86 protein-coding genes, 1 pseudogene, 3 riboswitches and 1 other annotated feature (2 of these 91 cut by a window edge) are annotated in these 115,343 nt (G+C 52.1%); of the genes and pseudogenes, 72 read left to right on the top strand and 15 right to left on the bottom strand.

All coding sequences use genetic code 11. From position 1 onward, the window contains the following. The 6 genes from glcT to pulA all read left to right on the top strand — a co-directional run. Nucleotides 1–692, top strand: the 3' portion of a protein-coding gene (glcT, locus tag C173_RS03680) for a glucose PTS transporter transcription antiterminator GlcT (protein WP_036722556.1). The gene continues 172 nt to the left of window position 1, outside the view; the window shows 692 of its 864 coding nt (coding positions 173–864); its start codon lies beyond the left edge, outside the window; its stop codon occupies nt 690–692. A 252-nt stretch (nt 693–944) separates the two neighbouring features. Then, nucleotides 945–3,002 (top strand): glucose-specific PTS transporter subunit IIBC, encoded by a 2,058-nt coding sequence (ptsG, locus tag C173_RS03675; protein WP_036722554.1) that lies wholly within the window; start codon nt 945–947, stop codon nt 3,000–3,002. A 100-nt stretch (nt 3,003–3,102) separates the two neighbouring features. Continuing rightward, nucleotides 3,103–3,378: an HPr family phosphocarrier protein gene (locus C173_RS03670; protein ID WP_036696683.1), complete on the top strand. Its 276-nt coding sequence runs from the start codon at nt 3,103–3,105 to the stop codon at nt 3,376–3,378. After that, complete coding sequence (gene ptsP, locus C173_RS03665; protein ID WP_036722553.1) at nt 3,371–5,083, top strand: phosphoenolpyruvate--protein phosphotransferase; 1,713 nt, start codon at nt 3,371–3,373, stop codon at nt 5,081–5,083. The genes C173_RS03670 and ptsP overlap by 8 nt, the downstream gene beginning before the upstream one ends. Nucleotides 5,084–5,241: 158 nt before the next feature. Further along, nucleotides 5,242–6,486 (top strand): MFS transporter, encoded by a 1,245-nt coding sequence (locus tag C173_RS03660; protein ID WP_036722551.1) that lies wholly within the window; start codon nt 5,242–5,244, stop codon nt 6,484–6,486. A 267-nt stretch (nt 6,487–6,753) separates the two neighbouring features. Continuing rightward, complete coding sequence (gene pulA, locus C173_RS03655) at nt 6,754–9,153, top strand: type I pullulanase (RefSeq protein WP_051477794.1); 2,400 nt, start codon at nt 6,754–6,756, stop codon at nt 9,151–9,153. Nucleotides 9,154–9,261: 108 nt separating this feature from the next. Here pulA and C173_RS03650 read toward each other — a convergent pair whose 3' ends face one another. The 5 genes from C173_RS03650 to C173_RS03630 all read right to left on the bottom strand — a co-directional run bounded on the left by C173_RS03650 (nt 9,262) and on the right by C173_RS03630 (nt 17,235). After that, entirely contained in the window at nt 9,262–10,866 is a 1,605-nt protein-coding gene (locus tag C173_RS03650) for a sensor domain-containing diguanylate cyclase (protein WP_036722550.1), read from the bottom strand. 528 nt (nt 10,867–11,394) lie between these two features. Next, nucleotides 11,395–12,567, bottom strand: a complete 1,173-nt coding sequence (locus C173_RS03645; protein WP_036722549.1) for an ABC transporter permease — start codon at nt 12,565–12,567, stop codon at nt 11,395–11,397. After that, nucleotides 12,564–13,265 (bottom strand): ABC transporter ATP-binding protein, encoded by a 702-nt coding sequence (locus tag C173_RS03640; RefSeq protein WP_036722547.1) that lies wholly within the window; start codon nt 13,263–13,265, stop codon nt 12,564–12,566. The genes C173_RS03645 and C173_RS03640 overlap by 4 nt, the downstream gene beginning before the upstream one ends. After that, a complete protein-coding gene (locus tag C173_RS03635; protein ID WP_051477793.1) occupies nt 13,262–14,692 on the bottom strand; it encodes an efflux RND transporter periplasmic adaptor subunit in 1,431 nt (476 codons plus the stop codon). Before C173_RS03635 ends, C173_RS03640 begins: the two co-directional genes overlap by 4 nt. After that, the gene (locus C173_RS03630; RefSeq protein WP_051477792.1) at nt 14,689–17,235 is read right to left on the bottom strand and encodes a hypothetical protein; all 2,547 of its coding nucleotides are present in this window, start codon (nt 17,233–17,235) and stop codon (nt 14,689–14,691) included. The genes C173_RS03635 and C173_RS03630 overlap by 4 nt, the downstream gene beginning before the upstream one ends. 220 nt (nt 17,236–17,455) lie before the next feature. Beyond that, nucleotides 17,456–17,732 (top strand) — a binding site (T-box leader). 59 nt (nt 17,733–17,791) lie between these two features. Between C173_RS03630 and pheS the strand changes: the two genes are divergently transcribed. From pheS to C173_RS03570, 10 genes are all read left to right on the top strand, one after another. Next, nucleotides 17,792–18,826 carry a phenylalanine--tRNA ligase subunit alpha gene (pheS, locus tag C173_RS03625; protein ID WP_036722546.1) on the top strand — a complete coding sequence of 345 codons (1,035 nt, stop codon included), beginning with the start codon at nt 17,792–17,794 and terminating at the stop codon, nt 18,824–18,826. Nucleotides 18,827–19,169: 343 nt separating this feature from the next. Continuing rightward, nucleotides 19,170–21,614 carry a phenylalanine--tRNA ligase subunit beta gene (pheT, locus tag C173_RS03620; RefSeq protein ID WP_036722543.1) on the top strand — a complete coding sequence of 815 codons (2,445 nt, stop codon included), beginning with the start codon at nt 19,170–19,172 and terminating at the stop codon, nt 21,612–21,614. A 204-nt stretch (nt 21,615–21,818) separates the two neighbouring features. Next, complete coding sequence (locus C173_RS03615; protein WP_036722542.1) at nt 21,819–24,284, top strand: hypothetical protein; 2,466 nt, start codon at nt 21,819–21,821, stop codon at nt 24,282–24,284. Nucleotides 24,285–25,077: 793 nt separating this feature from the next. Next, a complete protein-coding gene (locus C173_RS03605) occupies nt 25,078–26,067 on the top strand; it encodes a sugar-binding protein (protein ID WP_036722668.1) in 990 nt (329 codons plus the stop codon). Further along, complete coding sequence (locus C173_RS03600; protein WP_036722538.1) at nt 26,064–27,497, top strand: sensor histidine kinase; 1,434 nt, start codon at nt 26,064–26,066, stop codon at nt 27,495–27,497. The genes C173_RS03605 and C173_RS03600 overlap by 4 nt, the downstream gene beginning before the upstream one ends. A 36-nt stretch (nt 27,498–27,533) precedes the next feature. Further along, entirely contained in the window at nt 27,534–29,114 is a 1,581-nt protein-coding gene (locus C173_RS03595) for a helix-turn-helix domain-containing protein (RefSeq protein ID WP_051477791.1), read from the top strand. A 247-nt stretch (nt 29,115–29,361) separates the two neighbouring features. Further along, complete coding sequence (gene xylF, locus C173_RS03585) at nt 29,362–30,408, top strand: D-xylose ABC transporter substrate-binding protein (protein WP_051477806.1); 1,047 nt, start codon at nt 29,362–29,364, stop codon at nt 30,406–30,408. An 87-nt stretch (nt 30,409–30,495) separates the two neighbouring features. Further along, nucleotides 30,496–32,007 carry a xylose ABC transporter ATP-binding protein gene (locus C173_RS03580; protein ID WP_036722533.1) on the top strand — a complete coding sequence of 504 codons (1,512 nt, stop codon included), beginning with the start codon at nt 30,496–30,498 and terminating at the stop codon, nt 32,005–32,007. Between the two features lie 2 nt (nt 32,008–32,009). Continuing rightward, nucleotides 32,010–33,203 (top strand): sugar ABC transporter permease, encoded by a 1,194-nt coding sequence (locus C173_RS03575; protein WP_036722532.1) that lies wholly within the window; start codon nt 32,010–32,012, stop codon nt 33,201–33,203. Between the two features lie 141 nt (nt 33,204–33,344). Continuing rightward, the gene (locus C173_RS03570) at nt 33,345–33,875 is read left to right on the top strand and encodes a hypothetical protein (protein ID WP_036722530.1); all 531 of its coding nucleotides are present in this window, start codon (nt 33,345–33,347) and stop codon (nt 33,873–33,875) included. Nucleotides 33,876–33,880: 5 nt separating this feature from the next. Here the strand turns inward: C173_RS03570 and C173_RS03565 are convergent, their stop codons facing one another. Next, nucleotides 33,881–34,267 (bottom strand): cupredoxin domain-containing protein, encoded by a 387-nt coding sequence (locus tag C173_RS03565; protein WP_036722528.1) that lies wholly within the window; start codon nt 34,265–34,267, stop codon nt 33,881–33,883. Nucleotides 34,268–34,507: 240 nt separating this feature from the next. Here C173_RS03565 and C173_RS03560 point away from each other — a divergent pair, with 240 nt between their 5' ends. Further along, complete coding sequence (locus tag C173_RS03560) at nt 34,508–35,641, top strand: GGDEF domain-containing protein (protein WP_235191749.1); 1,134 nt, start codon at nt 34,508–34,510, stop codon at nt 35,639–35,641. A gap of 44 nt (nt 35,642–35,685) precedes the next feature. Here the strand turns inward: C173_RS03560 and C173_RS03555 are convergent, their stop codons facing one another. Continuing rightward, nucleotides 35,686–36,033, bottom strand: a complete 348-nt coding sequence (locus C173_RS03555; protein WP_036696706.1) for a phage holin family protein — start codon at nt 36,031–36,033, stop codon at nt 35,686–35,688. Nucleotides 36,034–36,185: 152 nt separating this feature from the next. Here C173_RS03555 and C173_RS03550 point away from each other — a divergent pair, with 152 nt between their 5' ends. From C173_RS03550 to C173_RS03495, 12 genes are all read left to right on the top strand, one after another. Continuing rightward, a complete protein-coding gene (locus C173_RS03550) occupies nt 36,186–38,552 on the top strand; it encodes an endonuclease MutS2 (protein ID WP_036722526.1) in 2,367 nt (788 codons plus the stop codon). A gap of 32 nt (nt 38,553–38,584) precedes the next feature. After that, entirely contained in the window at nt 38,585–39,004 is a 420-nt protein-coding gene (locus C173_RS03545) for a DUF350 domain-containing protein (RefSeq protein ID WP_036696710.1), read from the top strand. A 130-nt stretch (nt 39,005–39,134) separates the two neighbouring features. Further along, nucleotides 39,135–39,680, top strand: coding sequence for a hypothetical protein (locus C173_RS03540; RefSeq protein ID WP_051477790.1), 546 nt, complete (start codon nt 39,135–39,137; stop codon nt 39,678–39,680). Nucleotides 39,681–39,761: 81 nt separating this feature from the next. Then, on the top strand, nt 39,762–40,979 hold the full coding sequence (locus tag C173_RS03535; protein ID WP_036722523.1) for an MFS transporter: 1,218 nt from the start codon (nt 39,762–39,764) through the stop codon (nt 40,977–40,979). Between the two features lie 84 nt (nt 40,980–41,063). Next, a riboswitch (cyclic di-GMP riboswitch) is annotated at nt 41,064–41,165 on the top strand. A 57-nt stretch (nt 41,166–41,222) separates the two neighbouring features. Further along, a complete protein-coding gene (locus C173_RS03530; protein ID WP_036722520.1) occupies nt 41,223–45,341 on the top strand; it encodes a fibronectin type III domain-containing protein in 4,119 nt (1,372 codons plus the stop codon). A gap of 25 nt (nt 45,342–45,366) precedes the next feature. After that, nucleotides 45,367–48,681, top strand: a complete 3,315-nt coding sequence (locus C173_RS03525; RefSeq protein ID WP_036722518.1) for a fibronectin type III domain-containing protein — start codon at nt 45,367–45,369, stop codon at nt 48,679–48,681. 27 nt (nt 48,682–48,708) lie between these two features. After that, nucleotides 48,709–49,647, top strand: coding sequence for a hypothetical protein (locus tag C173_RS03520; RefSeq protein ID WP_036722516.1), 939 nt, complete (start codon nt 48,709–48,711; stop codon nt 49,645–49,647). A 14-nt stretch (nt 49,648–49,661) separates the two neighbouring features. Next, nucleotides 49,662–50,456 carry a hypothetical protein gene (locus C173_RS03515; RefSeq protein ID WP_036722515.1) on the top strand — a complete coding sequence of 265 codons (795 nt, stop codon included), beginning with the start codon at nt 49,662–49,664 and terminating at the stop codon, nt 50,454–50,456. 53 nt (nt 50,457–50,509) lie between these two features. Further along, complete coding sequence (locus C173_RS03510; RefSeq protein ID WP_036722513.1) at nt 50,510–60,280, top strand: RHS repeat-associated core domain-containing protein; 9,771 nt, start codon at nt 50,510–50,512, stop codon at nt 60,278–60,280. Beyond that, a complete protein-coding gene (locus tag C173_RS03505; protein ID WP_036722511.1) occupies nt 60,277–60,807 on the top strand; it encodes a hypothetical protein in 531 nt (176 codons plus the stop codon). Before C173_RS03510 ends, C173_RS03505 begins: the two co-directional genes overlap by 4 nt. 385 nt (nt 60,808–61,192) lie before the next feature. Beyond that, nucleotides 61,193–61,522, top strand: a complete 330-nt coding sequence (locus C173_RS03500) for a hypothetical protein (protein ID WP_036722510.1) — start codon at nt 61,193–61,195, stop codon at nt 61,520–61,522. Between the two features lie 483 nt (nt 61,523–62,005). Continuing rightward, on the top strand, nt 62,006–62,281 hold the full coding sequence (locus C173_RS03495) for a hypothetical protein (RefSeq protein ID WP_036722508.1): 276 nt from the start codon (nt 62,006–62,008) through the stop codon (nt 62,279–62,281). Between the two features lie 366 nt (nt 62,282–62,647). Here C173_RS03495 and C173_RS03490 read toward each other — a convergent pair whose 3' ends face one another. Then, nucleotides 62,648–63,349: a Crp/Fnr family transcriptional regulator gene (locus tag C173_RS03490; RefSeq protein WP_036722507.1), complete on the bottom strand. Its 702-nt coding sequence runs from the start codon at nt 63,347–63,349 to the stop codon at nt 62,648–62,650. Nucleotides 63,350–63,443: 94 nt separating this feature from the next. Here C173_RS03490 and C173_RS03485 point away from each other — a divergent pair, with 94 nt between their 5' ends. Both C173_RS03485 and C173_RS03480 read left to right on the top strand, forming a co-directional pair. After that, nucleotides 63,444–64,121 carry a lactate utilization protein gene (locus tag C173_RS03485; protein WP_036722505.1) on the top strand — a complete coding sequence of 226 codons (678 nt, stop codon included), beginning with the start codon at nt 63,444–63,446 and terminating at the stop codon, nt 64,119–64,121. A 156-nt stretch (nt 64,122–64,277) separates the two neighbouring features. Next, entirely contained in the window at nt 64,278–64,997 is a 720-nt protein-coding gene (locus tag C173_RS03480; protein WP_036722503.1) for a response regulator, read from the top strand. Nucleotides 64,998–65,122: 125 nt separating this feature from the next. Here C173_RS03480 and C173_RS03475 read toward each other — a convergent pair whose 3' ends face one another. Next, complete coding sequence (locus tag C173_RS03475; RefSeq protein ID WP_036722502.1) at nt 65,123–65,581, bottom strand: hypothetical protein; 459 nt, start codon at nt 65,579–65,581, stop codon at nt 65,123–65,125. A gap of 184 nt (nt 65,582–65,765) precedes the next feature. Here C173_RS03475 and C173_RS03470 point away from each other — a divergent pair, with 184 nt between their 5' ends. The 4 genes from C173_RS03470 (at nt 65,766) to C173_RS03455 (ending at nt 71,086) form a co-directional block, all read left to right on the top strand. Continuing rightward, nucleotides 65,766–67,196: a flavocytochrome c gene (locus tag C173_RS03470; protein WP_036722500.1), complete on the top strand. Its 1,431-nt coding sequence runs from the start codon at nt 65,766–65,768 to the stop codon at nt 67,194–67,196. 25 nt (nt 67,197–67,221) lie between these two features. Continuing rightward, nucleotides 67,222–67,581 (top strand): FMN-binding protein, encoded by a 360-nt coding sequence (locus tag C173_RS03465; RefSeq protein WP_036722498.1) that lies wholly within the window; start codon nt 67,222–67,224, stop codon nt 67,579–67,581. Between the two features lie 204 nt (nt 67,582–67,785). Continuing rightward, entirely contained in the window at nt 67,786–69,399 is a 1,614-nt protein-coding gene (gene dcuS / locus C173_RS03460; RefSeq protein WP_036722497.1) for a DcuS/MalK family sensor histidine kinase, read from the top strand. Between the two features lie 127 nt (nt 69,400–69,526). Further along, nucleotides 69,527–71,086: a flavocytochrome c gene (locus C173_RS03455; RefSeq protein ID WP_036722495.1), complete on the top strand. Its 1,560-nt coding sequence runs from the start codon at nt 69,527–69,529 to the stop codon at nt 71,084–71,086. 83 nt (nt 71,087–71,169) lie between these two features. Here C173_RS03455 and C173_RS03450 read toward each other — a convergent pair whose 3' ends face one another. Beyond that, nucleotides 71,170–72,408, bottom strand: coding sequence for an NAD(P)/FAD-dependent oxidoreductase (locus C173_RS03450; RefSeq protein ID WP_036722494.1), 1,239 nt, complete (start codon nt 72,406–72,408; stop codon nt 71,170–71,172). A gap of 188 nt (nt 72,409–72,596) precedes the next feature. Here C173_RS03450 and C173_RS03445 point away from each other — a divergent pair, with 188 nt between their 5' ends. From C173_RS03445 to C173_RS03420, 6 genes are all read left to right on the top strand, one after another. Then, nucleotides 72,597–72,830: a hypothetical protein gene (locus tag C173_RS03445; RefSeq protein WP_036696741.1), complete on the top strand. Its 234-nt coding sequence runs from the start codon at nt 72,597–72,599 to the stop codon at nt 72,828–72,830. 32 nt (nt 72,831–72,862) lie between these two features. After that, on the top strand, nt 72,863–73,261 hold the full coding sequence (locus tag C173_RS03440) for a spore coat protein (RefSeq protein ID WP_051477789.1): 399 nt from the start codon (nt 72,863–72,865) through the stop codon (nt 73,259–73,261). Nucleotides 73,262–73,429: 168 nt separating this feature from the next. After that, complete coding sequence (locus C173_RS03435) at nt 73,430–73,921, top strand: Lrp/AsnC family transcriptional regulator (protein WP_036696743.1); 492 nt, start codon at nt 73,430–73,432, stop codon at nt 73,919–73,921. 13 nt (nt 73,922–73,934) lie between these two features. Beyond that, the gene (locus tag C173_RS03430; protein ID WP_036696744.1) at nt 73,935–75,152 is read left to right on the top strand and encodes an aminotransferase class I/II-fold pyridoxal phosphate-dependent enzyme; all 1,218 of its coding nucleotides are present in this window, start codon (nt 73,935–73,937) and stop codon (nt 75,150–75,152) included. Between the two features lie 302 nt (nt 75,153–75,454). Beyond that, the gene (locus C173_RS35450; RefSeq protein WP_076158970.1) at nt 75,455–75,607 is read left to right on the top strand and encodes an aspartyl-phosphate phosphatase Spo0E family protein; all 153 of its coding nucleotides are present in this window, start codon (nt 75,455–75,457) and stop codon (nt 75,605–75,607) included. Nucleotides 75,608–75,694: 87 nt separating this feature from the next. Further along, complete coding sequence (locus tag C173_RS03420) at nt 75,695–76,597, top strand: alpha/beta fold hydrolase (protein ID WP_036722491.1); 903 nt, start codon at nt 75,695–75,697, stop codon at nt 76,595–76,597. A 52-nt stretch (nt 76,598–76,649) separates the two neighbouring features. Here C173_RS03420 and C173_RS03415 read toward each other — a convergent pair whose 3' ends face one another. After that, the gene (locus tag C173_RS03415; protein ID WP_235191748.1) at nt 76,650–78,671 is read right to left on the bottom strand and encodes a methyl-accepting chemotaxis protein; all 2,022 of its coding nucleotides are present in this window, start codon (nt 78,669–78,671) and stop codon (nt 76,650–76,652) included. 314 nt (nt 78,672–78,985) lie between these two features. Between C173_RS03415 and C173_RS03410 the strand changes: the two genes are divergently transcribed. From C173_RS03410 to C173_RS03390, 5 genes are all read left to right on the top strand, one after another. Then, nucleotides 78,986–79,765, top strand: coding sequence for a class I SAM-dependent methyltransferase (locus C173_RS03410; protein WP_235191747.1), 780 nt, complete (start codon nt 78,986–78,988; stop codon nt 79,763–79,765). A 140-nt stretch (nt 79,766–79,905) separates the two neighbouring features. Beyond that, the gene (locus C173_RS03405) at nt 79,906–80,472 is read left to right on the top strand and encodes a cob(I)yrinic acid a,c-diamide adenosyltransferase (RefSeq protein WP_036722487.1); all 567 of its coding nucleotides are present in this window, start codon (nt 79,906–79,908) and stop codon (nt 80,470–80,472) included. Beyond that, on the top strand, nt 80,469–81,590 hold the full coding sequence (locus C173_RS03400; protein ID WP_036722485.1) for an RluA family pseudouridine synthase: 1,122 nt from the start codon (nt 80,469–80,471) through the stop codon (nt 81,588–81,590). Before C173_RS03405 ends, C173_RS03400 begins: the two co-directional genes overlap by 4 nt. Before the next feature lie 88 nt (nt 81,591–81,678). After that, entirely contained in the window at nt 81,679–82,044 is a 366-nt protein-coding gene (locus C173_RS03395; RefSeq protein WP_036722484.1) for an arsenate reductase family protein, read from the top strand. A gap of 27 nt (nt 82,045–82,071) precedes the next feature. Continuing rightward, nucleotides 82,072–83,013, top strand: coding sequence for a 5'-3' exonuclease (locus C173_RS03390; RefSeq protein ID WP_051477787.1), 942 nt, complete (start codon nt 82,072–82,074; stop codon nt 83,011–83,013). 43 nt (nt 83,014–83,056) lie between these two features. Here C173_RS03390 and C173_RS03385 read toward each other — a convergent pair whose 3' ends face one another. Next, the gene (locus tag C173_RS03385; protein WP_200869503.1) at nt 83,057–84,034 is read right to left on the bottom strand and encodes a hypothetical protein; all 978 of its coding nucleotides are present in this window, start codon (nt 84,032–84,034) and stop codon (nt 83,057–83,059) included. After that, nucleotides 84,031–84,444, bottom strand: coding sequence for a peptide deformylase (locus C173_RS03380; protein WP_036722483.1), 414 nt, complete (start codon nt 84,442–84,444; stop codon nt 84,031–84,033). Before C173_RS03380 ends, C173_RS03385 begins: the two co-directional genes overlap by 4 nt. A 187-nt stretch (nt 84,445–84,631) precedes the next feature. Between C173_RS03380 and C173_RS03375 the strand changes: the two genes are divergently transcribed. From C173_RS03375 to C173_RS34820, 3 genes are all read left to right on the top strand, one after another. Further along, nucleotides 84,632–86,125, top strand: a complete 1,494-nt coding sequence (locus C173_RS03375) for an alpha-N-arabinofuranosidase (RefSeq protein ID WP_036722481.1) — start codon at nt 84,632–84,634, stop codon at nt 86,123–86,125. A gap of 12 nt (nt 86,126–86,137) precedes the next feature. Then, nucleotides 86,138–86,413: a DUF6171 family protein gene (locus C173_RS03370; protein ID WP_036722478.1), complete on the top strand. Its 276-nt coding sequence runs from the start codon at nt 86,138–86,140 to the stop codon at nt 86,411–86,413. 182 nt (nt 86,414–86,595) lie between these two features. Then, nucleotides 86,596–86,853, top strand: a complete 258-nt coding sequence (locus C173_RS34820; protein WP_036722471.1) for a hypothetical protein — start codon at nt 86,596–86,598, stop codon at nt 86,851–86,853. A gap of 325 nt (nt 86,854–87,178) precedes the next feature. Here the strand turns inward: C173_RS34820 and C173_RS03360 are convergent, their stop codons facing one another. Then, nucleotides 87,179–88,111: an ArsR/SmtB family transcription factor gene (locus C173_RS03360; protein WP_036722469.1), complete on the bottom strand. Its 933-nt coding sequence runs from the start codon at nt 88,109–88,111 to the stop codon at nt 87,179–87,181. A gap of 139 nt (nt 88,112–88,250) precedes the next feature. Beyond that, nucleotides 88,251–88,445: riboswitch (cobalamin riboswitch) on the top strand. Between the two features lie 285 nt (nt 88,446–88,730). Between C173_RS03360 and C173_RS03355 the strand changes: the two genes are divergently transcribed. From C173_RS03355 to C173_RS03285, 16 genes and pseudogenes are all read left to right on the top strand, one after another. Next, complete coding sequence (locus C173_RS03355) at nt 88,731–89,495, top strand: energy-coupling factor ABC transporter permease (RefSeq protein ID WP_036722468.1); 765 nt, start codon at nt 88,731–88,733, stop codon at nt 89,493–89,495. Then, nucleotides 89,495–89,788 carry an energy-coupling factor ABC transporter substrate-binding protein gene (locus C173_RS03350; RefSeq protein WP_036722466.1) on the top strand — a complete coding sequence of 98 codons (294 nt, stop codon included), beginning with the start codon at nt 89,495–89,497 and terminating at the stop codon, nt 89,786–89,788. Before C173_RS03355 ends, C173_RS03350 begins: the two co-directional genes overlap by 1 nt. After that, on the top strand, nt 89,785–90,573 hold the full coding sequence (gene cbiQ, locus C173_RS03345) for a cobalt ECF transporter T component CbiQ (protein ID WP_036722464.1): 789 nt from the start codon (nt 89,785–89,787) through the stop codon (nt 90,571–90,573). Before C173_RS03350 ends, cbiQ begins: the two co-directional genes overlap by 4 nt. Nucleotides 90,574–90,585: 12 nt before the next feature. Then, the gene (locus tag C173_RS03340; protein WP_036722462.1) at nt 90,586–91,446 is read left to right on the top strand and encodes an energy-coupling factor ABC transporter ATP-binding protein; all 861 of its coding nucleotides are present in this window, start codon (nt 90,586–90,588) and stop codon (nt 91,444–91,446) included. Between the two features lie 14 nt (nt 91,447–91,460). Continuing rightward, nucleotides 91,461–92,301 (top strand): annotated as a pseudogene (cobJ, locus tag C173_RS35605) (precorrin-3B C(17)-methyltransferase); the annotation flags it as partial. Nucleotides 92,302–92,453: 152 nt separating this feature from the next. Beyond that, the gene (locus C173_RS32650; RefSeq protein ID WP_442792614.1) at nt 92,454–94,571 is read left to right on the top strand and encodes a CbiX/SirB N-terminal domain-containing protein; all 2,118 of its coding nucleotides are present in this window, start codon (nt 92,454–92,456) and stop codon (nt 94,569–94,571) included. Next, complete coding sequence (gene cobK, locus C173_RS03330; protein ID WP_036722461.1) at nt 94,568–95,362, top strand: precorrin-6A reductase; 795 nt, start codon at nt 94,568–94,570, stop codon at nt 95,360–95,362. The genes C173_RS32650 and cobK overlap by 4 nt, the downstream gene beginning before the upstream one ends. A gap of 2 nt (nt 95,363–95,364) precedes the next feature. Then, nucleotides 95,365–96,030 carry a precorrin-8X methylmutase gene (locus C173_RS03325; protein ID WP_036722654.1) on the top strand — a complete coding sequence of 222 codons (666 nt, stop codon included), beginning with the start codon at nt 95,365–95,367 and terminating at the stop codon, nt 96,028–96,030. A 1,077-nt stretch (nt 96,031–97,107) separates the two neighbouring features. Further along, nucleotides 97,108–98,223, top strand: a complete 1,116-nt coding sequence (locus C173_RS03320) for a cobalt-precorrin-5B (C(1))-methyltransferase (RefSeq protein ID WP_036722653.1) — start codon at nt 97,108–97,110, stop codon at nt 98,221–98,223. Further along, nucleotides 98,216–99,442, top strand: a complete 1,227-nt coding sequence (locus tag C173_RS03315) for a bifunctional cobalt-precorrin-7 (C(5))-methyltransferase/cobalt-precorrin-6B (C(15))-methyltransferase (RefSeq protein WP_036722459.1) — start codon at nt 98,216–98,218, stop codon at nt 99,440–99,442. The genes C173_RS03320 and C173_RS03315 overlap by 8 nt, the downstream gene beginning before the upstream one ends. A gap of 31 nt (nt 99,443–99,473) precedes the next feature. Beyond that, a complete protein-coding gene (cobI, locus tag C173_RS03310; protein ID WP_081750989.1) occupies nt 99,474–100,349 on the top strand; it encodes a precorrin-2 C(20)-methyltransferase in 876 nt (291 codons plus the stop codon). Beyond that, a complete protein-coding gene (cobM, locus tag C173_RS03305) occupies nt 100,346–101,149 on the top strand; it encodes a precorrin-4 C(11)-methyltransferase (RefSeq protein ID WP_036722457.1) in 804 nt (267 codons plus the stop codon). Before cobI ends, cobM begins: the two co-directional genes overlap by 4 nt. Continuing rightward, complete coding sequence (locus tag C173_RS03300; protein WP_036722455.1) at nt 101,142–102,281, top strand: cobalt-precorrin 5A hydrolase; 1,140 nt, start codon at nt 101,142–101,144, stop codon at nt 102,279–102,281. Before cobM ends, C173_RS03300 begins: the two co-directional genes overlap by 8 nt. Next, entirely contained in the window at nt 102,274–103,872 is a 1,599-nt protein-coding gene (locus C173_RS03295; RefSeq protein WP_081750988.1) for a cobyrinate a,c-diamide synthase, read from the top strand. Before C173_RS03300 ends, C173_RS03295 begins: the two co-directional genes overlap by 8 nt. Nucleotides 103,873–104,298: 426 nt before the next feature. Further along, a complete protein-coding gene (locus tag C173_RS03290; protein WP_051477785.1) occupies nt 104,299–105,180 on the top strand; it encodes an ROK family protein in 882 nt (293 codons plus the stop codon). Between the two features lie 168 nt (nt 105,181–105,348). Continuing rightward, nucleotides 105,349–106,365 (top strand): HRDC domain-containing protein, encoded by a 1,017-nt coding sequence (locus tag C173_RS03285; protein ID WP_036722453.1) that lies wholly within the window; start codon nt 105,349–105,351, stop codon nt 106,363–106,365. Nucleotides 106,366–106,535: 170 nt separating this feature from the next. On the opposite strand, the gene corA is transcribed toward C173_RS03285, so the two are convergent. Beyond that, nucleotides 106,536–107,471, bottom strand: coding sequence for a magnesium/cobalt transporter CorA (gene corA, locus C173_RS03280; RefSeq protein WP_036722452.1), 936 nt, complete (start codon nt 107,469–107,471; stop codon nt 106,536–106,538). Nucleotides 107,472–107,997: 526 nt separating this feature from the next. Next, a riboswitch (SAM riboswitch) is annotated at nt 107,998–108,129 on the top strand. 116 nt (nt 108,130–108,245) lie between these two features. On the opposite strand from corA, the gene metA reads away from it, so the two are divergent. The 7 genes from metA to C173_RS03245 all read left to right on the top strand — a co-directional run. Continuing rightward, a complete protein-coding gene (gene metA, locus C173_RS03275) occupies nt 108,246–109,163 on the top strand; it encodes a homoserine O-acetyltransferase MetA (RefSeq protein ID WP_036722451.1) in 918 nt (305 codons plus the stop codon). 48 nt (nt 109,164–109,211) lie between these two features. Further along, on the top strand, nt 109,212–110,378 hold the full coding sequence (locus C173_RS03270) for an aminotransferase class I/II-fold pyridoxal phosphate-dependent enzyme (RefSeq protein WP_036722449.1): 1,167 nt from the start codon (nt 109,212–109,214) through the stop codon (nt 110,376–110,378). A gap of 230 nt (nt 110,379–110,608) precedes the next feature. Further along, nucleotides 110,609–111,745 carry a cyclic dehypoxanthinyl futalosine synthase gene (mqnC, locus tag C173_RS03265; protein WP_036722448.1) on the top strand — a complete coding sequence of 379 codons (1,137 nt, stop codon included), beginning with the start codon at nt 110,609–110,611 and terminating at the stop codon, nt 111,743–111,745. Between the two features lie 153 nt (nt 111,746–111,898). Continuing rightward, a complete protein-coding gene (locus C173_RS03260) occupies nt 111,899–112,948 on the top strand; it encodes a tyrosine-type recombinase/integrase (protein WP_036722446.1) in 1,050 nt (349 codons plus the stop codon). Nucleotides 112,949–113,701: 753 nt separating this feature from the next. Further along, a complete protein-coding gene (locus C173_RS03255; protein WP_036722445.1) occupies nt 113,702–114,655 on the top strand; it encodes a phage lytic cycle repressor MrpR family protein in 954 nt (317 codons plus the stop codon). 68 nt (nt 114,656–114,723) lie between these two features. Then, nucleotides 114,724–115,095, top strand: coding sequence for a hypothetical protein (locus C173_RS03250; RefSeq protein ID WP_036722444.1), 372 nt, complete (start codon nt 114,724–114,726; stop codon nt 115,093–115,095). A gap of 53 nt (nt 115,096–115,148) precedes the next feature. Beyond that, nucleotides 115,149–115,343 carry the 5' portion of a hypothetical protein gene (locus tag C173_RS03245; RefSeq protein WP_036722442.1) on the top strand. The gene runs 264 nt beyond the window's last position, so 195 of the gene's 459 nt are visible here — the first part of the coding sequence; its start codon is at nt 115,149–115,151; the stop codon falls past the right edge of the window.

Genomic DNA, 115,343 nt, shown 5'->3' with positions numbered 1-115,343 from the left:
AGCAGGAGCAATACAAGCAGCTGGTGCCGCAGGTAGATGAGAAGCTGATTGAGGTGGTCCAGGAGATTGTGCTGCATATTATGCAGAGCAGCCGCCAGACGCTGAATGAGCATATCCATATTGCCCTTACCGACCATATTTCCTTTGCGATCCGCAGAAGCGAGCAGCATATGGCTATTCATAATCCGTTTCTATACGAGACCCGGGAGATTTATCCGGAGGAATACAGTCTGGCGGAATATGCGGTGGAGCGGATCAATGAGGCGATGAAGGTGACGCTGCCGCCGGATGAGATCGGCTTCGTGGCCCTGCATATTGTCAGTGCGCTTAGCAACCGCCATATCTCTGAGGTGAAGCAGCATTCCGAGCTCATCGGGGACATGGTGGGACTGGTGGAGGATAGCCTGGAATACCGCATTCCGCGGGATTCTCTGGACTATTCAAGGCTGGTGACCCATTTGCGGTTCGTTCTGGAGCGTCTGCGCCGGGGAGAGACTGTGCGCGAGACCTCGTCCCTGGATGGACTAATGAAGCGGGAGTATCCCGAGATGTACATGCTTGCCTGGAAGCTGACGAAGGTGATTGAGCAGCGGGTGCGCATTCCGGTATATCCGGCCGAGGTCAGCTATCTGACGATTCATCTGCAGCGTATTGCCCAGAAGAAGGAAGATGAGCCGGAGCTGGAGGAGTAGACCGGCTTTAGGCGATTTTGGGGCTTGCAACTTCAAATCAATGGTGCTACAATGATCCCTGTTATGAAACAGAAGCAGAATACCAACGTGTAACTGATACGATCAGGCATGAGTGATTTACAGTATTATGGTTGTCCTGCCCCAACTTGGGGTACTCTAACGTTAGCGTTAGTGTGGCAATCCATGTGCTGTATTGCTCATGCCTTTTTTGGCTTCTGTTGACAGAAATTAAGGATTAGGAAGTGACCTTGAATGTTTAAAAAATTATTTGGCGTTCTGCAGAGAGTCGGTAAAGCGCTAATGCTTCCTGTTGCCATTCTGCCTGCAGCGGGCCTGCTGCTTGGAATCGGGAACATGCTGGTGAATCCGGACTTCCTGCAATACGTGCCTGCACTGGAGAATAATATCGTACAGGCCATTGCCACGGTACTAATGAACTCCGGGCAAATCGTATTCGATAACCTGTCCCTGCTCTTTGCAGTCGGCGTAGCTATCGGGCTGGCCGGAGGTGAAGGCGTAGCCGGACTGGCAGCGATTATCGGCTTCCTGGTGATGAACGTAACCATGGGTACGGTAGTCGGTGTCAATGCTTACGTGCTGACCTGGAAGGATTTCTCGTATTCCAGTGTGCTGGGGATTCCCACCTTGCAAACCGGGGTCTTCGGTGGTATCCTGGTCGGGATATTGGCCGCATCCATGTACAAAAGGTTCTTCCGTATAGAATTGCCGTCGTATCTGGGCTTCTTCGCGGGTAAACGTTTCGTACCGATTATGACGGCAGTGACCTCCCTGATGCTCGGTCTTGCGCTCACGATTGTGTGGCCGCCGATCCAGCACGGTCTGAACTATGTGTCACAGAGTATGATTAATACCAACCTGACGCTGTCGGCCTTTATCTTCGGGGTCATCGAGCGCTCCCTGATTCCGTTCGGCCTGCACCATATCTTCTATTCACCGTTCTGGTATGAATTCGGAAGCTATATTGACAAGGCCGGCGATCTGGTCCGCGGGGACCAGCGGATCTTCATGCAGCAGCTTCGTGACGGTGTGGAGTTCACAGCGGGTACATTTACAACCGGTAAATATCCGTTCATGATGTTCGGTCTTCCGGCAGCGGCTCTTGCGATCTACCATGAGTCGAAGCCTGAGAACAGACGGATTGTCGGAAGCTTGATGGTTTCCGCTGCGTTAACCTCGTTCCTGACGGGGATCACCGAGCCGCTGGAATTCTCCTTCCTGTTCGTGGCTCCGCTGCTGTTCGCCGTCCATGCTGTATTCGCAGGCTTGTCCTTCATGACCATGCACCTCTTGAATGTCAAAATCGGCATGACCTTCTCCGGCGGGTTCATCGACTATGTGCTGTTCGGCGTCATTCCGAACCGTACCGCCTGGTGGCTGGTTATCCCGGTAGGTCTGGTACTGGCCGTGATCTATTACTTCGGGTTCCGCTTCGTCATCCGTAAGTTCAACCTGAAGACTCCCGGCCGTGAGGATGCCTCCGAGGAGGAGGATGAGGTAAGCTTGGAGAGTGTGTCCAAGACAGGCGACGATCTGCCGCGCAACATTCTGTCCGCCCTGGGCGGCAAAGAGAACATCACCCATCTGGATGCCTGCATTACGCGCCTGCGGGTCGAAGTGAAGGACAAAGCGGGCGTAGACAAGAACCGGCTGAAGAAGCTGGGTGCGTCTGGTGTTCTTGAAGTGGGTAACAACGTACAAGCGATCTTCGGCACGCGTTCGGACACGATCAAGTCACAGATTCAGGATGTGATGAACGGCAGAACACCGGCTGCAGCCCCTGCTGCTCCTAAGCCGGAGCTTGAACAACAGGCCGGCGAGCAGGGAGACGCTATTATCCCTGAGGATATCGTATCTCCGGTAAACGGCCAGCTGATGGATATTACAGAGGTTCCTGATGCGGTCTTCTCGCAGAAAATGACCGGTGACGGCTTCGCCTTCCTGTCCGAAGACGGCAAGATTGCTTCGCCGGTATACGGCAAGGTATTCAACGTGTTCCCTAGTAAGCACGCCATTGGCATCATGTCAGACGGCGGCAAGGAAGTCCTTGTGCATATCGGGGTTAACACCGTTAAGCTTAAGGGCCAGGGCTTCACGGTTCTGGTGGAGGAAGGCGATCTGGTAGCTGCCGGACAGCCGATTATGGAAGTGGATATGGAGTATGTGAAGGCGAATGCACCTTCTGTCATCTCTCCGGTCATCTTCTCCAACCTGCCGGAAGGCTCCTCCGTTACCTTGAATAAGCCGGGCAGAGTCGTCATCGGCGACAAGGATATCATCACCATTCAGTAAAATGTGCAATGGCGAAGCGCTTCCATTATAATGAAGGGGAGCGCCAGCCTTCACTATAATTCACCATCCCAAATTAACAGAAAGCGAGTTGGATTATATTATGCAAACAACTTTCAGAATTATTGACGAAGACGGAATTCACGCACGCCCGGCAACAGCGCTGGTAAATACAGCTACAAAATTCAAAGGCACTGAAGCTTTTGCAGAAGCTAAAGGCAAAAAAGTTACCCTTAAATCCATCCTGGGCGTTCTCTCCCTGGGCCTTGAAGCAGGAGATACCCTGACTCTTATTACTGAAGGCAGTGAAGAAGCAGAAGCATTGAACGCGTTGCAGGAGGTTATGGTTAAAGAAGGGCTGGGAGAAGTTCATGAATAAAATTTCAGGAATCGCGGCTTCCGCAGGTATTGCAGTAGCCCGTGCCTTTATCCTGGAACACCCGGACTATACCATTACCAAAACAGCGGTCACGGATGTGGACGCTGAGCTTGCGAAGCTGAATGACGCCCTGGACAAATCCAGAGGCGAACTTCAGACCATCAAAGAGCGTACCCTGGCTGAGCTTGGCGAGAAGAAGGCGGAGATTTTCGAATCACATCTGCTGATCCTTGATGATCCTGAGCTCATTACCCCTGTAATGGACAAAATCCGTGAGGAATCGGTAAATGCGGACTACGCACTGAATGAAGTAGCTAATCAATTCGTGGAAATGTTCCAGAACATGAAGAGCGCTTACCTGCAGGAACGTGCAGCAGATATGCGTGACGTAACCAAACGTGTGCTGAACCACCTGCTTGGCATTCACTATGTGAGCCCGGCTGAGATCAGTGAAGAGGTTATCGTTATTGCCCTGGATCTGACCCCATCGGATACAGCACAGCTTAACCGCAATTTCGTCAAAGGCTTCACCACCAATATCGGCGGACGGACATCCCATTCGGCCATTATGGCCCGTTCCTTGGAGATTCCGGCGGTTGTGGGCACGAAGAACGTGATGTCCCTGGTCAAAGCAGGCGATCTGATTATCGTGGATGGTCTGAGCGGCGATGTGCTGATCAACCCTTCCGAAGCTGAGGTAGCCGAGTATACAGCGAAGCAGGAAGCTTACAATCTTCAGATTGCTGAATGGAAAAAGCTCCGCGACGAGCCAACGGTATCTGCCGACGGCAAGCATGTAGAGCTGGCAGCCAACATCGGGACTCCGAATGATGTGACTGGCGTTATTGAGAACGGCGGCGAAGGTGTAGGTCTGTACCGCACCGAGTTCCTCTATATGGGCCGCGACAAGCTGCCTTCCGAAGAGATCCAGTATAATGCCTACAAGACGGTGCTTGAGAATATGCAAGGCAAGCCGGTAGTAGTGCGTACGCTGGATATCGGCGGAGACAAGGAGCTGCCTTATCTGGAGCTGCCGAAGGAAATGAACCCGTTCCTCGGCTACCGTGCGATCCGTCTCTGTCTGGACCGTCAGGATATCTTCCGCACCCAGCTGCGTGCCTTGCTCAGAGCAAGCGCCCACGGCGACCTGCGCATTATGTTCCCGATGATCGCTACCCTTGGTGAATTCCGTGCAGCCCGTGATCTGCTGCTGGAAGAGAAGGCCAAGCTGCGTGAAGAAGGCAAAGAAGTGTCCGACAGCATCCAGCTGGGCATCATGGTAGAGATTCCTTCGACGGCTGTACTGGCGGATCAGTTCGCCAAGGAAGTGGATTTCTTCAGTATCGGAACCAACGATCTTATCCAATATACAATGGCTGCGGACCGTATGAATGAACAGGTAGCCTACCTGTATCAGCCGTACAACCCGGCAATTCTGCGACTGGTCAAAATCGTCATTGATGCTGCACACGCCGAAGGCAAGTGGACCGGGATGTGCGGAGAAATGGCGGGGGATGCCACAGCTATTCCTCTGCTGCTCGGTCTTGGCCTCGATGAATTCAGCATGAGCGCTACCTCCATCCTGCCAGCACGCAGCCAGATCTCGAAGCTGTCTGCGGCCGACATGAAGGAAATGGCTGCCCAGGCCCTGCAGCTCGGCACGGCCGAGGAAGTAGCCGCACTGGTGCAGTCCCGCGTGAATTAATTCTTTACTCAAGCATTGGTTTATAACTCCAACTACTTTCCGGCCCCCTTTACAGGGGGCTTTTTTTTGCGGTTATTTGAATTTCAGCAAATCTGGAACCGCCCGCCCGGGTGTTATTTTATATAATGTGTCCATTACTTTCGGAGGGTGGAACCATTGTGCAGAGATTCAGTGCTTCACAGATTTATTTGATCCATGTGTTTATGTTGTCGCTTGCCGCCAGTACGATATTCACAACCTACAGTATTTATTATGTAGTTGACCTTAAGCTGAATCCGCTTCAGCTTGTGCTGATTGGAACGGTGCTGGAGATAACGGTGCTTGTGTTCGAGGGAATCACCGGAGTGGTCGCTGATACCTATAGCCGCAGACTGTCTGTCATTATTGCCGTGTTCGTTCTGGGGAGTGCCTTTGTCCTCGAAGGGAGTATTGTCTGGATCATGCATCCGGATTCCCTGTTGCCTGCCTTCGGCTGGCTGCTGATCTCCCAGATGCTGTACGGGATCGGCTGGACCTTCCTGAGCGGAGCGGATACCGCATGGATCATGGATGAGCTTGAGGAGGAGCAGGCTGGAAGAATCTTTATGCGCTCCAAAATCTTCTCTTTAAGCGCCTCTCTGCTAGGCATTGCGGTCAGCGTAGGATTATCCCAGGTTGCGTCTAATCTCCCTTTTCTGGCGGGTGGCGTCATCTATTTCATCCTGGGGTTCATATTGATCCGGCACATGAAGGAGACGGGGTTCATACGCCGGGAGCGTGCGCCGCATTCCTCCGCTATCCGTGAGCTGGGCAAGACCTGGGTCAGCGGCATCTCTATCCTGAGGCATCATCCGCTGCTCCTGCTGCTGACGGTTGTAACTTTATTCAGCGGTGCTGCGTCTGAAGGATATGATCGCCTATGGCCAGTCTTTCTTATGAACGAAGTCGGGTTCCCGGAGATTGGAGTCTCGATGGCGGCCGGCTTCGGGCTGATCAGTGCGGCGACGACTCTGCTGGGTGTGCTGGCTGTCTATATGGCCGGGACAATCATTGATTTGCAAAAGGAACGTCAAGTAGCGGCCGCCTTGTTCCTCCTGACCTCCGTCCGTGCCGGCTGCATTATAATGGTGGCACTTGCGCCTAATTTCTACTGGGCTATCGGGGCGGTACTGCTCCTGGGGGTGGTCGCTTCGGTCAGCGACCCGATCTATACCACCTGGCTGAACACGAAGCTGCCATCCCGGAACCGGGCTACACTCTTGTCGATGATCAGCCAGTCCGATGCCCTGGGCCAGAGTGCAGGCGGTCCGGTTGTAGGATATATCGGAAGCCGGATCTCTATCAGAGCTTCGCTGCTGTCGGCGGGCTTTCTGCTGCTACCTGTGATTGCGTTATATGGCAGGGTGCTGCGGAAGCGGTCATGATGTTTTGGAAATTCATTAGCTTAATTCCCCGGCGATCCATGCCGATATAGGATATATCCGGTGACACAATTCAACCCTTAACCCAGACCTGTGAACATAGTGTTACATATTATATAATGAACCCTATGTAGCAATTCCGGCGTCATCCGCTTGCAGAGCTGTGCAAGTACAAAGTATTAGTTAAGGAGAATGTGGACATAGCTTGATAGTAATAGAACGATAGTTCTCCGGGAGTATTACGGATGAGCGTAGGGATGGTGAATAGCAATGAGCAGCAATTATATACAAGCAGAACAAGAAATCGATACCTATCAAGGCAATGACCTCGGCTTGACCTACACAGCGGAATACTGTGTATTCAAAGTCTGGGCGCCAACAGCCTTCACAGTGTCGCTCGTATTATATGCAACAGGCGGAAACGGGCTGACCCCGCAGACCGCAGATTACAAGGACAGCGGCAAAATTCTTAGTATGGAGCGCGCTGAGGGCGGAGTATGGACGATCCAGGTTTCCGGTAACCTCAAGGGGAAATATTATATGTACCGCGCCGTATTTGCGGACGGTTCGATTAATGAAGCGGCCGATCCTTACGCTACGGCTGTATCGGCCAATGGAACACGCACAGCCATTGTGGATTTGTCCGAGACAGACCCGAACGGCTGGGAGAGCGATGCCTCTCCGGTGCTGCCGCATCCGGCAGATGCAGTAATCTATGAGCTGCATGTCCGCGATTTCTCGTCAGATCCTAGCTCCGGTCTGACGTATAAGGGGAAATTCAAGGCCTTCACCGAGACCGGCCTGCGGGATGAGGCGGGTCATCTGCTGGGTATTGATCATCTGGCTGAGCTGGGCATCACGCATGTTCATCTGCTGCCGGTGTTCGATTATCAGACGGTGGATGAGCTGGGCAAGCCAGGGGAAGAACCGGCATCCTCCATCTTCACAGACTATAACTGGGGCTACGACCCCCAGCACTATAATGTGCCGGAAGGCTCCTACAGCACAGACCCGGCTAACCCGCTAGCCCGTATCCGGGAATTCAAGGAGCTGGTCCAGGCGCTGCACAGCCGCGGCATCTCGGTGATTATGGATGTGGTCTACAATCATACCTACGGCTTCCAGAAGGGACCCTTCCAGCCGCTGGTGCCGGACTATTACTACCGTCATGATCAGAGCGGCCGGCTCTCTAACGGCTCGGGCGTCGGCAATGAGCTGGCTACAGAACGGCCGATGGTCCGCAAGTATATCAAGGATTCCCTGGCCTACTGGGCGAAGGAGTACCATATTGACGGGTTCCGCTTCGATCTGATGGGGCTGATGGACAGCGTGACCATGCGCGAGATTACCGAGGAGCTGCGGCTGGAGATTAATCCGGGGCTGCTGATCTATGGTGAACCGTGGACTGGCGGCGACTCGCCGCTTGCCTCCAAGACGCTGAAGGGCGTGCAGCGCGGCAAAGGCTACGCCGTCTTCAACGACAACTTCCGCGCAGCCATCAAGGGAGACAGCGACGGTTGGGGCAAAGGCTTCGTGACCGGGGAATACGGCAAGGAAGGTGCGATCGCGTCCGGAGTGAGCGGGGCGATTCATGAATTCACCGATGCGCCTACAGAGACTGTGAACTATGTAACCGCACATGATAATCTCAACCTGTGGGACAAAATTCTGGCTACCCGGGGACTTCGCGGGGAAGCCGGACTGCCGGAGCTAGAGGGCGGCAAGCTGCGGGGCGGCGGGGATCTCAAGGCCGCACTAGAGCAGGCGAATCCGTATGTGGGAGTAGATCCCGAGAATGTGCTGGATAATGAGACAGTACGCCGTTCGTTGCTGGCTAATGGAATCATTCTGACCTCGCAGGGAATTCCGTTCCTTCATGCCGGGGATGAGCTGCTGCGCAGCAAATACGGAGATCATAACAGCTACCGCAGCCCGGACTGTATCAATGCGATCCGCTGGGAGAACAAAAGCAAATTCATTGCAGTATTTCAATATTACAAAGGTCTGATTGAGCTGCGCCGGACACATCCGGCCTTCCGCCTGCACGGACGCCAGGAGATTGAACGCAGTCTGGAGTTCCTGCGCTGTGACAGCGGAATCGTTGCCTACAGACTGAAGGATCACGCCGGCGGAGATCCATGGAATAATATCGTGGTGATCTATAATGCCAATATGGAGCCGGTCACCCAGTGCCTCCCGGAGACCTCCGGCTGCTGGAACATCGTAGTTGATCATACCCATGCCGGACCGGAGGCCTTCCGGCAGACGGAGAACGGCAGTGTTGAGGTTGCCGGACTGTCGATGATGGTACTCTATGATAAATACGGAGAGCCTGAGCCGAGATCGAAGATTGTGGAAGTTCATTATGACCGCCCGGACGGCGATTACCGGGGCTGGAATCTCTGGGTGTGGGGTACAGGCATTCAGGATGGGCAACGGGACTTCCAGCACATGGAGGAAGGTCATGCCGTAGCACGGATTGAAGTGCTGCCGGGGACCTCCACGATAGGCTACATCCTCCGGCTGAACGATTGGGAGGAGAAAGACGGCACCGCTGACCGCTTCATCGACTGCTCGGGCAGCGGGGAGCAGGTTATCAAGGTGACGGTTCGGGAGCGTAGTCCGGAGCATAGGACAGAGCTGGCTGATCCGCTGCCGCAGACCAGCTAGAACATAAGAAGAGCTGATTAGTTCCTCCCCCAGGGATGGAACCAATCAGCTCTTTTTGGCTAAGAGTTATTAAAGAAGCCTTAGTATAGGAGTGAGCTTCCGCTGGTGCTAGTTCCGCTGATCGCTGTACTTCTTATCCACATGCTCGCTGTACAGATTAGCCTCATTGCCGCCATGGTTCTTGGAGCGGTACATCGCCAGATCGGCGGCACGGAGCAGCTCGTTGATGCTGCTGCCGTGCTGCGGGTACAGGGCCACGCCAATGCTGGCAGAGGTGTGGAAGCTGGAGCCCTGGTTGATAGACCAGGATTTGTTGAACAGCTGGAGCAGACGGTTCAGCAGCTCGTCCAGCATTTGCGGGCTGGTGAACCGGTGCAGCACCACCGCGAATTCATCTCCGCCGATCCGGAAGGCCTGGCCGGAGCCCTTCACGGTCTGCTGCAGCTCCCGGGAGAGCAGCTGCAGGAATTCATCTCCGGCCAGATGGCCGAGCGTATCGTTCAGCTGCTTGAACCGGTCGCAGTCCAGCAGCGCCACGGCGATCTCCTGCCGGCGCTCCTCGGGCTGGTTGATCAGGTTCTCCATGTACATTTTGAAATGGGCACGGTTGGGAATCGCGGTCAGATGATCATAGAAGGCCAGCTTGTGCAGGCGCTCCTCATATTGCTTGCGCTGGGTAATCTCACGCGAGACCAGCATGAACTGTGCCGGGAAATTGCGGCTGCCCGCAATCGGGGTAACCTTGGTCTCCAGCCACACCCAGTGCCCTTCGGCCGAACGCATGCGCAGCTCGGATATTCTCGGTGAAGACTGCACCACACTCTTGAGCTTGGCCCAGGAGATTTCGGCTTCACGGATATAGTTGGAGAGCGGTGCCCCTTTGCTTGGCACATAGCCCAGTGCAGTTGCATGGGAAGGCGAGGCATACAGGATCAGACCGTTCGGATCTGTCAGCACAATGAAGTCGGACATCGTCTCACCGATCAGCTGGTAGAGCGATTGCTCGTCCTGCATTTCGTTCTGCAGGGAGATCAGTCTGCGGCTGAGATAGATGATTACCATAACAAGCAGGAACAGAAATACAGAGTAGACGGCGAACAGGGAGCTTTTGAGATTATTGAACTCTGTCATCACTTGGCTTGCATAGGTGTCAATCTTGTCCTCTGCCTGATTCAAGCTTTCCCGTACCTCATTCAGCTCCGTATGTATGGTGAGGGCAGAATAAGAGGCGGGATTCCAGCTCTTCTGAACCCGCTGCGAGATCAGCTCCCGGCCGTTATCCCTCCACACGGTAAGCGTGGTTCCGAAGTGATCCAGCTCGTTCCTCAGCTCGTCCAGCAGCAGCTCGCTCTGCTTCATTCCATTGAACGGGCTCTTCACAGCATCCAGATTGTAGCGGGCGGTATTGACCCGCTGTAGCGCCTGGGCATTATTGTCCTCGAATTCCTGCGACAGCGTACTGCGCTGCGCGCTGGTCAGCGCCCCGCCGACTGTGGTCTGAAGCGCAAGGGCTGCCTGATAGAGATCGCGGTCGGCGTTCAGAATGAGCTCGGAATTCTGGTAGACGTCACTGTACAGCGAATCGGATAATTTGTTCATCGTATGATTCAGAAACAGCAGGGAGGCCACACTGATCCCAACCAGAAGAACGGTGATGGATGTGAATAATATAATCAGTCTGCGTGTACTTTTGTTTTCCGAAAAAACTGCCACTGTCATCCTCTCCCCGCACAGAACTTTTGCAAATCTCATGGGTGTAGCTTTGGTGCATGCGAAACTTATCCTTATGCGGAATATGGCTTCTTGCAGGCATGTAAGAGAGTATACGTTAGCGAGTCCTAGAAAGCAGGGGAAGAAGGAGGCAATAGAAAGAATAACTTCCGGTTAGATCGCGGTTTCTTTTCACCAGTATATAGGACATCCCTTAAGCAGAGCAATTGCTGAAAAAATAATAAGCCCCGTCAGCTTCCGCTGCGGATGACAGGCCGTGAAGCACACCCTGGAGCCGGAGGGGAAACAGTGGAGACATATCCGTTACAGCCGATACAAAGAACTATTATGTATACCCTACTACTATGTACAAGGTATTCTGACCTTTGAGTCCTATTACCCACTTTTGCTGCAAACGATACCCCTTTGGTATCAATTGTGCATTAAAAATAAAACAAGAAAATCCGCCAGCCCAGGGATCTGAGACTGGCGGATTGAAAAGCTGATGATAACGCAGCGTCTAGGATGGCGCTACTCGTTGCGCAGCGCATAGATCGGGCGCATTCTTGCAGCCTTGCTTGCAGGAATCATTCCGAATACGACACCGATGATCAAGGAGAATGAAAAGGAGATCAGGACCATATTCCAGGAGGGCACCACATTCAAGGCGGTATAATGACCGACAGCCCAGCTGGCGCCAAGTCCCAGTGCGACTCCGATCAGGCCCCCGGTGCCGCTTAAGACCACGGACTCGATCATGAACTGCATCATAATGTTCTTTTTCTTGGCCCCGATGGCCTTGCGGATGCCAATCTCTCTGGTACGCTCATTGACCGAGACAATCATAATGTTCATAATCCCTATCCCGCCTACAAATAAGGAGATACCGGCGATACCGCCAAGGGCCAAGGACAGGGTGGCGCTGGTTTCATTAACCGTTTCCAGCATCTCCCGGGAATCAAAAACAGAGTAGGCATTCTCGGCTGCACTGAATTTGGCAGTAAGGCTGGCTTCCAGCTTGGTTTTGACATCATCCACATTGTCATTGGAAGTGGTTGTGAGGGTAATGGAGCGGACTCCCTTGCTCTGCAGGAACCGTTCGGCTGTAGAGATGGGGATCAGCAGCTTCTCGTCGCTTGAGCCGACGCTGGTGGAGCCTTTACTCTCCAGCAGTCCGACGATCTTGAAGCTGCTTCCGTTGATCTGTACCTTTTGGCCTACAGGATTATCTGTACCGAACAGATCTTCCGCCGTATCTGATCCGATTAACGCAACCTTCTGCCGGTATTCTGTATCCATCTCAAGCAGGAATCTTCCGGATTGCACGTGGAAATCCTGAACCTCTTCGTAGGCAGGTGTAATGCCTTCTACGGATACGGAAACGTTCTCGGTACCGTGCTTGGCGGTAACGTTCCCGGAGATTACCGGGGATACATTGTCCACCCCTTCAATCTCATTCAGGGCCAGGGCCTCCTCGTAGGTCAGCGAAGTGGTGGCTCCGCGGCCCATAATGTTGACGGTCAGCTGGTTGGTGCCCAGGGAGCTTAGGGACTCTGTAATCTGCGAGGTGGTGCCCTGGCCCACAGCGACAAGTGCAATGACGGAGGAGACCCCGATAATAATGCCCAGCATGGTAAGAAAGGCTCTTATTTTACTGCTGAGGATACTTTTGAAGGCCATTTTCATACTCTGGTACAGCATCATGAGGGCACCACCTTCCGATCCTCTACAAGATCCCCATCCTGAATCCGGATCACCCGTTTGGCCTGCTCGGCAATCTCCAGGTCATGCGTGATCAGAATAATGGTATGCCCCTGTACGTTAAGCTCCTTAATCATCTCCAGAACTTCCTTGCCTGTCTTGGAGTCCAGCGCTCCGGTTGGCTCATCGGCAAGCAGAATCGGTGGGGTTCCGGCAAAGGCGCGGGCAATAGCCACACGCTGCTGCTGGCCCCCTGACAGCTCGGAAGGACGGTGATTCATTCTGCTCGCAAGGCCTACCCGGACCAGGGCATTACGGGCAATTTCTCTGCGCTCCCTATGGGACATTCCACGATAGATCAAGGGCAGCTCCACATTCTCTACCGCTGATAACTTCGGCAATAGATTAAAGTTTTGAAATATAAAGCCAATCTTTTCGTTGCGGATCTGGGCCAGCCTGTTGTCAGACAGCCTGCGGATCTCCTGGCCGTCCAGGAAATAATCGCCTTCATTGGCGACATCGAGGCAGCCCAGCATGTTCATCAGGGTGGACTTGCCTGACCCTGACGGGCCGATGATCGCAACGAATTCACCGTGATTAATGCTGAAGCTCAGGCTCTTCAGAACCGTCATCGATTCTCCGGCCATCGTGTAGCTGTGCTGCATCTTCTCAACCCGGATCAGCGGCTCTGGTGCGGTCATCGTCCGCCACCGCCTCCGCCGAAGCCTCCGCCGCTGCCACCGCCGCCGAAGCCGCCGCCCCCGCCGGGAAAGCCACCGCTCCCGCCGGTCATTCCTCCGCCGCTGAAGCCGCCCATACCACCCATACCGCCTTGCTGCGGGGAGGTGGCATTGCCTGAGGAGATCACGGTCGGGAGGATTACTTCATCCCCTTCACTTAAGCCGCTGACGATTTCGATGCTGCTCTCATTGTGGATACCAACCTCTACAGCTATCCGTTTCATGCCTGAGGCGAAACCGGCTGCCCCTTTGCTTCCGGCTGCTCTGCCGGGGAACTCCGCACCAGCAGGGAACTCTCCAGACGGAAGTTCACCGCCCTGGAATTCTCTGCCGCCGCGGGCGCCTGTGCCTCGGGTCCCCGCTTCACTACCGGAGGGTTCACCGTCCGCTGCAGCGCCAGCAGGGGGTTTGGAGTCAGCAGCATCTCTGTCTGTTGTGTTAGCTTGCTCATCCCCGGTTCCCGGCACATTGACGAAGGATTTCCCGTTTATCTTCGTTACAGCTTCGATGGGAACGGTCAGAATATCCTTTTTCTCTTCGATCGTAACCGCCACCTCCGCAGACATGCCGATAAGCACACCCTCCGAGTTATTTAATCCTACAGTGACGTTGAACAGGGAGACGCCATTAGAGGAGGTCCCTTCTTTGGCGATATCTATAACTTTACCGGTAAAAGATTTGTCCTCAAGGGCATCCAGTGTAATGGTAGAGGCTTGATTCAGCTTGATTTTGGGGATGTCCAGCTCGTCTACCTGCACGGTTACGCTTAGATTCACGTAGTCGGTCATGGTGAACAGCTCTGTACCATTCTGGGCCTGCTCACCGTCCGTAATATTCACGGCAGTGATCGTTCCATCGATCGGAGCGGTCAGCGGATCAGGCGGAGCCATATCTTCATGGATGGCAGCGATGGATTCCTGCCCGTCCACGATATCGCTATTGGCTTTATCAATGGCTTTTTTTGCCGATTCCAGCTCTTCCTCTGTCGCGTTATTCATAGCCAGCGTCTTGTAGCTCTCCTGTTTATTCTCCAGCTCCGTCTTGAGATTCTCCAGTGACTTGGTGGCTTCCTTCAGCTTATCGTCCAGATCGCCCGCAACAAATGTGATCAGCACAGCACCTTTTTTAACAACATCGCCTTTCTTAACCATGACCGTATCGACCTTCCCGGCTTCTTTGGTACGGATGCTCTCACTGTTGATCGCCGATACTGCACCTGAACCCGAGACACCCACCAGGATATCCCCCTTACTGGCAACTGCCGTATTCAGCGGAGCGGCATTGATCTGCCGGTTCTGATCCGGCCAGAGCTTATAGCCCGCAATCCCTGCAATAGCAACGAGGACTATCGCTGAAGCGATAATAATGATCTTCTTCTTCTTATTCATTGTGCAGCTCCTTCGGGGGAAGAGGTGGTTGCTTTGGCGGTAACCTCAAGGGAATAGGCCTGGCTGGCGAGCTCTGTCCGTACTCCCTGGAATTCATCGTAGAATTTAAGGGCATAGGTGCCGGAGCTGAGGTTTTTGAACAGGACGCTGGATAGAGTCGTTGAATAAGAGTTGTTGGTTCCCAGTGTCAAGTCGGTTCCCAGCGTCAGTGCTTTCTCGTGAGACTGTCCATAAGGATCGATAACCTGAAGGATGAGCTTATGCTGGTAAGCGCCTGTCTGGTAGGTATTATCCTGATTGAGATTGTAATTGAACGTCACAGCAATGCTGCTTGCGCCCTTGGTGAGTTCCCCTGTAGAGCTGGTAACTGCCAGTGTATAAGGGAAAAGTGGAACAGAAGCCAGATTGGTCAGAGGCGTAACCTCTGCCGGTGTCAGTGTCAGCGCTGCCGTATTGACGTATCCCGTCGCAGCCGTTCCTGCGGCAGTCAGCTTGCCATCCGCAATCGACTGGCTGATATACAGCTCAAGACCTGTGGTGTCCAGGGTGGCCGGGACTTTCGCCCAGAAGGTAACCAGTGTTTTGCCCCCAGGGCTGGTCGACAGCTCGGACTGGTTGGCAGTTGCTTCAAAATATTGCCCGTCAGCAGTCCTGAACTGTGCATATAGACGGGCCAGATCTGCCTGCCGGACTTCATCGCTGTTCATTTCCACTTCGCTGTACACCAGGTTCGAGCCGGTTCCTGTATACAGGAGGGTGGAGCGCTCCTTCACGGTGGCTTTTTTGCCGGTGGCGGTGATCTTGAAGGCTTCCCCTGCAGCCACCGGAGCTACACTCTTAACGGTGCTGTCGCTTGTGCTGAGAGTGAGGAACTGCGACACCTCTGTACCCTTGGTCTCCTGGAGGATGAGCTTGATTTGTCTGACATCCAGGGTGTATGGAATATGGCCTTGAACCGTGATCTGGGTGCTGGCACCCGGGGCAAGCACCGAAGAGCTGTTGTCCGTATAAGTCTGCGAAGAGGAACTGAGATCCTTCTGATCCGCCAGGAGTACGCCGGTAAGAGCAGGTAAGGCAATGGATTTGGACGTTGCATTGCGTATCGTTAGTACAGCCTGTACCAGATCCTCGCTGCCCCAAGGCAGACGCAGCAGCGAGTCCAGAGAGACAGCGAAGGTGCCATAGGTATTGGTTACGCTGGTCTCAGAGGCGAGATGAATCTGTCTCTCAGGCGTATAAGGGATGCGGAAATAGGCCACAGGCAGCGTTACTTTATCCGCGCTGGCTGCGGGAGCGATCATTCGCAGCTCCAGCGAATTCTGAGCCAGCTCCAGCGGAACACTGGCGCTCAGCTCAATCAGCTTTTCTTCCAGCGGCTTCAGGGTCAGGCTGCTCAAGGCAGTGGCCGTCACCGGGAAGCTATAGCCTTCCGCCGACTTGACGTTAAGCTCATAAGCAGGCAAAGTAACGGCTGTGCTGCCGGTATTCTTCACCCGGAGCTGATAGCTCCAGACACCATTCCCGTTATCCGCATGCACACTTGCCTTCAGCAGCTGCAAGTCTACCAGATTGCTGTCGATGGAGACCTTTTTGGTATAGCCCGCTGCTACAGTGAAATCTGCAGTTACCGCAGCCGGAAGTGCGTAGGAAGAGACAGGCAGGTACAGCTTGAGTCCTTCATCCAGCTTGGCAATCTGCAGCGTCATCTTGCTGAGATTCATGTAGGAGGGGATCTCGGTCATATAATAGAGCGTCTTCTTCTCCTGAGGCTGTAGCTTGAATTCGGAGCTGCTGTCATCCAGCGTAAGCGTGAAGGCAGAGCCGCCCGAGGATTTCAGGTACAAGGTATAGCCCGGATCTGTAAGCACTTTGGTACCCAGATTGGTTAGACTAAGCCCGACCTTGGCATAGACTTTGCTGTTATATTTGTAGATTTGCACGGATTCGGCTTTGGTGCCGGCAGTAATGCCGCCGAGTTCAACCTTTCGGGTCTCCCCTGTAAGCGAGGACAGAGAATAATTGGAAGGAATCGTGAACGTGCCTATACGCTGTTCATAATTAGCGGCGCTGAAATTCCAGCCGTAGATGTTGATTTTGAGTCCTTTGACTGAGGCGGCGGTTCCAATATTCGCATAGTATGTAAGACTGGTGCTTTGTTTAGCAGGGATTTTCTTGACCGCACTGTCTGCGCTGACCGGAATTCCCTTAATGATGCTGCCGCCCGCAGTTACAATTTTGGAGAAATAGTCTGCCAGATTGACGCTGCTGCCGGCAGTGTTGGTATAGGTAAGCGTGTAGGTGAGAATATTACCGCCGGTTTGGCTCTGAAGCCCTACATGGCTCAGCTTCACCTGAAGCGTGGTACCGAGCTTGAGCGCACTTAGACCGTTAAGTGTGGAGACTTCCGTGACCGCGCTTGCTGCTGTGGCAGCCGTTGAACCGGATGAAGCGGCATAGGCCGCGGTTCCCGGGCTTCCAGCGGTTTGACTTGCGGCAAATGTGCTGAGCAGCAGCAGAACAAATGCTTTTTTTCGTGTAAGCATGTAATTTCCTCCTTGTGTGATCTCTTAAGGGAAAATATCAACATTGACTGAATGTCCGCTGAAAAAAAAGCCGTCAAACCGCGCTGAAGCTTAAAGGGAGCTTAAAAAAAGATAAAAAATAAGCGGAATTTGTGCGGCTTGTCAAACTGGCTGTTTTTGCATATAATAGATGGGCATATCTTCCCAAGTGGAGGATCGAAGTGCAGAGGTTATAATCCGCATACATGCAATGATGGAGAAGAGTACGCAGTGCCTGGCTTACAGGGAGGAAGCGCCGCAGATTGAGAGCGTTTCTAAGAGAGCAGAGCTGCCGAAGTTCACTCCGGAGCAGTTCCCTGAATGTGCTTGAAGAGCACTAGTAGGGGGGACCGGCCGCAGACCGTTATTTCTGTATAAAGTGAGACAGGTCTTTGCCGCACCGAAAGAGGGAATAGTGCTCTTAAGGGAAGCGTACGGCCGTCTAACAAGGGTGGTACCACGGTCTTTTCGTCCCTTTACCGGGAGGAAAGGCCTTTTTTTGTTGAACAATACGAGATTTGAGGGGGCAGTACAAGCCATGAAAGACAAATTGGAAGCACTGAAGGCTGAGGCGCTGACGAAGCTGCAGGCGGTAAACGATCCGCAGATTCTGAATGACCTGCGCGTCAAATACCTTGGCAAAAAAGGCGAGCTGACAGAGGTTCTGCGCGGTATGGGCGGATTAAGCGCGGAGGAGCGTCCGGTGATCGGCCAGGTGGCCAATCTGGTGCGCAGCGCCATTGAAGAGGTGATCAGCGCCAAGCAGGAGCTGTTCCAGCAGCAGGAGACAGAGAGCCGCCTGAATGCGGAGAAGGTCGATGTAACCCTGCCGGGCCGCGGCCTGCCGCAGGGCGGGATTCATCCGCTGAGCCGGGTGCTCCAGGAGATCGAGGATATCTTCATCGGCATGGGCTTCCGGATCGCTGAAGGACCGGAGGTGGAGACGGACTATTACAACTTCGAGGCACTGAACCTGCCGAAGAACCATCCGGCCCGGGACATGCAGGATTCCTTCTATATCACGGATGATATTCTGATGCGTACCCAGACCTCGCCGGTACAGGTGCGTACCATGCAGGCGGCGAACGGGGAGTCTCCGGTCAAAATCATTTGTCCCGGCAAAGTGTTCCGCCGCGACGATGACGATGCGACCCACTCCTTCCAGTTCCATCAGATTGAAGGCCTGGTCATCGGCCGGAATATCCGCATGAGCGACCTGAAGGGTACCCTGCAGCAGTTCACCAAGGAGATGTTCGGCCCTAGCGCGGGTATCCGTCTGCGCCCCAGCTTCTTCCCGTTCACCGAGCCTAGCGTTGAGGTGGATGTAAGCTGCTTCAAATGCGGCGGCGATGGCTGCCGGCTCTGCAAGCAGAGCGGCTGGCTGGAGATTCTGGGCGCCGGTATGGTGCACCCGAATGTGCTGCGGATGGGCGGATACGATCCGGAAGTTTACAGCGGCTTCGCGTTCGGCATGGGTGCGGAACGGATCGCGATGCTGAAATACGGCATCGATGACATCCGCTATTTCTATACGAATGATATGGGCTTTGTGAAGCAGTTCAAGGGTATTTAGGGATTTGGCGGGGGTGCGCGGGGGCGTTGGACGGATATTGTTAAGCCGGAGGGATGACGGCAGTGCTAATTAAATGACTGCGATTGAAGGACCGGAGGGGAATTTTGGAACTGTAGGAGCGGTAGCGTCCGCCTTTGTGTTTGGATTTCTACCGCGAGAAGCGGTTCTAATCAGGAAATCCAAACACAACAGCGGCCGGAAGTCCAAATATTCTCTGTAGGAACATTGCAATGCAGAATTTTTTTGCGCGAAGTTGACGTGGGCTTGTTTATATCCGCTTCCGCACCCCAGCACAACCGGCATGGAGATCAATACATCTGAAACAAAAAGGAAGTGTGCGATTATGAAAGTATCAACCGCCTGGCTGGCCGATTATATATCGCTGGAAGGAGTGACCGCTGATCAACTGGCGGACAAAATCACCACCGCCGGCATCGAGATTGACGGAGTAGAACGCCGCAACAAAGGTATTTCCGGGATTGTGACCGGCTACGTGAAATCCAAGGAGAAGCACCCGGACGCCGATAAGCTGAATATCTGTATTGTCGATGCCGGGCAGGGCGAGGATCTGCAGATCGTCTGCGGAGCGAAGAATGTCGCAGCGGGCCAGAAGGTTCCGGTCGCGCTGGTAGGTGCCAAGCTGCCGGGCTTGGAGATCAAAAAAGCCAAGCTGCGCGGCGTGCTGTCACAGGGGATGATCTGCTCGGCCAAAGAGCTGGGCCTGAACGACAAGCTGCTGCCCAAAGAGCTGCAGGAGGGCATTCTCGTGCTGCCGGAGCAGACCGAGGTGGGCCAGGATATTCTCAAGGTGCTTGGACTGAATGACGAAATTCTTGATTTCGATCTAACGCCGAACCGTTCCGACTGCCTGAGCATGATCGGTGCCGCTTATGAGGTAAGCGCGGTACTGGGCCGTGAGCTGAAGCTGGCTGATCCGGCGGCAGAGCTCGTGGAAACGGGCGGGAAGGCTGCGGACTCCATCACGGTTACCATTGAGGATGAGGCATTTTGCAGCCATTATGCCGTGCGTTATATTGCCGGAGTGAAGACCGCGCCGTCCCCGCTGTGGATTCAGAACCGCCTGATGGCGGCCGGGGTACGTCCGATTAACAATATCGTAGACATCACCAACTACGTGATGCTGGAATACGGGCAGCCGCTGCATGCATTTGACGGCGGGCAGCTCCAGGGCGGAACCATCGGTGTACGGTTTGCCCGTGAAGGGGAAGGACTGGTTACCCTTGACGGACAAGAGCGCAAGCTTGCGCCGCAGATGCTGGTCATTGCCGACGGCTCAGGCGCAATTGGCCTGGCCGGAGTGATGGGCGGACTGTCTACAGAGGTTACCGCAGACACCGTTAATATTGTACTGGAATCAGCCAAATTCGATGGTGGAACGGTACGCAAGACCTCGCGTCAGCTCGGTCTGCGCTCGGAAGCGTCCCAGCGGTTCGAGAAGGAAGTTGACCCGAATGCGGTCATCCCTGCGCTTAACCGCGCGGCTGCACTGATTGCCCGGTATGCCGGAGGAACGGTTCATGAAGGGATTGTCCAGGCCGGCAGCGCCGCTGCTCAGGAGAAGGTGCTGCACTTATCGCTGGAGAAGCTGAACCGCTATCTCGGGACAGATCTGTCATTGCTGGAAGTGAAAACCCTGTTCGGACGCCTGCACTTCAAGTGCGGTGATGCGGCTCAGGGAATCGTCGAGGTCGAGGTGCCGACACGGCGCGGAGACATTACGCAGGATGTGGATCTGATTGAAGAGATCGCCCGCTTGTACGGCTACGACAACATCCCGACCACCCTGATCGAAGGCACAACAACACCGGGCGCGCTTACCAGACAGCAATCTCTGCGCCGCGAGCTGCGCCGCATGCTCTCGCTGGGCGGATATCAGGAGGTTATGGGCTATTCCTTCATCCAGCCGGAGCAGAGCACGCTCTTCCCTATGCTGGCGGAAGGCAAACAGTCAGTGAAGCTGGCGATGCCGATGAGCGAGGAGCGCAGCGTGCTGCGTACCAGCCTGCTGCCGCAGCTGCTGGACATTGCCCTCTACAATACGAACCGCCGCCAAGGCGATCTGGCGTTATTCGAAATCGGCAACGTCTTCTTCACGGAGGAGGAAGTCCTTACCCGCCAGCCGAGCGAGCTGCCGGTGCTGGGGCTGCTGCTGAGCGGTACGCGTGCAGCCAAGCAGTGGAACGTGGCTGCTGAGCCGGTGGATTTCTTCGACCTTAAGGGTGCGCTGGAGACTGTATTTGCACATCTGGGCCTTACGGATCGCGTAATCTATGAAGGGGACGCGCCTGAAGGCTATCATCCGGGACGCTCCGCTTCCATCTATCTGCTTCAGGCAGAGGGCCGTGTGAAGATCGGTTCGATGGGGCAGATTCATCCCGAGCTGCAACGCCGGATGGATCTGGAGGATACCTATGTATCCGAAGTCCTGCTGCAGCCGCTCTATGATGCGGCACGCGCCGGGCTGCAGTACAGCGAGCTTCACCGCTTCCCGGGCATGGAGCGGGACATTGCGGTGGTAGTCGATGACGCGGTTCCGGCAGGTGACCTGATCGCGGCGATCCGTGAGCACGGTGGCACTCTGCTGCAAAATGTGCAGGTATTCGATATCTACACAGGAGGCAAGATGGAGGCAGGCAAGAAGAGTGTTGCCCTGTCGCTCCTGTACCGCCATACCGAGCATACGCTGACTGACGAAGAGGTTGTGGAAGTGCATGACAAAGTGGTCTCTGCCCTTGAACAAACTTTTGGTGCAGAATTAAGAAAATAGCAGGAATTGTGCAAAGCCGCAGCGAATCCATTTAGAAACAGAGATTCCCTGCGGCTTTTCTGTACCCTTGTGAAGTGCGGAGGAACATGCGAATAAATGCAATGGACGCGTGCTTTTGCCAAAGGTCAGGAAATCACGCTACAATAGGAGCAAGAGCAAAGAAACCAACTTAGAATCCGCACACATACAAAGGAGGGCACAACTGTGGCTATGGACCGGACCCGTGTCGCCGTGGAGATATACGGAACTTCCTACAAGCTGGTAGGAAGCAGCACAGAATATATGAAACAGGTCGCCCGTCATGTCGATGAGCATATGCGTGCAATATCGAAATCACATTCCAGACTGGATACGCCGCGGATTGCGGTGCTTACAGCTGTACATATGGCAGAGCAGGCAATCCAGGTTCAGGATTTCAAGAATGAGCTGAATATGCTGACCGGTGAACGTACCGAGCTTCGCGTGGAGGTGTCACGCCTTCAGGAAGCGCAGCGTGAACAGCAGGAAGAATATGAGAAGCTGGAAGCGGCTGCGAAGGAAGAGGCGGCGCGGCTGATTGCCGCTGCCGAAGAAGAACGCTCAAGACATCTGGAGCAGCAGGAGCAGGAGCGGCAGCTGCAAGCCCAGCTGCTGGAGGAAGAGAAGCAGGCTGCGGCCGCCGGCCGCGAGCAGCTGGTGCAGGAGCTGAAGGCACGCGAGGAAGAGCTGAAGGCGCTGCGCGAGGGCCATGAAGCAGAGCAGGCTGCAGGCCGCGAGGCAGCGCGTCAGGAGCTGGAAGCCGCAGAAGCCATGCGGCTGCAGCAGCTGGAAGAGATGAAGGCTGCCCATCAGCAGGAATTGGAGCAGCTGCGCGAGACACTGATCCGCGAGAAGACAGAGACGTTGTCTGCCCTGGAGCAGGAGCTGCATGAGACCCGGGAGTCGATGGGCAGCGAGATCGTGGAGATCCGCTCCACGTTAAGCAAGGAGCTGGCTGATACCAAGGCTGCGCTCACAAGTGAGCTTACCGGGGAGCGGGAAGCGCTTGAGAAGGAGCTGGCCAAGAACAAGGAGCTGCGGCAGTCCCAGGGGACGCAGGAGCACCGGCACAAGCAGCAGCTTCAGGAGCTGGAGAAGCAGCTTGGCGAGCTGCGCGGCGGAACCGGGCAGCTCCAGTCCCGGCTGCGTGCGGCGGAAGCCGGGCTTAAGGGTGAACGCGATGCGCGGCTGACGCTACTGGCGCAGTACGAAGCTGTCCTGAAGCGGGAGGAGCAGCTTGGCGAAGAGCTGAAGCTTGCCGCTGAGCAAGGAGAGCAGCAGAGTGCGGCGCTGGAGGAAGTGCGCAAGCAGGCTGCGGCTTCGCAGAGCGAGGCGGAAGCGCTCCGGAGCGGGCTGCGGGAAGCAGAGGACAAGCTAAGCGCTGCGCTGGAAGAGCTGAGCACGGCGAACGAGATGGGCACCCTGCTGAACGAAGAGCTGGAAGGACTGCGCCAGCAGGTTGCAGCTGCGCAAAGCGAGGCCGAAACGCTCCGCAGCGAACTGCGGGAAGCAGAGGGCAAGCTAAGCGCTGCGTTGGAGGAACTGCACACGGCGAGCGAGCTCGGCACCCTGTTGAACGAAGAACTGGATGAGCTGCGTAATCAGGTTGCGGCTACACAGAGCGAGGCGGTGGATATCCGCAGCGAACTTCGGGATGCAGAGGGCAAGCTAAGTGAAGCGCAGGAGGAGCTGCATACTGCTAAGGAGCTTGGCAATCTGCTGAACGATGAACTGGAAGGGCTGCGCCAGCGTTATGAGCTGACGCAGGAAGAAGCGGCAGCACTGCGCACATCGCTGCGGGAGACCGCAGATCAGCTCAGCCGGACGCAGGTCGAATTCGACCGTACGGCAGAGGAAGCGGCGTCCTGGCAGGAGCGTGCGAACAAGCATATGGAGGATATCAGCGAACTGGAGATGAACCTTCTGGAAGAAGGGGAGAAGTCGGCAGCCTTGCAGCGCGAAGTGGAGACTCTTCGCGGACAGGCAGACGGAATGGTTCAGCAGCTTGATCAGGAGGCGCGTCTGCGTGCCGAAGCGGAGCAGGAGCTTGCTGTTCAGCAGGAGGCGGCAGAAGCAGCCCGCAAGGAACTGGCTGAGCTGCGCGGCCGTTACGAGGAGCTGATCGCCCAGTACGATGAGATTCTTCAGGACGGGGAGCAGCTGAAGGAACGCTACGAACTGCTGGAAGCCGAAGGCGAGGAAGCTGCGCGGCGTCTGGAAGAGCTGTATGAGGCGGGCCGTGAAGCTGCCGCTGCGGCGGCGGAGCAGCAGGAAGCACTCCGCGAGACCCGGGAGTACGAAGCTACCTGGAAGCAGAAAGTTGAGGAGCTTCAACAGCGCGAGCAGCAGTGGAATGAGCAGGAAGCACAGCTGCGTGAGGAGATTGAGATCTGGCAGCAGGAGGCCGGTGAAGCCGAGGCTCAGGCGGAAGCAGTCAGCCGCTCACGTACTGAGGCGGCGCAGCAGCTGGATGAGATCGGCGAGAGCTATGAGATGGTCCAAGGCCAGCTGCGGCTGGTTCAGGCCCAGTTCGAGCTGCAGCAGGGAGAGCTCGAGAAGCTGTCCCAGGAGCATCGCAGCTTGCAGGCGGAATATTCCAAGCTACAGAGTGAATATAATGAATGGATTCAACTGATCGAACAGGACAGTTGAATGGCGGATGCATCACAGGAAGAGCTGTTGTAAGCAGGAATGCTTAGAACGGCTTTTTCTGCTGTGCAGGGACGGGGGACGGATTCCTCCTTAGGGGGACTGCAAGGGGGGGCTGCTGCTCTAAAGTTGGCTGAAGTGAAGTATGGGACAGAAGTAATTTCTACTGGGGGGGAAGTTGGTGAAGGGAAGGGGGGAGTGAAGAAGACATCTAGGCTGCCATCTTGGACAAATCCTGCACTAAATACAACATTCGTACCTCTGAGGCAGCAAATTACGGGAAATCCTGCCTAGAATGCAACATATTTCAGCCAACGACCGCTCCACTGGTAACATTCCTGTAAAATGTGCAACATTTGGCGTTCTCAAGCTACAATCCGATATGAATCCTGCAAAATGTGCAACACTTGGCGATAACAGCTCATGATGAGGAGCACAAGTGCCCCTGAATCCACCAGAAGTTAGCCAAATGAGTAAATGAGGAGCACAAGTGCTCCTGATTTCAGCAGAAGTTAGTCAAATGAGCAAATGAAGAGCACAAGTGCTCCTGAATCGAGCAGAAGTTAGTCAAATGAGCAAATGAAGAGCACAAGTGCTCCTGATTTCAGCAGAAGTTAGCCAAATGAGCAAATGAAGAGCACAAGTGCCCCTGAATCACCAGGTGTGAGCTAAATTAGTTCGAACGAATTTACGAAGAATACATTAGCCTAACTGCCCCCTGCATGAATTATCTTTGACATAATAAGTATTGCAACCGGTTACAACCCGGGGTAGGATGTTGGTTGAGGTGAACGGGATGGATAAGAAATGGGTCAGCGGCGTTGGGGTTATTGTGCTTTTTATACTGTTGTCATATTTGTTTATAGGCTTCGCGCGCCATTCTGCCCGGATGGGCAATATTGTCAAGGAATTAAGCGGCCAGCCCAGTCAGGACAAGCCCGGATATCATATTGTGCTGATCGAGCAGGAGCGGTACCACCCTTACTGGGAGATGGTCGAGAAGGGGGCCGCAGAGGCCGCAGCGAAATACGGAATAGAGATCGAATTCACGGGACCGGTGCGCAATAACATGGAGGAGCAGATCAGCCTGCTGGAAAAAGCGATTGCCGCTAAAGCGGATGCCATCATCGTCCAGGGGCTCAACGACGAGAAGTTCACGCCGGTGATTGATAAGGCGGTGAACCGGGGGATTCCGGTGATCACGATTGACACGGATGCTCCGGCCAGCCGGAGACTGGCCTATGTGGGAACTGACAATGTGGCTGCAGGTGAGGCGCTGGGGCGCATGGTAGTGAAGACGACCGGCGGAAAAGGCAAAATAGGCGTGATTATCGGCAGCGAGCTGGCCAAAAACCAGCTTCAGCGTCTGGACGGGCTGAAAAATATCGTAAAGGACTACGGCGGCATGGAGATTGTCGATGTCCGCAGCTCCAACATCTCGCATATGGAGGCGATCCAGCAGGCAGCGGATATGCTGCGCTATCATCCGGAGATCGATGTCATGGTCGGCACCAGTTCAACGGATGCGTTGGGCGTCTTGCAGGCATCGAGGAGCCTGAAGCGCGGTCCGCTGACCATTATCGGCTTCGATAATCAGGCGGAGACGCTGGATGCCATCAGCCGGGGGGCGATCACAGCGACTGTCGCACAGCAGCCTTACCTTATGGGGAATATGGCGGTCCGGCTGCTCCATGATTATTTTAATGGTGCCCATTTACAAACCCGGTATTATACCGGAGTGAAGGTACTGGATAAGACCAATGTGCAGGAGGGAGAGAGCCTATGAGTATCCGCCTGAAGCTGCTGATCTGTATTCCGCTGCTGGTGCTGCTGATGAGCTCGGTCTCCTTCGTACTGTTCCAGAGCGGGAAGAATGTGCAGGAGAGCTACCACCTGATGATGAACCGGATCATGCTGTATAAGGAGGTATCCTATGAGGTCGGCGAGAATATGCGCTCCTTGAACCGCTTCATTATGCAGGTGGATACCGACAGCTTCCCGGAGGTGGAGAAGCATCTGGGCGCGGTACTGGAGCTGCGCAGCAGGCTGGACGGGATGAATACCATCGGGGGCAGCGGCCTTCCGCTGATGAACTATAGCCACCTTATTGATACTTTTGTCGAGCAGGCGGGCCAGATGATCACGGAGATTGACGGACAGGATGCGAATTCGCTGGCAGGTGCCTATATCGAGGCGGAGCAGACGCAGCGGTTCATCCGTGAGGAGGCCCAGGAGCTGGTCGATTTGGAGCTGGACCAATATAAGCCGATCTACGCCGAGATTATGTCTACGACAGCGAAGCTGAACCGGATGGGCAGTCTGCTGGTGATCACCGCGGCGCTGCTTAGCATCTGTATGGCCGTCTGGCTGTCCAGCAGCATTACCGGACCGATCCGCCGCCTGGTGGCAACGGCAAAGCAAATCTCGAAGGGACGGATGGATACCAAGGCGCCGGAGAGTGTTAATAACGATGAGATCAGCATACTGTGCCGCGCTTTTAACGGGATGATCGATAATATCCAGGAGCTGATGAAGGAGAACATCAAGAGTGCGGAGAAGGACCGGCTGGTCAAGGAGCTGGAGCTGAAAATGCTGCAGAGCCAGATCAATCCGCATTTCCTGTTCAACACACTGAATTCCATTGCCAAGCTTGCGTATCTGGAAGGGGCGGCGAGAACCAGCGATCTGACCGTGTCTGTCTCGCGTCTGCTCCGCTATAATCTGCAAAAGCTGGACCAGGCTGTTCCGCTGCGCGAGGAGGTCGAGCATGTGAACGAGTATATCAACATCCAGCGGGCCCGCTTCCGGGACCGGATTGCTTTTGAGATGGAGATTGATGAGCAGGCGATGGACGGGATGGTGCCGTGTCTGACGCTGCAGCCGATCTTCGAGAATGCCTTCGTTCACGGTCTGGAGCAGATGGAGGAGGGGGCTATACTTACGCTATCGATCCGTTACCGCAGCGGGCAGGTGGAGATTGTAATCAGCGATAACGGAGCGGGCATGAACCGCGAGACGGTAGCCCGGCTGATGGGATCGATTCAACAGGAGGCGCCGCATTCCAGCAGCAAGGGCCAGTCTACCGGGCTTGGGACACATAATGTTTTCAAAAGACTGCATTTATTCTTCGACGGCCAGCAGCTCATCGAGATCAACAGCAGTGAAGGGCAGGGGACGGCGGTGCTGTTCCGGCTGCCCTTCCGGACCTCGGCCTAGAGGCATTCATATGAAGTGAAGGGAGAAGCGATAACGATGTACAAGCTGCTGATCGCAGATGATGAAGCACTGGAGCGGGAGGGGCTGGAGCTGATGATCCGGCATCTTATCCCGGACAAATTCGAATTCCTGCATGCGGGGAACGGGCGGAAGGCGATTCAGCTGGCGGAGGAGCACCGGCCGGATATGATTTTCATGGATATTAAGATGCCCGGGATTCATGGGCTGGAGGCGGTGCGGCAGATTCGGGAAAAGCTTCCGGCGGCGCAGATTGTGATGATTACGGCCCATGATTACTTCGCGTATGCCAAGGAGGGGCTGCTGCTGGGTGTGCGCGACTATCTGCTGAAGCCGGCCCGGCGGGAAGAGGTGGCGGAGGTGCTGAGGAAGCTGATGGCGGTCATCGGGGAGGAGCGGCGGCGCAGGAATGAACAGCTGGAGCTGCAGGAAAAGCTGGCCCATCTGCTGCCGCTGGCCGAGAATGAGCTGACCCTGATGCTGATGCTGGAGCATGTGCAGGATCTGGAGCCGGAGCAGCTGGCCGAGCTGCTGGAGCTGCACTTCAGCAAGGGCTATGCGATGGTCCTGTCATTCCCCCGGCACGGGGAGAGCGGCTGGGAGACGTTCCGGCAGTCCAAGCGGGAGATCTATGAGGCGGTCAAGCAGTTTGCCAAAACAGGGCTGGGCTGCCTCGCCGGACCGCTGGCCGGGCATCAGCTGGCGCTGTTCATTCCCTTGCCGCCGGGGAGGACCGGATATTCCCAGCGCGTCAGCTCGCTGGACTGGGGAGAGCGGCTCCGCACCTATACCCGGGAGCGCTTCGGCCTGCCCCTTGGCGTCGGGATCGGCTCGATCCGTGAAGGCTGGGACGGGCTTAGCCGTTCCTACCGCGAAGCCGTCCGCGTATGTGCGGACCACCAGCATTCATTCGGTGTGCACCATTACGATGATATGATCCAGAGCTCGGGGCAGACGGCGGTCTCTCTGGATGAAGAGAAGAAGCTGCTTACCGCCCTGCTCCAGCGCAGTAAGCAGGAGGCCGCCCAGCGCTTCAGCCTGCTGTATGACTCCTTCGAGCAGGGAGGGGACCAGCCGCTGTCTGCCGTGCGTGGGGAGGTAACCGGCCTGCTGCTGTTCCTGGCCAGAGGCGTTCACTCCACGGCCGGTGCAGAGCTGCTGGCTTCGCTGAACGCAGCGGAAGATCCGCGTGCTCTGCGGTTAAGCGCGGAGTCCTGGCTGGAGCGGCTGATCGATGGCCTGGAGGAGGAGCAGGAGCATCACCGGTCCCATGTGCATCAGCGGGCGCTGCTCTATATCAGCCAGAAATATAAAGAGGATATCTCCATGGAGCAGACGGCTGAATATGTGAACCTGAGCCCGCATTATTTCAGCAAATTATTCCGGCAGCATGAAGGAGAGACCTTCATCGACTATGTCACACGGCTGCGGATGAATGAAGCGAAACGCCTGATCTCTGAGGATCAGCTGAACCTGAAGGAAATCTGCTATGAAGTAGGCTATAAGGACCCGAATTATTTCAGCCGGGTCTTCAAGAAGGCTGCGGGGATGACGCCAAGCGAATTCCGCCAGCAGCAGGAGAAGCCGGGTCCTTGCTGAGTGAGCAAGGACTTTTTTGTGCTGTTGCCCCGGATTATCCTATGAAAGCCGGGGCGGAGAATTACATTACAGCAGGCAAGACCAAGAATGCGGGTGGAGGGCAAATAAGTGCAGGGAATCGCTGCTCCCGGGGCGGTTTTTCCATGCTACACTTTTTTTGTAAGCGCAATCAAATATAGGACTGACGAAAAGGGGCGTAGTAATCGTGAGAAAATACGGAAGAGCAATTTCCCTCGGGCTGGCGGCGATGGTGCTGGCTGCATCGATGGCGGGCTGCGGTGTGGTCTCAAGCGGTGACAACGAGAAGAAGGAGTCTTCGGGAGCGGCCAAGGACGGGGACAAAATTGTCATCGGCATGTCCATGGATACCTTGAAGGAGGAGCGCTGGCAGAAGGACCGGGATATTTTCACAGCAAAAGTACAGGAGCTTGGCGGTGAAGTGAAGGTGCTGGCCGCGAACGGGGATGATGCTACCCAGCTAAGCCAGGCGGAGCAACTGATCTCCCAGGGTGTGGATGTGCTCGTGGTCATTGCCCATAATGCGGAGGCTACGGCTCCCATCGTGGATAAGGCGCATAAGGAAGGCATCAAGGTCATTGCCTATGACCGGCTGATCAACAATTCCGAGGTGGATTATTACATCTCCTTCGATAATGTGCGTGTCGGTGAATTCCAGGCTCAGGCGGTTATCGATAAGGCTCCTAAGGGCAATATCGTCTACATCGGCGGCGCAGATACCGATAACAATGCCCACATGTTCAAGGAAGGCGCGATGAATATTCTGAAGCCGCTGGAAGAGAAGGGCGATATCAAAATCGTCTACGACCAGTTCTCCAAGGACTGGAAGCCGGAAGAAGCGCTGAAAAATATGGAGAATGCGCTGACCGCGAACAATAACGATGTACAGGGCGTTGTAGCAGCGAATGACGGGACAGCAGGCGGCTCCATCCAGGCGCTTACGGCGCAGGGCATGGCGGGCAAAATTCCGGTATCCGGTCAGGATGCTGACCTCGCTGCTGTACAGCGTATCGCGGAAGGCACACAGCTGATGACGGTCTACAAGCCGATCAACGCGATTGCCACGAAGGCGGCGGAAATGGCGGTGGCAGCTGCCAAGGGCGAGGCTATTTCGACAGATAAGACTGTTAACAACGGTAAAATTGATGTTCCATCCGTGCTGCTTGATCCGCTTGCCGTCAACAAGGATAACCTGGATGTGCTGATCAAGGACGGCTTCCACAAGCTGGAGGATGTGTATAAGAACGTTCCGAAGGACCAGTGGCCGAAACAATAAGGGCAGCCTGTACGGCAAGCAGATGCGGCGCCAGTGGCGAACCCGCATCTGCTTGCTGCTTGAGGGCGGGAAGGAGGAACGGCAGGCATGGATGTACTTGAAATGGTAGAGATCAGCAAGAGCTTCCCCGGCGTGAAGGCGCTGGACCATGTGAACTTCAAGGTGAAGCAAGGAGAGATTCACGCCTTGTGCGGGGAGAACGGCGCAGGCAAATCCACGCTGATGAAGGTGCTGAGCGGACTGTATTCTGCGGGGACATATGAAGGCGAAATCCGCATCGGCGGGGAGAAGAAGGCATTCCACCAAATTACCGATGCCGAGCAGGCCGGCATTGCGATTATCCATCAGGAGCTGGCGCTCGTGAAGGAGATGACGGTCGGCGAGAATATTTTCCTGGGGGCAGAGCCGGTGAAGCGCGGGGCGATCCAGTGGAATGAGCTGTACCATCAGGCTTCGCTGTGGCTGAAGAAGGTAGGGCTGAACCTGTCGCCGGATACGAAGATCGGCAATCTGGGCATCGGCCAGCAGCAGCTCGTAGAGATCGCCAAGGCGCTCTCCAAGCATACCCGGATTCTCATATTGGATGAACCGACAGCGGCGCTGACCGAGAGTGAGGTGTCCATCCTGATGGGCATTCTGAACCAGCTGCGGCGCGAAGGGGTTACCTGTGTCTATATCTCCCACAAAATGCCCGAGGTGTTCGCACTGGCCGATTCGATTACCGTGCTGCGCGACGGGCGGACGGTGGCAACCCTGGAGCGCCAGGCGACGAACGACGATCAGGTGGTATCGCTGATGGTCGGCCGTGAGTTGACCGAGCGCTATCCGCGCGTCCCGCATTCACCCGGGGACAAGGTGCTTGAGGTTGCAGATTATAATGTCTGGCACCCGGAGAAGCGTCAGCAGAAGGTGCTTAGAGATATTGGATTTACGCTTCGTCAAGGCGAGATTCTGGGCATTGCCGGGCTGATGGGGGCCGGACGGACAGAACTGGTCAGCAGCCTGTTCGGTGCGTATGGCGGAAGAAGCGAAGGTACGGTTCTGATCGAAGGCAAGGCCGTTAAGATCCGTTCGATTGCCGAAGCGATCAAGTCCGGGATTGCCCTGGTCACGGAAGACCGCAAGCGCCAGGGGCTGGTCATGGGGATGGATGTCAAGCGCAATACGACGCTGGCCACACTCGGCAAGGTCTCCAGGCTCGGAGTGATCAATGAGAATGAGGAGATCAAGTGGTCTGAGCAGTACGTGAAGGATCTGAAGACGAAGACCGCTTCGCTGGAGACGCTTGTAGGCACACTGTCCGGGGGGAACCAGCAGAAGGTGGTTATCGGCAAATGGCTGATGAGTGACCCCAAGATTCTGATTATGGACGAACCCACCCGGGGCATCGATGTCGGGGCGAAGTACGAAATCTATAACCTGATGAACAAGCTGGTCGAACAGGGAGTAGCTATTATAATGATCTCCTCCGAGCTTCCCGAGGTGCTGGGGATGAGCGACCGGATTCTGGTGATGTGCGAAGGACAACTGGTACGGGAATATGACTGGCGCGAAGCAACGCAGGAGAATATTATGCTGGCCGCCACAGGAGGCAGATAGAGATGCAGCTGCAAAAAGAGCTTAAGGAACCTGAAGCGGTTCCGGCCGCCGGAGGATCGCGCTTGCGTACCCTGTTCGGCAAAATGGATATGCGTGCCTATACAATGATTGGCGCATTGATTCTGATCTGGGTGTTGTTCGGCGTGCTGAATCCGACCTTCCTGACCTCGCGGAACCTGTCCAATCTGTTCACGCAGATGTCGGTGACCTCTATACTGGCCATTGGCATGGTGCTGGTAATCGTGGCGGGCCATATCGATCTGTCCGTCGGCTCCATCGTCGGCTTGACCGGCGGGATGGCGGCGATTCTCAGCAATTGGCTGGAGTTGCCCGCTATCGTGGTCATCCTGGGCACGGTTGCGGCAGGTGCGGTGCTGGGTCTGGTGCAGGGCTGGCTGGTCGCCTATAAAATGATCCCCGCCTTCATCGTTACCCTCGGCGGGATGATGGTGTTCCGCGGGGTGCTGATGGGCGTGACTGAATCCATGACCATTCCGGTATCTGATCCGGTGCTGGCGCTGCTCGGCAATGCCTATTTTGCCTCAGGCTTCGGAATCATTCTGGGCGTGCTCGCGGTGGCTCTGCTGCTGTATAGCGCGTTCACGAAGCGGCGCTCCCGCAAGAAATACGGGTTCACCGTCGCCCCGCTCGGCATGGATATCGCGAAGGTAACAGGACTGTCCCTGCTCGTGGTAGTCTTCGTGGCCTTGATGAACCATTACAAAGGGATTCCGTTCCCGATCATCTTCGTCATTGTGCTGGCGGCCATCTTCTACTTCCTGTCCACCAAGACGACCTTCGGCCGCCATATCTACGCCATCGGCGGCAATATTGAGGCTGCGCGGCTCTCCGGCATTAACATCAGACGCAAGACGATGCTGGTCTTCATCCTGAGCGGCTTGCTCGGCTCCATCGCCGCCATCGTTCTGACCTCCCGCCTGGCTTCGGCGACCATTACCGCAGGCAATATGGCCGAGATGGACGCGATTGCCGCCTGCGTCATCGGCGGAACCTCCCTGATGGGCGGAGCCGGAACGGTCATTGGCGCTCTCATCGGAGCGCTGGTCATGACCTCGCTCGATAACGGCATGTCGCTGATGGGGCTGGAGTCGTTCTGGCAGTATGTGGTCAAAGGCTCGATCCTGGTCATCGCCGTCTGGCTGGACATTTCAGGCCGCAGCAAGGGTGTGAAGTAAGAGGGGGCTATAGCAGCCGCTTAAGCATACAGAGCAAATAAGCCGGAAGGGATATTGTCCCTTCCGGCTTATTTGCTGACTAGGAAATCATGATTTTCGTCCGATATGGATAAGTTGTGTGCGTAGGTGCAAGAACCGAATGTGATCGGAAAACCGATTACATTCGGCGCGGCGGAGGCGAGTGAGCCGAATAAGGTCGCAAAACCGATCACATTCGGCGCGGCGGAGGCGAGTGAGCCGAATAAGGACGGAAAACCGATTACATTCGGCACGGCGGAGGCGAGTGAGCCGAATAAGGACGGAAAACCGATTACATTCGGCACGGCGGAGGCGAGTGAGCCGAATAAGGACGGAAAACCGATTACATTCGGCGCTGCGGAGGCGAGTGAGCCGAATAAGGACGGAAAACCGATTACATTCGGCGCGGCGGAGGCGAGTGAGCCGAATAAGGTCAGAAAACCGATTACATTCGGCGCGGCGGAGGCGAGTGAGCCGAATAAGGTCGCAAAACCGATCACATTCGGCGCGGCGGAGGCGAGTGAGCCGAATAAGGACGGAAAATCGATCACATTTGGCGCGGCGGAGGCGAGTGAGCCGAATAAGGTCGAAAAACTGACCACATCCGGCTATACCGCAGGCATTTTGTTCCTTAATTCGGCCCCTTGGAACTGAAGCGCTTACTCCACAATAATCTTAGCAGTCATTCCGCTGTGGCCGGAGCCGCACATGATGGCACAGGTCATTTCGAAGGTTCCGGCTTCCTCGGGAAGGACAACCTGCGAGGCGTTCTTGGCATCCAACCGCAGCTTCATCTCCGGGATTAGTATGCCGTGATTGCCGCTCTCATTTTCGAAGATGATTTTGACAGGGACGCCCTTCTTCAAATGGTATTCCGGCTGGTCAAAGCTATAATTGGTGGCTGTAATTACGAGTTCTTCCTCCGCCGTCAGATTGCTCCCGGCAGCTGCGTTGTTTGCGCTGTCAGAATTGCTCGTGTTCCCACCGCAGGCCGTTAGCAGAAGCACAAATATAATAGAACACAGAATAGCCGACTTCCTGATCATATGCATTCTCCTCATCTACTTGGGCAGTTGTCCTTAGCATAGCCTAAATCGGTCAAGTTGTCTTGATCAATCTATGAAAAAGACTCCGACCGCCGCCGTCACTACCGCTGCAAACTTTGTCGAATTTTGCAAAAATATGATGCAAAAGAGTTTAAAATTAATTATAATTAAGCCTAATATAATTAAAGCTTCATATTATTCGGCTAGAAGCAGGGGAGTCAGATCATTATAGATTACGCGTTGCAAAGTGCAGAGAGATGGCACCGGAGAATATTGTATGGCTACTGGATCATCGTACTCTGTCTGCTGCTCGCCCAGTTCCTGTATATGCTGTACTCCCGTTCGGCTGAGATGGAGACGATCTTCAGTCCCGGCAAGGGGCATATGTTCATAGTCTGCAACCTGATGATTGTCCTGAGTATGGCTTCTGCCGAGGTCTGGCTGCGGCGCTCGCTCCGTTATCATAAGCAGGCGGTTGTGGTCTGCAGCTTTGTGGTTTCCTATTTGATGTATTTTGTGCTGGAGCCTTATGTAGACGGTGCCCAGATGCTGCTGCTGATGCCCCTTATGCTGGCCCTCATCTATTTCGACCAGCGGCTGCTGTACTCGCTTGGAGCATTTAGCATTGTATTCTACGCGGGGGTATACTTTGGGCTTGAACGGCCGCTGCTTGGCAAGCCGCTGCTGGAGTTCGTGCTGGTGGAGTGTGTGTATGTTGTTTTTGCCCTGACGGCGCAGGCGGTGATCCTCCGTGGCCGCGAGACGCGCGAATATCTGGAGCAGCTCACCAAGTCGGAGCAGGAGCTAATGGTAGAGCGGGCAATTTCGGACAAGCTGCTGAAGATGGATGCGTTAACCGGCCTGTATAATCACAAGACGTTCCATGAGTATCTGGATTCGCTGCTGGAGCAGTGTGAGAACAACGGATTGAGGCTGCAGCTGGCGTTAATGGACATCGATAATTTCAAGCAGGTCAATGACAGATACGGACACTGGGTGGGCGATCTTGTGCTGAAAGAGGTGGCGGCCAAGATGGGCAGCCTGATCGGGTTGAATGACTTCGCGGCAAGGTATGGCGGGGAAGAATTCGCAGTGATTTTTACGGATAAAAGCTTCCAGGAAGCCTACGCTGCTGTCGAGCAAATGCGTATCAGCATTGCTGCCATGTGCCATCCGTATGCCGGGAACAAGCCCATTACGGTCAGTATCGGACTGTGTCACTACCAGCTTGGAGACGGCAAGGAGCTGCTGTTCCGCAAGACAGACGATTCGCTGTATACGGCCAAGCGCGGCGGGAAAAATGCTGTGGTGACCTCCGCGGTCACTTCCGGTGAAGTGCATAAACTTACAGAAAACCCCCAAATTCCGATATAGACCGGGAGCTGGGGGTTTCATTGTCTGCATGTGCTTTTGCGCCGTTATTTGCCTGCTTCAAACGGAGTGGATACCGGCAGGAACAGATCGATGATCCCGATGACCAGTGCGGCAAGCAGGGCACCAAGCACCGAGACACTGACACCGCTGACGACAAACTGGGCAATCCAGATGACCAGGGCGCTGACCAGGAAGCCGACGATACCGCGGCCGAAGGGCGTTGTTTTTTTGCCGAAAATGCCTTCAACGACCCAGCCGAGCAGAGCGATCACCAGAGCAAGCATGAATGCGCTCCAGAATCCCCCGACTGTGAACTGCGGAACAATCCAGCCGACCACCATCAGCACGATTGCAGCGACCACGAACCGTACTACATGAGCTAAGAATCTCAATGAACTAACCTCCTTTGGCGTTCGCTTAAGGATATGTGCGTTGTTATTGTGGCCCGAAGCCGGTTTTCTATGCCCAGAAATCATACCCAAATAGCGAAAATGGGCTAAATTAGGTATAATGGTTCCATCTATGAAGGGAGCTGTGACAGTAATTGGACGACAAAATTTTGCATACGCTTGAATATCGCAAGATTTTAAATAAATTGATGCAGTATACGCAGACGCCGATGGGACGGCTGACCGCCGAGCTCCTGAAGCCTTCCGGTGATTTCGAAGGGGTGAAGAAGCTCCTGCAGGCAACGGATGAGGCGGTAAATGTTGACCGGTTGAAGGGAATTCCTTCATTCGGCGGCGTAACCGATATCCGTCCTGCGCTGAAGCGTGCGTCAATTGGCGGAATGCTGGGCACAGCAGAGCTGCTTGCGGTAGGCAACACGATTGGCGGGGCACGCCGGGTGAAGCGGTTCATCCATGCCATGCATGACGATGAGAGCGTTCCTGCCCTCTTCGCACAGAGTGATCTGCTGTCGGAGCAGAAGCCTGTTGAGGATGCTATCCGCATGTGTATTGACGAGAATGCCGATGTAATGGATTCGGCGAGCACGGAGCTTGCCTCCCTCCGCCGCGAGCTGCGCGGGGGAGAGACGCGCATCCGTGAGAAGCTGGATTCGATGATCCGCTCGTCTTCGGTCTCGAAGATGCTCCAGGATCAGCTTGTGACGATCCGTGGTGACCGGTTCGTCATTCCGGTCAAGGCAGAGTACCGCGCCCACTTCGGCGGTATTGTGCACGATCAGTCGGGCTCCGGGGCAACCCTGTTCATCGAGCCGGAATCCATTGTGGCGATGAACAACAAGCTGCGGGAGACGCGGCTGCGCGAAGAACGTGAGATTGAGATCATTCTGCACCGGCTGACTGCACTGGTCGGCGATATTGCCGAGGAGATGGTGTATGATATCGACATTCTCGGCGAGCTGGACTTCATCTTCGCCAAGGCGCGTCTGGCACGCGACCTGAAGGCTACCCAGCCGCGGATGAATGACCGCGGATACCTGCGCCTGCGCAAGGGCCGCCATCCGCTCATTCCGGCCGAGCAGGTTGTGCCGCTGGATGTGGAGCTGGGCAATGATTACCGCTCCATCATCGTGACCGGCCCCAATACGGGCGGGAAGACGGTGACCTTGAAGACGATCGGCCTGCTCAGCCTGATGGCCATGTCGGGTCTCTTCATTCCGGCCGAGGAAGGCAGCCAGCTGTGTGTCTTCGATGCGATCTACGCCGACATCGGCGATGAGCAGAGCATTGAGCAGAGCCTCAGTACCTTCTCCAGCCATATGACGAATATTATATCCATTCTGAAGCGGATGACACCGAAGAGTCTGATTCTGCTCGATGAGGTCGGTGCAGGAACAGATCCGGCCGAAGGCTCCGCACTGGCGATAGCGATTCTGGAGAATATTCACCGGACGGAATCCCGGATGGTTGCCACTACACATTACAGTGAATTGAAGGCATACGCTTATGAACGGGCAGGCGTTATTAATGCCAGCATGGAATTCGATGTGCAGAGCTTGAGTCCTACTTACCGGCTGCTGGTCGGTGTACCTGGACGAAGCAATGCGTTCGCCATCGCTGAACGCCTCGGGATGCCAAATGCAATCCTTGAGCATGCGCGCGGCGAAGTGAAGGAAGAAGATATGCGTGTTGAGCATATGATTGCATCCCTTGAGGAGAACCGCCTTACCGCAGAGAACGAACGCATACGGGCGGAAGAGATTCGCCGTGAAGCGGAGGAGTTCCGTAAGCGGCAGCAGCAGGAGCTGGAGAAGCTGGAGGGCTCACGCGACAAACGCCTTGAGAAGGCAGAGAAGGATGCCAGCGAACTTCTGGCCAAGGCGCGCAAGGAAGCCGAGGAGATTATCAGTGACCTCCGCCGCCTGGCGCTGGAGGAAGGCGCATCCGTCAAGGAGCATAAGCTGATTGAAGCGCGCCGCCGGCTGGATGAAGCAGAGCCTGCGCCACGCAAGAAGGCTGTGCCGCGCAGCGCGGTCAAGGCGCCGCGCAAGATTCAGCCAGGGGATGAAGTGAAGGTAGCGAATGTGAATCAGAAGGGCCTTGTGGTTGAGCTGAGTGGTACCAAGGAAGCGGTGGTACAGTTCGGCATCATGAAGATGAAGGTTAATCTGAGTGATCTGGAATTCCTGGCCTCCGCCCCGGATGCTCCTCCGCCGGCTCTGCGCAGGGCCACAACGGTCAAGCGTACACGCGATGAGAATATCCGTAATGAGCTTGATCTGCGCGGTGCGAACCTGGAGGAAGCCATTATGGAGACCGACCGCTTCATCGACGAAGCTTTTCTCGGCAATCTGGGGCAGATCTCCATTATCCACGGCAAGGGGACGGGGGTCCTGCGGACAGGAATACAGGAATACCTCCGCAAGCACAAGCATGTCAAAAGCTATCGGCTCGGGAACTACAATGAAGGCGGCGCGGGTGTGACGGTAGCTGAACTGGAGTAGCGCCCATAGTCCGGCAGGGAAGAGGGAAAAGTGTGCAGGATAATATTGATCTTTTGCTGGAACATCCGCTGGGGGCGCTGCTAGGCTACTTCACTGTCGCCATATTGGGGCTGGTCGTATTCCTGTCCTTCTTCGAAATGGTGACGAAATACAACTGCTGGGAAGAGATCCGCAAGGGGAATGTGGCCGTAGCCATGGCAACCGGAGGCAAAATCTTCGGAATCTGCAACATCTTACGCTTCAGCATTGAAGCGGGGGCATCCATCTATGAGACGATGAAATGGTCGGTTGTAGGCTTTTTGCTGCTGCTGCTGGCTTACTTCCTGTTCGAGTTTTTTACTCCGGTCTTTTCAATTGATGAAGAGATTGCCGCAGATAACCGGGCCGTAGGACTGACAGCCATGCTGCTCTCCATATCCTTGTCCTATGTTATCGGCGCGGCCATATTCTGAATTAGGGGGCAGGGAGATGAAGCTGCTGATTCGGATTCTGTTTTTTTCAGCCCTGGCTTTTATAGCGGCCGGCATTATATATTTAACGGTGAATTGAACCGAATGTGAGTAAGCGAAGGAGATTATACTGATGGAGACAACAGTTTGCCCATGGTGCCATACCGAGATTGTATGGGATGAGGAGTTTGGCCCCGAGGATACCTGTCCTCATTGCAATAACGAGCTTAGCGGCTACCGCACAGTGACGATAGGTGCAGAGGATCTGGAGGATGAAGAGCCGGATACGCAGGAAGCTTCCGGAGTGGAAGAGATCAGCGACGATAATTTGTGGGATGACGACGACAAGGATAGCGTGGTGCCTGTATGGGGTACGCTGGGTCAGTTCGGTGACGACTATGATCTGAAGCGTTATGAGGACAAGGTCTCAGGCTTGCTGGCTGCCCAGCTGGAAGCTCCGGAATGTCCGCAATGCCATGAGCTGATGCTTCACTCCGGTACGCAGCAGGTGGACGGGTTCACTCCGGCAACGCCGGAAGCGCTAGGCGGCGCAGCTGTGCTGAAGCCTCCTTTTGCGCTGAATCTGTACGTCTGTCCTTCCTGCTTCCATGTGCAGCACAGCCTGGCGCAGGAAGACCGCATCCAGCTTGTCCGCAATCTCAGCACCTCAGCCGAATAAAGATCGGATTCATGCTTTCCCTGCTGTCTGGACATGTTAGTAATAGATGATGTGTCTTAGGACGAGCAGGGAGGGCTAAGCATGAGAGGTTCAGAACGGGGACAGGCGGCGCTGCTGCTGGCTGTAGGTGGGCTATACCTTCTGGCTACAGTGCTTGCAGGAACGTTCCTCAACGTATATCTGTGGAAAAGCCGGCAGAACTTCGCCATGATCGGCTGGTTCACCGTGGCCCAGCAGCTTGCCGTGGGTCTCAGCTTTTGGCTGGGCGGCAAGTGGGTGAAAGAACATAACAAAATGAATGCCCTGCGGCTGGGAATTGCCGTATCGGGCTTTTTTTATTTGCTGGTGCTGTGTTTGCGGGGCGACGCGATTCATTACATTTGGCCGCTGGGCGGGGTCCTAGGGCTATCCATCGGGCTGTACTGGCTGGCGTTCAATATTGTTTTCTTCGAGATTACCGATGCCAAGAACCGCGATTTCTATAACGGGTGGATGGGCCTGCTGGGTTCCCTGACGGGAATAGCCGGACCCTGGGTCTCCGGCTGGATGATCTCCCGCTGGCAAGGCGGACAAGGTTACCGTATGGTATTCATACTGTCGCTTTGTATCTATGGGGTAGCTGCTGTGCTTAGCTTCGGCCTGCGCAAGCGGCCGCGCGGCGAAGCCTATCTCTGGCTGGAGCCCTGGCGCGAGCTTACCCGCAGGCGCAGTCCTTGGCGGCCAGTTGCGGCGGCGCTAGTATTTCAGGGCATCCGGGAAGGCGTATTCTCCTTCCTGATCGGTCTGCTCGTCTACATTGCAGCACAGGAGGAGAGCAAGCTGGGACAGTTCGCCCTGCTGACTTCAGCCGTCTCGCTGATCAGTTATTATGCGGCCGGCAGATGGTTCAAGCCCCGCGCCCGCCTCGGCGGTATGCTGGCAGGCAGCCTGCTGCTCATCGCCTTCCTTCTTCCGCTGCTGTGGAAGGTGAACTTTACCACCCTCCTAATCATGGGAATCGGGACCTCACTCTGTCTGCCGCTCTACATGCTGCCGATGCTGTCCACCAGCTTCGACCTGATGGGAGTGTCCGAGGAGAGCGCCGGCAAACGCGTGGAGCTGGTAGTGCTCAGGGAGCTTAGCCTGATGAGCGGCCGCCTCCTCGGCCTGCTGATCTTCATCGCCGTGCTGTCCCTGGACCAGTCCCCGCGGACTCTAACTCTGCTCATGCTGGGATTGGGCGTTGCGCCGATTGGGAGTTGGGTGGTGGTGCGGGGGTTGCTCAGTTCAAATGTTCACAGAAATAACAATATTATATGATTCAAATATAGGGTATTATTGCCAAGGTAAGTACAGATTGTAATTGAAGTGAATCGAAATGATTTTGCATGAATGTAACCATTAGAACTAAAAAGGCAAACCTGTACGAAAGTCAGGGACGCAAAGCCACGGGCCTTACCACAGGGCGGGAAATCCCCATCTGTGAATGGCAGCCGGGCCGCTCTTTCCGGTGGTTTTTTTGCGCCCTTTTTTAAAGGAATTGTAATTGAGCGGAGGTCTTTTATGACAAATAGCAAAAGCTTCATATGCAAGGTACTGTGTTTTATCATTCTGGCTCAACTTCTCTCACCTTTCGTGGAATTCTCAGGGATGAAGATTTCCGCGCAGTACAGTATGCTCAAAATCCGGTTTCAGCCCGAACAAACTCCCGTACAGGACGGAGAGCTTGCAGATTCCGGAGCCGTTTTTAGTGTCAAAAACCAATACTCTTACGGCTGGAACATGGATCATACCGATGCAACAGTCTCAAGAGATACATACGACAACTCCGGCATAAGCAGCCTGACACGAATCCATCCGGATGGAAAGTGGGAAATAGCGCTAGACAATGGTACTTATGAAGTCTCAGTAACCGTAGGTGACTCTGTTTATAGCAGCAATAATTCCCTAACTGTTGAGAATATCAAAGTTATGGAGGGACTCACTCTTGAAGCAGGGCAGCATAGAACGATCAAGAAGAAGGTTGCTGTCGAAGATGGAAGACTAACTTTAAGTCAAATCAATGCTCCTGGAATTGAGACTGCTCTAAATAGCATAGATATCTCATTGGTTAATACATACACTCCCACGTTGATACCGCCTCAAATCCGTTTGCCTTTTGAACCCAATAAGGTTGCAGGAGACAAAGTACTTCTATCTGGAAGTATGACTAACATACATAACGCTCCGCCTTTTATTCACGTTAATGGCCTGCAAGGAGAAATCTCTCGGCATATCCGCGAACAAATAGAATCTATTGAACAACAAATACAGCATATTAGCAAAAATGCAGTGGAACTAAGAAATGCTGATATTGAAGCTATTCAAAGCTCTATCCGCTCCAGCAGCAACAAGCCTGCCATTATTGCAGTAGGACAACTGAATTTAGAATCAAGCGTTACGTTTGGAAGTGCAGAACAGCCTGTCATTTTAATCGTAGATGGCATGAATACGAACCGGAATTTGAATATAACGGTGTACGGATCGTTAATCCTCCGTGGAGGATTAAATGCAAATACTGAGTTGGATGTTAATGTTATCAACCCTGCACCAGATGAGAATCTTGGTAACCTATGGGTACAGGGGACTGTGCATTTGAATAATAACTCCAATGTACATGTAGATAATGAATTGTTTGCAGGTTCTTTGGTTTATAACAATGGCTCTCTCGATCTATCCGCGAAACGGATAGTAGTACAAGGCAATATGAACATCAACACTATGGTAACTATGAATGTAGACGAAGAAATGTCTGTAGGAGAAGTGGTTTCCAATAATTCAAGGGCAGAACTAAATGTAGCCCAAGGAGACCTGTTTGTCCGGGACAACGTCAGTGTAAATAATCACTTGAATATCAATACAGGCGGATTATTTGCAGTAGGCGGTAATGTCATCTCGAATCAAAGACCTGTAATACACACGGGGAATGAGCAAGCAGGACGTACATTGTTGAAGTATGTTCTGTCGGGCCTTAAGGCTGAGTATTACAGTAATAATGATTTTACGGGCAAGAAGGCAGTGAAGGTAGATGATTCTATCTCTCTATCAGGGCAACCTCTCCTGGGCGTGCCAGGAATAGAGGACCAGCGTTTCTCCGTAAGATGGACAGGTCAAATTCAACCTAATTATACAGATAAATATATATTTTCGGCTAAAACGTCAGGCGGAGTCAGACTCTGGGTGAATGATCAGCTCCTGGTCGATGCCTGGACAGCGAAGCAGCATGTGGAGCAAGGAACTCTCCAGCTCGAAGCGGGGAAAAAATATGACCTGAAGATGGAGTATGCGAATGACATGGGGAATCCTCAGGCCAGCTTATTCTGGGAGAGCGAGCAGCAGATTCGTGAGGTGGTTCCTTCTGTATCTCTAAGACCGTTTTCTATACCAGCAGTAAATGCAAGTGCAACAGACTCAGCCATTACACTGGGCTGGCCTTCTTTGTTTAATGCGGACGGCTATGAGTTGGAATTTGATAAAGAGGTTACCGTTCTTGGCAGTGAACCTGGTTTCGCCAAGGAGGGACTTAGTCCGGGAACCGAGCATTTCTACCGGATCCGGGCCATCAGTGGTGATATCAAAGGGGAGTGGTCAACAGCCTCGTCTTACTGGACCTTGCCTGCAGCTCCCTTGAACATTCAATTGAATGCTACAAGCCATACCATTACTCTCGCATGGGAGCCGGTAACCGGGGCCTCCAGTTATGAAATAGAGGTTAATAACAGCACAAAGAATATAGGACCGGTGCTAACTTATCAGGAGAATGATCTGAATCCGAACATGCCTAAGGTATTCCGAATCCGAGCGGTTAACAGCAGCGGATCAGGGGCATGGAGCGAAGTGGTTACGAAGACCACTCTAGTTGGAGTGCCTTCCAAGTTGCAGGGAACGGCAGATGAGCAGTCTATTCATTTGCACTGGGATGCTGTATCGGGAGCCGCCTCCTATGATTTGGAGATAGACGGAGTCGTTAGTAATAACATCACCGATAATTCGTTTATACATGAAAGTCTCCAATCTAACAGCAAGCATAGCTATCGTGTACGAGCTAAGAACGATGATGGAATCAGTGAATGGAGCGATATCATCACCGTGCATACTTTGCCTGGAGTTCCACAGAATCTTATTGCACAAGTGGAAGGAAGCTCTGTGCATGTAGCTTGGGACCCAGTTGCCGGGGCCACAGGGTATGACATCGAGGTAGATGGTGATGTGATGGATAATGAATTGAAGCTTGAATTCACACATTCACAGCTCCCTTTGAATTCAGAGCATACCTACAGAGTGCGGGCCAAGAATGAGAATAGAGTCGGAAGCTGGACGAAAACGATTGTTTATTCTACTCATGCGGGCGTTCCTGCTAATATTCAGACTTCAGTGAATAGCAACGAAATCACAATAACTTGGGATGTAGTTGTAGGTGCGCTAAGTTACGATATTGAATTGGATGGGACAACGATTCGCAATGTTTCGGATAACCTCTACATCCACAAGAAGCTGGTACCCTTCTCAGCGCACAAATATAGGGTAAGAGCTGTAAATGCGGCGGGAGCTGCCGAGTGGAGCGGATTCGTATCTGCAACCACTACCTTCGGCAAACCAACTAATCTGAAGGCATCGGCCAAGAATACAAGTATTGAACTTACATGGGACAAGGTTGAGAATGCGACCGGCTATGATGTTCTGGTGGATGGCGAAGTTCTGAATAATGAAGAATCATTATCCTATAAGCATACCGGATTAGAGCCCTATTCCTGGCATAATTATCGGGTCAGAGCGAAGCAGGGAAGCTTTCTTGGAGAATGGAGCGAACCTCTGACGATTTCAACAGTGCTCGGGATTCCGGGAAATGTAAAGACGGAGACCAAGAGCAATCAAATCCGATTATCCTGGGATTCAGTGAAGGGTGCTACCGGCTACGAAATTGAAGCTGACGGTACAATTATTGACAATGGCAGCAAGGTTACTTTCACACACACCGGGTTGTTGCCTAATACCAAGCACAATTACCGGATACGGGCCAAGAACACCCAGGTCGTCAGTGATTGGAGTGAATGGACTACGATTGTTACTGGTGTTACAGCTCCAGAGGTGCCGAAGAATCTTAGAGGCGAAGTTACGGTGAACTCGGTTCTTCTTGCCTGGGATTCAGTGAATGGCGCATCCAGCTATGATTTGGAAGTAGATGGACAAGTCATTTCGAATTCCAATCAGCTGGAATACACACACAGCGGACTTGAGCCCAATACAATGCATGCTTATCGCGTTCGGGCTAAGAATGCAGGAGCGACGAGCGACTGGTCAGAGCTTTTGAAGAAAACAACGACTCCTGCAGTAACGATCAAGCCGGAAAAGGACTCTCAGCTTAATTTTGTAATGATCATCCCTTATAAAAGTGACAAATCCGAGCGCAGAGTTACAGTCACCTATAATGCCAAGAATCTTGAGGTCATGGATCTGCGTGCAGAGACCCCGGACATGGAGCTTGAGACTGGCAGCATAGCGGGCACAGCGGTGAATGTAATCCAGTTTGAACCGGGAAAAATTGTATTCAGCGTACAAACGAGCAATAAGGCTGCAATGAACACGATTATCTTCAATGCGAAGACGAATCAATTTACTAAAGTAACCTATACCATAGAGTAGATTTAATAGCGGTAGGAGAGGAACTATGAAGGATATGCTGAAAAGATGGATATCTATTTTATGTGTTTTTGTAATGGTTACGTTAATTCTATTTCCAGGGGGATCACAGGTTAAAGCAGCAGGAGAGTCTAATATTATCAGCTTTGCTGATCTCCACTTCGATGGTTTCATAAAAACGGCTGGATGGGTGCCAGCTATGGGTAATATCGCCGAAATCACTTTGGATATGCCGGGAATTACGCTCAAGAATATTCGCTTTGATCTATCTACAAGACAAATGAGCTATGATATTGCTTTGGACAAAGCAGCCGTCATGACTTCAGGCTCAAGTACCTTTTGGGACAATGACAGTCAACGTACAAGATACTTGGATATAACTGTGTATGCGAGTAATTCAACAAATAGTTCGAGTGCAGATTACTATACACATACACGTGTAGAAAATTTGACTTGGGGTCCTACCAGCAACACGTTCATAACCAATGCAAGTGATTTTGTTGTGCAGCATGGGGGAGAACTGACTGGTGGAATTCCAACAAAGATCAGTATTGGGGTATATGCAGGGGATAATAATCATAGACCAAATGAGCCTTCTAATGGCTGGAGAAACTCACTCTCTGAGTATCTCCCGGAGAAGAATCTTACCTCCAATGCAGCCCCTACAATAACCATACCCACACCCAACGGTCAGCAAATTGGTCAAAGCTCTCTGTTCATCCCTGTGATAGGGGTAACAGATTCAAATGGAGATGCGCTTGAACTGAAATATTACATAGATTCAGAGGCAGCAGCAAGGGAAAGTAAGACGATAACCAATACAGCTACAACCCAAAATGTATCTTTTAACCCGCTGAACATAGCAGCTTTATCGGAAGGCAGCCATACCATCCGCTTTACGGCCAGCGATGGAAAAGTCACCACCCAGAATTCGGTCACCATCGTTGTAGATAAATCTCCTCCGGTGATTGGAAATGTCAGTATGATTTCTTCAGATTCACAGGTTCAAGTATCGGGAACCGCCGCAGATTCCATATCAGGGCTGGATAACGTCCCATATCGTTACAATGTAGGAAGCCAATCGAGCGGCTGGACCACAAATCCAAGCTTTACGGCAACAGGATTAACCTCCAATACCGCATTTTATACCAAGATTGAAGCGAGAGATAAAGTGGGGAATATCGCGGTCCATGAGCAGAATGTCTATACGAGAGCGCAGGTTCCATCACTATCTGTTCAGCAAAATGGTGAAACATCCTTAATCATGCAGCTTCATGATCAGAATGCCGCTTCAACCCAATATTTAATTCAGATGGGTACTGCTTATGTTAATTCGTCCGGTACGCTCAGCTCTTCACCTGTATGGATTACACCTTCTAGCAAGACCGTAGTGATTAACGGATTAACAGCAAATACCTCGTACTCCTTCCAGGTGAAGGCAAGGAATAATGAAGGGCTAGAGACAGCGTTCGGAGGTCCGGCAAGCGGAACTACATTAGCCTCTGCACCTGAAGGGATTACTGCGGAAGCTTCACAGCAATGGATTAAGCTAACATGGCCCCCATCAGCAGGTGCATTAGGTTATGAAGTTGAGGCAGGGGGAGCAGTTATTAATAATGGAACCTCCACTTCATATACACAAAACGGATTGTTAGCGAATACTCAACACACCTACAGGGTTAGAATTATCAATCCGGGAGGTGCGGGAAGCTGGAGTCAGACTTTTACACAGATGACACTGCCCGAACCGCCGGCTTCACCACTCAATCTATTGACAGTCCCTTCGCAGAAGCTCGTTTCATTAACCTGGGATTTAGTTCCTCATGCTACGCGGTATGAAGTGGAGGCAGATGGACTTGTAACGGACAATGGCACGCTTAACTCCTTCACGCACAAAGGTCTGGAAGCTTCAACGGATCATACTTATCGTGTAAGAGCAGGTAACTTAGGAGGGGTGAGTGAATGGAGCGCGCCCGCTGTACAGCAGACATGGCCTAATCCGCCAGAGATTCCAACGAAGATATCAGCAGTGCAGGATATTCATACGATAACTGTGAAGTGGGATGAGATGGAACGGGCCAGCGGCTACGAGATTGAAGTGGACGGGCTAATTATCGACAACAAACAGTTGACCAGCTATACGCACGAAGGATTAGAGGCTCTTAGCGGTCATACCTACAGAATTCGTGCAGTTAATATAGGCGGGAAAAGTAAGTGGAGCTCTCCTCTGGACGTGACCACTCATCCGGAAATACCGGATGTGCCCACGAACATAATGACTACAGCAGATGAAGGACAGATTACAGCATCCTGGCACAATGTTCCTCATACGGATAGTTACGACATTGAAGTGGACAGCGGGACAATAATCACTGTAAAGGATAACCTGTTCGTGCATGACCAGCTTGCTGCAGATTCCAAACATACCTATAGACTCAGAGCCGCTAATATTAGCGGAACAAGTGAATGGTCCAAACCGGTAACCATGACTACCATGCCTGCAGGCATAAACACAGATTCTTTAACAAATGTAGTAGCAGTAGTGACGAATAAGTCGATTACCCTGTCGTGGGATACTGTTGCAGCGAATGCACGATATGAAATAGAAGTGGACGGCAAAGTATTGGATAACGGTGCAGATACCATTTACAATCATACCGGACTGCAAGCAGAAGAGTACCATCTCTATAAAATCAGAGTGAAGCAAGGCACTGAACGTGGAGACTGGGTGGCAGTATTAGCGCTCTCTACACTCCCTAACCTGCCTGACTCCCCTTCCAAAATCGAGGGATTTGCGCAAAATAACTCGATAGAATTGCGTTGGGAAAAGATGGAGGGGGCTAATGGCTACCAGCTTGAAGTAGACGGGAAGACGATCGATGTCGGCAACAATATTACCTATCTGCATAACGAGCTTGCTTCAGGAACCGCCCATACGTACCGGGTACGAGCGAAGAATACTACAGGGGTGACAGCGTGGAGCCCATCCCTGCAGAAGAGTACTACCAGTCCGGATTACGTTCTTAAAGTGAAGAAGGATGGGGAAGCTAGTCTGACGTTGCTGGCTCAAAATGTACAGGATTTCAGTGAACTGGAGTTTGTAGTGACCTACAATCCCGATGAGCTTGAATTGATCGACTTATATGATTTCACTCCGGCCAGTGATCTCGCTAATGGAAAGATTCCCGGTTCTAATCTAGCTGCAACCTATGCCCCCGGGACAATCACGATTTACATGGATCAGAATGTTGTCCCCGGAACCTCTTGGTCTGGCGAGATTACCACGCTCACCTTCAAGTCGAAAATAACCGGCGAGAGCAACGTAAAAGTTACAGTAGATTAGATTGAATGATACTGAAGGAGAATGGTAATGATCCGCAAGCGAAAATACAAATATATATCCATAGCAATCATAGTGGTTCTGCTGGCTGAAGCTGCTATTGTGACCTTTCCAAGACTTAACCGGGATTCAGCAGTAGAAGAGTCTTCCCAGCAGCAAGATGAGCAGACGGCTGCAGAGCTCTCTAACCTTAGCGGAGTTGCAGCAAAAGAAATTCTAGCCATGAAAAAATCAGGTTCTTCATGGAATGAAATTACGGAGACTCTGAAGCAGCAGCTTCCGGCGAACAATGCGGAAGACAAGCAGGGGCGTTCAAATCTGCTGCATGAGGCGGGTCTAGGTGAGGAATTACTTAAGGAGCTTCGTCAGAAGGGCTTCCAGGATGACGAGATCATGGAAGCTAAAATGCTGGCAGAGAGAACCATGCAGCAGTTAAAGGAAGTAGTCAGCAGCGCAGCGTCTATGGTGGAGAAACCGGAAGCATCCGCAGAACCGTTTGGCTCAGCTGAGGAGGAAATTCAGTCTGCATACGTAACGATTAATGAGCAATTTAATGAGGGAGAGGCCGTTACTCTCCTTCTTACCTTGCAGCAGGAGTTCGGTTCCATGGAAGCCGTAATGAATGAATACTTACTGTCGCTTCAGATTGGGCTGAATCTCAAGGACTATATCACTGACCCCAAAACGTATCAGGAAAATAAAGAGCAGCAAACAATCACACTCAAAGAGAGCGAGATGGTCACGCTGGACGCTCTGGAGAAGCGGATGCTGGAGCAATTACAGCAGGGGAATGAAGCAACCGATCTTAAAGTTGCAGAGAGAGCCCCTGACTCCAATAATATTGTAACCGAAGACAAGGAGTCACTGATTCCCGATATCAATCCGCCTACAGTGCAGGATGTAAGACCGGAGAATCCGGGAGAAGCGGTCAGACAAGAGATTCAGGCGATGAATCCTAATTACAAATAGAGGAGTTAAGAGGAATGAACAAACGCAAGGTCATTCAAGCTTCTGCTTTAATCATCATTCTAGTTCTGGTATTCCAGGCAGGAGTATTTGCCTATGCCAAGGTGGCCGTTACTCCTAAAGCGGAGACTGAAGATAGTCAGAAAACGAATACCGGACCTGTTCAGTCTGAAGTGGTTCGGAGTACATATGATCAGTTCCTGAAGGAATTCAGTGTTCAAGAGACTTACCGTAAACAGATTGAAAAGCTGGTTGCCGGCGGTTATAGCCGTGCTGCTGTCATGACCGCTTATGACTTTTTATACCACAATTTTGGTAATGTGAACGACTGGACCGCTATGCTTGAAGCCAGAAATACAGGCAAGACCTGGGAGACGCTTTTCACACAATATCGTGAGACCCATAAGGAATTTATCCCTAGATCCTTCGAATCAGAAGAGCTTGAGCTTCTAATGCAGGTGCAAGGAGCAACCTCAGACGACATTATGATCGCCGACAGATTTTCTTTCGTAACCGGCAAGCTGTTTGGAGATTTATTGAATGCGAAGCTGAAAAGCGGCAATTGGAGCGGTGTTTTTGAGCAGGAAAATGTATTGTACAGCGGAAATCCGTTTCCCAGGGTTCAGATAACAGAGGAAGAAGTTCGTAAATATACTGGACAAGGCAAGCTTTCCGATCAGCAGGTTACACATGCCTTTGTCCTCGCACAGAAGCTTGGAGAGTCTGCCAAGGTTGTAGTGACTAAAGTGGCGCAAGGGATTTCGGATGAAATGATCATGGCCCAAAGTTATACGGAAAAGTACGGAGAATAATTTAAAAGGCAGACGGGGGTAGCTTTGTGAAGAAAGCATGTATCCGAATATCATTGGCTTCTTTTATCTTGATGATGTTTTTCTTACCGGCGGCAAGCGCCGAGACTTTACAGGATCAGCTTAACAATCTGGTTGGTCCCAAGCAAAAGTATAACACTATGCTCTCACCGGCATATTTAAGAACCAATGAAACGGTTGACGAAATTAGCCCTCAGAGTGGTTCACTAACCATCACTCAGACGGACTTTGTTCTGCCTGGCAAGAACGGATTGGATCTTGAATTCAAACGAATTTATAAGAATGAAACAGCGAATGTGCAAGAGATGGAAGTGAATTATGTAGACGGAGCCTGGGTAGACAGAGCCTTCTCTTATGCCAAAACCTCCTCCTTCTATGAGGATAGATATAACCTCGGCATGGGGATGCGCTTCTCCTTCCCGAATATTGAAGTGAAGGTGAATTCGGACGGCTCCAGTCATAAGTTTTTGCATACAGAGAGCGGTGATGTATACCGTCTTAAGCCTGCGAATCTGGATGGAGCCTATGTATTTTTGCCGGAGGGTCAGACTGTGAAAGATGTGGTAGTCCGTGAAGCTGTCACTTATCAAAATGGACAAGCAGACGGAATCTCCAAGTACAAGATGACAGGCAAGGATGGAAAGAATACCTATTTCGCCGAAGACGGCCGGATCTTGGGAATCGTGGACCGGTATGGCAACACTATTAATTTTCAGTATGAGTCATTGAATTATTATATGGATGGTCATTCCATTAACAAAAAGCTGATCTCCAAAATTACGGATTCAGTGGGCCGCGATACAACGATTGAATACAAAGAGGATTTCAATTACACAGTAGGCCCGATCAGCATTGATTCTGCTGTAAATGCAAACAACTATTTTAACGCATCGCAAAGCCCCAATAATACGGATTCCGGAGATCTAAAGGGTAAGTTCCAAGTGATTGTCCATCTTCCGGGCGATAAAAGTATTGTGTATGACAAGTCAGCGGCGCTCGTTAATGATTCCAAGCATGTCATACGCACCCGGCTGCAACGGGTATATGACACCGATGCGAAACCGAAATATATGTTCTGGTATGAGCAGCCGGATCTAGGCTTCACCTATTTCAATAAAGATAAATATTCCGCCTATTCCCGTTATGAGAATCTTGTACTGGTGGACGAAGTGAAGAGTAATAAAGCGAAGAGCTTTGTATATAACACGTATACCAGACGGCTGAATGAAGGCAGCATGCAATACAGAAAAATTTTTGAGAGTAACGATCTAATCAAGAAAGGGTTCGAGCCTGCCAAAGCCAACTTTCTGGATAAATTCATCACCGATACCTACAGCAAGAAGACCTACACCTATACTAATGAAGCTGACGGGTACGGCACCGCAGACTATAAGCAGGATGATAAGACTTATCTTAAAGATACATACCGTTATTACACAACGATCACAGATGTCAACGGCAGTACTGTTAAATATACCTATAACGGCAATCAGGAACTGATTCTTACCGAGAAGCTGGGCAAAAATCATAAAGAGACCGTTACCAGTGAGCATGATGAGCTGAAGCTGGTCAAGAAACAGGAGACCCTTGTCTATCAAGTGGCTGGCGGTCAGGCTACAGGCGAACCGGTTCATACCATTGAGAACTACCGTTATGATGAGTACGGCAATATGACCAGTCATACCGGACCTATTGCTGAACGTGACAGCAAGGGTTATCCGGTGAACAATGAACACACCGAACTATTCACCTATGATATTAATAAATATCATATTCTGACCCAGAAGACCTGGAAGCTGGACCCGAATACAACGGCTCAGACCAACTATGAGCTGGATAGTAAAGGAAATGTAATCAAAGAGAGCAAAGCCACGAATGATCCGGCGAATCCCTGGCTAATCACAGATTACGCCTATGATTCCTATGGCAATCTAATCCGTAAAACGGCACATGACCGTTCGCAGGATTTCACCACTCACTATGAATATGGTATCGACGCCAATGGTACAAATACCAAAGGGGCCTACCTGACCAAGCAATATCAGCAAGCCGATGGCAAGACTTATGCTAAAACCTTCGCCTATGATATGCAGACCGGCAATATCGTCAGCGAGATCGATGCGAATGGCAACAAGACATCGTACCAGTACGATGCAGTAGGCCGCGTCCTGAAGAACATCCGGCCGGATAACAAGGCACTGCAGTACGACTATCAGGAGAGCCCGTATGCCAACTTCAAGATCCAGTATACGGATGCGGGGAATTACAAGTATCTGAATGAGTATGATATTCAGGGGAATTTGTTGAGCTCCAAAGTTTGGCAAAATAACGAGTGGCATACAACTGCAGTTAAGCAGTATGACTCCTTTGGGAATTTAATTAAAGAGATTGATGCCAACGGACACAGTGCCCGGTACGGCTATGACTCTAATCAGAGAGTTGTTGAGAAGGCCTATTATGCTAATGACCAGACGCTTAAGGGGAAGCTTACCTTAAGTTATCAAAATAATAATGATCCATTGATGCCTTTGATGCTGACAGTTACAGATGAAGAGGGGTACGATAAGCGATCTTATTATGACCCTCTGGGCCAGATGGTGAAACGTGAAATCACTCCAGATCGCCAAAAGTTCTATACATTAACTGCTTCATTTGATTATGTGGGTAACTTATTGAGCGAAACAGATCAGAAGCAAAATATCACCCGGTATACCTATGACTCACAAGGCAGGAAGATCAGCCAAACGGACGCTATGGGCAATACCACAGAATATGAATATAACATTCTTGGACAGATGGTTAGAGAAAAGGCTCCCGGAGGCAAAGTCACCGAGTGGACCTATGATAATCTGGGCAGAAATACAGCTAAGAAATTATTACAATCTGGATCTGCAGATTATTATTACAACAGAAATGAGTACGACGCTGTAAATAATGTTATCAAAACAACAGTGGGGACTTTCCTCAAGGGTGTAAACCAAGAATCATCTAATATTTCTTACGTCTATGATTCCCAAAACAGAATCTCTGATGAATACTCCAAGTTATCGGAGTCTGCTTCAACTCATATTCATTATGATTACGATGCGAACGGAAACAAAATAAAGATAGTTGAATATGGTGATTCTGCAGGCAATCGGCTGATGATCCGTAATTTCCAGTATGATTTTGCCGGACGACCTGTACTTGAATCTGGCGTCTCCAAAGAGAAGGCAGGGAACGGTAAGGAATTAGAACGGGGACAATTCGAAACGAAGAATACTTATGATCTTGCAGGCAACCTTTTAAAGAAACAAATATTTAATGGTACAGGCTATGATACTGAAGAGAATACCTACACCTATAGAAATTTAATTGCTACGACTAAGTCTCCTTTTAATGCTAAGGGAGCAAGACAGAAACGTTATGAGTATGACAAGGTCGGTAATTTGGTTGCTGAGACTTTTATTATTTCTGGAACCGAACGCACCACTTCTTATACTTATGACGGTATGGCTTTAAAAACAAGTGTTACAGATCCGCTTGGAAATACTGTCCGCTATCAATATGATCCGGCAGGTAATGTTGTGAAGATGGTGGATGCCAGATTCTATAATCAATCTGTAGAAGAAGCTCCGGGAATGGAGAAGGAATATGATGCACTCAACCGTCTGGTGAAAACCACTGCATTTGATGGGACAACAAGAGAGGCAGTTGATTACAAAGAGTACGATGATAGAGGCAATATCATTAAACAAGCCGATGGTGAAGGATACAATAGTGAGAATCCTGGTAAGTCCATAGGAACGGAATATCGTTATAATGTGCTGGACAAGCCGATTCTGGTAGTATCCGCACAAACAGCTTACCTAAATCAGCAACAGGGTACGAGCAAATTCACCAAAAGTCTTAGCTACGACGGCTCAGGAAATGTGTTGGTTGAAACGACTGGTTCAGGGGACACAACCCGCTTCAACTATGACCTCGGCGGAAGACTACAACAATTAACCTACCCGGATGGGTCAACAGTTAAAATGGCTTATGACTTAACCGGAAAATGGGAAGTTAGCAGCACCGACCAGTTAGGGCATGTAACTAAAACGTATAATAATATTTTTGGCAAGCCGTACTTGATCGAATATCCTGATGCTACAACAGAAATGTTCAAGTATTCGGCTAAAGGCGAGCTCTTAGAACGTGTAGATAAAGAAGGCAACTCTGCATATTACAGCTATGACCTGGCAGGAAACCAGATTTCTGAGAAAAGCTTCATCAACAAAGATGAAACGAATACTAACTACCGCCTAACCCGGATGGATTATGATGAGGCCTCTAATATTCTGGTCAAAGAAAGTTTCCTGAGCAAGGTGAATACTTCCAGTGGTGCTGTGAACGACATTAGTGTTAATAATCGAACAGAGCAAATCTTTGATAAAGCAGGACGGTTAATCATAGTAAAGGGACCATTCGGCAGAGAGAGTAAAAATGATTATGACCGCTCTGGTAATGTAATTGCTACCTACCAGAAAGTGAATGACGGTAACTATGATATTACAAGATTCAGTTATGATTCCAGAGGAAGACTAATCAAGTCCACATTGCTGGTAAAAACTGCTGATGTAAGCTCTGAATATCTGGCTGGCGCAGAATTCGATAATGAATATGTGGACCGTCTACATGCGGTTACGAGTTATTCCTATTATAAAAATGATCAAATGAAGAGCAAGAACGATCCCAAAGGCAATAAGACTCTATACGAATATGACTATGATAAGCTCATGGTTAAGAAAACGGATGCTCTGGAGGGGATTTCAAAATATCAATATGACAGTAATGGCAATTTGGTTGCTGAGACAAACCCTAAAGGAGTCGCTACTCTATACGAGTATGATGCTCTGAAACGCTTGCTGCGAAAGATTGCACCATCAAGTGACGGGGATAAAGCAATTACAAGATATGTATATGATTTGGCTGGAAATCTGACTAAAGAAATATCACCTAATCAATACTCCTCCGAAAAGGATAAGAACGGCCAATTGTCTCAAATGATAGGTTTGTCGTATACCTATGATACGATGAACCGGCGCATTTCAAAGATTTCTCCTGAAGGAGCCGGACTGGAATATATTCAGTACAATCTGAATGGCCAGGTTGACAAGGTTGTTGACGGCTTAAGGTATAAGGGAGACATGAAGTCCTCCAAAGGGACGACATATACCTATGATGGTTTAGGAAGAATGGTAATAGAGATCGATGCCCTGAGCGTGTCCAAGCAATATGAATATAATGTGCTGGATCATTTGGTGAAACAAACGGATGGTAGAGGAAACTCGATACTTTATAAGGTCAATCCAGACGGCACCGTTGCTCAAGTTACCAATCCAGATGGAGGAGTGGTGAAATATGAATATGACAAACTGGGCAGAAAGACCTCGGAAACCAATCCGCTAGGAGCAACAACAGTATACAGCTACAATGCTTTTGGCAAAGAGAAATCCATAAAAGATCCTTACGGATATGCGATTGAAAAAAAGCATGACCTTAACGGTAATCTGGTTTCTGAAAAAGACAAACGGGGGAGTCTGTCATTATTCAGTTTTGATGCCCTTGACCGGCTTACTGTGAAAAAAATTCCTTTAGAGATGGATAGCAGCAAAAACATTGTGTATTTATCTGAACAATATAGCTATGATTCACTAGGGAATCTGCTTAGTAAGATTATTACTGGATCAAAGGATGATTCTCCTAAGCGCGAAACAACCTATAGCTATTATGACAACAATCTTGTTAGAACCGTTGCAGACAACAGTGGAGCATATACATCAAGGAAATATGACAAGAACGGGAATATGATCCGGCAGGAGAGCCTGAGATCAGATGGTCATACTGATGTGCAAGAATTTGTATTTGATTCGGAAAACAGGTTGGCTCAAAAAACAAATTGGCTGGATGAAGAAAGTATAGGTGATGCTACAAGCCTGCCCAATGTAAATGCTCTAAGAGCCGCAGATATGCCTGGAAAAATTCGTCAGACCACTGGTTATGTCTATGATATATTGGGCAACAAAGTTCAGGAGATCAGTCCGCGTGCTTATGGTTATCTGGATACGGATACTGCTAACAGAAAACTATATTCCTCTTATTATACTTATGATATCTTGAACCGCCCTGAGAAGTTCATTCGATATAAGGGTGAAACTGCGGTTTATAAGCAGTATGAATATGATGAAGCAGGAAATAAAATTACAAGCAGGGATGAACGGGGGGCAGTAACCCGTTATCAATATGATGCAAATAATCGTTTAACAGTCACTACAAATACAAAAGGTAAAGAATTTGTATCGGGATACGATCTGGCAGGAAATAAAATACAGGAAGAGAATGCAAAGGGCTATACTATTTCCTACACTTATGACAAGCTGAATCGTCTAATTTTAACCAAAGACCCTGATGGTACAGTTATTTCTAAAAATATCTACGATGCCAACAGTAATATTACCAAAAAAATTGATGCAAAAGGATATGCTGCAGGAAGTACAGATAATGCACAGTACGGAAGTTTCTATCAATATGATCTGGCTAACCGGCTTGTAGCATTCACTGATCCTGAGCTAGCAGTTCTTAATGGAACTTCCAAGTTCACTACGAAATATCTATACAATATCTATGGAGATATGGTCAGTCAAACAGATGCATTAGGCAACTTCATTCAATATGAGTATGATAATGCCGGGCGTCTGATCAAAGTCACCGATGGTGAACAAGTTGAAGTTACTTATGGCTATGACAGTATAGGAAACAAGCTGTACATGAAAGATGGGCGGGGGAAACTGACCCAATATCGTTATGGCTCCTTTGGAGTTCAGCAGGCCATTACAGATGCCTCCAATCAGACAATTAGTTATAAATATGATCTTGGACTTAACAAAGTACAGATGACTGACCAGATGCTGCATGATACTACGTATACTTACGATAACCTTAATCAGTTAATTGAAACAAAGGTTGTACAGACTGGTGATAAGGTGCTCTATGGGTACGATGAATCAGGTAACCGTGTTCGCATGACTGATGAGAGTGGTATATCCAGTTATACCTATGATTCTGAGAATCTGTTATTAGAATTGTCTAAGAATGGAAAGAAACAAGTTGGCTATTCTTATGATGATATCGGTAATGTTGCTAAGATAACAGATGCTCTAGGGTATGTAACAGCCTATCGTTATGACAAATCAAGCAGGATGGACCAGGTGATTTATGACGGTCATACAACGGTCTACACTTATGATTTGAGTGGTAATCGGACAGCAGTTAAGTATGAAGATGGCGTTAGTGAAGTATATAGCTATGACCGGAACAATCGCATCCTTAACTTAATCAATAAGCGTAAGGACGGTTCTGAAGTATCCCGTTATCGTTATACCTACGATGTTGCCGGGAGACAGGAGACGAAGTCTGATAGCTACGGTACAACCACATACAAATACGATCAAGCTGGCCGTATTAAGCAGATTGAAGCGCCAGGGAAGACAACGGTCTATGCTTATGATGGAGCGGGTAACCGTAAGTCTATGCTTGAGACCTATACTTCTATGCAGCCAAGCAGCTTTAAAAGTTCGAAAACTCAACAAGCTATTGAATTTAAATTGAAAAAGGCAGAGTACTTATACTCTTCCAGTAATCAATTATTGAAGCTGGAAGAGCGGATGAATGGAGCAGACGGCAAAGAGGTTCTGCTCAAAACCGTGGATTATCTGTATGATGCAAATGGCAATGAGATTAGCCAGCGGTCCAGTTATATTCAACCGCATTCTACTGAGCTACACCAGTCAACCGGGGGAGAAACCTATAGTGCGGGTGAACTTCAGGAGACTAATCGGTTCATCGAGAAGGTCACACGAACCTATGATGGTTTCAACCGATTGAAGAAAGCAGTAACTGTTAAATCCGGTGATCGATCTGAAATTGAGTTCATGTATAATGGCGATGGTCTCCGAACCCAAAAAACGGTACGGAGTGCAAAAACACCGGATACCGCCAAAGAGACCAATTATGTGTATGATCGGCAGCATGTCATTCTGGAGCTGGATAGCAGCGGCAAGCTGAGTACCCGCTACATCCGGGGAATCAATTATATTGCAAGAATGGACCAGGCTGAGAAATATACTTACTATCTCTACAATGGTCATGGCGATGTTGTACAGACAGTAACAGCTGCCGGAGAAGTGCAGAACCAATATGATTATGATGTCTTCGGTAACCGCACGTTAACGATAGAAATCTATGCGGAATCTATTCAATATGCGGGAGAATTCTATGATGCGGAGTCAGGGCTATATTATCTGCGTGCCCGCTATTACGATCCCTACACGGCAAGATTCATATCCGAAGACAGCTATCGGGGCGAAGATACGAATCCATTAAGCTTGAATCTGTATACTTACGCGCATAATAATCCTATCCTGTTCCTGGACCCAACGGGTCACTGGGCAAAGGGTGATGAGAAGTTAAATGTTGAGGCACAGGCTAAAATTATTGCATTAACAAATGCTTATTATAAGGCTGTGACTGACGCCGAGAAGAAGGCGATATCCGCTCAAGCCACGACAGTTAGAAAAGCAGAAGGGGCAACGGATAAGTCCGTAGTTACTCCTTTGCAATTCCAAGCAGCAAGAATTACTGAGATTGTGGTGCAAGGGACATCGAAGGGCTATGCAACCGAGAAGGAATGGAGAACAGCCTTACAGAGCGTTGGAATAGGTGCTACAAATTCTGAAAGAAAAGAAAAGACTGATGTATCCCAAGGTGGGACAAGAAATATCACTTATTCGACTGTGAATAGTGTCACAATTGGAAGAACAAATCTTACGGTTACGGTAAACTCATCCTCCAGGACGATGAATTCAACCAAAGTGACCACAGACAGTGCAGCTGCTTCACTTGAAATGTCGTATAAGGTTACAGCTAATGAACTGAAGTTTATAGCGGATACAGCTTCATATATGGGAAGTCTGGAAAAATCCTTATATGTTATTGATGCAGTGAAGTCAAACAAAGGAACTGTTACTTCTAAGATTCTTAAGGATGCTAAGCTTCAAGTAGCTAAGGGCCCCATGGGAACAGTTGATATGTTAAATTTCACTTACGATATGTCCGAAAAAGGGTTTACTGTAAGTGAAGCGCTGAAAATGTATAAGGAAGAGGTCACCGATCCAAGACTGGCAGAGGCCTATGCTACCGTTACTTTAAACCTGGCGGGCAGTGGTTTCAGTTTAAAGAAAATGGCACAAGGTGAGAGTAAGGTAAGTATCACTAAAAGCCCTAGTAAGTCTAAGTTGGCGGGAATTATTGAGGGTGAGGTTAAAGGGACTGGAGGAAAGCCTAAACTTAATGAAAGCAACAGGTTGAATATTGGTGCAGGGGATAATCCTCGACAAGGATACAGAAATGGAGATATTAACCCACGAGCTGAGGGGATTGAAGTAATGGATGCCAATAAACTGGTTGGAATTAAAACAGGTTCACAATTAGAGGTGATTGTGCAAAATCCACATGGTTACTCTCCACTTGAAGGTGATATTCCACGAGTGATGGCACCAGGTGGTGTATTGAAAATATCAGGAGGAGAAAAGAATCCATACTTTAATAAAATATACAAGATGAGTGCTGATGAACTTTCTAAATACGGGTTTGAATTAGTGAGCAAAGGGAAAGTTTCAGATGACTTGATGTTTGGAACGCAGAAAACGACTGACGGTAATGTTTTTAGCCCTAAGGCATTGGATAAGCAAATGGAAGTCATTTTAAGGAGGTTGAAATCAAATTGAAATTAGATATTACAAGAGAAAGATTTGAGTTGGTTGATTTGATCGAGTCCACCATAATTATTGATTATCCATCCATGTCATTTGAACATTTGAAATTAAGTGTTTGGGGAATAACTCTTCCCCTTAGTGTATTTGGTTTAGAAGCTTATGGATTAACTGAATATAGTAGACCATTTAACGATGATATTTATGTTTCAGGCTATAGTAATCTTCATTTTCATAACGTAACAAGTGCTAATATAGAAGCGGTATTATATGATAAAAAATCCCCCCATGATTTCATAAAATGGCCAGATCACAGCATAATGGCAATATGCAAAACGTGGGGTGACGTAAATGAAGTAGAAGATGGCTATAAATATGAAATTGAAGCTACACTCGCATGGCCTTTTGGTAGATGTGACTTGTCTATAGTCACCAAATCAAACATATCTATAGAATTAGATAGTAGTGATTTTATACCAATAAGAGAATATGTACTTAATACAAAAAAATATGGATGGAATCAGGATTTATTAAGTTTTTAGTAGTTAACTATTGATAAAATAGTGCAGTTGCTTAGTACGGATTGAATGGCCTCTAACCATATCAACCTGATCCACTATATTGATCCGACTGGGCACAAGACAAACGCAAGCTCCGTCCAGAGCCAGTTCAACCGGAACGAGGCTGCAATGGAACTCTAGGAGCAAGGCGGTGTTGAGCAATGGGGAGTAAAGAACGCCGATGGAACGTTTAGTTGGAGACTAAAGCTGAAACCTGAAGCTAGTACACGAGAAGGATTAGGTGCAGGTAGTAATCAACCTCGTTTCGATGCTAGATTAGATGCTGAAGGAACATATATTAATCTGTTTACAGGAGAAACGGCGGAAAGGGTGTTGGAACTCATATTCCATTAGGAGAGTGACAAGTATGAATAAGGATAAACTTTTTCAAATATTAGTAGACCCATCGGCATCAGATGCGGAAAAAGATGATGCAGTGATTGAATTAGGAGAAAACTTTCAAGATGATGAGACAGTGGAGTTTTTAGTCAATGTGTCAAACGAAAGCAACTGTAATGAAATGATTGCAGGAAGCTGTGGGGAGTCAATCGGTCAAATTTGGCTAGCGATTCAACAAATAAATTATGAAAAGTTGTCTCAGTTAAAAGGCATTGCCTTCAACGAGGCGATTTCCTTAATTAAAGCGAAGTGCTCTGAGTGGTACAGAACATACTTAGATTTGTTTCCTCATAGCTAAAGCGCTTTGCCCTAAAGTTCATTTCTTTAGGGCTTTTTTGGTGGGGGATACCCAGTACCAAATGAACTCATCATACAACCAATAGCACATCGAACCGATGTAATTCCTATATAAAGATTTCTCGAAGTCGATTGTACGCACATCAACGAGTCCATGCTTGAATTTATAACCTAAATAACGCTATGCCGATACATTAAAGAGGTCGATTAATCCGGAAGACTATGGGTTAGACCCCAAAAAAGTGATAGTAGGCAATGGGTAAGGAATCACATTAAAGATATTAGAAGGAATCTTGATGAAATTCGAACAGGGACATGGAATGGTTTAGGGGATGGACCTCCTAATGCCAGGGGAAGAGGGCCAGCAGTATTTTATAGACAAGGTAATGAAGTTATAGTCACTGATAAAAAAGGGAATTTTGTAACGATTTTAAAAGATGGAATAAATAATACTTCTTTCAAATCAGGAGAGGAGCTAAATTAAATGGATGATTATTTAGAATTTGTGAAAAGCATAGCTAAGCAACAAAAGAAAGTTTTCATTATGGATACTGGTGAGGGAAATGATTTTACTGATTCAGAAACAGGTTGGTATATTGAGGATTTTAGTGGTTGGTTAATAGAGCCTTCAAAAGAAATTGAACTGATTGAAGCACTCAATCAAGAAACTCATTATTCTAAATTTATGGAAAGCTATGTTTTTGCTAAATGGTACAAAACTGATAAAGGGAAGATTATGGTTGAATTTGTGGAATATTAAGTAAATTTTATAACCTTGATTGGCTCCATGCCTTTCAAGGTTTCTTTTTGCCTACCTAAACTAAGATGGAAGAATAATGGTCTAATTAAGTTAAAAAACTTGAGGGGAGTATCCTGTGAAGTAAAGGAAGACCATGATAAAAATATACATGGAATAGAGGCTATAATCGCATGGATTTACTGATCTAAATAAAGGGCATTTTAGGTTTAGCCCAGATGGTTCAATAGTATCATTTGGGAGCAGATAAAGTGATGGCTATGGAAAAGAAAACCATACCCAATGTTATACGAACAGGATTGGAAAAACGCTGAATTCCCCATAACGACTACCCTCACATAAGCAAAGACCACACCCGCCCCGTCCCCGTTAGCGAAAATCCCTTTCCACTGCTTCTCGTAACAGCCTAAATTCATTCCTATAAAACTCAATCAAGCCGTCCCGCTTCATCCATGCCAGCTCTCTGGACAAGGCGCTGCGGTCTACGTCCAGATACTCGGCCATCGCTTCCCGATCAAAGGGAATCGTAAAAGTTTCTGTTCCAGCATCACGCATAACTCTTGTTAAATAAGTTAAAACCTTATCCCGAATAGTCGGCATAATCAGACAATCATTCCGGTCATGCAGTTCTAACGCCCGTTCTGCGATACTGTCAAACAGATTGCCAAGTAATTGTTCGTGACCCATACATAGCTTCGTGCAACGGCTCAATATGTTTTGGATAGGAATAAACAGAACCTCAAGCGGTTCTATGGCCTTTACTGACATCGGGCATCTTCTTCCACGGCTGGCAGCTGTGAGAACAGCGGTATATCCACCCGGGTAATGGAGGGATACAATAATTTGTTTTCCTTTGACGTTCAATTTCGTACTTTGAGCGAGGCCCTGCAAGATGATGCCGACATCATCAACGTAATCGCCCTCACGGACAACCATCTCATCTTTTGCATATTCTTTGCGTGTGGCTGACAGACATTCAAGCATTTGGGGAATATCATCTGGAGCAATCCCTGTAAATAAACGTGATTGACAGAGGGATTCTAAGTTATTCCGAGAGACTTCGCGTTGCATGTGCAACATCCTTTTTATTTCCACTATACTATATTAATCATACATACACACGAAGTTTAGCCACCTTGTCTAACGTCAGAACGGAGGAAGAGCAATGCAAACGAAAGAAGATTCAATCAAAGCGAGAAACCGGCTGTTAGCCTCCAAGGTTATGAAAAATCTGCAAAGCAGAAAATTTGAGGCCTATTACTGTGATAACGCCATAGAAGCTGCGGAAAAGGCACTAACCTTAATTCCGGAACATTCTTTGGTATCTTGGGGCGGGTCAGTCACGCTTGAGGAAATCGGGCTTCTTGATCGTGTACGCCAAGGCAGCCATACCATAATTGACCGTGATACAGCAAAAACGATGGAGGAGCGTTATGACCTCATGCGCCAATCTCTTTTGTGCGACACCTATTTAACCAGCTTCAACGCGGTTAGTGAAGATGGGATACTGGTCAATATCGACAGTGTGGGCAATCGGGCGGCAGCGGTTACTTTTGGACCGAGAAGTGTGGTTGCTGTCGTGGGGATGAATAAGGTGTGCAAGACCGCTGAAGATGCAGTGATCAGAGCCAGAACCTATGCCGCTCCCATTAACGCAAACCGTCTTTCGAGTTCGTCCAGCCCATTTTTACATTCACCGCAAAAAACGCCCTGCCTAATCAATGGTGCTTGTGCAGATTGTAAATCAGAGGATTGTATCTGTTCTTACATCGTCGAAACAAGAATGTGTAAAACAGCGGGGAGAATAAAGGTTATCCTCGTTGGTGAATCTTTGGGGTTTTAATTTTTTTGGCACCGTTCGGGTAATTTCTCGAATTGGTGCCTTTTTGTTAGTTTTGATTCTTTGTCACAGCACACCTCCCTCCAAAATTCTCCGCCGCAATGTTATATTAGTTGTAGTTATATGTAGTTATAGTTGCACAAAAGACAAGGAGACCCCATGAACATTAAAGTACTAATCGTTGAAGATGACCCGATGGTGGCGAAGTTTAACCGGCATTATCTGGAGCAGGTTCCGGGTTTTGAGTATGCGGGCTGGGCGGCGACAGGGGATGAAGCGAGAACTATGCTGGAGGAGCAGCAGGTAGATCTGGTGCTGCTGGATATTTATATGCCACGTGTAAGCGGGCTCCAGCTGCTCTCTGCTCTGCGGGAGCAGGGGAGCAAGGTGGATATCATTGTGATCTCCGCCGCCAGTGATAATGCGAGCATCCGCAAGGCACTGCAGAACGGGGCCGTGGATTATTTGATCAAGCCGTTCGAGTTTGCCCGGTTTCAGGCGGCACTGTCGGCGTATCGTGAAGATTATAAGCTGATGCACAAGGAGCATCTAAGCCAGGAGCAGCTGGATAAGCTGCTGCGGCATTCGCTCGGGACGGAAGAGGAGAAGTACGCTGCCCTGCCGCTGCCCAAAGGGCTTGCCGAAGGCACACTGGAGAGCATCTGGAGCACAATTAACCGGCTGGAGAGCCCGGTGTTCTCCACGGAGGATATCAGCAGTCATGCGCCCATCTCGCGGATCTCGGTCCGCAAATATCTGGCTTTTCTGACGGAGGCAGGTATTCTGGAAATGGAGCTTAGCTACGGGGCGGTAGGCAGGCCGGTGTATATGTATAAGGTGAGACCCGAAGGGTATGAGCTTATCCGTAAATATCTATAAGTGTTCTCTTAAAATAAAACGGAGTCAAGGTGTCCCGAGGCTGCCCCAGGCGTTCCATGACTCCATATAGCCGTCACATTAGCTGTGAAGGTTATTAAGCTATGCCATACATTAGCGGCGCAGAATCAATCGAAGGCCTGCTGCAGAGCCAGCGGACTGAACTCGTTAATGATTTTATAGGCTACCAGGTGCGGGTTGTTCATGTCATTGTCGTAGATAATCATGTGATGCTTGCCCTTCAAAATAATGTCGAACCGCTGCTTCCGGTCGGCCTGGACGATGGTAATGTAATAGCTGTACTTGTTCTCTGTGCTCACATTGCGGGCGGATTTCATCAGGCGGACGCTGGAGAAATCATCGTAGATCCGCTTAATCGCTTCCGGCTCAGTAAGCACAATATCCTTCTGTTCACCGGGAACAGAAGATAGGCGGGTAATTTCCAGAGCGGCGATATCTTCCAGATGGATGGTTCGGGTAACTACTCTTTTGAATGAAGTATAGCGGCTCGCGGTGTAGCTCATCAGGGAGACACCGGCTGCTGCCAGAACAGCACCGGCCAGCCAATATTTTTCGCTTTTTTCCATAGTTTCTGTTCCTCCTAGTGATACGGTTGTATAAGCTCCAATTATAAATCTATAAACACATTCAAGCAAATTCACTACCTTTATTTACTTTATCATTTCTTTAATTACTAAATATTCTTGTCAGGGATCCTTCAGGTTATGATGATTGTGAAAATATGCACAATAACAATTGGAGGAGAACTGAATGAACAGAAAGAGATGGGGAAGTCTGCTGGGCAAGGGGTTGCTGCTGGCAAGTCTGGTGGTATTGCCTGCATGTAACAGCACCAAAGGGGAGTCTACGGACATTGTTATTATCGGCGGCGGCGGCGCGGGAATGACTGCTGCCATTGAAGCGCATAATCAGGGAGCCAAAGTGATATTGATCGAAAAAATGCCTATGCTTGGAGGCAACACCGTCCGTGCGGAAGGCGGATTGAATGCGGCAGGAACACCTTATCAGGCAGCGGCTGGCATTACAGACAGTCCGGAGCTGCATTTCGAGGATACCATGAAGGGCGGCAAGAACCTGAACAACCCGGATCTGGTCAGAACACTTACGAACGGTGCGGCGGCTTCGGTGGAGTGGCTGAAGGAGAATGGAGCCGAGCTGTCTGAAGTGGGACGCGCAGGCGGGGCAAGCGTGAACCGGATTCACCGTCCGGCAGGCGGGGAAGCGGCAGGGAATTTCATCGTAGTCGCGCTGAAGAAGAAGCTGGAGGAGTACAAGATTGATGTGCGCCTGCGGACGACTGCCGATGAGATCGTCAAGAACAAGGACGGTGTGGTTACCGGAGTGAAGGTGACGGATAAGGATGGCAAGCAGTACACGATTAGTGCGAATTCCGTTATCCTGGCGGCTGGCGGTTTTGGAGCTAACATGGACATGATCAAGGGGTACCAGCCGAAGCTGGAAGGGTTCTCTACCACTAACCACCCGGGCGCAACCGGAGATGGTACAACGATGGCCGAGAAGATCGGTGCCAAGCTGGTAGACATGAAGGAGATTCAGATTCATCCGACCACCATTCCGAATCAAGGCGTGCTGATCACGGAAGGGGTACGGGGAGACGGTGCGATTCTGGTCAATAGCGAAGGCAAGCGATTCACGAATGAACTGCTGACCCGCGATGTCGTGTCCCAGAATATTCTGGCCCAATCCGGTAAAGTAGCTTACCTGATCTTCAATGATGAGCTGCGTGCGAACCTGAAGGCAACTGAGGTTTACTTTGGAATGGATCTGGTCAAAGAAGCGGCAACACCTGAAGAATTGGCGGCACAGATTGGTGTAGATGGCAAAGCGCTTGCGGATACACTGAAAACGTATAATGGCTTCGTTGCTTCCGGCAAGGATACAGAGTTTGAACGGCCGGATCTTAAGCTGTCTTTTGAAAAGGGTAAATATTATGCAATTCAGGTAACACCGGGAATTCACCATACCATGGGCGGAGTAGCGATTAACACCCAGGCTCAGGTGCTGGATACCAAGGATCAGGTCATTGCCGGGCTGTATGCTGCGGGCGAAGTAACCGGCGGAGTACACGGCGCGAACCGTCTGGGCGGTAATGCACTGGCGGACATCACTACCTTCGGGCGGATCGCAGCGGATGAAGCTGTGAAGGCACTTAAGAAATAGGAACTTTCAGAAGGAGGAATTATTCATGCACAAGTGGACAAAAACCTTGCTGTTCTCTGCCCTCGCGGCTGCAACAGTACTAACAGCTGGATGCTCATCATCTTCCGGCAAGTATGTGGACGGGACATATGATGGAACAGGCAAAGGGGTTAAGAGTGATATTAAAGTGGCGGTAGAGATCAAAGATGAGAAGATCGACGCCATTACCGTACAGGAGCATAAGGAGACGCAGGCGATGATCGATGCGGCTGTAGAGAATACGATTCCTGAAATTATTGAAAAGCAAACCACAGAAGGCGTAGACGCCCTCTCCGGGGCTTCCGGCTCCAGCGGCGGAATTATTGAAGCGGTGACCCAGGCGCTGGAACAGGCCAAGAAGCAGTAAGCTATCATCTATTTGTCTATACAAGAGTTGTGAAAAGTTCATTCCAGCAAGCCCAGCCCTCCTGTCTCCGGCAGAACGGCTGGGCTTGCTGCATAGTTCCATCCCTAGAAACGATCACTCTGGAGTAGCTTTACAAATTCTAGTTCAAATAATATAGTTCGAATGGTATAGGAATATGGGACATGAAGGGAGGTCTTCGCACCAGTGGCCAGGAAAAAAAGCTTCAGTCTGCGCACAATGATTGCCGTCATGGTGTCTGCCGTTGTCCTGCTGGTACTGCTGATTTTATATTTTATTTTCCGGAATCAGATTATTCCGCAGACCCGGCAGGCGCTGGAGGATAAGGCGATTACGATTGCCCGTACCATCGCCCTGATTCCGCTGGTCTCTGAGGGACTCAGTGAGGGCAACAGCAAGGAGATTCAGGACTACACCTCAAGGATCGCCCGCCGCAATGATATTATGTTCGTGGTCGTGACAGATATGAAGGGAATCCGCTATTCTCATCCGGATGCTTCGCTGGTCGGTCTGCCCTTTGCGGGAGGCGGCCAGGAGATATCGCTGCGCGGAGGGGAGAGCATCTCCGAAGGGGCTGGTCCGCTCGGCAGATCCCTGCGCGGCTTCGTGCCGGTCTATAACAACAGGGGGCATCAGGTGGGTGTGGTCATTGCCGGTCTGTCCCTGGAGCGGGTCGAGCGGCTGGTCCTGATGAATGAGTGGACGATTATTGCGATTCTGGTCTCGGGAGCCTTGTTTGGAGCGGGAGGAGCATTCATTCTGGCGGCCCGGATCAAGCGGATGGTGTTCGGGATGGAGCCGGAGGACATCTCCAAGCTGCTCCAGGAACGCAGTGCGATGCTGGAATCCACGCGTGAGGGAATTATTGCCGTAGATCAGGAGGCGCGAATTACCATCCTTAATATGGAAGCACAGCGGCTTCTGCGGGCAGCGGGGATTGGTGGGAGCGCCATGAACCGGCAGATTGCCGAGTATTGGCCGGAGCTGGGTCTTGAGCAGGTATTGGCTGAGGGAGAGGGGATACAGGACCGGGAGCTGGAGCTGGGAGACAGCTCTCTTTTGGTGAACAGCCTGCCAGTCCGGGTGAACGGGAACATCGTTGGCGCGATTGCTACCTTCCGGGATGAAACCGAGCTGGCTGTGCTGGCGGAGAAGCTGTCGGGAGTCTCGGTCTATGCAGAAGCGCTGCGCTCCGGTGCCCATGAATTCATGAACAAGCTGCATGTCATTATGGGCATGACGCATATGGGCCTGTATGATGAGCTGCAGCAATATATTCTGGGAACGGTAAGCAATTACCAGAAGGAGATCGGGTCGATCACAAGACAGATCAAGGACCCGGTGCTGGCCGGATTTCTGCTGGGGAAGCTGAGCCGGGCACGCGAAGCGGGGATGGAGCTGCTGCTGACCGGAGACAGCTATCTGCCGGAGCCGGCTGATCCGCAGGTGATTCATGAGCTGATTACGATTGCCGGCAATCTGCTGGATAATGCTCTGGAGGCGCTGGGGGAGCTCTGTGAGCAACCCGTGAAGCGGGTGGAGCTTGCTTTTCAATATGAAGAAGGGCGGCTGCTATGCGAGGTTAGCGACAACGGTCCGGGAATTCCGGCGGGCCTGGGGGAGAAGATCTTCGTTCAGGGCTACTCCTCCAAGGGTGAACAGCGGGGAATCGGCCTATATCTGGTGAAGAAAAGTGTAGACAAACTGGGGGGTCATCTTGAGCTTGCCGCCGGCTGCGGGCCGGGAGCACATTTTATCGTGGATGTGCCTTATGAGGTGAAGGAGGAGGAGGGTGTGTGAACATTTAAGGTCTGCATACCCGCTTACTTTAGTTACAAAACTCTTTAATAATTTACGGAAGGTTCCACAAACCGCTTCTTTGGCGCTATGATAATTGTGAAAATATGCACAAGGGGGCACAACTCACATGAATAAGAGATTAACAGCGGCGCTTATCCTCATTCTCTCCGTGATGCTGGTCATTGCAGGCTGCGGAAACAACAATGCGGGCAGCAGCAAGAATGAGAGCAAGGGAACAAACAGCGCGACCACAGAGCCTGCAGCAACGGCTACACCTAAAGAGACAGCAGAGGCCGTATCGGGGGCATCCGAAGCGAGCTATACTCCGTATGATCAGTTAAAAGATAAATATGATATCGTCATCGTCGGCGCGGGCGGTGCGGGAATGTCTGCTGCACTGGAAGCCAAAGCGGCCGGCATGAACCCGGTCATCCTGGAGAAGATGCCGGTAGCTGGCGGCAATACTACGAAATCCTCCTCGGGAATGAATGCCTCGCAGACCAAGTTCCAGAAGGAGCAGGGCATCGAAGACAGCAACGAACTGTTCTATGAAGAGACCCTTAAGGGCGGACATGATACGAACAATAAGGAGCTGCTGCACTTCTTCGTGGATCAATCCGCAGGGGCCATTGACTGGCTCGATTCCATCGGAATCCGCTTGAACAATATTACGATTACCGGCGGAATGAAGGAGAAGCGTACCCATCGTCCGGAGGACGGCTCGGCCGTGGGACAATATCTTGTAGCAGGACTTGTCCGCAATGTTCAGGAGCAGGGAATTCCGCTGTTCGTCAATGCGGATGTGAAGGAGCTTACGGTACAGGATGGTAAGGTGAACGGCGTGAAGGTGCTGTTCAACCAGGCCGATGACAAAACGATCAGCGCAGCAGCAGTTATCGTAACTACCGGGGGCTTCGGTGCCAACAAGGAACTGATTGCCAAGGTTCGCCCGGATCTGCAAGGACTGGTAACGACCAACCAGATTGGCAGCACCGGCGACGGCATTGCCATGATTGAGAAGGTCGGCGGAACTACCGTAGACCTGGATCAGATTCAGGTTCACCCGACTGTACAGCAGGAGAAATCCTACCTGATTGGTGAAGCGGTCCGGGGAGAAGGGGCTATTCTTGTATCTGCTGAGGGCAAGCGCTTCGGCAATGAGATGGATACCCGTGACAAGGTGACGGCTTCAATTAATACACTTCCTGAGAAATCTGCTTATCTCGTGTTCGACGCCGGAGTGAAATCGCGTGTCAAGGCGGTAGATCAATACATCAAGATGGGTGTAGTCAAGACCGCAGATACTATCGAGGCACTGGCGGATCAGATGAAGGTTCCAGCCGCTGCACTTAAGACCACCGTGGAAACATGGAACAGTGCGGTGAAAAGTAAGTCGGATGCCGAGTTCGGCAGAACAACCGGTATGGATAATGATCTGTCCGGTGCTCCGTATTATGCGATTCAGATCGGCCCTGGAATTCACTATACGATGGGCGGAGTGGTGATCAACACCAACACTGAGGTCTTGAACAAAGACGGCAAGGCGATTACGGGCCTGTTCGCGGCAGGAGAAGTGGTCGGCGGGCTGCATGGTGAGAACCGCATCGGCGGTAACTCGGTAGCCGAGATTATTATCTTCGGACGTCAGGCAGGGATTAAGTCGGCTGAATTTGTAAAAGCGCAATAAGCTATTATTCTATATTGTTCTCATGTAAAAGGGATGCTCCGCAGCCATCAGGCTATGCGGGCATCCCTTTCTGTGTTGATGCTCTAAGGCTGTATCGCCGGGGAGGGCGCAGGCTTGGCCGACCGGGTCAGCGAGAACAGCTCCAGCTCCGGACGGCTTTTGCCGGCCAGCGTATCGGCAAGCAGCTCGGCGGCAATCATGCTGTAGACCGTGCCGTTTCCGCCATAGCCTTCAATGAAGTAGCAATGCGGGAATTCCGGGTGCGGCCCCATATAAGGCAGTCCGTCACGGGTGGAGCCGAAGACCGCTCCCCAGGAATATTCGGCCTTGATTCCTTGAAGTTCCGGGAATAGGGCCGTAAGCTCCTCGACCAGACGCTCACACTGGGAGAGGACCCTTACCTCACGCCGCTCCACGCTGGTAAGCTGCTCATCCTTGCCGCCGGCGATAATCCGGCCTTCCGGGGTAGTCCGGAAATACAGATAAGGCCGGGCCGTTTCCCAGAGCAGGCTCTGCTCATGCCATTTTGGAAGATGTGGCAGAGGCTCGGTCATAATAGCATAGGTGTTGATCAGCTCTGCTCCCCGGTCCTTCTTCATCTCCTGGGTCTCGTACCCCATAGCAAAGACGACTTTCTTTGCAACAATCCGCCCCTGTCCGGTATGACAGATTACGCCGTCTGGATTGTACTCATAATGAAGGGCTTCGGTATGCTCATAGACCCTTACCCCGCCGGAGTGCGCTTTATGAATCAGGCTGTGTACCGTCCGCAGCGGATTGGTTTCCGCATCTCCTTTGGAATACAGCGCACCTGGTTTGGAGAAGGCGTAATGGGCGCGGATCTTCTCCGCCTCCCAGAACTCCGAATCGAAGCCGTGCTTGATCAGATTCTCATTCTCCTGCTTCAGCATATCCACATCTTCCGGGACGCTGGCATAGAGCAGACTGGTACGTTCGATGATCTGCGGATCGATGTCCAGCTTCCCGGGCAGGGCAAGAATCGCACGCATGGCCTGCTGGCACAGCTTGTAGAACAACACGCCATTCTCTTCCCCGAAAGTATTCATGCAAGCTGTCAGCGACTTGTCATTGGCGATCTGCAGCAGTCCCGTATTGGCGTGGGAGCTTCCGGTACCGATCGTTCTTTTATCGATAAGAACGGTATCTGCTCCACTGAGGGACATGCGGTAAGACATCATCGCTCCGCCCATCCCGCCGCCTACAATGAGACAGTCGCAGGTTATATCTTCCTCAAGCACCGGATATACCGGAGGCTTGGGCAGTGTGTGTTCCCAGGGCAGTTGCCCGCTGACGAGTTTCATAGATCTGTTCGCTCCTTTATGTCATTCAGAGTAGTATTATTTGCACTATTGAAGAGTCTCATGCGTCAAGACCTTAAGGATTATTCATCATATGTGAGCTAGCTTAATGTACCTTCGGGCACATAAACAGCCTTCTCCGGAAGCATACTAAGGAACGCTTGAACAACCAGAAGGAGGGACTACCGAACATGCAATCTAACCAAATGCAGGCACTTAGCGGAAAAGAATTGGAATACATTGCCGATTCCATTTCCAATGAGGATTTGCTGATTAAGCAGCTCGCGGCTACAGCCGGAACCACTCAGAACTCTGCCGTGCAGGGGATCTGCATCCAGCAGATTCAGAGTCATACCCATCACATGGATATGCTGGTCCAGCTGCTCCATCAGCATCAGCAGTACGCACCATCACAGCCGCAATAACAGAACCCACAAACTTTGAAGGAGGTTTTACTGTGTACGCACAGAATGGAACACCGTTTATGGCGGATGAAGATTTACTGAACACAATTTTGGCTGATCTGAAGCGGACTGTCCGCGAGTACACCACAGCAGCTACAGAATCGAATTGTCCCGCCGTCAGACGGGTATTCAATGATTTGACCATGGATACCCTCAGAATTCAGGGAGAACTGTATATGCAGATGTCGCAAATGAACATGTACACCGTTCCGGGCAAAGCGCTGCGCCAGGATGTGGACAAGCAGATTCAGAGTGCCCAGCAGACCCAGCAGAAGCTGCAGCAGTTCGTGCGTGAGAAAACAGGCGGGGCAGGAGCGTATAACCAGAACTCGAATGTTTCGCAGCATCAGCCGAACGTCCAGCAGCATCATAACGGTTCCTATTATATGTAACCCTGGCGATGGCCCTGTGAAGCATTAGAGCGCTTACCCGGCCATGCAGGAGAAACTATAAAGGGAATGAAGTCAAATAGCCCCGCCTCGGCGGGGTTATTTTGTTTGCAGAACGGTACTTTTCATGTCATATTAATACTAAACTCTTTTTTGCAGGAGGCCCTGAGAATGAATGAATTGAAGAGGAAAGTGCTGGAACTGCTCAAGGAGGACGCGCGAAGCTCAACGGCATTAATGGCGACCCTGCTTGGTGCAGAGGAAGAAGATGTGAAGACCGTGATCGCTGAAATGGAGCAGGATCATGTCATTGTGAAATACGCGACGGTAGTCAATTGGGACAAAGTCGATGATGAACGGGTGACGGCGCTGATCGAGGTGCAGATTACCCCGGAACGGGGCCGCGGCTTCGAGGGCATTGCCGAACGGATCTATCTGTATCCGCAGGTTAAATCCGTCTATCTGATGTCCGGCGCTTACGATCTGCTGGTGGAAGTGGAAGGACGCAATCTGCGCGAGGTCGCTAATTTTGTGTCTGAGAAGCTGTCACCGATTGATGCTGTGCTCTCTACCAAGACGAACTTTACGCTCAAAAAATACAAACAGGACGGTATCATCTTTGAAGAGCATGAGGAAGACAACCGTCTGATGATATCTCCGTGAAGGATGTAATGTCATGATCATTAATAACGCTCAGCACACAGGAGATAAAGGCAAGTCGATGAACTCTTATTTGGCCCCGCTGGTCCAGCAGATTCAGCCTTCGGGCATCCGCAAGTTTTTTGATCTGGCGGCAGGCAGCAAGGATATTATCTCGCTCGGTGTCGGCGAGCCGGACTTCAAGACGCCCTGGCATGTGAGAGAGGCCTGCGTCTATTCGCTCGAACGAGGCTTCACCGGTTACACCTCTAATGCCGGAATGCCCGAGCTCCGCGAGGGGATTGCCGAGTATCTGGAGACCCGCTTCGCCGTGAAGTATGATCCGGCGAATCAGATTATCGCCACAGTCGGCGGCAGCGAGGCCATTGATTTGGCTCTGCGTGCCCTGATCTCTCCAGGAGACGAGATTCTGATACCCGAGCCATGTTACATCTCTTATTCTCCGATTACGGCTATCGGCGGCGGTATTCCGGTAGGCATTGAGACCTTCGGGAAGAATAACTTCAAGCTGACTGCCGAGGATCTGGAGGCCAAGATTACCCCGCGCTCGAAGATTCTGATTCTCTGCTATCCAAGCAATCCGACGGGTGCCATCATGAGCCGTGAAGATTGGGAGCCGATTGCCAAGGTGGTAGAGAAGCATGATCTTATCGTCATCTCGGATGAGATATATGCCGAGCTTACGTATGGAAGCAACCATGTCAGCTTCGCTTCGCTGCCGGGGATGCTTGACCGGACGATCCTGGTCAGCGGGTTCTCCAAGGCCTTCGCCATGACCGGCTGGCGGATGGGCTATGCCTGCGGTCACCCGGACCTGATCTCAGCCATGCTGAAGATTCACCAGTATACCGTCATGTGTGCGCCTTCGATGGGCCAGGTGGCTGCGCTGGAGGCCCTTACCAACGGAATGGAAGAGAAGGACCGCATGACAGACTCTTATAACCAGCGCCGCCGATTGATTGTCAAGGGGCTGCGGGAGGCGGGACTTGAGTGTCATGAGCCGCAGGGTGCCTTCTATGCATTCCCTAGTATCCAGGCCACCGGCCTGACCTCCGACCAGTTCGCCCAGCGTCTGCTGCTTGAATATAAGGTCGCCGCCGTTCCGGGAAGTGTCTTCGGTCTGGGCGGAGAAGGCTATCTGCGCTGCTCCTATGCCACCTCGGTGTCCCAGTTGAATGAAGCGGTTGAGCGAATTGGGGCATTTGTCTCACAGCTGGCCCGGGAAGGGGCCTGACAAGGCTCGACAAAGAAGTAAATAGAACTATAGCCGATCACCTTCTGATATGGTATTATTTTACTCTAAGGACAAGAAACACCTGTAATACACTTACATGGACCTCTTATTCCGGGAATAAAGGCGCTTCATATCTGGTTGCATAGAACCACACAGTTCTTATCTGGATGACGCGCAATACTACATCAGGAAGGGTGATTGTGCTGAGCGCAGATTATTACTTATCCTCCTTTGGCGGGAAATGTGGCTCCGGAAGCGGGCGACCTCCTGCCAGAGAAGATGCGAATGCACGCAGGCTCTCGCTGGAAGATGAAATTCAGATGCTCCGCAGCAGAATGGAACAGCTCTTTATGCAGGAGAAGTCCTTTACCTCGGATAATGTAATAGCAATCAGCAGCTTGCTGGATCTCAAGATTAATGAGTATATGAGAGGCCGCCACCGCAAGAGCAATTAATCCAGCACGATTATATCAAGCGGATGTCTTCCTTTGGGAGATGTCCGTTTTTTTGAATAATGAAGTACCGGAAGGTGGAGTATGAAAATGATCAAGGTATTTAAAAGTGAGTCCGGCAAAGAGCAGGTTCTAAAGTCCTATAACGAGCTTCTTGACGCGTGGGGGACGGAATTTCAGGAGCTTGATGTGGAGACCCCTTATGGGACAACTCATTGTATAACAGCGGGAGAGCCGGAGTCACCGCCCTTGCTCCTATTACACGGGGTAGGCGATAATTCGGCCGTGATGTGGCTGCTGAATATGAAGGAGTTGTCCCGGCATTTCCGCTGCATTGCGATAGATACGCTGGGAGGACCGGGGAAGAGTGTTCCAGGTGAGCTGTTCCATAAACGGACCTTTGACCAGGTGGATTGGATTAACAAGGTCGCAGATGGGCTGAAGCTTGACCAATTCTGTGTGGCAGGAGTGTCAAACGGAGCATATATGGCCTTCAATTACATGGTGAACGGGCCGGGAAGAGCGCTGAAGGCTGTCTGCATGGAGGGAGGAATAATCATTTCTCCAATTAAAAGCATGATACATACGCTGATGATGATGTTCCCGGAGATTCTTGTTCCTACGCGCAGCAATCTGCTCAGGGCAGCCCGCAAGCTCAGCTCCCCGGCCTCAGGCCTGTTCGACAAGCATCCCGAAGTCGGGGAGCATCTGGTGCTGTTAATGCAGAATCATAACCAGCAGGCGATGTTCGCCCATAAGCTTCAGCCCTACGAACAAGAAAAAGCGGTTACGTTCCAAGATCAGCTATACTTCCTGCTGGGAGATTATAAGCTGAAGCAGAAGCGGGAGTTCACCAGAACACTGGACGCTGGCGGGTTCCGCTACACGGTCATCCCGGACGCCGGTCACGGCGTGAATCACGAGCAGCCGGAGCGGGTCAACCGGGAGGTGGTGGCTTTTTTGAAGGGGAGGAAGGGGAGCGAATCTATATAAATAACCCCCTGCGCCAGTCCAAAGGGACCTGTCAGGGGGTTATACATGCATGTTAGTTAACCTTGAACGTGGCCACTGCCTGCTGTAGCCCATCGGCCATTTTCGCCAACTCGGTAGAGGCTGCGGCAACCTCCTGCATGGAGGCGAGCTGCTCCTCGGAGGCCGCGGCAGCGCTCTGGGAACGCTCTGCGGCCTGCCTGGCCACTTCTGCCATCTCCGCCACCGAGGAGGTTAGTTCCTCGGTTCCGGCCAGCAGCTGCTCGGAGGAAGCAGACATCTCATGAACCTGGGTGTTAATCTCGCCGATGCCGCCGAGAATATCCGTGAACAGACGCCCGGCCTCGCCTACCATCCGCGAGCCTTCCTGAACGGCACCGGCATTCGCCAGCACCGCATCGGATGCAGCACGGTTGCCCTGCTGGATCTCAAGAATCAGGGTGCTGATATGCCCGGCGGCTTCGGCTGTCTGCTCGGACAGCTTCTTCACCTCACCGGCAACCACGGAGAAGCCCCGCCCGTATTCGCCCGCTCTGGCAGCCTCAATCGCCGCGTTTAAGGCCAGCATGCCGGTCTGATCGCTGATGCCTTTGATCAGACCAATGATGTTGCCGATCTGCTGGGATTGTGCGCTAAGAGAGGTAATCATGCTGGAAGCATCTGCGGCGGTCCGCTCCATCTCTTCCATCCGGTCCACGGCCTCCGTAATGACGGAATACCCGTTCTGCGCCTGGCCTGCCGCCCGCCCAGCCGCTGCTGCGGTGTCCATTGAGGCCTCCGCGATCCGCTGCACACCGGCGGCCATCTCCTCCATCGCCCTTGCAGACTCGCGGGTGGACTGCATCTGCTGATCCGCTCCGGCTGACAGATCCTGAATATTCTCCACAATAGCCTCTGTGGTGTGATTGGTCTGGTTGGCGCTAGACATTAATTCCTCCGAGGTCGAGGCGACTTGCAGCGAGTGATCGGCAATGGTCCCCAGGAGTCTGCTCAAATTGGTAATCATCTGGTTCAAATGCCCGGCCATATTGCCGAATTCATCCTCACTGTCTACCTCCAGCTTCCCGGTGAAGTCTCCGGCAGCCATCTGCCGGGACATCTCATTGACCCGAGTCAGCTTACGGGTAATATAGCGGCTGTATAGATATACGGCTGCTACCGTCAGGATAAGACCTGCAAAGCTAACCAGCAGAATAGACCTTAGCAGCCCTTTAAGCGGCGCATACAGTTCCTGTTCCGGCATGGCAAGACCCACGGTCCAGCCGGTATCCGGCAGCTTTTCATAATACATCTGGATGGTCCCGCCGGAATCGGCATAGGTTACCATCCCCTGATTCTGCTGAAGCATTTCTGCTCCCGCTGCGGACAGACTTGCGCTTTTTTCATCTGTTATTTTCAGCTGCATATTCTTCCCGGCATCCGGTCCGGCAATGTAATTCCCCTGCTTGTCCAGCAGGAAGGCCCAGCCTGTATTCCCCACCTTGGTCTGTTCGATCCTGCTCTGCAGCGTCTTGAGATCGATATCGCCGGCCATGACACCCAGCAAGGTATTCGTGGTATCCCGGAAAGGAACAGTAAACGTAGCCATCGTTGTCCCTGTAATCGTGTCGTAGAATGGATCTGTAAACGCTGCATGGTCTCTGCCGATAGTGTACCAGTTCTGCCCGTGATAATTATAATCGGGGTCATTGTACTGCTCGGTTGTCACAATTTTGTCGCCGTCTCGGTGGGCATAGGTGGAGAAGTACTTCAGCTTGCTGTCATACCGTCCGGGTTCAAAATAAATACCCACACCATATGTATCCGGATTAGCCTTCAGCGCACTAGACAGCATTGTCCGGTATTGATCCAGTGTGAATTCCGCAGCGTGACTCTCCAGCGTCCTTGCCAGAACCTCGGGAACCTTGCTGTGGACATTTAAGTTCGCATTAATTTCGTTAGAAATATCCGATATCTGCACATTCATTTTTTGCTTAACCTCGCGCTGGATAATGCTTTTGGAATACATGTACGACAACAGAGCGACCAGCACCAGCGTGATCAGAAAGATGGGCAGGATGAATGCAAATGTTCTCATACGTATGCTTTTGAACCGGAGCCTGGAAATTGCCTTGTGAACAACATTAGCCATGTGAATCCCCCCATTAGATAGTGAAGCTATTTATACTTATATTGAATATCATCGGCTGGAGAGCTGATTTTGTTGTTACTTTTTGTCGAAAAAAATAAAAAAATGTCGTATATCTAAGTCTGTGGGGTACGACCAAAGGCGGAGACGGCGGCAGACCCGGGACTGATGTCCGCTTCCAATTGTAGGCATATAATGAATATTCACGAACATCATTGAGTACGGGCTGGAACTGTACAGTGTCAGGAAAGAGGAGGATATTCATGCTGCATGATCAGCTGCTTAGGGACCCGAATACATATGAAGAGCTTAAGCTGGTTAGTATGGGGGCGTTCAATCCGGCAAATGGACGGCAGTATCCGTGGAAGCACGGGTATCTGGCTTTTATGGAGGAAGCGGATGCCGCAGGCAGTAACCGGAAGTACCTGGAGCTGTACAACCGGATTGCCCGTTTCTACCGGCTGTCCAACAAGCTGTATTTCGCGCTGAAGTTCGGCGGAGAACGCAGCTATAGAGAGCAATTCCTGTCTGCGCTTGAGCTGCGCGGCGGTGAGCGTGTGCTGGAGACCTCGGTGGGCAGCGGCGATAATTTCCCGTACCTTAACATGAAGGCCGAGAACGCGCAGGCCGAGCTGTACGGGCTGGATATTTCCAGCGGAATGCTGAAGCAGGCGGTGCGCAATCTGCGGCGGTGGAAGCTGGAGGCACATCTGTTCCAAGGGACTGCTGAGGAGCTGCCTTTTCAGGACAACAGCTTTGACTGCGTGTACCATGTTGGCGGAATCAATTATTTCAGTGATCCGCGTGCTGCGGTACTGGAGATGATCCGGGTGGCGAAGCCGGGCACAAAGCTGATGATTGCCGATGAGACGAAGAAGCTGGTGAAGGGAACGTACGGGAAGGTGCCGGTGGTTAAGGGATATTTTGCAGAGGGAGCGGACATGCCGGAGATGCTTGGGCTGATTCCGCCGGAGATGCTGGAGGTAGCGTACAAGGAAGTGTGCAAGGGCCTGATGTATTGCATTACTTTTCGTAAGCCATGAGGCAGGTTGAACAGAAGGACAATTAAGGCTTCCTCTTAAGGGAGTTATTTACATAGCGGAAAAGTTGATCTTTGTTTGCCACCCTACCTAAGAACGATTAAACTATTACTATGTGATTTGCAACTTAGGAGGGAAGTATCATGGCGATCTATACGCGTACGGGGGATAAGGGCGAGACCTCGGTGATTGGCGGCCGGGTAGGCAAGGACGATGTCCGCGTCGAGGCCTACGGCACCATTGACGAGCTGAACTGCTTCGTTGGCCAGGCACGGAGCCTGATGGAGGACGAACGGTTTCTGGTTGTCCGCGAGCAGCTGCTGGAGATTCAGCACGAGCTGTTTGACTGCGGATCGGATCTGGCGTTCGTGAAGCTGAGTGAGAACCGCTATAAGGTGAAAAGCGAGATGGCCACCCGCCTGGAAGGCTGGATTGATGTGCTTCAGGCCGAGAATCCGGTGCTGGAGCGCTTCATCCTGCCGGGCGGAAGCCAGCTGTCCTCGGTGCTGCATGTCTGCCGGACAGTCTGCCGCCGGGCCGAGCGCCGGGCAGTGACGCTGGGCCGCAGTGCGGAGATTAACCCGGAGGCGGTAATCTATCTGAACCGGCTGTCCGACTATTTCTTCGCTCTGGCCCGTGCCGCCAATACCCGGCTGGAGATTGCTGAAGTAGAATATCTGCGCAGCAAAAAGGTGTTCCGGAACAAATGACCAGCTATTATCCCCCCATCTCCTATATCGTGCCGCCGTCCGAGGACGGCTGGCTGCTCAAAACCATCCTGCAAAAGAGGATGGAAGTCTCCCGCAAGCTGCTCTCCCGGCTCAAAATGACGGACCTCGGCATTACCCTGAACGGAGAGCGTGTCTATATCAGCGTCAAGGTCAGCAGCGGCGATCAGGTCCAGATCCGGATGGAGGAGGAGACGTCAGAGGATATTTTGCCGCAGCCGATTCCCTTCGAGATTCTGTATGAGGACGGGCATCTGCTTGTGGTAAGCAAGGCCGCAGGAATGATTGTCCATCCGACCCACGGCCATTATACCGAGACCCTGGCGAATGGTGTGGTTCATTACTGGGCAGAGAAGGGCGAGCGGGTCCGCTTCCGCCCCGTACACAGGCTGGACCAGGAGACCTCGGGGGTGCTGGTGATTGCCAAAAACCCTTACAGCCACCAGCACATCTCCGAGCAGATGATTGCCGGAACGGTGGACAAGCGGTATACCGCGTTCGTGCACGGCGTGCCTGCTCTGCCCAGCGGCGATATCGACGGTCCGATCGACCGCGACCCGCTGGAGCCGCACCGGCGGATTGTGACGCCGGACGGCTATCCCTCCTTGACCCGGTATGAGGTCAAGGAGGTCTATGGCAGCGCCGCTTCACGCGTCGAGCTGAAGCTGGAGAGCGGGCGCACCCACCAGATCCGGGTGCATATGGGGTCGGTCGGCTGCCCGCTGATCGGTGACGGGATGTACCGTCACCCGCTGTATGGGCAGGCGGCTGGCAGCCGGGCGGAGGCGTCAGCGCCGGGCGAGGAGCGGCGAGAGCGGTCGGCGTCGGCGCCGGGTGAAGAGCTGGCGGTGACCGCAGACGGCGAGAAGCAGCGGGTGCAAGAGCTGGCGGTGACCGCAGGCGGCGCGCCGCTGCCGCCGGGCGAGGCCGCCCGGCTCGCGCAGATCGCGGAGCTGGACGCGGCCATTCCGCGCCAGGCGCTGCATGCGGTGCGGCTGGCCTTCCGGCATCCGGTGACGCATGCCGAGCTGGTGTTCGAGGCTCCGCTGCCGCCGGATATGGCGCTGCTGCAGGAGAAGCTCCGGCAGTCGGCGCGGTAAGTAAGCGCCGGACATGTTCTGGCCGCAGCTGCCGCAGCGGGCAGCAATTTATATGCACTTTATATTTTATGTATAGAAGGAGAAGCCGATGAGTGACTTGAAGGTGTATCAATATCCGAAATGCAGCACCTGCCGCAGCGCAGTGAAATGGCTGAAGGAAGCAGGGCATGAGCTGGAGCTGCAGCATATCGCAGAGCAGCCGCCAACTGTGGAGGAGCTGCGCGTGCTGGTGAAGCACAGCGGCCTGCCGCTGAAGAAGTTTTTTAATACGAGTGGTGAGGTCTACCGGGAGCTTGGCCTGAAGGATAAGCTTGCAGACTTAAGTGAAGACGAGCAGCTTGCACTGCTGTCTGCACATGGAATGCTGATTAAGCGTCCGGTAGTCACTGACGGCAAGAAGGTTACCGTAGGCTACAAGGAAGACCAGTACGCCGAAGCTTGGAGCAACGCCTAAATTAAGGAATACAAGGAGAGGTTACACATGAGCACAGCAACAGAAATGAAGGGCCGGGTCATGATCGTCGATGGAATGGCTCTGCTGTTCCGCGCTTTTTATGCTACCTCTTATGGTGGATATATCCGCAAGACCCGCGCCGGGCTGCCGACGAATGCGGTGTATGGATTTTTGCAGTATTTTTTCGATGCGGTGAGTACGTTTGAGCCTTCACATGTGGTCTGCTGCTGGGATATGGGCAAGGGCACGTTCCGTTCGGAAAAGTATGAAGGCTACAAATCGAACCGGATTGACGCGCCGCTGGAGCTGATCCCGCAGTTCGACCTCGTGAAGGAGGTTGTGGCAGAGCTGGGCGTGCCGAATATCGGGCTGGTCGGATACGAGGCAGATGACTGCATCGGTACACTGGCTTCGTGCTACAGCGGGGAGTCGGAGGTCTATATTCTGACGGGGGATCACGACATGCTCCAGTTGGTGAATGACAGCGTCAAGGTCGTGATTATGAAAAAAGGCCGCTCTAACTATAAAGTGTATGATCCGGCTGAGCTTTTGGCAGAACGGGGCCTCACTCCTGCGCAGGTGATCGACCTGAAGGGCTTCATGGGCGACACCAGCGATAATTATCCCGGGGTGAAGGGCATAGGCGAGAAGACCGCCACCAAGCTGCTGACCGAATACGGCACGGTAGAAGGGGTCATTGAGAACCTGCATCTGCTGCCCAAGGGCGTACGCGCCAAGATTGAAGCGGATCTCGACATGCTGCATCTCTCCCGCGAGCTGGCGGAGATCCGCTGTGATGTGCCGGTAGTCTGCGAGCTGGCCGAATGTCTCTGGGAGCTGCAGCGGGATACGGCGGCACGCAAGTTCCAGGAGCTGGAGTTCGGCAGCCTGATGCATCTGATCGGCGGAATCGCCGAGGTGCGGGATGACCGGGGGATCGTGCAGATTGAGCTGGGGGATCTGGGCTGAGGCCTGAATAGATAGCAAACCAAACAAGACAGCAGATACTCACCTATCGTGAGTGTGTACTGTCTTGTTTGCGTGTGAAGAGATAGATCGCATTATCCTCAGAGGGCGGCACAAGCAGGCGGGATAATTCCTCATTCAGCTCCATGCTGAAATGCTTAGCCTTATTATACGCGTCGAAGTCACCGGTGATCGCCGGATCTCTTGTGCCGATTACAATATACAGCTCCACAGAATCCGTATTAAAAACATGCTTCTCATACGGGTTGCCGGGCACCGGCCAGGAACAAAGTACAACCTTAGGAGCGTATTTGCTCAGGGCGGCTTTGGCATCGGCTTTTTCCACAAAATCCGGGTAGGTGATATAATGCGCCCAGCTATAATCATCGGTTGCCCGGCAGGCCGTGCCGTTATCGTTCAGGAATCTCGTCAAGGTACCGTCACCGGCACCGATCTCCAGGCACTCCTTGTCTCCGATCAGAGCGGACAGGCGCTTGATTAACGTACGGGAATAGAAGCAGTAGATCCCTTGTTTATTGACAAGCGGCATCAGCACTTTGGGGCGGATAATCAGCTTCCAGCATACCCGGAACAGAGGGAGCGATACAGGCTTTCGTACAAGCTTTTCCTTGAACAGGAGCTTCTGCAGAATATAACCGTCCCAGAGATTGAACCGGACAGGCCCGGAGGCTGATTCGGCGGACACCGCCAATTGCAGCTGTTCGATCAGGTAAATGGCGAAGCGGGCTTTAATAATATTAGGAAGAAAAGCGTTGATAGTGGTTTGATTAAAGCCGCTTTTGACAATTTTGCTCTTCGCTATTTTGGCGCTGCTGGTATAGCTGGCGAGCAGATTATGGATCAGGTTGGCGCGTTGACGGCTCGATAGGGCATTGATCTCAAGCAGCACTTCTTCCTTGTACTCCGGATATTCTGACAAAAGCGTACGGGTATCGGTCTCATTCCTCAGAATTTGCTCGGCGGCCGTCTTGCTGAAGGTTATCGCTCTCAGGTCCCGGCTCAAATGACAATACCCTCGCAGTGATCCACCTCATGCTGAATAACCTGAGCCGTAAATCCGGTAAAGCTATCCCGGTGCTTTTTAAAATTATAATCGAGGTACTCTACCTCGATATAGTCGTATCGTTTCGCAGGACGTACGCCTTCGAGCGACAGGCAGCCTTCCTCAGTGTCATAAGGACGGGCACGCTTGACGATCACCGGATTGATCATCGAAAGGGTTAATTGCTGCTCCACGCGGATGGCGATGATGCGTTTGTTGACGCCAATCATGTCCGCAGCCATGCCGACGCACCGGTCGGAGTTGGCGTTCAGGGTCTCCGCAAGATCCATTAACACGGGCAGATCCTTTTCCGTGGCCGGCGCAGATTTCTGGCTAAGAAGCGATATATCTTTATTGATAGGTCTAATCATCATACTCTCCAATTATGCTGTATTTGTGTGTCCATAATATCATTTTTGGCGGGGAAGTGAAATGCGGGAGTGAGAGATATGCGGTTAAGATAAAGATTGACGAACCGGAGGAAGCTTGATTATAATGTTAATATAAGTGTTAAATGATTAACAAATATATTAACCTAAAGAGGAGCGTTAACTTCCCATGGCAGAACGCATTGTACTGAACACCGACATCCGCAAAGGTAAGATTGACCGCAACATCTACGGACATTTCGCTGAGCATCTTGGACGCTGTATCTATGAAGGTATCTGGGTGGGCGAAGATTCCCCTATTCCGAACACCAAGGGTATCCGCAACGACGTAGTGGAAGCGCTTAAAGAAATGAAAATTCCGGTATTGCGCTGGCCGGGCGGCTGCTTCGCCGATGAATACCACTGGAAGGACGGTATCGGCCCGAGCGAAGAGCGCAAGCGGATGATCAACACACACTGGGGCGGCGCGGTAGAGAACAACCATTTCGGTACGCATGAATTCATGCTCCTCTGCGAGATGCTGGGCTGCGAGCCGTACATCAACGGTAACGTAGGTAGCGGAACTGTTCAAGAGATGTCCGAGTGGGTGGAATATCTGACGTTTAACGGAGTCTCGCCAATGGCTGAGCTGCGTCAGAAGAACGGCCAGGAAGATGCCTGGAGCGTTAAGTATTTCGGCGTGGGCAACGAGAACTGGGGCTGTGGCGGTAACATGCGTCCTGAGTTCTATGCTGATCTGTACCGCCAATATCAGACGTATGTACGTAACTATGGAGACAACAAGATCCACCGGATCGCCTGCGGGGCGAATGCGGATGATTATAACTGGACGGAAGTACTGATGCGTGAAGCTACCCGCTTCATGGATTCAATTACCCTGCACTATTACACCCTGCCTACTTCGGACTGGAATCATAAGGGCGCGGCTACAGGCTTCGGAACAGACGAATACTTCACAACGTTGAAGAAGGCACTATTCATGGATGAGCTGGTTACCCGCCATATCGCCATCATGGACAAATACGATCCGGAGAAAAGAGTGGGCCTGATCGTTGACGAGTGGGGCACCTGGTATGATGTTGAGCCGGGTACGAACCCGGGCTTCCTCTACCAGCAGAACACGATCCGCGATGCGCTGGTGGCCGGCTTGACGCTGAATATTTTCCACAAGCATAGTGACCGTGTGCGGATGGCGAACATTGCCCAGACCGTGAACGTGCTGCAGGCAGTTATTCTGACCGAAGGCGAGAAAATGCTCCTGACTCCTACTTACCATGTATTCAACATGTACAAGGTGCATCAGGATGCAGAATTGCTGGAGCTGACTGTAGACAGCCCGGTATACAGCTACGAGGGCGTAGAAATTCCTGAGGTATCGGCTTCGGCTTCAGTCGATGCTGAGGGCATCATTCATGTCAGCCTGTGTAACCTGAATCACGCATCATCGGCAGTGTTGCCGCTTGCCCTGCGCGGATTGGCTGGTCAAGCATCCGTAAGCGGAACAACGCTGGCCGGAGCTTCCATCGATGCCCACAATAGCTTTGAGCAGCCGGAAGCTGTAACACCGCAGGCATTCAGCGCCTTCAAGCTTGAAGGGGATACGCTGACTGTAGAGCTGCCGCCAATGTCGGTAACGGTACTGGCCATCACTCCACAAGCCTAAGGAGAGAACTGCATGACAACCACTTCAGCCTGCAAAGGATGCCGGGAGGAGTACAAGGTCACGGAAGCACAGATTGCCCGCATTCTGGCGTCCTCCATGTTCAACCCCGGCAATACCGCTTCAGACGAGGTCTATGCCGAGCGGCTTGCGCTTTGCGGGGCTTGCCCCAAGCTGCAGGATGGCGTAACCTGTACCGCCTGCGGCTGTATCATTCCCGTCGTAGCCCGGCTGAAGGCCCGCAGCTGTCCGCTGCCGGGCGGCGGCAAGTGGCAGCCGGTGGCGGAATGACGGCGAACGCCTGACGGCAAGGGGCCAGGCGAAAAGATAGGCTAGAAGCCGCTCTTGTCATAAGAGACGGATCGATCACCGATAGCCCCTCCAACCTGTACAATGCGGCGGTTGGAGGGGCTTTTTTTTGCGTTGTGGAGGTGAGGGGGAGGAAGAGGAAATGAGAGGGATAAATCCATCTAATGCGGCGTGAAAGTGGGCTGGAGGAGGAAATGAGAGGGGAAAATCCCACTGATGCGGTGGAAAGTGGGCTGGAAGCGGAAATGAGAGGGATAAATCCCTTTGGTGCGGTTGGAAGTGGGCTGGAGGAGGAAATGAGAGGGATAAATCCCTCTGATGCGGCGGAAAGTGGGCTAGATGAGGAAATGAGAGGGAAAAATCCCTTTGGTGCGGTTGGAAGTGGGCTGTATGGATGTTGCGAGGGGCATAAGTGCCCCTGAATTTGCTGAAAGTGAGCGTTGAGCAGAAATGAAGAGCACTAATGCACCTGAATCGGCCGAAAGTGAGCGTTGAGCGGAAATGAAGAGCACTAGTGCCCCTGAATTTGCTGAAAGTGAGCGTTGAGCAGAAATGAAGAGCACTAATGCACCTGAATTTTGCTGAAAGTGAGCGTTAAGCAGAAATAAGGAGTATTAGCTCTAAAAGTAGCTGAAACGAAAACTAACCTACCTACCTACCTACCTACCTACCTACCTACCTACCTACCTACCTACCTACCTACCTACCTACCTACCTACCTACCTTCTACACAACATAATCTGGCTTTCATATAGAAGCCGGCAAATCTGCCACGCCATCTGTATAAAACAACTCAAACACCAGATCCTCGTTGTAATTGCCAAAGCCTTTACCGAACAGGGTGAGGCCACCAATATGCTCGGCATCCTCCTCGACAGAGAGCCGGAAGGTCCATTGTTTGTTGCGGATGCCTACCTGATCCAGGGTGACCTCCGACAGCTTTTGCCCGTCCATGTAGGTACCTGTCTGCGTAATCCGCAGCTGCTTGAGCAGGCCGTATTGATTGGTGAGTGCAGGCCACCAGGCCGGGGTGTATTTTCCCGGGTTGTCTCCGTAGTCACCGGGGCTGGTCCAGAAGCCGAGCGATTGTCCGTTCAGCGTGAAGGTAATATCCGACGGCCAGTTGTTGTTGACCGACGGGGCTTCGGAGGCGATCTCCATCGTGATGGCAAGCTCCTCCGGCTGCTGGCTCGACAGCAGGAAATTCGGGATTTTATACTCCACGAACCCCTTGCCGAACCAGAGAATCCCGGCGTTCACCCGCTCCTGGTCCCAGAAATAACGGGGATCGTCAAAGTGCCCGATGACCCTCTCTGTCGTAGACAGTCCGCAGGTAGGCTCGATCTGGAAGTCGGAATAATGCCCCACAGGGATGTCCTTGCGGTACCCTCTGCGCGGAGTCCGGGCCTGTCCCGGAAAAACTATCTCAGCCCCGTCGGCGGCCAGTGTACAGATCTTCTGCAGACCGCTTTTGCCGGGAGCCATATGGCTGCGGATCAGCCCGGCGGCTTCGAGCTTGCGCACATGCATGGTCATAATCGCACTGCTGAGCTTGAGGGCTGCGGCCAGCTCCTTCACGTTCATGGGCTTATCGGACAGCAGCCGCAGCATATGCAGGCGCACGGTACTGGACAGGGCCTCGTACACGGGCAGAGATTGTTCGGTTAGATCAAGTTTCATCGGATGCCTCCACGTTCAGGTTATATAGTTAATAATTATATTACTCAAATAAAATTTCTACAAGCCATGATTGGCTGCAGGCGAGCTTTTCCAATTTATATCACAGACAGGCCAATCTCTGTCCGCTATGATTTGAGATGAATTAGCGATGAAACAAGGTGCTCTTGCCGGAAGCGGCAAGGGATAACAGGGAATCGGGTGCAACTCCCGAGCGGTCCCGCCACTGTATGGAAGAGCTGCACTTCATGAGGTCACTCGGGAAGCCCCCGGGGAAGACGAAGTCTGCAGCGCCTGTATTCCAAGCCAGGAGACCTACCTTGTCTACGCACACCACGACTCTACGCGGATAGGAGCGGTGTACGGATAGGTTAATGAGAAGAGGCGTTCTGCCCTGATGGACCGGAGAAAGCTTGGTGCTTCAAGGTGATCCCCGGTTATAGCTGCTGGATACAAGGATACGGCCCATAGTGATGGGACGGTGAAAAGCACCTTGTTCCGCTTCGCCACGGGTTGCGCGCTCTATCGAACTTGCCTGCGTACATACACTCCCACCCTATAGGGTGGGTTTTTTGGGCTTTATGATCTGTAATGGGAAATCAACAAACATGGAGGGTGACAAATGAAAAAGCACAGATGGTGGAGCTTTGCGGCACTGGTTGCCGGATTTACGGTGTACTTTATGCTGAACGAACCGGGGACGGCCCGGGCGATGCACATTATGGAAGGATTCCTGCCGGTTGGCTGGGCGGTGTTCTGGTGGGCGGCGTTTATCCCGTTCTTTGTCCTTGGAATCTTCAAGCTGAGAGCCATGACCCGGGAGAATCCGGAGCTGAAGCTGCTGCTGGGTCTGGCCGGGGCGTTTACCTTCGTACTGTCTGCGCTCAAAATGCCTTCCGTGACCGGAAGCAGCTCCCACCCCACCGGTACCGGTCTTGGTGCGGTAATGCTGGGGCCGCTGCCCATGAGCGTAATCGGCTCGATTGTCCTGCTGTTTCAGGCGCTGCTGCTGGCGCACGGCGGGATCACTACGCTTGGGGCCAATGCGTTCTCGATGGCGGTGGCGGGTCCTTTTGCCGGATATGCAGTGTATAAGCTGATGATGAAAATGCCGGACCGCGAGAAGCTGGCCTTGTTCTGTGCGGCTGCGGTGGCTGATCTGAGTACGTACGTAGTGACTTCCTTCCAACTGGCGGTGGCTTTTCCGGCGGCGGATGGCGGCGTTCTGGCATCTTTTCTCAAATTCGGGGGCATCTTTGCCGTGACGCAAATCCCGCTGGCCATCAGTGAAGGGCTGTTGACGGTGCTGCTGTGGAACTGGCTGAAATCGTATAGCCCGAATGAATTGTCGCTGCTGAAACGCAAGGTGAACGGAGGAAGAGCCTAATGAGCAATAAATGGAAAAATGGATTGATGCTGCTGGTTGTTATTCTGCTGGTCATTCTGCCGCTGCTGCTGGTCAATGGGGAATTCGGTGGGGCCGATGATGCGGCTGAAGGTGTGATTACCGAAATGAATCCTGACTATAAGCCGTGGTTCAAGCCGCTGACAGAGCTGCCGGGTGAGACGGAGAGTATGCTGTTTGCATTGCAGGCCGCGATTGGTGCCGGTGTGATCGGTTATACCCTGGGGCTGCTCAAGGGCAAGCAAGGCGGGACGAAGCAGCATAGCAGCAAGTGATCCGGCGGATTGACGTTCTCTCTTACAATAATGCTCTGCGCCAGTTGTCCCCGATGTGGAAAAGCTCGTTCGCAGCCCTGATGTTCCTGCTCTCTTACACCGTACATCCGGTACTACAGGCTGCAATTACCCTATGGATGATGTCCTGGTGTGTATTGCAGGCCCGTATTCCCTTCCGTGCTTATGGCATGCTGTTCGGCACAGCGCTGCTGTTCTATGCGCTTAGCGTACCGGCGCTGCTCGTGGAATTCGGGCATCCGGCTGCGGGAGAGGCAGGGATATTCCCGCTTCCGGGACTGAACCTGCCGGTATATGTCACAGCGGCGGGACTTCAGCGGGCAGGGGAGCTGCTGGCCAGAATCTCTGCCTGCATGAGCTGTTTCTTCTTCCTGATGTTCACGACTCCGTTCAGTGAGCTTTTGCAGGTGCTGCGCAGGCTGCGGATGCCGCAGATTGTCCTGGAGCTGATGCTGATTATGTACCGCTTCTTATTCCTGCTGAGTGATGCAGCGCATGGTCTGCTGCTGGCCCGCAGGCTGCGCGGAGGCCGCCGGGGCTACAAGGCCAGAATGCGGGAGACTGCGGCTATGGCAGGAGCGTTGTTCGGCAACACGATGCACCGGTATTACGGATTATCGCAGGGGCTGCTGGCCCGCGGATTCACAGATGAGATTATTCTCCCGCCTTATACGGCGCGTCCTGTGCCGCGGCGCTATACAATCCAGGCTTATGCCGGTATTGCGCTACTGCTGCTGGCTGAGGCGTACTTTATCACTAACACATGAAAGGAGTCACCCATGGATCAGGAATCTAGCTTGGCTTGTGACGGAGTGGTGTTCCATTACCCGGATACGAAGGAGCCTGCACTGCATGAACTGACGTTCTCCATCCCCGCAGGCAGCAAGACGGCGGTGCTCGGTCATAACGGTTCAGGCAAATCCACGCTGTTCCTGCATGCCGTCGGCATTTTGCGCCCGCAGCAGGGGACGGTTGTGCAAGGAGGGAAGGCGTTATCCTACTCCAAAAAAGAGCTGGCCGCTCTGCGGCGGAAAGTGGGCCTGGTCTTCCAGGACCCCGAGCAGCAGCTGATTCTCAGCACTCCGCTGGAGGATGTGTCGTTCGGGCTGCGCGGCAGCGGCATGGCTGAACCGGCTATCGCTGCGCGCTGCCGGGAGGTCATGGAGCTGCTGAATCTAACCGGTCTCGGCGATAAACCGATTCACCAGCTTAGTCTGGGCCAGAAGAAACGCACGGCACTCGCCGGTGTACTGGCTATGGAGCCGGAGCTGATTCTATTGGATGAGCCGACCTCTTATCTGGACCCGTTATCGGAAACGCAGATGCTGAAGGGGCTTGAAGCCATACATGATAAAGGGACAACCGTAGTTATGGCTACGCATGATATGGACCTGGCCTACCGCTGGGCGGACTGGATTATTGTGCTGGAGCATGGAAGATGCCGGGCGGCGGGGACGCCGGAGGAGATTTTTGCGGGACGGGAAGAGCTATTGTCCATCGGACTGGGACTGCCGCTGCTGGCTGACTTATGGTTCAGCCTGCCTGCCAGCTTGACCGCAGGGCAGAGCGCTCCCCGCACCGCCGGGGAATTCAAGGTGAAGCTGCATAAGCTGCTTGCGCTTAACCACAGCTATTCATGAACGGGGGAAGAAGAATGAAGAGACAAGGAAAGCTGCTGATTATCGGCTTCGGCCCCGGAGCGCTGGAGCATATTACCGGCCGCGCACTGGCTGCGCTGGATGAGAGCGAGGCGGTCATCGGCTATACCACTTATGTAGATCTGATCAGGCCGCTGCTGCGGCACCAGGAGATTGTCGGTACGGGAATGACCGAGGAGGTTAGCCGGGCTCAGGAGGCCGTCCGCAGAGCAGAAGCGGGACAGACGATTGCAGTAATCTCCAGCGGCGATGCCGGTGTCTACGGGATGGCTGGGCTGGTATACGAGGTGCTGATCGAATGCGGCTGGAACCGCTCAGAGGGGGTACAGGTGGAGGTGATCCCGGGAATCTCGGCGATCCAGTCCTGTTCCTCGCTGCTTGGAGCCCCGATTATGCATGACTCCTGCACGATCAGCCTGAGCGATCATCTTACGCCCTGGGAGAGCATCGCTGCGCGTGTGGAAGCGGCGGGGGCGGCGGATTTCGTCATTGCGTTCTATAATCCGCGCAGCGGCAGACGGACGCGCCAGATTGAAGAAGCGCGCACCATTCTGCTGCGTTATCGTGATCCGGCTACACCGGTAGGCATTGTCAAAAGCGCCTACCGTGACCGCCAACAGACGGTCGTAACGACGCTGCAAGATATGCTGCAGCATGAGATTGGCATGCTCTCAACCGTGGTGATCGGCAACTCTGCTACCGTTGTCTATGAGGACCTGATGATTACGCCGCGCGGATATGAGCGCAAGTACAGTCTCGGTGCACAGACGCAGACGCTGAAGCCGCACGAGCGGCTGCGCACAGCCGCAGAACCGTGGTCGCTGGCTGCGGCGGAGTCTGGGCAGACAGAGGGGGCAGCTGGAGCCGGAGCGGCCAAAACTGTGGATGCTGGGAGAGCAGCAGAGACTGGGCAGAGGGATGCAGCAGATGTTGGAAGCGAGACCGAGCCGGGACAGGTGAAAAGTGCAGAAGCATCAGGTTCGGTTCGGATGGAATGGGCGCTGGGCTGTGGCGAAGCGGAATCAGGACAGACGGAAGAGGCTGCTGCGCAGAGCCTGGCTGCTGCTCCGCAGGTGGAGCGGCTGCGGAGCTTGTCCGGTCGCCTGAAGGCATCCACCGATTCTTCCTTCGAGCTGGAGATTGCTCCCGCAACCGGCAGCCGCAGCTTCAACGGTGATCAGATGAAGCTGCTGGCTGAGCTTGCAGGCAGCGATGGGCAATTGATCTATACGAAGGACGGATATTTCCTGCTGCGCGGCAGCCGGAATGAAGAGGCAGAGGCAGGAGCAAGGCTGCTGGAGGCCGGACTGAATGTAAGTACGCCTGGAGATTACGTGAAGGTGAAGACCTGCGGATTCTGTGAGCTGCGCAGAAGCGGAGCGTTAAGTGCTGCTGTCCGCCTCCACACCCTGCTGCATGGAATGGCTGTGCCCAGAGAGCTGCACATCAGTGTAGCCGGCTGCGGGATGGCTTGCAGCTCCGCTGTGCTGGATGATATCGGACTGGTAATGTCGCGCGGCAGCTATGAGTTGTATCTCGGCGGCAAGAAGGCCGGGCGGGGTGCCCATGCAGGGATTTTGGTGCGTGAAGGGATGGACGAAGAGCAAGCGGTAGCCGCTGTAGCTGCCGCAGTTGAGGACTACAGGGCTCATGGCCGGGAGCAGGAGCGGTATTATGCGTTCCGGGAACGGATGGACAGCGCAACAGGGAGTGCAGCCCATACATCCGATAACGATAACAGCAAAGAAGGAGTGCAGACGATGAGAACGGTATTACTGGTGGGACACGGGAGCCGGGTTCAAGCGGGAAATGAGGAGCTGCTGGAATTCACCCGCCTGCTCGCAGCCCGTAAGCCGGAGCTGAAAGTTGAGACCTGCTTCATAGAGCTGGCCTCGCCTTCCATCGCTGGCGGGATTGCCAGATGCATTGAGGGCGGTGCGGCGGAGATATACGTAGTGCCGATTATTTTGTTCGCGGCGGGGCATTCCAAGCTTGATATTCCAATGGCCATTGACGAAGCCAAGCAGAGATATCCCGGGGTGAAGTTCATCTACGGGCGTCCACTGGGGGTACAGGACCGTGCCGTCGATATTCTGCTGGAGCGGATTCAGGAAGCAGAACGACTTCCACTCCCGCCGGTGAAGGCGGCTGGCGGAATGGACCTGGACCTGCGCGGGAACGGTGCATCCACGATTGAGGATAAGGACACCATCGTACTGCTGATGGGACGCGGGGGCAGTGACCCGGATGCTAACAGCGATCTGTATAAAATAAGCCGGCTGCTCTGGGAGAGAACAGGCTACCGCAGCGTGGAAAGCTGCTTCATTGCCATCGCCAAGCCTTCGCTGCCGGACGGGCTTGAGCGCTGCCTTGCACTGGGTGCGCGCAAAATTATTGTTCTGCCGTACCTGCTGTTCACCGGAGTGCTAATGCAGCAGTTCGCAGAGAGAGTGGCGCAATTCGCAGCGGAGCATCCCGGGCTTGAAGTGGAGATCGGCGGCACACTGGGCGCACATCCGCTGCTGGCGGATATGCTGACAGAGCGGATCGAGGAGACGCTGGAAGGGCGTGCCTTCAGCAACTGCGATAACTGCAAATACCGCGATGCAGCCTCTTTGCACCATCATCACCATCACCATCATGGTGAGGAGGAGCACGGGGAGCATGGGCATGGACATCACGGGCATGGGCATCACAGTCATGAGGGACATGGACACGGGCGCCATGAGCATGGAGATGAAGAGCACGGACACGGACACGTACATCACTGCCATGAGAAACAAGGGCATCACGAATGTGCGCATCACGGGCATGGGAATCAAGGGCACACGCACGAGCATGGGCAACATGAATGTACGCATCACGGGCATGGGAATCAAGGGCACACGCACGAGCATGGGCGACATGAATGTACGCATCACGGGCATGAGGAACATAGGCACGGGCACCACTGCCATGGGAAGCATGGGCATCACGAGTGTGCGCATCACAGGCATGATGAACATGGGCACACGCATCACGCGCACGGGCACCACTGCCATGGGCGGCATGATGTAACGGAGGCGGCGGCTCCGGCAGACGATCTGGCGCTTCGCCAGCCGCGATGATCTTCATGTTATGCGGCACCAGCGATGCCCGCGAGCTGGCTCAGAGCTTCCTGCGCCAAGGCCTGCCGCTGCAGGCCAGCGTGGTGACGCCCAGCGGGGCAGAACGCCTTATGGCCGCAGGCATCCGCACCCGCGTCGGCAGACTGGACCGCGCGGCGATGATCGCTTTGCTGCAGGCGGGCGGGTACCGTGCCGTGGTGGACGGCAGCCATCCTTTTGCGCTGGAGGCCCATGCTAATGCAATGGAAGCTGCTGCTGCGCTGGGGTTGCCTTACTTCCGCTACGAGCGGCAGAGCCTTATCTATAACAGCCATCCCCGGCTGTTACTTGTGCATTCTTATGAAGAGGCTGCGCGCAAGGCTAGGGAGCTGAAGGGCTCTGTGATGCTGACTACCGGCGGCAAAACGCTGGAGATTTTTGCGGAGGAGCTGCTGGGAGATCCGGAAATCCGGCTGACCGTAAGGCTGCTGCCTTGTCTGGAGAATCTGGAGAAGTGTCTGGCCCTTGGGATAGAGCAGCGGAATATTATTGCGCTTCAGGGCCCTTTTAGCAGAGAGATGAATGAGGCCTTATACCGGCAGTACGGCACCCGGGTGATGATTACCAAGGAGAGCGGGGCCGAAGGCTCGGTGGATGAGAAGCTGCATGCCGCGCTGGATATGGGGTTATATGTGATTTTGATTATGCGGCCGGGGCTGTCCTTCGGGGATGGCGGAACTGTGTTTGATTCTTTTGACGAGATTACGGCTGCTGTGAAGAATGCGCTGCTAATGACGAGGGAAGAGGGATGAATGTGGATTTCGGGACAGAGTTCAAGCCGGTGACCGTACAGCCGCAGGAGATAGAGGGTCTAAGCTTTCAGATGATTACGGAGGAACTGGGTGAACATTCGTTTAGTGCATTGGAGTACCCGATTGTACAGCGGATTATTCATGCTTCGGCTGATTTTGAGCTGGGGCGCAGCCTGGTGTTCCATCCCGGGGCGATTGAGGCGGGGATTCACGCTATTCTGCAGGGCAAGCCGATTATAGCGGATGTGCGGATGGTGGAGGCGGGCATTGCCAAGGAGCGGATTCAGCGGTACGGCGGCGAGGTCCGGGTACATATTTCAGATCCTGATGTGGTGGACGAGGCGAAGGCGCTGGGAACCACAAGGGCGATTATCGCAACGCGCAAGGCCTGCGCACAGGCACCGGGGGGAATCTATGTCATCGGCAATGCGCCGACTGCCCTGCTGGAGCTAATCCGTCTGGTAAAAGCAGGCGAAGCCCAGCCTGGCCTTGTCATCGGCATGCCCGTTGGCTTCGTCTCTGCGGCGGAATCCAAGGATGAGCTGCGCAAGCTGGATATTCCCTACATCACCAATATCGGCCGCAAAGGCGGCAGTACAATCGTGGTCGCCGCAGTGAACGCACTAAGTCTGCTGGCCGTCCGCCGGGCGGCGGGTGAGCTGGGATAGCTTGATCAGAGAATCAGATCGCTGAAGCGTAGGGCTGGTGAGTTGTCACATCCCGATTAAGGTGCAAGTGGTATGCTTAATCGCACTCTCTACAACTAAATGCTCTGATGTACGAGTGAATAGCCAATTAGCTGTAAAACGTGCAATTAAACTTTTCTATAATCGGTGTTCTCCTTGATTTGGGCAGATATAGTTGTACAGATTACAGTTAGATGAGGAAATCCTCCCTTTTTGCGGGTTTTAAATGTACAGAATACAACTATCTCAAATTATTTACTTCTTTAGTTCTAATAGTATTCTGTACAACAGAATTCGTGATTTTATAGTTGAAATCTGGTTCTACTGTAGTTCATACACTTGATTTGTGGATAATAGCTCCAAAACACCTCCCTCGCCAAATTCTAATGTACAAAGTGCAGCAGAATTACTTTTTTGGCGGATTTGGGGTTTAACTAATGTACAAAGTGCAATGGAGCCAGAATTTCTATTAAGCTGCATCCACTCTTTAAGGTACATCTAGCTCTTAATGCGATGCTGCGAGAAGACACTAAAAGACTAGAAAAATTTGTATAAAAATCTCCTGATTTGCTTAGAAGCAGCAGTATAATCAGGTTATATAGAGAGTAAGACAGGTTACCTGCCCAGGGCGAAAGCTCAGAGGATAAGCTTCAGCGATGTGCAGATTGTTCAGTTTGTGAGGATTCATTCTTAGACCATCAGCAAAGAGGGAGTGCCATGACCAAGGAAATAGCCGATCAAGCCGTCAGGCAGAACCGGGGCCAAGAAAGCGGGGAGGCAGGGGCGGGGCAAGCAGAGCGGGTAGAGCAAGCAGCCAGACCTGAATTCGATCAGGGATCTGAGCAGTTGGAGCAAGTAGGCGGCCCCGAATTCGCAGAGGCGGCTGAACGTTTGGAGCACGCAGCCGGCTCCGAGATCGAGCAGATGGCTGGGCAGGTACGCCAGCCTATCGAACCCGGATTGCCCGGATTCGATCAGGCAACTGAGCAACCGGAGCAAGCCAGCTTCCCCGAGTTCAAGCCAGCGGCTGAGCAGGTAAAGCAGGCTGTAGAACCCGGATTGCCCGCTCCCGAATCCGCAGGTGAAACGCCAGCTCCCCCGCTGCGCAGGGGCTACACGACAGGGGCCTGTGCCGCAGCGGCAGCCGCAGGTGCGGCCACCCTGCTCATTACAGGGGAGAGCCTGCCTGCGGTAGAGATTGATCTGCCGGCCGGGTTCCGTCATACCTTTGAGCTGACTGGCTGGCAGTGCGCAGGGTCGCACACGGCAAGCTGTGCCACAGTGAAGGATGCCGGAGACGACCCGGATGCGACGCATCTGGCGTGGATCGAGGCGTCGGTGAGCTGGCGGGATCAGCCGGGCGTGGAGATTGACGGGGGCCGCGGTGTTGGCCGGGTGACGAAGCCGGGGCTGCCGATGGGCGTCGGAGAGGCGGCGATTAACCCGGTGCCCCGGAGGATGATTCAGGAGGCGGTATCCGCCGTACTGGAGGAGCACGGTGCAGTGCGGGGCCTGAGGGTAGTCATCAGCGTGCCGGAGGGCGAGAGCATCGCCATGAAGACGCTGAATCCCCGGCTGGGTATTCTGGGCGGCATTTCGATCCTGGGCACGCGGGGCGTGGTGACCCCGTTCTCCACCGAGGCCTACAAGGCGAGTGTGGTTCAGGCTATCTCGGTGGCGGCTGCGGCGGGGAACCGGCAGGTTGTGCTCACCACAGGCGGCAGCAGCGAGAAATACGCGATCGCGATGTTCGCAGAGCTTCCGGAGGAAGCTTTTATACAGATGGGGGAATATGTGGGCTTCTCGCTGGAGCATGCCAAGGCATACGGAATTCGCAAGGTTACCTTCGTCGGGATGGCCGGCAAATTCTCCAAGGTGGCTCAGGGGGCCATGCTGATTCACTCCAAGAACGCGCCCGTCGATTTCGGATTTCTGGCAACCGTTGCGGCGGGGGCGGGAGCGTCCCCGGAGCAGGTGCAGGAGATTGCTGCCGCCAACACAGCCTCACAGGTCGTGGATATGATGACTGAGGCGGGGAATTACACTTTTTTCGAGCAGCTGTGCAGGCATGCCTGTGAACAGAGTCTGGCGCATATGAACGGAGGCATGATTGTGGAAATGGTGCTCATTACAATGAAGGGCCGGGTGCTGGGAAGGGCGGAGATTCATGGATAACCTGATTTATGTGATCGGGATCGGTGAGGATGGTGCCGGCGGCCTGACCCCGGATAGCTTAAGCATAGTGAACAACAGCGAGGTGCTGCTGGGCGGCGAGCGGCAATTGAATTTTTTCGGCAGATACAGAGGGGAGAAAATCGTGCTGCAAGGCGGGCTGAAGCCTTTTACAGACAAGCTGGAGGAGGTGTGGCGTGAGCGGCGGACGGTGGTGCTGGCCTCGGGGGACCCGTTCTTTTTTGGGATTGCCGGGTATCTTGTCCGCAGGTTCGGGCCGGAGCATGTGGAGGTGATCCCTCATTATAGCAGCGTGCAGCTTGCGTTCGCGCGGCTCGGGGACAGCTGGCAGGATGCGGAGCTGATCAGTCTGCACGGGCGTCCCATTCAGGGACTGGCCCAGCGTATCGACGGCAGGCACAAAATCGCCCTGCTGACAGACGAGAACAACACCCCTGCGGTCATTGCCGCTTATCTGCAGGAGTTCGGGATGGTGGAATATGAGGCGTTTGTCTGCGAGCGGCTTGGCGGCGCAGAGGAGATCTGCCGGTTCTGGACGCTGGAGGAAATGGAGACCAGGGAGTTCGCAGCGCTTAATGTCGTGATCCTGCGCCGTAAGCAGGAGGTCTCCGCTCCCGTGCGGCGCGGATTCGCTTATCCCGACGGGGAGTTCCGGCAGCGTAAGCCGGAGAAAGGCCTGATTACGAAGCGCGAGGTCCGCGCTCTGGTGCTGTCGGAGCTGAACCTGTCCGAGGATGCAGTCGTGTGGGATATCGGCTCCGGCTCGGGTGCGGTGGCTGCGGAATGTGCGCGGATCGCCAGACTCGGGAGGGTCTACGCTCTGGAGAAAAGTGCGGAGAACCTGCCGAATATGGCAGAGAACCGTCTGAAGTTCCGGGCGGATTTCGAAATCATTCAGGCGAAGGCGCCGCAGGGCCTGGCCGCTCTGCCTGACCCGGATGCCGTCTTCATCGGCGGCAGCGGCGGTGAGCTGGCGGCCATTATTGAACATAGCGCTGCGAGGCTTCAGCCCGGCGGAAGGATTGTGGTTGGGGCGATCACGGTGGAGACGCTGCATGGCAGCATGGAGGCGTTTAAGGCCGCAGGACTGGCCTGCGAAGTGACGATGCTTCAGGCGTCGCGTGGCAAGCCGATTCTCGGCATGACCCGGTTCGACGGAATGAATCCCGTCTATGTGGTCAGCGGCCGGAGGCTTCATTAATCATCAGACAATAACGAAGGAGGAACCCGCAATGAAGACCGATGTAACTGAGCCGCGTGAGCAGGCTGCGGACGGACAGGAAATATCGTCAGGAGAAGCGGCAGGGACGCTGTGGACAGAAGCAGCGATACAGGCGGCCAGTGCGTTATTTGACCCGCTGGATGCAGAAGAGCTGGAGCTGGAGGAAAGACTGACTCCCCGGGCGCTCGGAACGTTATACGGCGTAGGCGTCGGCCCCGGCGACCCGGAGCTGATTACGCTTAAGGCTTGCCGTCTGCTGCGGGAATGTCCGGTGATTGCCTACCCGGCAACCAAGAAGGGCGGCAAATCCTACGCCTATGAAATCATTGAGCTGCATGTAGACCCGCAGGACAAAATCATGCTCGGACTGGTCTTTCCGATGACGAAGGACCCGGAGCTGCTGGCTGGCGGCTGGACCCGTACGGTAGAGCTGTGCTGGGGAGAGCTGAGACAGGGGCGGGATGTGGCTTTTGTGACCGAAGGCGATCCTAATCTCTACAGTACCTTCATTCATCTGGCCCGGCTGATGCAGGAGCTGCACCCCGGTGTGCCGGTCGTCTCGGTTCCGGGAATATCCTCGGTGCTGGGCGCGGCGGCTGCGCTGGAGCAGCCCCTGGCAGACGGCAATCAGCGGGTGGGGATCATCCCGGCTACGGACGACAGGGTGGTGCTTCGGGAAGCGCTGCTGCATCATGATACGGTGGTGTTCCTTAAGGTGGCCAAGGTGCTAGATGTGGTGCTGGATGTGCTGGATGAGCTGGGCTTGTCCGGCCGCGCCTCGGTGGTAACCAAGGTCACCTCCCCCTATGAGACTGTCTGGCGCGATGCACGGGACCTGCGGGGCAAGGAAGTGGAGTACCTGAGTCTGATGGTGGTGAGCAAATGACGAATAAGCTATTGGAGCCAAAAGTATATATTGTCGGTGCCGGACCCGGCGATCCCGAGCTAATTACGGTAAAAGGCAGCCGCATCCTGCGCTCGGCAGATCTGGTGCTGTATGCGGATTCGCTGGTCAGCGAGGAGCTGATCCGCAGCGCTAAGCCCGGTGCGCAGGTGCTTCAGAGCTCGGGCATGGATCTTGAGCAGCAGGTGGAGCTGATGACGCTTGCCGTGCAGTCCGGTAAAAGCGTAGCCCGCGTCCACACCGGAGACCCCGCCATGTACGGCGCGATTCTGGAGCAGATGTCGCTGCTGAAGCTACGCGGCGTCGCTTACGAGATTGTACCGGGCGTCAGCTCGGTTTTTGCCTCTGCGGCGGCGGTTGGCGCAGAGCTGACCGTGCCGGAGCTGACGCAGACGGTCATTCTGACCCGTGCGGAAGGGCGCACACCCGTGCCGGAGCGCGAGCAGCTGCGCAAGCTGGCGGAGCATCACTGCACGGTGGCGCTGTTTCTGAGTGCATCACTGGCCGGTCATGTGAGCAGTGAATTCCTGGCCGCAGGCTGGAGCCCGGAGACCCCGGTGGCGGTCGTGAAGCGGGCCACTTGGCCGGATCAGCAGATTCTGCGGACCACGGTTGAGAAGCTGGAGGCGGACCTGCAAGGTGCTGGCATCACCATGCATGCCATGATCCTGGCCGGCTGGGCGCTGGACCCCGGGCTGACGGACCGCGATCAGCACCGCTCCAAGCTGTATGACAAGACCTTCACCCACGGCTGCAGGGAAGGAATCGGCTCCGGTGAGTAAGCGGTATGCGGCTGTTGCGATTACGCGCAGCGGGATAGAGCTGGCTGTGAAGCTTGGCGGGCGGCTTGGCGGGACTGAGGTCTTTGTCTATGCCAAGTATAGCGGAGAGCTGGAGGCGCGGAGCGGGGAGATCACTGTTTTTGACGGACCGGTCAGAGGGGTGCTGCCTAGGCTCTTCGGGAGCTATGAGGCGGTCATTCTGTTCTTCTCACTGGGGGCGGCAGTCCGGCTGACGGCTCCGCTGCTGCGGGATAAAAGAACCGATCCTGCCGTCATCGTCATCGATGAGCGCGGGGAGAATGTCATCAGCATGCTCTCCGGCCATCTTGGCGGAGCGAATAGGCTGACACTGGAGATTGCGGAGCTGCTGGGCAGCCATCCGGTGATCACCACGGCTTCGGATGTGCAGGGTACCTTCGCTGTCGATCTGCTGGGCCGGGAGTACGGCTGGCGTGCCGACAGCTTCACCTCCATGAAGGGGGTTAGTGCTGCGCTCGTTAATGGGGAGCCGGTAGCCTTTGTGCAGGAGAGCGGGGAACGTTACTGGCTGCCGCCGGGTGCTGAGGTGCCGGAGCATGTCTCTATGTTCGCAAGCAGAGCCGAGCTTCGGTATAGCAGACGCAGCTTCAGCGCAGCGATTGTGGTAAGCGACCGGGTGACGGAGGAACCAGAGGAGGACGCACCGGCAGATACTACTCTGGCCAAGTACACTGTAGTGTATCGCCCGCGCAGTCTGGTGCTTGGACTCGGCTGCAACCGCGGGACGTCTGTGAATGAGCTGGAAGCGGTGGTTCTTCACACTCTGCACGAGCTTAATTTGTCGCTCCATAGTGTGCGGAATGTGGCGACAGCCGGGATCAAGGGGGATGAAGCGGGACTCTTGGCCTTGTGCGCCAAATACAGCTGGGAGCTGGTTCTGTACACCCCGGAGCAGCTCAATACAGTAGAGCTGGACCATCCGTCTGAGGTGGTATTCAGGGCAACCGGGGCTTACGGCGTCTGTGAACCTGCTGCGCTGCTGTCTTCAGGTGCGCATTCGCTCCTGCAGCCTAAGCTCAAGAGCGGCAATGTGACCATCGCCGTAGCCCGGATTGTCTATCCCGGAGAGAAGGAGGGGAAGAGCGGTGAATGAGCTGAGGAATGCAGCCGGATATGAAAAAAAGCCTGGATCAGCCCTCCATGAGCCGCAGGCGCATCCCCGCCTGGTCATCGCAGGCACAGGCAGCGGCTCGGGCAAAACAACGGTCACACTGGGGCTGATGCGCGCTTTTGCCCGGCGGGGCCTGAAGGTTCAGGGCTTCAAATGCGGCCCAGACTATATCGATCCCGCCTATCACACTGCGGTCACAGGCCATCCCTCGCGCAACCTGGACTCCTGGATGACTTCAAGCGACTATCTGCAGGAGTATTTCCTGCAGGCTTCGGCGGATGCTGACCTGTCCGTCATTGAGGGCGTGATGGGGTTGTATGACGGCAAGGAAGACACAGCACTGACCGGATCCACGGCGGAGATCGCCATCCTGACCGCCAGCCCTGTGCTGCTGGTGGTCGATGTCCGCAGCATGGGGCGCAGTGCCGCGGCGATAGTGCTGGGCTTCCGGCAGCTGGAGCCGCAGGTGCAGATTGCCGCCGTTCTGGTGAACCGCTGCGGCAGCGAGGGTCACTACCGGTTAGTTAAGGCTGCCATTGAAGCAGCCTGCGGGATTCCCGTGATTGGCTGGCTCCCCCGCGATAGCGGGCTGGACATCCCTGAGCGGCATCTGGGCCTGCTGCCTGCTGTGGAGCGAGGGGAGCTTGCGCCCTTGTTCGAGCGTGCCGCCGACATGCTGGAGCAAGGCACGGATCTGGAACGGCTGCTGGAGCTTGCGGCTGCCGCTCCTGCTGTGCAGGGGCAGCCTGTGTCGCCGGAGCAAGAAGCCTTGCTTGCCTGCATGCAGATGCCGGACCAGCAAGTTCGCTCTCTTACATATGCGGCTGAACTTTGTAACCCCGCTGCTCAGATACATAAGACACAGGCAGGCCCGGCGGGGCCTGGCCCGCTCATTGCCGTAGCCCGGGATGCGGCGTTCAATTTCTATTACGCCGATAATCTGGAGCTGCTTGCACGTGAAGGTGCTAAGCTGGTGTACTTCAGCCCGCTCAGCGGTGAAGGCATTCCGCCGGAAGCGGACGGCATCTATCTCGGCGGCGGCTTCCCGGAAGAATTCGCGGCGGTGATTGCCGCGAACCAACTCTTCCTAAGCGGCCTGAGATCCGCCGCCGCCGCCGGAATGCCGCTGTATGCGGAGTGCGGCGGCTACATGGTGCTGGCCCGCAGTCTGACCGACCGCAACAGCAGGGTACATGAGATGGCCGGAATCGTTCCGGCACACACCGTGATGCAGGAACGCCGGGCGGCACTCGGCTATCGTGAAGTTACAGCACTTCACGATTGCCTGCTGCTGAAGCAGGGCGAGCGTCTGCGCGGCCATGAATTTCATTACTCCGTCATGAGCTATCTTGACGGGGAAGCCCGGAACTATGCCTATGAGAGTAAGGGCAGAGGGGGGAGCCAGCCTGAAGGCTACATCAGCGGCAGCATTATGGCTGCTTATGCGCATATCCATCTCGCCTCCCATCTTCCGGCAGCAGCCCGGCTTGTAGCAGCCTGCCGGGCCTATCGTGACAGCAAACAGGCTGTGCAGCAGCATGTTCCCGGCTCCCGCAACCAACAAGTGGAATAACGTATCTTAAATTATTAATTCTAACGAAATGTGTGGCGATAATTGGAAAAACAACATCTATTCATGTTACTTTTAGCTACTTGGGCTAAAATGGGCAACATTAAGTGTTGTTTTTCCAACTGTTGTTCTAGCATCGGCTATTCGTTCATTAGCAAGTGTAGAAAATCCAACTACCCCCCCGTCCCGTTCAATCCGGCCTAAGCCTCATCAGCAAATCACTTATTCATACTGTATGTCAACCGCTTGTCATACGTATATTTGATACGTATAATAGGACAAGAGAACGCTTCATTAATGCGCTCGGGCTGGTCAACGGGCAAGTTCCAGCGCAGGAAACTATCATTGTATTTATCGTATCTCAGGAGTCTATCGAAATTATCAGAAGCAACAGCATATGGATGCATCAGGAGAAGGGGGAACGCTGCAGTGAAATTGTTGGGAGCGATTGAAGCAGGGGGAACGAAGTTTGTATGCGGTATCGGGAATGAGGACGGGACGATTATCGACCGGGTGAGCTTTCCGACGGCTACTCCTCAGGAGACTATGGGCCAGGTAATGGATTATTTCAGCGGAAAATCAGTGGAGGCTATCGGGATCGGTTCCTTCGGACCGATTGACCCTGTTATCGGCAGCCCCACCTATGGATATATTACAACCACACCGAAGCCGCATTGGGGCGGATATAATCTGGTTGGAGCCGTGGAGGAGCAATTCCGGGTTCCGATCGGCTTTGATACAGATGTAAACGGCGCAGCGCTGGGCGAGTACACCTGGGGAGCAGCGCAAGGGCTGGACAGTTGTCTCTATATCACGGTGGGCACCGGGATTGGTGCCGGTGCTGTGGTAGGCGGGAAGCTCGTTCACGGTCTGTCCCACCCGGAGATGGGCCATATTCTGGTCCGTCGTCATCCCGAGGACCACTACGAAGGCTTCTGCCCTTATCACGGCGATTGCCTGGAGGGTCTGGCGGCGGGTCCGGCCATCGGCAAGCGCTGGGGTAAGCCCGCGGGCGAGCTGCCTGCGGATCATCCGGCCTGGGCGATGGAGGCCCACTATCTGGCTCATGCTCTTATGAACTATGTGCTGATCCTCTCGCCGCAGAAGATCGTAATGGGCGGCGGTGTGATGAAGCAGAGCCAGCTCTTCCCGCTGATCCATGCCAAGCTGCAGGAGCTGCTCGGCGGATATGTGCAGCATCCAGCGCTCAATGAAGAGATTGGCAGCTACATTGTGCCTCCGCAGCTTGGAGATAACGCCGGTCTGTCGGGAGCACTGGGTCTGGCCAAGCTGGCTTTAGACCGCAAGTAGGATATTTTGTCAAAAAGAGATTGACTGTTACGTAATATATGGTATTCTAGGTTTTAACAGTATAGCATTTAAGAGGAAGCACCTCTTTCACGAATGTCGTGGGAGAGGTGCTTTTTTTGCGTTCAGAGCGCTCATGCGTACTGTAAGACGACGAAAGAAGGGATTCATATGCAGATCGTATTTATGAACCGTTTGTGCAGAAGATCAGGAATGGACGAAGAGAATTTTGCCCAGCTGTGGATTGGAGAGGAAGAGGGTCAGTGGCGTCTTGGCTGGCGTGATTTCTCCGGCGAAGAGGAGACGGGCGACAGCCTGTGGTATGAAGGCGGATCATGGAATGAGATGCTGTGTGTTTACCGGCACGAGCTTGCCGTGAAGATGGGGGATGGCTACCGCCCGCTGATTGACGGGGTATTTCATGATGACGATAACCTCAGCAGCCGCAGCCAGGAGCAGCTTAAGCTGCAGTATTACAGTGAGCAATACGGGAATGAAGCCATCTTCGAGGAGCTGTGCTCCTGGCGCAGAGGGAAGGCCTCCAGTGAGCGGAAGGCGCCTTATATCCTGGCCAGCAACCGACTGCTGCGCATGATCAGCGCATTTCTTCCCCGCACGGAGGAGGAGCTGCTGCAGCTCCCGGGTGTGGGTGAAGGCAAAGTCTCACAGTATGGTGCAGACTGGCTTAGCATCACCGCGGCGGCTGAGCGTGAGCATGATTTTCCGCTAAGCTGGGTGAATCATGCCATAGACGAAGAGAGCTTCGTATCCTGGCACTATAAGCAGAAGGAGCTTAAGTACAAGAAGCAGCTGGAGCGGCTGAGACTGCGGCGCGTTCTATTACAGGGGATTGAAGAGGGACAGGGGATGGAGCAGCTCAGAGTGCTTAGCGGAGTTTCCCGCCGTGAAGTGCTTGAAGTGGTAGAGGAGCTGGAGAAGGACGGCTACTCGGCCGAGAAGCTTATTGCCCTGGAGCTGAGAGAGGTGAGTCCCGAAGAACAGAACAATATTTGGACAGCCTATGAACTGATCGGCGACAACTTCCTGAAGCCTGTCCTCTACAAAGCCTACGGCGACAACTTCGTACCTGCTGACGGACTTGATCTGTATTACGAACGCCTGCGGCTGATCCGCATCCGCTTCCGGCGGGAGCATCCGGCGGCGTTAGGGATAGTTACCCCTCAATAATTATTGAGTCTGATGGCCTGCATCAGTCCCAATCTACGGTCCTGATGACCGGAATTCCTGATCGGCGCAGACGCATTACATACTGGTGACATACCAAAAAGACGAAGGCTCTCCGAGTCCCGGTAGCCGGGTATACGGTGCCTTCGTCCTTCGTATTCGTCCGCTCTGCTTCATAGCCACTCCTTCTTACGGAAGATAATTAGCATTCCGCAGCCTAGCGTCACCATAACGGCAATGACGCCATAGTAGCCGTACTCGGTGTGGATCTCCGGGATATTGTCAAAGTTCATGCCGTAGATTCCGGTAATCACGGTCAGCGGCATGAATATGGTAGTAATTGCTGTAAATACACGCATGATTTCATTGGCTCGGTTCGCAATACTGGACTGATAAGCTTCGCGCAAGTTGCCCATGAGATCGCGGTATGTTTCGAAGGTCTCAGAGATCTTGACCGCATTCTCATAAATATCGCTGAAATACTTCTGCAGCTGATCGTCGATCAGGCGAAGATCCTTCTTGTTGAGTGTGTTGATAACTTCCTTCTGCGGGCCGAGCATCTTCTTCAGCCAGAGAATCTCACTGCGCAGACCGATGATCTCGCTCAGATGCGATTTCTTGGTATGCATGAGGATGTCTTCTTCCAGCTTCTCGATCCGCGCTTCAATCCGGTCACCGACCGAGAAGAAGTTGTCGACAACGAGGTCGATCAGCAGATACAGGAAGCGGTCAGGCGTACTGACCTCCTGCTCCCACAGTACGGGCTTCAGGACACGCAGTTCATGGATCTTCTGCTTCGTAACGGTAATAATGAAATGTCTGCCAAGGAATACATTGAGTGCACGGAGGAAGATTTCCTCATCATCGAACCGGATGCTGTTCACCACGATGAAATAATGACTCTCATAAATCTCCAGCTTCGGACGCTGATCCTCTTCACTTAGACAGTCTTCCACAGCCAGATCATGCAGGCCGTATATAGGCTGAAGCTCTACAAGGTCCTCCACATCCGCATCAATCCAGTAGAACCCCTCAGCAGGGGCGGTTAAAGTTTCTTCAATGTTGTCAACAGGCGTAAAAACCCCTGCATTCACCAGCCGGATTTTCATCTGATTCACTCCTTATGTCCCTGGTCTTCTCCAGGGGTATGCTAATTTCAGCACACGGAAAAAATCAGCTTGGCCGGTGGTACAATCATGGACGAAGGCCAAAAGACGGTCCGAGAGCATGAAGAAAAAGGGCTCCCGCCGCCGGCAAGCTGATGTTAATCCTGTGTGGTTGTTCATTCTGCACGCTTATTCGCGAGCCCGGGTCGCCTTCCATTGTTCTCTCACCTCTTCTTTTCGCCGTTTTTTTTGAAATATAAGAATGTATAGGTTTCACACGATACCTTATCCTTATATTTCTCGCTGAAACGGTACCGTCCTTTAAAGGGACGGCAAAGCCGTTTCCACTTGGTTGAAACACTTGTCTAGTATAACGCCGGGATATGGCTCTTACAAGAGAAATTGTTTTCTGTTATAAGGCCCCTTCAGCATTGTATGGACTTGACGAAAAGGAGGTTCATGATTTAAAGTGAAATTTAAGAAAAAGCATCGTTCAGATGCTTAAGGTTATTCAACTGAATACAGCTAAATCTTATCAAGAGCAGGTGGAGGGACTAGCCCGATGAAACCCGGCAACCGGCGTGTGAACGCACGGTGCTAATTCTTGCGGAAGCTTTGCAGGGCGTTATTCGTCCGGCGGAAGTTCTCTGGCAGATGAGAGAGGCGCATATGACTGCATGATATGACCTTTCTCGCCCGGGAAAGGTCTTTTTTCGCTACCCTGCCTCAGGTTGAACCACCAAGTGGAACCCCATTTCAGTTAAGGAGTGAACAGCAATGCCTATCAAAATTCCCGACAGCCTGCCGGCCAAAGAAGTATTATCCGGTGAGAATATTTTTGTAATGGATGAAAGCCAGGCCTTCCATCAGGATATCCGTCCTCTCCGGATCGCCATCCTGAACCTGATGCCTACCAAAGAAACTACTGAGACCCAGCTGCTGCGCCTTATCGGGAATTCCCCGCTTCAGGTGGATGTTGTTCTGCTGCACCCCAGCTCCCATACGTCGAAGAATACTTCGGCAGAGCATTTGAAGAGCTTTTACAAAACCTTTGATGAGATCAGCCACCGCCGATTCGACGGCTTGATTGTAACCGGCGCTCCCGTAGAACAGCTGGAGTTCGAGGATGTCAACTACTGGGAAGAGCTGAAAGTGATTTTTGAGTGGAGCAAGCAAAATGTAACCTCGACCATGCACATCTGTTGGGCGGCGCAGGCAGGGCTGTATCATCACTTCGGCGTGCGCAAGGTGAGTCTGCCGGACAAATGCTTTGGAGTGTTTCCGCATACAATGAGCCATAATAATGTCAAGCTGCTGCGCGGCTTCGATGAAGTGTTCCATGTTCCGCATTCCCGCCATACCGACGTCTCCCGTGAAGATATTGAGCAGAACCCGGAGCTGCAGATTCTGGCAGAATCCGAGGAAGCCGGGGTGTACCTGGTGGCTACGCATGACGGGAAGCAGATTTTTGTCACCGGACATTCGGAGTATGATCCCTTCTCCTTAAAATGGGAGTATGACCGGGATATCGCCAAGGGGCTGGAGGTTGCCCTGCCGAAGCACTATTATCCCAAGGATGATCCGACACGCACACCGCCGGCAGTCTGGCGCGCCCATGCTAACTTATTATTCGCTAATTGGCTCAATTACTATGTATACCAGGAGACTCCTTACGATATCGGGGCATTTATCTAAGAGGTTGACTTATTCTTAATAGAAGTAATTAATCAGGAGGCAATGGAGATGGATGAGAAACTGAGAATTGAGAGCAGACTGGCACAGATTGGTTCAATGGAGGACCCCGCCACCGGGGCCATTAATTACCCGATTTATCATGCGACGGCCTTCCGTCACCCGCGGCTTGGACAGAGCACAGGCTTTGACTACATCCGCACCAAAAATCCTACCCGCTCTGTCCTAGAAGAAGCGGCAGCGGCCCTGGAATCCGGGGATGCCGGCTTCGCCTGTGCCTCCGGTATGGCTGCACTGACTACAGTGTTCACTTTGTTTGGACAAGGGGACCATCTCATTGTATCGCTGGACTTGTACGGCGGTACTTACCGGCTGCTGGAACGGATTCTCTCCAAATACGGCATCAGCGCCTCCTATGTAGATACGAATGATCTGGATGGCCTGGAAGCGGCCCGCCAGCCGGGCACGAAGGCTGTATTCATTGAGACACCGACCAATCCGCTGATGATGATTACGGATGTCGAAGCCGTATGTACCTGGGCCCGCCGTCACGGGCTACTCACGATTGTGGACAATACGCTGCTGACCCCGTTCTTCCAGCGCCCGCTGGAGCTTGGCGCAGATATCGTGGTTCACAGTGCGACTAAGTATCTGGGCGGGCATAACGATGTGCTGGCGGGGCTGATTGTGACCAAGGGTGCAGAATTGTCGGCTGAAATGGCTGTCCTGCATAACTCCTTGGGAGCCGTGCTCGCGCCGAATGACAGCTACCAGCTGATGAAGGGCATGAAGACCCTCGCCCTTCGTATGGAGCGGCATGAGAGCAACGCCCTGGCTATTGCCCGTTATCTGCAGGAGCATCCGGCGATTGCCGAGGTCTTCCACCCGGGCCTGCCGGACCATCCGGGTTATGCCATTCAGAACCGCCAGTCCTCCGGCAACACCGGGATCTTCTCCTTCAAGGTAAAAGAGGCCAGCTATGTAGAGCCGCTGCTCCGCCATATCAAGCTAATTGCCTTCGCCGAGAGTCTGGGCGGTGTGGAATCGCTGATGACCTATCCGGCGATACAGACCCATGCCGATATTCCGGCTGAAATCCGCGATGCGGTCGGTGTGGATGACCGGCTGCTGCGCTTCTCTGTCGGCATAGAGCATGTAGATGATCTGATCGCCGATCTCGGGCAGGCCCTGGAGGCCGCCCGGAGCGAGCTGGAATAAGGCGATGCGCCGCCGGACCTGCCCGGCATGCGAGATTCGCAGAACGTACAAGCAGCAGTGCCTTCGGGCGCTGCTGTTTAATTTGCCTGGGACAAGGGCATTTATTCGATCCTGTGCAGCGAAACATTTTTCAAGAACAGCCGATTGTGATACGATGGGAGAACGGACTATTTTTATTTCAAATTGTATTTATCTCATAGACTTCATAGATGAAGAGGAGGCCGTCAACAGTGAGTGCAGTCGATCTTATACTGGATAAGGCACTGAAGGGTGAACGTCTTCAGTTGGAAGATACGGTCACATTATTCGAGAGCAATGAAATTGAGAAAATGGGCGCTGCCGCAGATATTATTATGAAGCGCTGGCACCCGGAGCCAGTGACGACATTCGTCATCGGCCGCAACATTAACTACACCAATGTATGTGATGTATATTGCCGATTCTGCGCCTTCTACCGCAGACCCGGTTCGGAGGAAGGCTATGTGCTTCCCGATGAGACGATCTACCAGAAGATTGCCGAGACCATGAGCGTAAACGGAACCGAGATTCTGATGCAGGGTGGTACGAATCCCAATCTGCCGTTCAGCTATTATACGGATATTCTGCGCGGCATCAAGCAGCGGTTCCCGGAGATTACAATGCACTCCTTTTCACCTGCAGAGATTATGAAGATGGTGGAGGTCTCCGGCCTGCCGCTGGATCAGGTCATGCGTGAGATTCATGCTGCGGGCCTCGATTCCCTGCCCGGCGGAGGCGCAGAGATTCTCGATGACCGTACCCGCCGCAAGATCAGCCGGCTCAAGGGCTCCTGGCGCGAGTGGATGGACGTCATGCAGACCGCACACCGGATCGGTATGAATACAACAGCCACGATGGTGATTGGTCTTGGCGAGAGTATGGAAGAACGGGCGCTGCATCTGCTGCGTGTCCGTGAAGCCCAGGACGAATGTATTGCGAACAAATATGATTCCGAGGGCTTCCTGGCGTTCATCTCCTGGACCTTCCAGCCGGATAATACGAACCTGAAGCTGGACCGCCAGACCCCGGAGGAATACCTGAAGACCGTAGCCATCAGCCGCCTAGTGCTGGACAATATCAAGAACTTCCAGTCCTCCTGGGTTACGATGGGGCCTGAAGTAGGCAAGCTCTCCCTGCAATACGGCTGCAATGACTTCGGCAGCACGATGATTGAGGAGAACGTAGTCTCCTCGGCGGGCGCGACCTACAAGGTCAACATCGAGTCGATCACCCAGCTCATCCGCGAAGCGGGCAAGATCCCGGCGCAGCGCAACACGCGCTATGACATCCTGCGGACGTTCGAGGATGCGAATGCCAAGATTGACAATGATTTTGTGATGCAGAACTAAGTGAATGTATAGGGTGCTTTTGGCATAATGGGGTAAATACTTCAAGGGTAAATTAACGGGTATGTGCTACACATCTTGTAGTATTTACCCCGTTATTTTTACAATATCAACTACAACGCTTGTTCAATATTAATCCGAATGGAGGGATTAGTTATGGATAAGCGTTCTTTGTCGTCTGGAAGAGATACTCGCGGAAGAAAGAGGGCAATGCTTTCAGATGAAAGTGGCATTACAGATATTAAAAACTATTCAAAGGTCACAATTCATGACCAGTTTAAAAAGTTTCTTGATATCAAAAGATCAGAAGGAATTTCGGAGCGGCGCAAGAAGGATTTGCTAAATGACAAAGGATACTTTGTGAATTTCCTGAAGTCCAAAGGATATTCAGAACTCATGGAAGATGTTACTACAAGCATCATTCGAGAATGGTCAATTGAAATGCAGGAACAGTACGTAGTGTATCAAACGCATGTCCGTGGTGGTAAACGGAAAGGACTTGCTCCAGTCACGATTAATGGTCGAATAAAAACAATTAAGCATTTTTACAATGTACTAATGGAGAATGGACTTTGGGAGCGTAATGAAGCTGCACCTGTTAAATTGCTTAAGCAGCCTATTGATACAGTCGAAGGGCTTACTGAAGATCAGGTAAGGGCATTACTTAGAGCTTGCAAGAAAAGTACCTACACAGGGTTTAGGGATTTCACTTTAATTATGCTTGGTATTGATTGCGGATTACGGGCAGGAGAATTGGTGGCACTGAATGAAAAAAGCTTTGATTTTGAAATCGGAGTTGTCAAAGTAGATGATGAGATTGCAAAGAATGGAAAGGCGCGAATTGTTCCGGTTTCACGTAAGGTCTTAAACTTGATTCAAAAGCTTCTGACAGAAAACAAAATCAACTTTGGATCGGATCATGTATTCATGACTGCGTATGGTCAAACTATGACTACCAAAGGGATAGTACGTCAATTTGGGACGATTCGAAAAAATGCAGGATTGAATGGAGTCAAAGCATCTTGCCATGTATTGCGTCATACTTTTGCAAAGTTTTATATCCAAAATGGTGGAGATGCCTTTACCCTTCAAAAGCTACTGGGTCATTCCCGAATGGATATTGTCCGCATGTATATACAAATGAACGCAGTTGATATAGCCGAAGCCCATAGACGCTTCTCTCCAGCAAACAAATTTAGAGTGTGAACGTTATTAGCACCTTGGGATGCCTCAGGTGCTTTTTTTGATGTGACGGCATAAAGAGGTACTCATGTAGAGAAAACGCGTTAGGCGAGAAATTAGGAGGGTCAGAGCTTGGATTTACTCCATATGTAGCAGACATTAAAACTTAAGGTGGGAAATCAGATGGATGACACCAAATTTATACGAGGCTCTCAAGGGAAGGTGTACTATACCACACAGCAGTGGCTAACGAAAAAGGCAGAGGAGCGTATTCGAGGTGTGGTCAAAGACAGGTTAGCACCGCCCGGCATTCGCTGGAAATCGTTTGAGTAACACGTGGAATGGCTCGGTCGAAAGATACAAGGATGGAGAAATTAATATTACACGAGCTACAGTCAAAAGAGGTTAGCCAAGCTGGATTGGTATATTCTGTAGCAATCTACGCAGTGGTATGCTAAGAAGAGAAAACGGAGGAAATGGATGAGTTCATTCCCGGAGGTCAAGTGTATGGCTAATAAGTGTGGACTAAAACGTTTTTGTAATCTGCACGCCTATGAATGACAAACATCGAAAAGCCGTATGAGGGAAAACCTCACGTACGGTTTGATGAGGAGGGGCTGGGTCATACCAGTCCCTTACCCTAGTAAATAATGTATTTAGTATGAGGTACGTTAGTGTATTCTGTCTTTCTATTGACAGGTGCAAATTAAAATGATATAATATCTACATTAGGTCGATCAATAACCGCAAATTAAAATAATGATAGGTGATGTCAAAATGGAGAGTCACTACTTTAATCCAGAATATAAAATTGGCTTTTTAAGCGAATATCCCAAAAGGACTCAGACCACCTATAGTTACATTTTTCAAAAGAGCAAAGATTTAGAATTACAAAAGCAAAAAGATTTATGTGAATTTGATTTATCAGAATTTATCGACTTTTTTAAAATATTAGATATGAATTATAACTCTAGTGCTCAAAGTAGCGGTAGGATTGTGACTGCTTATGTGGATTGGACTATTAAAAATAAAATAAAAAGTACTAGTGATAACATTCTGAATAGAGTAGATACAAGATGGTTCCGAAATTTTGTGAATAAAGATGCAAAGATATTCTATACTAAGCAAGAAATTATTAATATTATTGAAAAATGTAAAAATCCTCAGGATGCTGTAATCATTAGCTTAATATTTGATGGTGTTCAGGGTAAAGCTGTTAGTGAACTTCGTAATCTTAAGGAAGCTGACGTGGATGATCTATCAGGTCAGGTAGCTTTAATTGACGAAGATGGCTCTACAAGAAAAACTTATGTAACTCAATTAAGTCTAGATTTGATTATGGCAGCGTATGAAGAACCTTATTATTATAAAAATAATGGTCAAATGGATGAAAACAGTAATGTAAGAACCTTTACAGAACTAGTTGGTGGTCTATATATTATTCGGAGTTCAAATACTGGTAAAATAAAAAATCTAGGTCCAGCAGATAAATTTGTAATTTATCGTAGGATTAGTACTATAGAAAAGGTGTTAGGATTAGAGAATTTTACCATAAAGAATATATCGCGTTCCGGGATGCTGAGCTTTGCAAATGACAAAATGAAACAAAAGAGAGTACCTATAAATTTATCTTTACTACTAGATATATGTAATATTTATAATGTGAAATCCTATAATTCTATTAAGGATTTTGTGACAGAAGATAATGTTTTTGATTTATATGGAGTGTGAGTGTAAATGAGGAATTAATCCTCATTTATTATATACAAGCGTAAATTAAAATAAAAGGAGATGTTGTTATGAGCTTTGTTGATGGTATGAAAACTGAGGAAAAAGAGGATTATATTATCCAAGAAAAAGAAGAAATGATTCACGGGATAATTACAACATTTGGTGCAGAATATTACTTAGAATTTAAGAAGGTTAAGTATATTGCTACATTGAACAGGTTGATTGACTTTCTTATGCTATTTACAGAATTCTATGATCCAGAAGAATTTGAAAAAACAGAAAGAAAAATAATTAAGTATAAAAAGAAAATCACAAAAATTGAAAATGAAATTCTTGAAAAGAAAGTTTTAAAAGCCGCTTTAGTAAATGGTTCTAGAGAAATTGGTTTAGATAGTGAAGAAGTAGCACAAATAAAACATGCTATTAAGTTAAAAAAATGACTTTCAAATTAATTATCAAGCGCAAATTAAAATAAATTACGGAGGTATTTTATATGAACAATATTACTCTTGATGGTGAACAGTACGTATCAAACGATATTGATGAAACACTATACGACTTTATTAAAAATGCTGTTGGAGAAGTACATCTGCAAATGGAAAAAGCAAAGGTAATGCATAAATTAAAATTAGTAATTGAATACCAACAGATGTTTATAAAAATGTTCGATCCTTCTGAGCTTGAAACA

The organism is Paenibacillus sp. FSL R7-277, assembly GCF_000517965.1.
Taxonomy (GTDB): domain Bacteria; phylum Bacillota; class Bacilli; order Paenibacillales; family Paenibacillaceae; genus Paenibacillus_AQ; species Paenibacillus_AQ silagei.
Note: the sequence above shows the minus strand (reverse complement) of the source record. Positions and strands in the feature narration are given on the sequence as shown.

What these genes read in the sequence shown, in the direction of transcription:
- ptsG (WP_036722554.1), top strand. Translation starts at nt 945, where the DNA reads ATGTTTAAAAAATTATTTGGCGTTCTGCAGAGAGTCGGTAAAGCGCTA.
- C173_RS03670 (WP_036696683.1), top strand. Translation starts at nt 3,103, where the DNA reads ATGCAAACAACTTTCAGAATTATTGACGAAGACGGAATTCACGCACGC.
- ptsP (WP_036722553.1), top strand. Translation starts at nt 3,371, where the DNA reads ATGAATAAAATTTCAGGAATCGCGGCTTCCGCAGGTATTGCAGTAGCC.
- pulA (WP_051477794.1), top strand. Translation starts at nt 6,754, where the DNA reads ATGAGCAGCAATTATATACAAGCAGAACAAGAAATCGATACCTATCAA.
- C173_RS03645 (WP_036722549.1), bottom strand. Translation starts at nt 12,567, where the DNA reads ATGATGCTGTACCAGAGTATGAAAATGGCCTTCAAAAGTATCCTCAGC.
- C173_RS03640 (WP_036722547.1), bottom strand. Translation starts at nt 13,265, where the DNA reads ATGACCGCACCAGAGCCGCTGATCCGGGTTGAGAAGATGCAGCACAGC.
- C173_RS03635 (WP_051477793.1), bottom strand. Translation starts at nt 14,692, where the DNA reads ATGAATAAGAAGAAGAAGATCATTATTATCGCTTCAGCGATAGTCCTC.
- C173_RS03630 (WP_051477792.1), bottom strand. Translation starts at nt 17,235, where the DNA reads ATGCTTACACGAAAAAAAGCATTTGTTCTGCTGCTGCTCAGCACATTT.
- pheS (WP_036722546.1), top strand. Translation starts at nt 17,792, where the DNA reads ATGAAAGACAAATTGGAAGCACTGAAGGCTGAGGCGCTGACGAAGCTG.
- pheT (WP_036722543.1), top strand. Translation starts at nt 19,170, where the DNA reads ATGAAAGTATCAACCGCCTGGCTGGCCGATTATATATCGCTGGAAGGA.
- C173_RS03605 (WP_036722668.1), top strand. Translation starts at nt 25,078, where the DNA reads ATGGATAAGAAATGGGTCAGCGGCGTTGGGGTTATTGTGCTTTTTATA.
- C173_RS03600 (WP_036722538.1), top strand. Translation starts at nt 26,064, where the DNA reads ATGAGTATCCGCCTGAAGCTGCTGATCTGTATTCCGCTGCTGGTGCTG.
- C173_RS03595 (WP_051477791.1), top strand. Translation starts at nt 27,534, where the DNA reads ATGTACAAGCTGCTGATCGCAGATGATGAAGCACTGGAGCGGGAGGGG.
- xylF (WP_051477806.1), top strand. Translation starts at nt 29,362, where the DNA reads ATGGTGCTGGCTGCATCGATGGCGGGCTGCGGTGTGGTCTCAAGCGGT.
- C173_RS03580 (WP_036722533.1), top strand. Translation starts at nt 30,496, where the DNA reads ATGGATGTACTTGAAATGGTAGAGATCAGCAAGAGCTTCCCCGGCGTG.
- C173_RS03575 (WP_036722532.1), top strand. Translation starts at nt 32,010, where the DNA reads ATGCAGCTGCAAAAAGAGCTTAAGGAACCTGAAGCGGTTCCGGCCGCC.
- C173_RS03565 (WP_036722528.1), bottom strand. Translation starts at nt 34,267, where the DNA reads ATGATCAGGAAGTCGGCTATTCTGTGTTCTATTATATTTGTGCTTCTG.
- C173_RS03540 (WP_051477790.1), top strand. Translation starts at nt 39,135, where the DNA reads ATGGAGACAACAGTTTGCCCATGGTGCCATACCGAGATTGTATGGGAT.
- C173_RS03535 (WP_036722523.1), top strand. Translation starts at nt 39,762, where the DNA reads ATGAGAGGTTCAGAACGGGGACAGGCGGCGCTGCTGCTGGCTGTAGGT.
- C173_RS03530 (WP_036722520.1), top strand. Translation starts at nt 41,223, where the DNA reads ATGACAAATAGCAAAAGCTTCATATGCAAGGTACTGTGTTTTATCATT.
- C173_RS03525 (WP_036722518.1), top strand. Translation starts at nt 45,367, where the DNA reads ATGAAGGATATGCTGAAAAGATGGATATCTATTTTATGTGTTTTTGTA.
- C173_RS03520 (WP_036722516.1), top strand. Translation starts at nt 48,709, where the DNA reads ATGATCCGCAAGCGAAAATACAAATATATATCCATAGCAATCATAGTG.
- C173_RS03515 (WP_036722515.1), top strand. Translation starts at nt 49,662, where the DNA reads ATGAACAAACGCAAGGTCATTCAAGCTTCTGCTTTAATCATCATTCTA.
- C173_RS03500 (WP_036722510.1), top strand. Translation starts at nt 61,193, where the DNA reads ATGAATAAGGATAAACTTTTTCAAATATTAGTAGACCCATCGGCATCA.
- C173_RS03495 (WP_036722508.1), top strand. Translation starts at nt 62,006, where the DNA reads ATGGATGATTATTTAGAATTTGTGAAAAGCATAGCTAAGCAACAAAAG.
- C173_RS03490 (WP_036722507.1), bottom strand. Translation starts at nt 63,349, where the DNA reads ATGCAACGCGAAGTCTCTCGGAATAACTTAGAATCCCTCTGTCAATCA.
- C173_RS03485 (WP_036722505.1), top strand. Translation starts at nt 63,444, where the DNA reads ATGCAAACGAAAGAAGATTCAATCAAAGCGAGAAACCGGCTGTTAGCC.
- C173_RS03480 (WP_036722503.1), top strand. Translation starts at nt 64,278, where the DNA reads ATGAACATTAAAGTACTAATCGTTGAAGATGACCCGATGGTGGCGAAG.
- C173_RS03475 (WP_036722502.1), bottom strand. Translation starts at nt 65,581, where the DNA reads ATGGAAAAAAGCGAAAAATATTGGCTGGCCGGTGCTGTTCTGGCAGCA.
- C173_RS03470 (WP_036722500.1), top strand. Translation starts at nt 65,766, where the DNA reads ATGAACAGAAAGAGATGGGGAAGTCTGCTGGGCAAGGGGTTGCTGCTG.
- C173_RS03465 (WP_036722498.1), top strand. Translation starts at nt 67,222, where the DNA reads ATGCACAAGTGGACAAAAACCTTGCTGTTCTCTGCCCTCGCGGCTGCA.
- C173_RS03455 (WP_036722495.1), top strand. Translation starts at nt 69,527, where the DNA reads ATGAATAAGAGATTAACAGCGGCGCTTATCCTCATTCTCTCCGTGATG.
- C173_RS03450 (WP_036722494.1), bottom strand. Translation starts at nt 72,408, where the DNA reads ATGAAACTCGTCAGCGGGCAACTGCCCTGGGAACACACACTGCCCAAG.
- C173_RS03445 (WP_036696741.1), top strand. Translation starts at nt 72,597, where the DNA reads ATGCAATCTAACCAAATGCAGGCACTTAGCGGAAAAGAATTGGAATAC.
- C173_RS03435 (WP_036696743.1), top strand. Translation starts at nt 73,430, where the DNA reads ATGAATGAATTGAAGAGGAAAGTGCTGGAACTGCTCAAGGAGGACGCG.
- C173_RS03430 (WP_036696744.1), top strand. Translation starts at nt 73,935, where the DNA reads ATGATCATTAATAACGCTCAGCACACAGGAGATAAAGGCAAGTCGATG.
- C173_RS03420 (WP_036722491.1), top strand. Translation starts at nt 75,695, where the DNA reads ATGATCAAGGTATTTAAAAGTGAGTCCGGCAAAGAGCAGGTTCTAAAG.
- C173_RS03415 (WP_235191748.1), bottom strand. Translation starts at nt 78,671, where the DNA reads ATGAGAACATTTGCATTCATCCTGCCCATCTTTCTGATCACGCTGGTG.
- C173_RS03410 (WP_235191747.1), top strand. Translation starts at nt 78,986, where the DNA reads ATGCTGCATGATCAGCTGCTTAGGGACCCGAATACATATGAAGAGCTT.
- C173_RS03405 (WP_036722487.1), top strand. Translation starts at nt 79,906, where the DNA reads ATGGCGATCTATACGCGTACGGGGGATAAGGGCGAGACCTCGGTGATT.
- C173_RS03400 (WP_036722485.1), top strand. Translation starts at nt 80,469, where the DNA reads ATGACCAGCTATTATCCCCCCATCTCCTATATCGTGCCGCCGTCCGAG.
- C173_RS03395 (WP_036722484.1), top strand. Translation starts at nt 81,679, where the DNA reads ATGAGTGACTTGAAGGTGTATCAATATCCGAAATGCAGCACCTGCCGC.
- C173_RS03390 (WP_051477787.1), top strand. Translation starts at nt 82,072, where the DNA reads ATGAGCACAGCAACAGAAATGAAGGGCCGGGTCATGATCGTCGATGGA.
- C173_RS03380 (WP_036722483.1), bottom strand. Translation starts at nt 84,444, where the DNA reads ATGATTAGACCTATCAATAAAGATATATCGCTTCTTAGCCAGAAATCT.
- C173_RS03375 (WP_036722481.1), top strand. Translation starts at nt 84,632, where the DNA reads ATGGCAGAACGCATTGTACTGAACACCGACATCCGCAAAGGTAAGATT.
- C173_RS03370 (WP_036722478.1), top strand. Translation starts at nt 86,138, where the DNA reads ATGACAACCACTTCAGCCTGCAAAGGATGCCGGGAGGAGTACAAGGTC.
- C173_RS34820 (WP_036722471.1), top strand. Translation starts at nt 86,596, where the DNA reads ATGCGGCGTGAAAGTGGGCTGGAGGAGGAAATGAGAGGGGAAAATCCC.
- C173_RS03360 (WP_036722469.1), bottom strand. Translation starts at nt 88,111, where the DNA reads ATGAAACTTGATCTAACCGAACAATCTCTGCCCGTGTACGAGGCCCTG.
- C173_RS03355 (WP_036722468.1), top strand. Translation starts at nt 88,731, where the DNA reads ATGAAAAAGCACAGATGGTGGAGCTTTGCGGCACTGGTTGCCGGATTT.
- C173_RS03350 (WP_036722466.1), top strand. Translation starts at nt 89,495, where the DNA reads ATGAGCAATAAATGGAAAAATGGATTGATGCTGCTGGTTGTTATTCTG.
- C173_RS03340 (WP_036722462.1), top strand. Translation starts at nt 90,586, where the DNA reads ATGGATCAGGAATCTAGCTTGGCTTGTGACGGAGTGGTGTTCCATTAC.
- C173_RS32650 (WP_442792614.1), top strand. Translation starts at nt 92,454, where the DNA reads ATGGAATGGGCGCTGGGCTGTGGCGAAGCGGAATCAGGACAGACGGAA.
- cobK (WP_036722461.1), top strand. Translation starts at nt 94,568, where the DNA reads ATGATCTTCATGTTATGCGGCACCAGCGATGCCCGCGAGCTGGCTCAG.
- C173_RS03315 (WP_036722459.1), top strand. Translation starts at nt 98,216, where the DNA reads ATGGATAACCTGATTTATGTGATCGGGATCGGTGAGGATGGTGCCGGC.
- cobI (WP_081750989.1), top strand. Translation starts at nt 99,474, where the DNA reads ATGAAGACCGATGTAACTGAGCCGCGTGAGCAGGCTGCGGACGGACAG.
- cobM (WP_036722457.1), top strand. Translation starts at nt 100,346, where the DNA reads ATGACGAATAAGCTATTGGAGCCAAAAGTATATATTGTCGGTGCCGGA.
- C173_RS03285 (WP_036722453.1), top strand. Translation starts at nt 105,349, where the DNA reads ATGCAGATCGTATTTATGAACCGTTTGTGCAGAAGATCAGGAATGGAC.
- corA (WP_036722452.1), bottom strand. Translation starts at nt 107,471, where the DNA reads ATGAAAATCCGGCTGGTGAATGCAGGGGTTTTTACGCCTGTTGACAAC.
- metA (WP_036722451.1), top strand. Translation starts at nt 108,246, where the DNA reads ATGCCTATCAAAATTCCCGACAGCCTGCCGGCCAAAGAAGTATTATCC.
- C173_RS03270 (WP_036722449.1), top strand. Translation starts at nt 109,212, where the DNA reads ATGGATGAGAAACTGAGAATTGAGAGCAGACTGGCACAGATTGGTTCA.
- C173_RS03260 (WP_036722446.1), top strand. Translation starts at nt 111,899, where the DNA reads ATGGATAAGCGTTCTTTGTCGTCTGGAAGAGATACTCGCGGAAGAAAG.
- C173_RS03255 (WP_036722445.1), top strand. Translation starts at nt 113,702, where the DNA reads ATGGAGAGTCACTACTTTAATCCAGAATATAAAATTGGCTTTTTAAGC.
- C173_RS03250 (WP_036722444.1), top strand. Translation starts at nt 114,724, where the DNA reads ATGAGCTTTGTTGATGGTATGAAAACTGAGGAAAAAGAGGATTATATT.